We start from the raw sequence: 114,687 nt of genomic DNA on the forward strand, positions 1-114,687 counted from the left end.
TGAAGGGTGATACACCCATCACCGGACCGACCGCGTAGCTGAAATTATTCTGGCTCCACGCGTGTCGGACGCTGCCGCGAAGACCGATGTCGAACTTCTGGTTGACGTCGAAACGCCATTCCAGGCCAATGATGTCGGTATAGCCCGCGTAGTCGCGGCCGTCATAGCCGTAACGGTCAAACACGTATTTGGAACCGTAATACAGCGACCACTGGCTGCGCTGGCCCGCTTCAAACAGGTTGCCCTGCATATCCTCAGCAGTCCATTCGTCGGAAACGTGGTTGATGACGAAATTGTTGACCAGACGGCGCGACCGCGCGTCACCGGTGACCGCCATCGTATTCTGGCCGATCACGCTGTCGCTGCTCCCATTTCGCAATTCATCAAGGCGCAGTTCAAGGCGGTTGAGCAGCGACCACTGGCTACCCAGTGGCCGCCAGGCCCACGACAGGCCTACGTTGGCGAGCAAACCACGACCGCCGAGCGCTTGCCCGACGGAGAACGCCTGCGCCGAAGCGGCAAACGCCATGCCGGTGTCGATCTGGCGAAGGAATGCCGTGGTGAACCCATAGCGGTCGGAAGTGTCGGCCTCGCGACCTTCGATGCGCCCGTTCCACGACCACAGCTCGCTGCGATACGTCGCACCGGCCGAGAGCGCCGTGAAGTCCTCGGTCAATGCGCCACCGTCGCGGATCCCCCCGGGGGCGATCGGGCCGCTGCCGGGAGCCGTCAACGGGGGAGCGTCGCCAGAGGCGTTGAATGCGTGGCTGGTGTCCAGCGCCAGGTCCACCGCCCAGTTCTTGCCAATGTGGAGCGACTGGTTAAGCCCGAACAAACCGAAGGTGCGTGGGCCGTACTCGGAAATCTGGCTCTGGTTGAGGGTGCTGGTCAATCGTGCGCCCTTCCATGGCACCACTTCGAAACCCAGGCGGGTGGTTGCCGTGTCCCGGGTCTCGCCATCAGTGAACTCCTGCGCGGCAATCAGCCGCAGGGCGTCGTTGATGGCGTAAGCGGCGCCCAATTGCAGTCGGGTCGGGAAATCGACGCTCTCGTTTCGCCCGGCCAGCCCGAGCTCTGCGGCGACGCTCAGCTCGAGCCTTTTGTCGAGCAACGACCGATTGCCACCCAGGGTGAGTTGCCGGGATTCCTTCACCTCTCCCGTCAGTGCCTGATCGCGCACGACCTGCAGACCGGCGCGCGCGCCCCAAACCTCGGCACGGTAATCCAGCTGCGCGTTGACCGCGTCCCGTGTCGCTCCGCCGACCAGATCCTCCTGATGGTAGGCCTGCTGCTGCAGAGCAAATTTCTCATCGACCCGCCACTGCGTGTCCAGACCGATCTTGTACATCCCCGACTCGCTGGCATTCTGCTGGTTCACGCCGAATCCGGGCGCCTGGCGACGGACGTAAGCCAGCGCGTCGAACCGCGCGCCGTGGTGCTCCAACTCCACCAGATACGCGCTTCCGGAACGGTCCTGCAATCCGTCATCACCGTCGCTGCTGGCAACCTCGACGCGGAGTTCGGTGGAATCGCTTACCTTCAGTTTGGCGTCGACACCGGCCAGGCGCGTGTTGCCCGTGCTGTCCTTCTCCGAGAGGTAGGTCACCCCGGCGGCGAGTCGCCCGTCGAGCAGTTTCGCGCCGACGCGACCGCCCGCGTTGAGCTGCTGGTCGCCGCGCCCGATCGTTTCGTACTCAACCACGATGATGGTGGGATTGAAGCCGAAATCCCGGCTGGCGATGGGCTCACGGAAGAACAGCGTGCCCGCACCGTAGTCGATGTCGTAATCGAGATGCCGGGTAAGCGTGCGTGTTTCGAGGATGATCTCGCTGCGGAAGCGGTCGCGGGTCTCGATCCGCACGCGCTCGCCATTAATGGCGACGTTGCCCCGCGACAGCCGGTACAGCCCTGACGTACCGTTGCCCTGGATCTCGTCGCGGGCGAAATTCTGGTCGGTCTCGGCAGCGAAACCGCTGAACTCGACCACCGGACCACGGTACTCGACCTTGACGCCATTCAGCGTGCGGTTGTAGCGCGAGAGCTGGGTGCGGTCCAGCCCGGTCACGTAGTCTCCGAACAAGGCATAGAACTGGTCGCGTTCCAGCTTGACGTAGAGCTTGTCGGTGCTGGACGCGTCGTAGCCTTGCTGGGTGGTATCGCCATACAGGGTGTAGAACTTCTCCGGGTCGATGCTGGAGAGAAGGTTCTGGCGGTTCAGGCGATCGGTGGGTTTGTCCGAATCGTAGGCCAGGGTCAACATCCACTTGCCCTGCACCCGCCCCTTGGCATAAAGCGAGAGTTGCCCGTCGGTATACAGACCGCCCTGCTCGCCCTGCTCGGCCAGTGCTTGAGCGTTGCCCTTGAGAGTGTCGTAACCAACGGTACCGGAGGCAAAGCCGACCACCACCCAATCTCGCGGCGAGGACTCCAGCCAGACGCTGAGCTCGTCTTCTCGCGCACTGCCACCATTGTTGTCCTGGAAACGGAACTGCAGTTCCGCGCTGCCAGCCACCGAGGTCGGCGCCAGCTCGATGTACGCCACGCCGTCATCGCCCTCCACGTGCCAGCTTGGCTGGAATCGATCCAGGCCGGCGAGCTGGCGCTCCTGCTGCGCCTGCACGGTCTGTGCCGGGAGGTAAGGCGCGGATAGCTGGAAGGCGCCAGTGACGCCCGCGCGTACCGGACGGCCACTACGGTCAAGCAAGCGCACCGCGATCACCGGCTTCTGGATGCCATCGGCGACCAGCACGGACTGCTCCGGCACCAGTACAGCGCGCGCCGCGGCGCCGGAATAATGCACGGTGCGATCCAGCCTGGCGACGACGTTGCCATTCGTATCCTGCAGGCGGGCAACGAACAGGTTGTCCCCATCCGCGAGCGGGACGGCGGTCCAGCGGGTGATCGCAATGCTCTTGTCCGCACTGGTTGAACTGCCGTCGTAGTTGATAGCCGACACCGGCTCGCCGTTGCGGCTCAACACCACTTTTTGTCCTGGCGCGTGCTTGATCACGATGCGGGTGGTGGGCGACCGTGGGTTGTAGGTCAACCCCGGGAACAGCCACTCTGCTCCCGCAACCCGCCCGGCGAACCAGTCGACATCCCCACCGCCCGCAGCGGTGGCGTCATTGAGGATCGCCAGACGCGCACGCCGTCGCTCGGTCAACGCCTCGTCAGCCACCGAGGCGGCGATTGATTCGCCTGCAGAAACGCCGCCGCTCGTGGCCAGCGGCTTTCCGCGCAGCCGGAAGTCGGCCCGCCAAAGGCTCCCACCGTTGGCCTCGACAAACTGCGAGAACGCGCGTCCGGCAAAGCGCGAGTTGGGATTGCAAGCCACCGCTTCCTTGTCCGGAGGCAAGGTGTCCAGATCCATCTGGACGACATGGGTGCCAGGTCGCACGCCTTCAAAGTGGTAGGCCCCGTTCTGGTCGGTCGTCACATACGTACCGTCATCGAGCAGCAGGCGGACGCCGGACACACCCTGGAGATCTGCCGCCGGCAGCCCGCACTCGCCTTCCAGAACGCGCCCGACAATGGTGAAGTGCGAGGTGAGAAGTGGTTCCTCGATCCGCACAGCGGCCATTGCCTCGTTGGACACCAACCTGCCCAAGCCGGTTGCCTGTGCGCGGTTGATCGCCTGGCCGGCACGGATATCGCTGGCAATTGCCACCAGATAGGTGATCTCCAAACCCGCGTCGAGTGACAGATCACCGACGGAAATCGCCAAGCTTCGGCCATCGCCGGTGACCGTGGGATCGGGCACCGCTTTGTCACCGACCCGTAGTGAACCGTGCTGGTAGCGCATCCCAGCCGGAAGGGTGTCGGTAATGACCACGTTGCGAATTGTGTCGTCGTGCTTGTTCTGCAGGCTCAGGCGGTACTGCAAGATGTCGCCAGCGGACGCGGTGGGGAGCGAGACCTGTTTGGCCAGCAACATGCTTCGCTGGGGTTCAAGCGCAAGGGTCTGCACGGTCAAGGTTACGCGGTCGCCGGGGAAGTCCGGGTCGCCGTACACCGCAGTCAACGTGCCCTCATCGGCCAAGGACAATCGGCAGTCGCCGTGGATTGCCGACGGAGGCGTCGACATGCTTGCTATGACGACCGCGAAAACGCCCGTGTTGACACCGGTTTCCTGCAGGCGGAGCGTTTCCTCATCACCGGTGGACGTGGTCAGTTTGACCTCGACGTACTCGCGCACTGCGAGGTCCTGGTTCCGGTTGGCGTCGTCCAGACGCAGCAGAACAGGCTGCCCGGGATAGAACCTGGCGGCCGAAGTGGCTTCGGCGACGTCCACATCCAAAGGATTGCCGTTCTGGTCGGTCAGCCCAGGCATGGGCACGAAAGTGCCCGCGGCCGGGAGTCCGCTTGGTATCTGGCACTGGCCGCCATCCACGGGTAAAGGAGTGGTGTCACCAAGGCCGGGGGAATGGCTGAGAAATCCCAGCGAGGCGTTGGTAGGCGCCGGAAGGGTATCGAAACTGACTGTATTGCTGACCAGTCCAATGGCATCGCCGAGCGGAGACCCGCTCGCAGACACATTTTGATAGGAGACGCTGGCTGTATTTTCGATGGTGGCGGCGGTCGCGGAAACGCACGCGAACGCACCCAGCACCACACTCGCAAGTGCAATGAGAATACGCGGAACGCGTCCTGGCGATGACATGCGTGGTTCTCGGCGGTCGCAGTGCTACGTCCGCCGGTGCACAAGGCGCCGGCGGACGGAACAGCCTGCCGATATCAGTTGATGGTGACGTTGAAGATCGTGGTTGCGGTCGCGTTCGCCCCGACCGTTGGCACGAGGGTGCTTACGATGCCACCCACTACGCTGCCACTGGTCCCGTTGTCGTTGCTGTCCCCTGCGGCGTCGGTCTGCAGCGATGTCGCCGTCGGTGTGCAGTTGGCATCCCCCGCGTACAGGGTGCCGGCGACATACGTGGTGCCGGTCGGGATTGGGTCGGTGACGGCGATGTTGGAAGCGGCCGTGGTGGCGCTGGCGTTGGCAACCGCAATGCAGTACTGCACCACGGCGCCCGGAATCGCCTTCGGATTGACGGTGAGGTTGAACGGGTCACTGATGACGGTCGAGGTCTTGGTGACCGAGATCGTCGCCGCCGCCACCTTGTACGCATCGCTGGCACTGTGCTTGCCATCGCGCACGCCGTCGCCAGCCGCTGTGCCGGCCACGTCTCCGAACACGTTGTCGACACCCGCGGTGTTGGCGCCTGCGGTCTGTACAGTGAGTGCGCCCTCCGTACCCGCCACGCCACCGTCGCGTGCGGTGGCCTGCAGGCTTACGCCGGCAATCTGGCCATCCACGACCGCCACCGGGATGTCGGCGACGACGTGCACCGTACGGATTGCATCGGGCGCCATCTCGTCGAGGAAGGTCACGAGGGTATCGGCGGCGTTGAAGATGCCGTCGCCGTTATCGAGGTAATACGTGTATGTGCCCGGATCGAAGCTGTCCGTCCCGCCGTGAGGATCGGCGGCGTTGGCGGCGTCCAGCCGATAGTCCATCACGCTGTTGGTGTTGTTGGTCACGGTGAACGTCACGGCCTGTTTGGTCTGGCCAGGCGTCACCGTCGTGTAGCCGCCGCTGACTTCCGCAACGGTCACGTTGACCAGGCGATCGACCTTGAAGGTCGCCACGCCGGCCGCAGGTGCGGTCTGGGTCACGCCACCGACCTGATAGCTGACGCTGGCGGTGTTGGTGATGTCGGTACCCGCTGCCGTGCCTGATGTTGGGCCTGCGGCGAGAGCGGTTTGCGCGCTGGCCAGCAGCAGGGCTGCGGCGAGAAGTTTCACGTGCAGGTGCTTGCGTGTCATTGGATTCCCCGATGTATCTGGTTGCATGAATGGCTGGATGTGTTGCTGGGTGACGTCGTGATGGGTGGCTCGAGGCATTGCGCCGGCTTATTTCACCTTGGCAACAAAGGAAACCGTGCCTTCGGCACCTGCGGGCAAGCTGCCCAGCACCCAGCGGAGGTGGGTGACGTCGCCGGCCTGCGCCGGTCGCGACTGGTCGTCCTCGCCGACGACCGTCAATCCAGCAAGCACGCCGTACTGCTTGCCACCGTCAACCGACACTGCATCGACAGCGCGATCGCCTGCTGAAGCCACGTAGATCAGGTCCGTGGGAACGGGATTGTCGATCTTCACGGCATCGGCCGAAGTGGCCCCGGTGTTGCGGTAAGTGACCACGTACGTCACTTCAGTACCGGGGATGACGACGTTGGCTGGCACCGCCTTCAACGTGATGGAGCCGTCGGCATTCCTGAGCTCGACTTGCTGGAACACCTTTGCGTTCAACTCGACACCGCCGGCCGCGGCCGCAGTGCCCACGCACAGCATTGCGATACCGGCCAGCAGCCAGCCCTGATATCGACGGGCCGGGGTTCGTGGGGTCATCATGGAAGTTGTCCTTGTGCTTGTACGGTGTGTACTGGGAAGGGCTCTGTGCGGCCCGGCGCATCGTCGGGCGATGCAGCCTGACGGAAAGCGATAAGCAATCTCCGTGCCAACTCTTTCCGAAACGACTTTCCTGCCATTAAAAGGTGACTCAAATCACTATTTCGACACAATCATGTGAATGCCATCACGGCCAGTTCGGGCGTACGCCCACCTTGTCTGTGCTGAAGTCATCATGAAAACGGCGGCGCTTGACACACTCCGTCGCACTTTCGGCTTTGACGCGTTCCGCGGCGAACAGGCTGAAATCATCGACTGTCTGGTCAATGGCGACGATGCGCTGGTGCTGATGCCGACCGGCGGCGGCAAGTCACTGTGCTACCAATTGCCGGCGATGCTGCGCGAAGGCTGCGGGATCGTGGTTTCGCCGCTGATCGCCCTGATGCAGGACCAGGTCGAAGCGCTGCTCCAGCTTGGCGTGCGTGCGGCTTACCTCAACTCAACCCTGGACGCGGCGACCGCCAGCGACGTGGAGCGGCAGCTGCTCGACGGCGAGCTCGACCTGCTCTACGTCGCACCCGAACGCCTGCTCTCGGGACGCTGCATGAACCTCATCGACCGCGCCCATGCCAGTGGGGGCATCGCGCTTTTCGCTATCGATGAGGCGCATTGCGTCTCCCAGTGGGGGCACGATTTTCGCCGCGAGTACCGCGAGCTGACCGTGCTGCACGAGCGCTGGCCAGATGTGCCGCGCATCGCCCTGACCGCGACCGCGGACGAGCCGACCCGGCTGGAAATCGCCGAGCGCCTCGCACTGGAGGATGCGCACAAGTTCGTCAGCTCCTTCGACCGGCCCAACATCCGCTACCGCGTGGCGCAGAAGGACGGCAGCGGCCAGCGCGCGCTGCTCGACTTTCTTGCCGGCCATCGCGGCGAAAGCGGCATCGTCTATGCCTTCTCGCGCAAACGCGTCGACAAGACCGCCGAGCTGCTGCGCGAGGCCGGCATCAACGCGCTGGCCTATCACGCGGGCATGCCCGGCGAGGAGCGCGCGGCCAACCAGCGCCGCTTCCTGCAGGAGGATGGGGTGGTGATGGTGGCGACGATCGCTTTCGGCATGGGCATCGACAAGCCCGACGTGCGCTTTGTTGCCCACGTCGACCTGCCCAAATCGGTCGAGGGCTACTACCAGGAGACCGGCCGTGCCGGCCGCGATGGCGAACCGGCGGAGGCCTGGCTCAATTACGGCCTGGGCGACGTCGTCAACCTGAGCATGCTGATCAAGCAGGGCGATGCCAGCGAGGAGCGCAAGCTGCTGGAGCTGCGCAAGCTCGACGCGCTGCTGGGCTATTGCGAATCCACCCAGTGCCGGCGGCAGGCGCTGTTGGGCTGGTTCGCCGAAGAGCACCCTGGTAATTGCGGCAATTGCGACAACTGCCTGGAGCCGCCGGAAAGCTGGGATGGCACCGAGGTCGCGCGCAAGGCGCTGTCATGCGTGTTCCGCACCGGACAGCGGTTCGGCGCCGGGCATGTCATTGACGTTTTGCGCGGCGTGCCGACCGACAAGGTCGCGCAGCACGGCCACGACAAGCTCAGCACCTGGGGCATCGGCACCAACCTGGACACCCGCCAGTGGAGCAGCGTGTTCCGCCAGCTGGTCGCATCCGGCCTGCTGGCGGCCAACCACGAGCGCCACGGCGCCTTGTACCTCACCAGCAAGGCCGGCCCGGTATTGAAGGGCGAGCAGACCTTGCGGCTGCGCCGCGATTCCCCCAGACCGGCCGCCCGCCGCGGCCGCACCGGCTCGGCACCGCCGCCGATGGACCTCGCGCCCGAAGCGGCCAGCCGTTTCCGCTCCCTGCGCAGCTGGCGCGCGGAGCTGGCGAAGGAGCAGAACGTGCCGGCGTACGTGATCTTCCACGACGCCACGCTGCGCGAAATAGCCGAGAGCGACCCGGCCGACCTGGACGAGCTGGGCCGAATCGCGGGCATCGGCAGCAGCAAACTGGCGCGTTACGGCGAGGCGGTGCTGCAGCAATTGCTGGATTGCGACGTGGCCTGACGGCGTTACCGTTCAGGCGGTGTCGCCGGGGCGGCGCCCGAGAGTGCGGCATCATCCCGGCCGACGTGTCGCACGTGGACATCACGCTGCGGAAACGGGATCTCGATCCCCGCCTCGGCCAGCGCGGTTGCCAACGCAGCGAAGAACGTATCCGTGACCGCGCGGCGGTCTTCGATCTGGGCCACATGGAAACGCACCTCGAACTCCAGCGCACTGTCGCCCAGTCGGGTGAACATAACGTCCGGCGCCGGCGACCGCAGAACCCTCGGATCAGAAGCCACCACGCCCTCCATCACGGCGCGTGCCTTTCGCACGTCGCTGCCGTAGCCGATTCCTACCTTCAGCACGACACGGGTGATCGGGGTGGTCAGCGTCCAGTTCTGCACCGTGTCGGTGATGAAGGCCTTGTTGGGCACCAGCACCTCGAAATTGTCGAAGTTGGTGATGGTGATGGACCGCATCTTGATCCGGCTGACGGTACCAGTGGTGTCGCCGATGGTAACCACGTCGCCCACCCGCACGGGGCGCTCGAACAGGATGATCAGGCCGGAGACGAAGTTGGCGACGATCTCCTGCAAACCAAAACCCAGGCCCACGCCCAGTGCGGCCACGACCCACTGGAGCCTCGACCAGTCCACACCGATGCGCTGAAGCGCGATAACCAGACCTATACCGGTGATCACATAGCGCGCGATGGCCGCGATCGCGTAGCGCGTGCCGGAATCGACGCGGGCCCTCGGCAGCAGCATGATCTCCAGAAAGCCGGGCACGTTCCGCGCCGCGATTGCGGTCAGTCCAACGATCACCAGGCTCATCAGCACGTCACTCAGCGTGACCGCGACCACGCTCTCGCCGATGCCCTCAACCGTGCGCGACCACAACACGACATCGTTGAAAACGTTCAGCGCCGGGATCATCTCCCGCCACAGGCCCAGAATCAGCACCGCCAGCGCGACGCCGAATGCGGCACGCAGGAGCGCCCGCGTTTGCTGGTTGACGGTGACCGAATCGATCTCGGGCTGCTGGTTCTGCAATGCCAGCACCTCGCTGCCGTCCTCGCTCCCCGTGGCCGCCGGTGCCTCGGCCAACGCCCGGGCATGAAGTGAGTCGGCCTGAAGGTACGCGGCGCGGCGACTGGCCACCATCACGCCGCGTATGGCGATGTAGTAGACGATGACCACGGCCAGGATGATCCAGCCTGAAGTAAACAACCGCGACTGCACCTCGCGCGCGCTGGTGTAGTAGCCCACCGCGGCGAGTAAGGCGAAGAAGATCGGTACCGCGACCAGTACACGCGCCCAGCCTGCGGGAACGCGTCGGATCCAGACGCCCGGCGCCCGTGCGGTGGTGGGCGCCCCATCGACCGGTCGCAGCACGCGGTAAAGGAACCAGGCCGACGCCAGTGATCCCACCATGAAACCAAGGCGACCGACGCCGTCGATCAGGTCCGGATCCCCACTGGCATCCGTCATCCCGGTCAGCACGGCTGTGGGAGCGACCATTAGTAGCAGCATCCGCAACGCGCGCGCCATTCGTCTGGTGCCCCGCGGTCCCCAGTGGAAATGCGCAATGAACAGCCCTTCCGGCCGGCACATGTCGATAAACAGCCCCAGCATCAACCACAGCAGTGCCAGGCTGAGCAGGCCTTGCCCAAGGAAGTTCGCAAACCCGCCGCCCGACCAGCCAAGGAACCAGCCAACCGTCGCCAGAGCGAAAGGCCATGCCAGCGCCAGCAGGAACGTAGCGGCCCAAGCCAGCAGTGTGGTGCCAAAGTTGTCTTCGCGGTGACCGACGGATTTGGCAAGCCGCGGTAAGGCGGCTTGCAGGCGACCCCGGATGCCGAACAACCCCGCCACGGATATCAACATCAGCAGCAGCCGAATGGGATGCGCGCGCAGCGAGGTCAGCATCGCGCGCGGCAGTGCGGACCAGTTGGCGGGGGCGAGCAGCCAGCCAACGCCAACGCCCAGCTGCTGCAGCCACCCATCACCCAGGGGGGCTGTGCTGGGCAGCCACAACAGGCGTTTGTCGAGCACGCCGTGCAATTGCGCGCTGGCAGTCAGCAGCTCGGCATCAAGGGCATTGTTTTCCAGCAAGGCGCCTATCAGCTGCTGCTGGATGTCCGCCATGTCAGCCAGTCCCGCCCGGCGATGCTCGAGGAGCTGCTCCGCCAGATGCTGCTGTGCGGTGATGGACGCGGTGGTCCCTTGTTCCCCTTCCGCGGCAACAGTCGGCGGCAACTCGCGCAGCACCTGCTGGGTCTTGAAGTGGCTTACGCGCAGATCAACCAGTGCCCGGTTCCGCTCCGCGATGCGCCGCTTGATCTGCTCACCGCTGACCAGACTTTTCTGCAGGCTGCGCAGCAATCTTGCCGCCTCGTCACTGATTGCACCGATGGCGAGGATCTGATCGGCGTTGTTGCGCGCCTCAACAGCGTCGTCGAGAAGATTCCTCGATCGACGTTGTTCATTACGCTCACGATCGAGTCGCTGGACCAGCTGTGCGGCCTCGGTTCGCAGCGCGACGCTATCGCGGGCCAGTTCGCGTATCTCGGCAGGTTGCCCGGCCAGGCTTCGCTCGAGCTCCCGCGCTCGCGCCGCCTCCTCCTCCACCTGCTGCTTGCGTCGGCTCACCACCAGCGCCGCCAGACCTTCGATGGCTGCGTCCACCTCATTGGCACGACGCCCGACCAGGTCATGCTGGGCGGTCGCAATCGACTTGCGGGTCGGCAGACTGGACAGCTCCTGCTCTATCTTCTCGATGCGCGCGGCCAGCTCCTCGCGCGCCGCCTGCTCGCGCAACCTGCTGGCCTCTGCCAGCAAGGGAGACGCGGTGGCGGGAACGGTGGTTTGAGCGCGGTCAAGCTGGGCACGCAATTGACCCAGCTCGGCACGCGCGTCCGCCGGACGGCTCTCCATTCCGCGCAGCTGATCCGCCAACTTGCGTTGGGTACCGTGCAGAGACACCGATTCGGTCTGCAGTGCGGCCAATCGCAGTTGCACATCCACCGGATCGGCGTCCTCCGGCAATGGCTCGCGCTGGGGCGGCAACGCTGACTGCGCGCTCAACGAGGCGATCGTCTCCGGCGCCGACTGCAAAGCGGCCGCATACTCCGCCGTGCTCCTGCGCGCCACCTCCGCCGCCTCGAGGCGCGACGCGGCAGCGCGGAGCTGTTCGAGCACCAACTCGCGCTCGGTGGTCGACAGATCTGTCCGGGTCTCAATCACGGCGATGCGGCTGGCGAGATCGGTGGCACTGATACCGGCGGCGGCTTCAGGAGGCTCCAACCCCATCGTGTCCACCTGCGCAATCGCGGTGGTTGACGCAAGTACCAGCACCAACCAGCAAGCGACGCCGCGCCCGATTGTCCTCGCGCAACCGCGCCTGGTGCTGGCCACGGAGACACTGGTGTCGGCGCTGTGGACCTGCCTGATGCTCAGCATTTACCGCCCCCGCCGATCAGTTGAAACACGTTCATGCAAAGCATCCACCATATCTCCAACGGGGAGACGGCGTCGCCAATGCAACCGGAAGCCGGCGGGCAAAACAGGAGCTGGATATGGGCCGTGATGGATTCGAACCATCGACCAGCGGATTAAAAGTCCGATGCTCTACCGACTGAGCTAACGGCCCACAGACCCGGCGTTGCGCCGGGGGCGTGAATTCTAACGCAAGAACGCCCGGCTGTGCGAAGACGCTTCTGCCGCAGTGGCCATGTTGCGTACCCGGGATTCAGGCGTAGCGCGTGGGATCGGCAATGCCGGCAGCTGCAAAGCCTTCCGCGCGCAACCGGCATGCGTCGCAGTGGCCACACGCGCGGCCCTCGTCGTCGGCCAGATAACACGACACGGTGTCGGCGAAATCGACCCCCAGTCGCACGCCCTCTCGGGCGATGTCCGCCTTGCTCAGGTGCTGCAGCGGCGCGTGCACCCGGATGCCGGCACCCTCCACGCCCGCCTTGGTTGCGAGGTTGGCGAGCCGCTCGAAGGCTGTGATGAACTCGGGACGGCAATCGGGGTACCCCGAATAGTCCACCGCATTGACACCGCAGAACAGGTCGGCCGATCCCAGGACCTCCGCCCAGCCCAGCGCCACCGACAACATGATGGTGTTGCGCGCCGGCACGTAGGTCACCGGAATGGCGTCATCGCCGGCGACCTCGTCCAGCGGCACGGCGATGTCGTCGGTCAGCGCGGACCCACCGATGCTGCGCAGGTCGATGCGCACGGTCTTGTGGGCAATAGCTCCCTGCTGCGCCGCCACGCGCGCCGCGGCCTCAAGCTCGGATGTGTGGCGCTGCCCGTAGTCCACGCTCAATGCGTACGGTGCAAAACCCTGCTCGCGCGCCATCGCGATGACGACAGCCGAATCCATGCCGCCGGAGACCAGGACGACCGCTTTCTTCTTGTCTGATGAGGTGTGCATGTCAGCGCCCCGGCTCGTCGTCCCAGAGGATCTTGTGCAGTTGGAGCTGGAAGCGGACCGGCAACCGGTCGGCCACGATCCAGTCCGCCAGATCGCGCGCGCTGATCTGGTTGAAACTCGGCGAGAACATGACGTCGCAAATTGCGGTCAGCCCGTGCTCCTCAACGATTCCGCGCGCCCAGTCGTAATCCTCGCGCGAGCAGATCACGAACTTGACCTGGTCATTCGCCGTCAGCTGGCCGATATTGCTCCACAGGTTGCGCTCCACCTCCGCGGAACCGGGCGTTTTCAGGTCCAGCACGCGGGACACACGCGTATCGACCGGGCTGATGTCGATCGAGCCGGAGGTCTCCAGCGATACCTCGTAGCCGGCGTCGCACAGGCGCTCCAGCAAGCCAATGCAACGCTTTTGCGCGAGCGGTTCGCCGCCGGTGACACAGACATGGCGCACGCCATGGCGCGCCACCTCGGCCAGGATGGCATCGATATCCCACCACTGCCCGCCATGGAATGCGTATGCGGTGTCGCAGTACTGGCACCGCAACGGGCACCCGGTCAGTCGCACGAACACGGTCGGCCAGCCGATGCTGCGTGACTCGCCCTGCAAAGACAGGAAAATCTCGGTCAGGCGCAGGCGGTCAGGCGACAGTGCGCCCGCTTCGGAAGTAACAGGATTCATCCGGCCATTTTAGCCGACGCGACAGATCGCGGGGCCGGCTGGATCAGCGCAGACGGCTGAGCTGGATCGCGCCGAGCCGGTCGGTGGCGATACGCGCGGCATCGCTGCCGGCAAAGCGCGTCGTGACCTCGGTAAGGGTGCGCTCGGCGGCTTCCTCGTCGCCCTGCCCCTGCTGCGCCAAACCGACCTTCAGCAATGCGCCCGGCGCCTTGTCGTGGGTGGGATAACGGTCAAGCAATGCCTTGAACTGGGTCACGGCCAACTTGTAATTCTGGGTGACGTAGTAGCTCTCGCCCAGCCAGTACAACGCGTTCGGCGCATACACGCCTTCCGGGTAATGACCGAGAAAGGAATGGAACAACCGCGCGGACTCCGCGTACTCGCCGTTCTTCAGGGCATTGAACGCGGCATCGTAAGCCTCGCGCTCGCCCGCCCCCATCGCCACCGTTCCTGCGTCGCCATGCACGCTCGGGGCACGCTCGACCACAGGCTTTGCTGCCGGCGCATCGGCGGAGCCGATAGCTGCAGAAGTCCCTGGTGCCGCACCGCCTTCCAGATCCTCCAATCGCTGGTCGATGTCCAGGAACTGCGCGCGACTGGTGTCCTTGAGTTCGCCCAGTGAATGATTGAGCTCCTCGACCTGCGAGCGCAGCGATGTGACTTCTTCCTTGAGCATGTTCACCTGCCGCAGCAGGTCGACAGTCGCGTCATTGTTGCCGGCCTGCTGTTCCAGCACGCCGACCCGTTCGGCCAGGCTCATGCGCTGGGCAGAAACAGGTGCGGCGGCCACAAGGGCCGCCGCCGCAACCAGCGATGTCGCAATTGCAATAGACAATTTGCGCATCATCAGTGCCTTTTACTTAGCGGTGTAGATAATCTCGACACGACGGTTCTTGGCCCAGCAGTCTTCGTTGGAAGCCGTGCAGACGGGGCGCTCTTCGCCGTAGCTGACCACGTTCTGCTGGCCGCCGGAACCACCGTTGGCCTGGATCGCGGACGAAACGGAATTGCCGCGGCGCTCGCCCAGACCCATGTTGTATTCACGGCTGCCGCGCTCGTCGGCGTGGCCTTCCAGGGTCATGCGCGAGGACGGACGGTCACGCAGGTACTTGGCATGACAACCCACCAGAGCCTGGAACTCCGGACGCAGGGCGTCGCGATCCAGGTCGAAGTAGACCACGCGCTGGCGCAGGCAGGAGTCGGTATCCAGATCGTTGGGCCCGTACACGCCGGCGGCAGTGCCCGGAGTGGTCTGCGCACCCGGGGTGGTGGTGCCGGTGTCGACTGGGGGAGCTTCCTTGACCTTCTTGGAGCAGCCGATGGCAGCTGCGCAGAGCAGTGCGACCATCAGGACACGGGTGGTGTTGTTCATTGTTGTTTCCTCGTCTTGGCGGAATGGGAGGGTGAAACGATGGAGCGGAACGGTGGTAAGAACAGTGAAACGAAAAGGCTTACCTGGAAACGGTCCAACGGGTACTACGCGGCCAGCGATGCCCACTGATCAGGACGGCATCACTGCGGCTTCCGGTATGGACCCCAGGCCGGTTCACGTACATCGCCATCGGCCAGCACCAGACGCTGACGCACCCGGCCGTCGGATGACACCGCATAGAGCACACCCCGAGTGCCTTCCCGCGCAGCATAAATGATCATCGCGCCATTAGGTGCGAAATCGGGTGACTCATCCAGCGAGCCCGGAGACAAAGTGCTCCAGCGCGGCGAACCGAGGCTGGAATCGGCCATGGCGATCCGGTAGGTATTGCCCGCGCCTTGTGCGGTAGCGAGTTTCTTGCCGTCGAAAGACAGCGACGGACTGGCGTTGTAGGTGCCCTGGAAAGTTACCCGGCTCGCACTGCCACCGCTGGCGGGGACCTTGTAGATCTGCGGATTGCCGCCACGGTCGGACGTGAAGTAGATCTCGCTGCCGTCGGCGCTCCACTCCGGCTCGGTGTCGATGCCGAAGTGGTTGGTCAACTGGGTGAGCGCCTTGCTGCCCAGATCCATCACATAGATCTCGGGGTTGCCGCTGCGCGACAGGGTAAGCGCCAGGCGGCGGCCATCCGGGGAGAACGCCGGGGCACTGTTGATGCCGCGGAACTTGGACAGAACCTCGCGGCTGCCCGTGCTGATGTTCTGCACGTAGATCGCCGAATTGCCGCTTTCGAAGCTGACATAGGCGAGCTTGTTGCCATCCGGGCTCCAGGCCGGCGAGAGCAGTGGTTCGGGCGAGCTGACCACGGTCTGCGGGTTGTATCCATCCGAGTCGGCCACCATCAGCGAATAGCTGGTGGAGCGGCCGACGCCCTTGGCGGTGATGTAGGCGATGCGGGTAAAGAAGGCGCCCGGCACGCCGAGGATCTTCTCGTACACGGCATCGGCGATCTGATGCGCCACGTCGCGCATCGCAGTGCCGCGAGCGGTCATCGCAAAACCAAGCAGTCGCTGCTGGCTGGCGACGTCGAACAGTTCGTACTCGACCCGGTAGCCGCCGCTGGCATCCACCACCCGCCCGACCAGCAGGTAGTCCTGGTTGAGCGCTCGCCAAGTGGGGTAATTCACCTCGCTGCCGCGGGTTGGACGCTCAACCAGATCGGCCTCGCGCAAGGTGCGGAACTGGCCGGAACGGTTCAGATCGGCCGCGATCACGGCCGCCACGTCGGTCTCGGGCGCCTTGCCACTGCCCTGATAGGGCATCGGCACGATGGCGATGGGAAGGGCCGACGCGCTGCCGCCGACGATATCCAGTTCCAGGCCGCGTTGCTGCGCCATCGATGAGAAGGGCAGCATGAACAGGAGAGTCAGGATCGCAAACAGCGCAGGCAGTCTCGGGGTGATTCGTTTCATTCGGCAAGTCCCGTGGTGAGGCTGAAGGTGTACCAGCATCCGTGTGAACGCTTTCTCAAAGCTGAACGCGGGGATGCGGTGAAAGCGGTGGAAAACTAGCGGTCGGCAGCCTGGAAATTGAGCGTCAGCGTGCGTGCGAAGACCGATTCAAAGCCCGCATACGGCAGCGGTTGAGCCTTCAGGACGGCGGCCTCAATCGATCGCCGGCCCTGTTCATCGTAGGCGCACGGCGAAGACACTTTCGCGCTCGTAACCTCGCCGCCTCGCAGCTGCTTGATGACGATGGTGCACCTGGACCCAAGCGGCACCGTTTCCGGGCGGGTCCATTTGGATACGATCGCCTGTTGCAGGGCGGCCGCATATTGCGATTCCAATCCGGTATCGCGGCCGTTGTTTCCTGGCGGCGGACTGGCGTTGGACGCGCCGGCGCTCTCGGTGCTGCGACTGGCAGCACGCGCCTGTGCGTCCGCCACCTGCTTGAGCTTCTGTTCCGCCAGTTTGATCTCGCGTTCGGCCTCGGCGCGCTTGCGCTTGATTTCGGCGAGTTTCTTCTCGCGCTCCTCGGTCTCCTTCGCCTCCTTGGCCTGCTCGGCCAGCCGGCGCTTGCGTTCGGCCTCCTGCTGGCGCTCACGCTCGGTCAGGTCCACCTGCGCTTGACGACGCTTTTCTTCCTGCAGCTTCTTCTCGTCCGAGGGCGTCGGGGTCGGCATGGCGACCACCTCGGCCTGCTCGGTCGTATCGGGTTTGGGGATGAAATCCTGAGGCTTGGACTGCGGCGGGGTCGGCGAATCCTCCGGGACCGGCGACGGCAGCGGCTGCGGTTGCGGAGTCGGCGCGGGAGGTGATTCAACCGGCTCGTCCACGGGCTCGTCGATCGGCTCCGGCAAGGCTTGGGCCGGCTCGGGTCGATCCTCGAGCACGCTTTGCATGGCAGCGGACAACGCGTTGGCATCCACCAGGTCGGCTTCCACCGGCGAACCCGCCGCCGACTGTGGCGCAGCACTGCGCGTCCAGAGCATGCCAGCGAACATGAGGGCAAACAGGACAACGTGCAGGATGATCGCCAGCACGATGGCCTGTTGGGTGTCGGCGCGCGTTTCCCTCACTTGGGCGGAGTCTCCGCCTGCCGGGTCAGCAACGACACGCGCGGCACGTTGGCCGACTGCAGCAGTGCCATCGCGTTGAGCACAACCTCGTAGTTGGCCGCGCGGTCGCCGGCCACGTACACCGGCACGTCGGGATTGTTGTTGACGAAGGCGGCTACCCGGGCGGACAGCTCAGCGGGCTGCATGGCCTCCTGCGGCGCGCCCTGCAGGGTCAGGAAGTAGTTGCCGTCCGCATCCACGCTTACCACCACGGGCTCCTGCTTCTGGGCGAGGCTCTTGGCGTTGGAACGCGGCAGCTCCACGCCCACACCCAGGTTCATCAGCGGTGCGGTGACCATGAAAATGATCAGCAGCACCAGCATGACGTCGATGTAGGGGACCACGTTGATCTCGGCCTTGAGTTGGCGCTTGCGGCGTCGTCGGTAGGGGGCGGACATAGGACGTTTCCGGATTCTTGGGGCGGCGGGGGGTCAGGGCCAGCGGGTGCGCGCGGAAGCAAAGGCGCGCACGCCGTCGGTCACTCCTGCGGCACCTGGCGCTCCAGGATCGAGGAGAACTCCTCGGAGAAGGCGTCATACCGCACCGCGATGCGCTCGACCTTGGTGGCGAACCGGTTGTATGCCCAGACCGCCGGAATCGCGGCAAACAGGCCCATCGCGGTTGCAATCAGGGCCTCGGAGATGCCCGGGGCGACGCTGGCGATGGTCGCCTCGGTGACATTGGCCAGGCCCTGGAAGGAGATCATGATCCCCCATACGGTGCCGAACAGGCCAACGTAGGGCGCGATCGAGCCGACGTTGGCGAGGAACTCGAGGTTGCGCTCCAGGCCGTCCAGCTCGCGCGCGCTGGCCACGCGCATGCCGCGCTGCGCCGTCTCCAGCTGCATGCGCGTATCGGCGACCCGGCGCTGGCGGGAGAACTCGCGGAAGCCACTTTCGAAGATCGACTCCATGCCTCCGGTATCGCGGTTGCGGCTGGTCGCGCCGGCGTAGAGCTTGCTCAGCTCGGTGCCCGACCAGAAGCGCTCCTCGAAGGTCTCCGCTTCGCGCTCGGCGCGGTTGAGCACCTTGGTCTTGCGGAAGATGATCACCCACGAGGCGATGGAGGCGAATAACAACAACAGCATCACCAGCTGGACCGGCAAGGAGGCATGCAGGATCAGCTGGAGGATGTCGAGACCGCCGTCGCTGGTGATCGCAGGCGGCAGCGTGGCCGCCAGGTTGGTGCTCGCGCTGGCGGCCTCCTCGGGCAGGGGTTCGACGGCGGTGGCGGCCTGCATCAGGCTCAGCATTGGGGTCATGCCTGGATCTCCGGTGCCCGGTGCGGGGGCGATAAATGCGTTGGATTGGGGATGGAACCTTGGATCTGTATTTTCTTGTTGCGGTGTCTCATGGCGCTCAGGTCGCGGGAAGCTGCTGCGCCTGCAACGCCTCCAGCAATGGCGAGGGGATCGCCCGTGGCCGGAAACCCGTCGCATCCAGGGCGGCGATCCGCACGGTCGCTGTCAGCAACAGCCGTCCCTCGCAGCGCACCTCCTGCACGAACACCGCACTGGCGCGGCGGCACTCCTGCAGCCCGACGCCGACCTGCAGCACGTCGTCCAGCCGCGCCGGCTTGAGGAAATCCATCTCCATCGCCCGGACGGCGAATACCAGACCATGCTCATGGCGCAGGAGTTCCTGGCCGTAGCCCTGCTCGCGCATCCACTCGCTGCGCGCCCGCTCCAGAAAGGCGACGTAGCGCGCGTGGTAGACCACGCCACCAGCGTCGGTATCTTCCCAGTAAACCCGGACCGGAAGGCTGAACGCAGGCATAGCGAAGGGCTCCAAGGACGTCATGGCGAAGGGACCGCCTACTGGCGGGGCGAACCCGGGACGGCATCGCCGGGAACGGGATCGTCGAAAAGCTCGCCCACCGGCACCCGCGGGGTCAGGCCGATGTGCCGGTAGGCTTTCGGCGATGCGATGCGGCCGCGGGCGGTGCGGATCAGGTAGCCCTGCTGGATCAGGTACGGCTCGATGACATCCTCCAGCGTACCGCGCTCCTCGCTGAGCGCAGCGGCGAGCGATTCCACCCCAACCGGGCCTCCATCGAAAGATTGGATGATCGTGCGCAGCAGGCGGCGGTCCAGCTCGTCGAACCCTTCCGGGTCCACCTTCAACATCTCCATCGCGGCGATCGCGGTGGCGTGGTCAATCACGCCGCCGGCGCGCACCTGGGCGAAGTCGCGGACCCGCCGCAGCAGCCGGTTGGCGATCCGCGGCGTGCCACGCGAGCGCTTGGCGATCTCGGCCGCGCCCTCCGGCGCGCACGCGATATCGAGGATGCCGGCGGAGCGGCGCACGATCCGGGTCAATTCCTCGGGGCTGTAGAACTCCAGCCGTTGGACGATGCCGAAGCGGTCGCGCAGCGGCGCGGTCAGCAGTCCGGCGCGGGTGGTCGCGCCAATCAGGGTGAAGGGCGGCAGGTCGAGCTTGATCGAGCGCGCGGCCGGGCCCTCGCCGATCATGATGTCGAGCTGGTAGTCCTCCATCGCCGGGTAGAGCACTTCCTCGATCGCCGGTGAAAGACGGTGGATCTCATCGACAAACAGCACATCAAACGGTTGCAGGTTGGTCAGCAACGCGGCGAGATCGCCGGCCTTCTCGATCACCGGCCCGGAGGTCTGGCGCAGGCCGACCCCCAGCTCGTTGGCGATGACGTGGCTCAGGGTGGTCTTGCCCAGGCCGGGAGGTCCGAAGATCAGGACGTGGTCGAGCGCCTCGCCACGCCCCTTGGCGGCCTCGATGTAGATCTTCATCTGCTCGCGGACGGGCACCTGGCCGAGGTATTCGTCCAGCCGCCGGGGCCGGATCGAGGTCTCGAGGGCATCGTCCTCGGAGGTGGCGTCTGGGGCGATGATGCGGTCCTCATTCATCGCGCTATGGTCGCATGGCGCGAGGCGCCGGACATCGCCCACGCCACGACGTAATCAGATCTCCACCTGCGAGCCGAGCTCGACCAGCCGGTTGCCCGGGATCCGGAAGAACCCCGTCGCCGGGGCGGCGTTGCGGTGCATGAAGGCGAACAGTTTGTCGCGCCACACAGGCATTCCACCGCGCGCCGCGGCCACCACCGTCTCGTGGCTGGCGAAGTAGGTCGTCTCCATCGGATCAAACGCGATGCCGTCCCCCTGGTCGCAGGAGCGCATCAGCGCCAGCGGCACGTCGGGGGTTTCCATGAAGCCGAAGCGCACCACCACGCGGTAGAAGTCATCGCCGATCGCGTCGATCTGAAGACGCCGCTCGCTGGGGGAGTAAGGCACCTTCAGCGTGTCCACCGTCAGGAACACGTTGCGCTCGTGCAGCACCTTGTTGTGCTTGAGGTTGTGCAGCAGCGCGTGGGGCACCACTCCCTTCTCCGCAGTCAGGAACACCGCGGTGCCGGGCACCCGCACCGGCGGCGCCAGCATCAGGCCGGGCAGGAAGCTTCCCAGTTGGATGCCGCCCTTCTGCATCTCCTCGCGCAGCAGCTCACGGCCACGGCGCCAGGTGCGCAGCAGGGTGAACAGGACGATGCCGAGCGCCAGCGGGAACCAGCCGCCCTGCATGATCTTGGCGCCGTTGGCGATCACGAAACCGATGTCGCCAATGATGAAGATCACGCACAAGGGCAGCACCCAGCGGCGCAGATTCTTCCAGGTCGCCTGGGCAACAATGGCCAGCAGCAGGGTGTCGATCAGCATCGTGCCCGACACCGACACGCCATAGGCGGTCGCCAGGGAGGACGAGTTGCCGAACGCCAGCACCAGGGCGATCACCACCGTCATCATTCCCCAGTTGACCGCGGGGATGTAGATCTGTCCGATCGTGTCGCTGGAGGTGTGCTTGGTGTGCATGCGCGGGATGTAACCCAGCTGCATGGCTTGGCGGGTCACCGAAAACGCACCGGTTATGACCGACTGCGAGGCGATCACCGTGGCCATCGTCGCCAGCACAACCATCGGCATCCGCGCCCACTCCGGCACGCCGACATAGAACGGGTTGCGGATCGCGGCCGGATCCTCCAGCACCAGCGCGCCCTGGCCCAGGTAATTGATCACCAGGGCCGGCAGCACGAACCAGTACCACGCGTAGCGGATCGGCTTGGCGCCGAAATGACCCATGTCGGTGTAGATCGCCTCTCCACCCGTCACCGCCAACACCACGGCACCGAGAATGAAGATGCCGTGCCAGTGGTGGACCGCAAAGAACTCCACCGCCCACAGGGGATTCACCGCCTGCAGCACCTGCGGTGCATGGGTAATGTTGAGGATCCCGAGCGCCGCCAGTGACAGGAACCAGATCCCGGTGATCGGCCCGAATACCTTGCCCACCCGCGCGCTGCCAAAACGCTGGCTGGCAAACAGCGCCACAAGGACAACCACGGTCAACGGGACCACCCAGGCGCCAAATTCAGGTGCGATCACCTCCAGCCCTTCCAGCGCGGACAGCACCGAGATGGCCGGCGTGATGACCCCGTCGCCGAAGAACAGCGCAGCGCCGAAAACACCCAGGATGCCGACCCCGTAGGCCGAGCGCGAGCCTTTGGGCAGGGTCCGCTGCGCCAGCGCCATCAGGGCCATGATGCCGCCCTCGCCCTCGTTGTCGGCGCGCATGATGATGGTCACGTACTTGACCGTGACCACCAGCATCAACGCCCAGAACACCAGTGAGAGTACCCCCAGCACGGTGTCGTGGTTGGCGGTCAACCCGTAATGCGGACTGAAGGCCTCGCGCAGGGTGTACAGCGGGCTGGTGCCGATGTCGCCGAAAACGACGCCGATCGCAGCCAGCATCAATCCCGCCAGGCCGGCCTTGCCGTGGCCCGGAGCATCGCCGCGGGTGCCGTTGCTCGGAACGGGAATCTTCGGTGTCGACATGGAGGCGGTTGGGTCAGGTCTGGAGCGTTGGAAACTTCACGCTCAACGAAGCGCGGACTGTAACGCCTTGCGGATGATGGTGGCCGCATCGTCGGCCGCCCCCGGGGACGCGTCACGCACCATACGCGCCGCTTCGGCGGGTTTGTAGCCCAGTTGCTGCAGGGCGATGACCGCCTCGCTCTGTGGATCGCGGGGGGTATCGGACGGTGACAGGATCACGCCCTCTCCGCCCATGTCGCCGGCGCGGTCGCGCAATTCGACCACCATGCGCTCGGCGGTTTTCTTGCCGATGCCGGGAATGCGGCACAAGGCGGTCACGTCACTGGCCTGCACCGTGCGGACGAAATCATCCACGCTGATCCCCGACAGGATCGCCAGCGCGATCTTCGCGCCGATGCCCTTGACCTTCTGGACCTCGCGGAATAACTGGCGCTCGGAATCGCGCAGGAAACCGTACAGCGACACGCTGTCTTCCTTCTGCGCGTAGTGGGTGAACAGCGAGACTTCCCGGCCCAGCTCGGGCAGGTCGTAGAAGGTGCTCATCGGTGCCTCCAGTTCGTAGCCCACGCCATTGACGTCCACTACCAGCCACGGCGGCTGCTTGTGGATGACGTTGCCTTTGAGTCTGCCGATCATGTGCCGCGTCTCCGTAACTGGGTCACCGCCAGCCCGGTGCGGGCCGCGGTTGCACTCATGTGCGCGTGGGTCAGGGCGACCGCGAGAGCGTCGGCGGCGTCGGCCTGCAACTTCATCGCGGACAGGTTCAGCAGCAGCCGGACCATGTGCTGGACCTGCAGCTTGTCCGCCGCGCCCTTGCCGACCAGCGACTGCTTGATCACCCGCGGGGCGTACTCGCTGATGGCCAGCTTGCGGCGGACCACCGTGGCCATCGCCGCGCCCCGGGCGTGGCCGAGCTTGAGCGCCGACATCGCCGACTTGTCCATGAACACCGTCTCGATGGCGACCTGGTGGGGCTGCCACTGGTCGAGCACGCGCTCCAGCCCGTCGCACAGCAGGCCCAGGCGTGCCGGGAAGTCCGGTGCAGACAGCAGTTTGAGCGCCTCGCAGTGCACGTAGCGGCAGCGCCCGTCGCTGCCCACGTCGATCACCCCGATTCCCGTCCACTGGGAACCGGGATCAATGCCCAGGATGCGGATCACGTCGCCGGCCCACGCCCTCAGGCGTAGGCGTCCAGGCCGAGGTCGGCGTTGGAGTACACGTTCTGGACATCATCGAGATCCTCGAGCCAGGCCAGCAGCTTGACCACCTGCTCGGCCACGTCGCCCTCGACGGCGATGTCGTTGTCGGCGCGCCAGGTCACCTCGGCGTGACCGGGCGGATGACCGGCGTCCACCATCGCCTGTTTGACCGCCTCATAGGCGTCCTGGGTGGTGAACACCTCGATTGCGCCGTCCTCGGGATAGACCACGACATCGTCCGCACCGGCCTCGATGGCCGCGTTGGTGATGCCGTCCTCGTCGGCATTGGCCGCGTACGTCAGCACGCCCAGCTTGTTGAACATGAAGGCAACCGAGCCGTCGGTACCCAGGTTGCCGCCGAACTTGCCGAAGGCGTGGCGCACGTCGGCCACGGTGCGGACCTTGTTGTCGGTCAGGCAGTCGACGATCACGGCAACCCCGCCCGGGGCGTAGCCCTCGTAACGGATTTCCTCGTAGTTGACGCCTTCCAGCTCACCGGTGGCCTTCTTGACCGCACGTTCGACCACATCCTTGGTCATGTTCGCGCTGTAGGCCTTCTCGATGGCGGAGCGCAGGCGCGGATTGCTGGCCGGATCGCCCCCGCCAGCACGCGCCGCGACGGAGATCTCGCGAATGAGCTTGGTGAAGATCTTGCCGCGCTTGGCGTCCGAGGCGTTCTTGCGACCCTCGATTGACGGTCCCCTACCCATGTGCAGTGTCCGATTGAGTGAACGGTGACAGCCGGCTACTTTACTCCAACCGGTGACGGCCGGCCGCCCTTGCATTTTCCCGGTACGCCCCGCTCAAGGCACCGCGGGAGTTGCCTGCCCATGGTCGAAGCGTCCGGTACGCAGGAACGCGATGATCTGGCGCGACACCGACCGGGACAACAGCATGCCGCTGTGGCTGGTCGGCAGCACGATGTGGTCCGCGAGACCGGGCACCCGGGTCTCCGCGATGGCCACGGTGCCGTCACTGGGGCCCTCGAAGTTGCCGAAGAAACGGCCAAGACCCCTGCCGGAGTCGCCCGCCACCATACCCAGCTCGGCGTCGCCCTCCCACGCCAGGCAACCGCGGCGCAGGAGCCCCGCGCTGCGGCCGAGGAACCGTCGAAGCACCGGCAGCTGTGCGATGCCTGTTGCCGCCGCGCTGCCGCGCAGCGGCGTGCCCAGACAGACGACCCGACCCACCGGCAGATCCGGTTCGCGCTCCAGGGCGCGCACCGCGATCAGTCCGCCAAGGCTGTGGGCGACGATGTCGGCCGGTTCGCACAAGGCCTCCACCAACTCCGGGACCGCCCGTGCAGGACCGCCGCCGACGGTGTCATAGCCGAACAATTCAGGGCGAAAGCCCGCGCGGCGCAGACGTCTGGCATGCCAGGCCATGCACGCGCGCGGCATCCACAGCCCGTGCAGCAGCAACACCCGGCGGCCTTGCGGGTCGCCGGGCGAAACCGGACCGGCGCCATGCGCCTCGCGTTCGCCGGGCACGCTCAGGGCGCCTTGAACTCCCGACGCAGCCAGTCGTCCAGGACCCGCTTCTCGTAGACCAGCGGGTCGTTATCACGGCCGGCACCGGGGCGTGACAGGTAGGCCATGTCGGTCAGCTGGCGACGGCCTTCGTCGATCACCTGTCCGGCTGCATCCAGGCGGCGGAACTCCAGGGTGATCCGGGGCGGGTAGATATCGCGCATCATCCGGACGTCGTCGTAGTCCGGGCCCTGCCACGGCTCGTACTCGCCGGCGCGGTCGACATCCAGCAGGGTCACCTGCAACTGCTCACCGGCGGACAGGTGCCGCTCCGCCTGGGTTCGCAGGTACACGGCCAGCTGCTCGATCCAAACCCCACGGCGGGTATCAACCCGGTCACGGCCGTAGGTGATTTCGCGGAACGTGCCCGGATCGTTCCATGCGACCTGAACCGGTCCCTGCGCCGGAAGCTGGCCCGGCCCCGCACCGGCGACCGGCGTGCTCGCGCATGCGGCGAGGCCCAGGGAAAGAACGCATGCGGCGATACCCGCGGTCATGGCCTTCATGGTTGAACTCCGTGTGCGGATTGAGGTCCCATTCTGCCTCCTTCGACCCGTCAGCACCGTGTAGAGAGAACGTTCTGGCCACGGGTATTCATGCAAGCGGGGCTGGCGGCCGACGCAGGATGAACTCGTGATCGCGGACGCGACCGACCGGAAATTCATAGTCGCCGACATGCTCGAAGCCGCGGCGGGCATAGAAGCGCTGCGCCGCGAGGTTGCGCGACCACACACCCAGCCACAGCGTGCGCGGCCCGTCGCGCAGCAGCCACTCCAGGGCGACCCGGCACAGCTCGCCGCCGAGTCCGCCGTTGTGCATGTGCTCCAGCAGGTACAGGCGTTTGAGTTCGCCGTCGCCGGAACGAACGTCAGGATGCGGCAGCCCGCACGGTCCCGCAGCCGCATGCCCGACCGCCGCGCCGCCCTGCTCCACCAGCCAGACCGCGTACGCCGGGTGGGCCAGGATCGTGCGTTGCCGATCCACCGTGTAGTTTTCGCCCAGGAAGGCGGCCAGATCCTCGGCCGGATAGAGGTGGCCGAAGGTCTGGGTGAAGGTGCGTGCGGCCAGTTCCGACAGCGTCGCCGCATCGGCGACCGTGGCCCGGCGGATCACGGGAGGCATGACCGGCGGTTACTTCCTGGGGCGCACCGCAACGTGGATCTCGGCCAGCTGCTCATCGGCGATCGGCGATGGCGCGCCGGTCATCATGCATTGCGCGCCGGTGGTCTTGGGGAAGGCAATGACGTCGCGGATCGACTCGGTGCCGGCCATCAGCGCAGCGATCCGGTCGATGCCGAAGGCGATGCCACCGTGCGGTGGCGCGCCGTACTTGAGCGCATCCAGCAGGAAGCCGAACTTGGCCTGCTGCTCGTCGGCGTCGATACCCAGCAGTTCGAACACCGCGGCCTGCATCGCCGGGCGATGGATACGGATTGAACCGCCGCCGATCTCGTTGCCGTTGAGGACCATGTCGTAGCCGCGCGAGACCGCCGTGTGGGCATTGGCACGCAGCGACTCGACGTCGTCCACCGCCGGCGCGGTGAACGGATGGTGCAAAGCGACGTGGCGTTGGGCGTCTTCGTCCCACTCGAACATCGGGAAGTCGGTCACCCACAGCGGTGCCCAGCCCTCGCGGACCAGACCCAGGTCCTTGCCGACCTTCAGCCGCACCGCACCCATGAAGTCCGACGCGGTATTCCAGGCGGCCGCGCCGAACAACAGCAGGTCGCCGCCCTTGGCCGCCGTGGCCTGCAGGATCCCCGCCAGGGTGGCATCGTCGAGGAACTTGGCGATCGGCGAATTGACGCCCTCGCGGCCCAGCGCCGGGTCGGTGACCTTCATCCACGCCAGACCCTTGGCGCCGTATTTGGCCGCGTGCGCGCCGACCTCGTCGATCTGCTTGCGCGACAGGCTTCCACCGCCGGGCACGCAGAGGGCGATGACCCGGCCCTTGGCGTCGTTGGCCCAGTCGGTGAAGACCTTGAACTCGCAGTCCTTCACCAGCTCGGCGATATCGGTGAACTCCATCTCGATGCGCAGGTCCGGCTTGTCGGAACCAAAGCGGCGCATCGCCTCCGCCCAGGTCATGCGCGGGAACGGCTGCGCCAGCTCCACGTCCATCACCTCGCGGAAGGCGTCGCGGATCATCGCCTCGGCGGTGTCCTGGACGTCGGACTCCTGCACCCAGGCGAACTCCATGTCGAGCTGGGTGAACTCCAGCTGGCGGTCGGCGCGCAGGGCCTCGTCGCGGAAGCAGCGGGCGATCTGGTAGTAGCGATCGAACCCGGCAACCATCAGGATCTGCTTGAACAGCTGGGGCGATTGCGGCAACGCGTAGAACTCGCCGGGATGCATGCGCGCGGGGACCAGGAAGTCGCGCGCGCCCTCCGGGGTCGCCTTGGTCAGGATGGGAGTTTCGATGTCCTGGAAATCCCGCGCGTCCAGCCAGCGGCGAAGCGCGCGTACCAGCCGGGTGCGGGTACGCATTTTGCGCTGCATGTCGGGGCTGCGCAGATCCAGGTAGCGGTACTTGAGGCGGATGTCCTCGCCCGGGTTTTCATGCGCGTGGAACGGCAGCGGCTCGGCCTTGTTCAGCACTTCGATCGCGGTGGCGACCACCTCGACCTGGCCGGTCGGAATCTTGTTGTTGACCGATTCGCGACGGCGCACCTGGCCGGTCACGCGCAGACAGTCCTCGTAGCCCACCTCCGCGGCGTTGGCGATGACGCGGTCGTTGCCTTCCACATCCGCCGGCTCGGCCACCACCTGGACGATGCCCTCGTGGTCGCGCAGGTCGATGAAACACAGGCCGCCCAGGTCGCGGGCGACGTCGGCCCAGCCGCACAGGGTCACGGTCTGGCCGATCAGGCTCTCGTCGATCAGGCCGCAGAAATGGGTACGCATGCTGACTCCGGAAAACGGGACGCGCCGGGTACTCCCGGCTGGACCGCCTAGTTTAGCGGGCCGATCGCCGGTTCCGGGAATCTGCTCAGGCTCCCGCGGCGGGCGCGGGCTTGGCGGCGGTCGACGCAGCCGCGCTGGTCGAGTTCGCCTCTGCGGGCTTGGCCTCACCGCCCTTAGCCGGCGCTGCGCCATCACCTGCCAGGTTGCGTTTCTTGTCGCCGTCCTTCTTGAAGTCGGTCTCGTACCAGCCGGTGCCCGACAGGCGGAACTGCGGCGCGGTCAACTGGCGCTTGAGTTCGGGCTTGCCGCATGCAGGGCAATCGGTGGGATCGGCATCGGACAGTTTCTGCAGGCGATCAAAATCGTGACCGCAGGCGGCGCATTCAAAAGCATAGATCGGCATGGGAACAGAACCCTTAACTGAGCAAACGCGTCGAATCGACAGTCGATGAGCCGGGCCGGTCAGAAACCGGCCAATCGGCAATATTTGCAGCGCGGTGTGCGCGCGGTAGCTGGAATGGGGACGAAAGCCGTCGGTTCAAGCCTCGCCCGCACGTGCAAGCACGCTTGCGCACTCAGGCAAGCGGCGCCGGTCCCGACGACACTGCGGGAGCCTCGCCCGCTTCCCCCACCTTGCTCATCCGGTCTTCCGGATGCGTCGGCAACGGGGCGTCAAACAGGTCGACATCGAACGGCGTGCGGAACACCAGGGACGGCAGCAGGGTGTTGAGCGTGGTGTAGAGGATCAGCGCGCCAAACAATGTGGCGGAAAGATCGAACTCCTTGTGCAGGATATTGGCCAGCACAAGCGTGAAGACGAGCGTGGGCGCCAGCGCCACGGACACCTTAAGGCTGCTCTTGTGACCCTCGCCAAACATCACCCGGCGCTGCAGCCAGACCAGCCCGATGCGCAGCGGCACGATGACCAGGGTCAGCACGACGCCCAGGCCGGCGGCTTCCCAAGTCAGCGCATCGCGCGAGATCTCGGTGCCGGCGTGGAAGAAATAGAACGGCACGAAGAAGGTCGCAAACAGGCGCAGCGCGTGGATGTTCTCGTCCGAGGCCAGCAGCGGCATGCGAAAGCGCAGCAGGCGCGCGACCAGGCCGGCGATGAATGCACCCACCAGGTAGTACACGCCCAGGCTGTAGGTGATGTACGCCGCAACCATGCCGACCATCACCAGCAGGGAAAATTCCGAACCGGGCGCGTGCGGCATCACCCAGCGCCCCAGCGCGATGAACACCAGCGGCAGGCCAACCATCATCAGCACCATCGCCCCGGAGGAAATCGCCAGCTGGGTGGGGTCCCCCGCCTGCAGGACCACGAACAAGGCCGTCAGCGCCAGCAGTTCACCGGCAATCGCCTTGCTGGTCACCCAGAACCGCTCATCGGCGTTCAGCCCCAGGCGCTCCAGCGTATCGACGATGAACCCGGTGGACGGGGTCAGCAGCGCCAGTGACACCAGCGCCGCCGCCTGCCACCCCAGCTCGGCGTACTTCCAGCACAGCCAGGCCACGCCGACAAGGCAGGCGATCTGGGTGGTGAGGTAAACCAGCAGCCGGCCGAGCTCCTTGCGCAGCGCCGTGAGCTCGACCTCGAGCCCGGCAAACAGGAACAACGAGGAGATGCCCAGGGTGGAGAGCAGCACGATCACCGAGTCGCTCATGCGCTCGCCCCACAACAGCACCGCTCCCAGGCCCAGCAACAGGCAGGTGATCGGTGCCGGCAACTGGAAGCGTTGCAGCGCGCGGGGGATGACCAGCAGGCCGAATATCAGCAGCAGGTAGATCAGTTCGTTGTTCATGGCAGCAGCCGTGGGCGCACGCGACGTCGGCGTGCATAGTCGACGCCCCGGCTGCCACTGACAAGCCCGGCGGACTGCGGACGCCAAATCCGTCTACGCGAACCGGGGCGTGTACGCTTGCCTCATAACCACGTCGGAACCCCCGAAGATGTCCAATATCACCGTTCGCCCCGCTCTTCCGATCATCGCCGCCGCCCTGTTGATGGTCGGGCTGGCCGGCGCCGGCTGGTTCGCCGCCAAGGGCATGGAGCGCCTGAAGACCGCCGACCGCTACGTGGTGGTCAAGGGCTCCGCCGAGAAGATTGTCGATGCCGACCTCGTGGTGTGGCCACTGCCGCATACCGTGGGTGGCAACGACCTGGCCGAGGTCCAGCGCAGTCTGGACGCCAATACCGCGATCATCCGCGAGTTCTTCGAGGCCGCCGGCTTCAAGGCCGATGAGATCGTCGTGTCCCCGCCCAGGCTGGAGGACCGCTGGGCGTGGGCGTACGGCGACAGCCGCCCTCCGGAGCGCTACCGCTATGCCACCACCGTCAGCCTGCGCACCACCAACGTGGCGGGTGCACTGGATGCGGTCCGGCGCACGGGTGAACTGGTGACCCGGGGCGTGATGATCGGGGAAAACAGCGCGCCGGAGTTCGATTACACCAAGCTCAATGACATCAAGCCGGCCCTGATTGCGGAGGCGACGGCGGCCGCGCGCGATTCCGCCGTCCAGTTCGCCAAGGACTCCGAGTCGCGACTGGATGGTATACGCAGCGCCAATCAGGGTGTAGTCAGCATCAGCGACCGCGACCAGAGCAGCCCGCAGATCAAGCGGGTGCGCGTGGTGACGACCGTGGAATACTTCCTGCGCGACTGACGCGAGCGCCCAGCTGCGCGGCGCGGTGCAGGCATCGCGTGCAACAATCCGTCCCCCGACTCCGGGGCGCGCATCGCGCGCCCTTACCGCCAGGAACATCCATGAAGCGACTCCTACTTGCCGCGGCATTCGGCATGCTCAGCATCTCCGCATGCGCCAAGGCTCCCTCCCCCGTCGATGATGCGAAAGCGCCGCAGTCCGCTGCAGCGAACGCCTCCGAGACGACGAAGCCCGCAACCGGCTCACCCGAGGAGCGCGCCGTCGCCGCCATCGCCGCGCTCAATCCCGAGGTCAAGGTCGACTACATCGGCAAGGCTCCCATCCCCGGCTTCCGCGAGGCGGTGGTCGGCGGGCAGGTCATCTACGTCAGCGACGACGGCAATTACCTGTTCTTCGCCGGAGCAGGCGGTGCGCTGCTCGACACCCGGACCCAGAAGAACCTCAGTGAAGCGACCCTGGGCGGCATGCGCAACAAACTGTTGAAGACGATTCCCGCGAGCGAGCGGATCGTGTTCGCACCGCCCAACCCCAAGCACACCGTGACCGTGTTCACCGACGTGGAATGCGGCTACTGCCGCAAGATGCATCAGGAAATCAAGCAGTACAACGCCGAGGGTATTGCGGTGGAGTATCTGGCGTTCCCGCGGATGGGCATCGGCAGCGATGATTACAAGCAGATGGTCTCGGTGTGGTGCTCGCCCGACCGCAAGAGCGCCCTGACCCAGGCCAAGTCGACCGGCAAGGTGGACAGCCGCAACTGCAAGAACACGGTGGCCGACCAGTACCAGGTCGGCCAGAGCGTTGGCCTCACCGGCACCCCAATGATCATTGCCCGCGACGGCAGCCAGGTTGGCGGTTATCTGCCCGCCAAGGCGCTTCGAGCCGCGCTGGACAAGCTGGAAGCCGGCGGCAGTTGACGACCGCACTGACCGCCGTGCCGACGCCGCCTACGGGCGGCGTCTTGGCATCCGGGACCGGAGACCATTGGCCGAACGTACGCTTCGGGCACCACCGGGCGTCGCGTTAGACTGGCGCCATCCCGAACAAGGAGTTTCGTCATGGCCCAGCCCAGTGCCGTGTCACCGCCGGTCGGCGGAGTACATAGCAAGATCTACCCCGATGCAAAAAGCGCCCTGCAAGGCGTGGTCGCCGACGGCCAGACCCTCGCCGTCGGCGGGTTCGGACTGTGCGGCATTCCGGAAGCCCTGATCGAGGCCCTCCGCGATTCCGGCGTGACCGGGCTGACCGCCATCTCCAACAACGCCGGCGTCGACGGCTTCGGTCTGGGCCTGCTGCTGGAGACGCGCCAGATCAGCAAGATGGTTTCGTCCTACGTCGGCGAGAACAAGGAATTCGAACGCCAGTTCCTGGCCGGCGAGCTCGAACTGGAGTTCACCCCGCAGGGAACGCTGGCCGAGCGCCTGCGCGCCGGCGGCGCCGGAATCCCCGCCTTCTTCACCGCCACCGGCTATGGCACCGTGGTCGCCGAGGGCAAGGAGACACGCGAGTTCAAAGGCAAGCATTACGTCATGGAGACCGCATTGGTTGCCGATGTAGCGCTGGTCAAGGCGTGGAAGGCGGACAAAGCCGGCAACCTGCTGTTCCGCAAGACCGCGCGCAACTTCAACCCGGCCTGCGCCATGGCGGGCAAAGTGTGCATCGTGGAGGTCGAGGAGATCGTCGAGGTTGGCCAGATCGACCCCGATCACGTCCATCTACCGGGCATCTACGTGGACCGGATCGTGCACAACGCGAACCCCGAGAAGCGCATCGAGCAGCGCACCGTGCGCGAAGGAGGCAAGTAATGGGCTGGTCACGCGAGCAGATGGCGCAGCGCGCCGCGCAGGAACTTACCAACGGCGCCTACGTCAACCTAGGTATTGGCCTGCCGACCATGGTCGCCAACTACATCCCCGACGGCATGGACGTGTGGCTGCAGTCCGAAAATGGCTTGCTGGGCATCGGCCCGTTCCCGACCGAGGACGAATTGGATGCCGACCTGATCAATGCCGGCAAGCAGACCGTCACCGCCCGCCCCGGTGCCAGTTATTTCGGCAGCCAAGACTCCTTCGCGATGATCCGCGGCGGCCACATCGACCTGGCGATCCTGGGCGCGATGGAGGTCACCGACAAGGGCGACCTGGCCAACTGGATGGTGCCGGGCAAGATGGTCAAGGGCATGGGCGGGGCGATGGATCTGGTCGCCGGCGTGCAGCGCGTCGTGGTGCTGATGGAACACACCACCAAGAAAGGTGAGCCAAAGATCCTGCCCGAGTGCACCCTGCCGCTGACCGGTCTGGGCGTGGTCAGCCGGATCATCACCGACCTTGCGGTCATGGACATCACCGCCGATGGGCTGAAGCTGGTCGAGCTGGCGCCTGACGTCACCGAGGACGAGCTTCGAGGCAAGACAGGCGTCGACTTCAGTCACGCTTGAGCGCCGGCCGGGCACCCCACGAAGCCGCCTGCGGGCGGCTTTTTCGTTTGGCAAGATGCCAACGGATGCCTGTCCTGCCCCGGGAATGTACTAGCATCCTCCTTTCCCAATATCGTCTTCCTATGCCCGAATTGACCGCCCCCACCCATCTGGATCGTCTGGAAACCGAGAGCATCCACATCCTGCGGGAAGTCGCAGCGGAGTTCTCCAAGCCGATAATGCTGTATTCGATCGGCAAGGACAGCTCGGTGCTACTGCACCTTTTGCTGAAGGCGTTCCATCCGGCGCCACCTGCAATACCCCTACTGCATGTGGACACCGGCTGGAAATTCGCCGAGATGATCGCATTCCGTGACCGCCGCGTCCGGGAGACGGGCGTCAAGCTGCATACCTATATCAATCCCCAGGGCTTGGCCAACGGCGTGGGACCACCCACGCATGGTGCTACCGTGCACACCGACGTCATGAAGACCCAGGCGTTGCGACAGGCGCTCGATGCCGGCGGGTTTGACGCTGCGATCGGTGGTGCGCGGCGCGATGAGGAGAAATCCCGGGCCAAGGAACGCATCTTCTCGTTCCGCAATGAGCACCATCGCTGGGACCCGAAAAACCAGCGGGCGGAACTTTGGAACCTCTACAACACGCGTATACACAAGGGCGAGTCGGTACGGGTGTTTCCTATCTCCAATTGGACCGAGTTAGATATATGGCTGTACATCCTGCGCGAGAATATTCCTGTGCCCTCGTTGTATCTGGCAGCGCCTCGGCCGGTTGTGGAACGGAACGGCGCTCTGATTATGGTCGATGACGATCGCCTCCCCCTGCGGCCTCACGAAGTACCGATTATGAAGATGGTGCGTTTTCGCACGCTAGGCTGCTACCCGCTGACCGGCGCGATTGAATCCAACGCCGATACGCTGGAAAAGGTGATTGCCGAGATGCTCGTGACGACGACCTCCGAACGCCAGGGACGGGTAATCGACCACGATCCGACCGCATCGATGGAGAAGAAAAAGCAAGAAGGTTACTTCTGATGGGCGCCAAACCTGACCAGTCCGCAGCTGATGCCCCCCGGGCGGTCGCGGACTATCTGCTACGCCACGAAGCAAAGGGCTTGTTGCGCTTCATCACCTGCGGGAGCGTTGACGATGGCAAGAGCACGCTGATTGGACGGCTTTTGTACGACGCGCGGGCGCTGCTGGATGATCAGGCCGCAGCGCTAATCTCGGACGTCAACCGCGCCGCCGCCATCGGCGATGGGATCGACTTCGCATCCCTGGTGGATGGCCTAAGCGCCGAGCGCGAACAGGGCATCACGATCGACGTCGCCTACCGTTACTTCGACACCGACCGGCGCAAGTTCATTGTCGCCGACTGCCCGGGGCATGAGCAGTACACCCGCAACATGGCCACCGGCGCGTCCACAGCCGACCTTGCTATCGTCCTAGTGGATGCCCGCAAGGGATTGCTGACCCAGACCCGGCGCCACAGCTACATCCTCGCCCTGCTCGGTATCCGCCACGTGGTGCTCGCCGTCAACAAGATGGATCTTGTCGACTATCGTCAGGACTTGTTCGAGGCGATCGCCACTGGCTACCAGCAGTTGGCCGCGCAGCTGGGAATCGAACAAGTGGCCTGCATTCCACTTTCGGCGCTGGATGGCGACAACGTGCTGGAAACCTCTCGGCATATGCCGTGGTACCAGGGCACCGCGTTGCTGAATCACCTGGAAACCGTCGTGATCGAGTCGCCCAACACCGTGGGGGAATTCCGTCTACCTGTGCAGTGGGTTTGTCGTGCGAACCAGGATTTCCGCGGGTTTGCCGGTACGCTGTTAGCGGGATCGGTGGCGGTGGGCGATGCGATCACCGTGTCTCCTTCGGGCAGTGCCTCAACCGTCGCCCGCATATTCAGCGGGGATCGCGAGGTTACCCGGGCCGACCCAGGCCAGCCCGTCGTACTAGGCTTGGACGACGAGATCGACATCGGTCGCGGCGACATCATCTGCCCAGCCGACGCTCCTCTGGCAGTCGCTGACCAGTTCGCCGCGAATCTGCTTTGGATGGACCCGAAGCCTCTTCTCCCCGGACGCCCGTACTGGCTCAAGATCGGAGCCCGCACGGTCGGCGCAACCATCACCGAGTTGAAGCACCAGATCGACGTCAACACCCAGGCACACTTGGCTGCCAAGTCGCTGGAGTGCAATCAGGTCGGGTATTGCAACCTGTATCTAAATGAGCCGATCGGCTTCGAACCCTTTACCGACAACCGCGACCTGGGCGGCTTCATCCTGATCGACCGTCAGAGCAACGCGACGGTGGGCGCGGGCACCCTGGACTTCGCCCTTCGCCGGGCCAGCAACATTCGCTGGCAGCATGTTGACGTCGACAAGGCGTCGCGTGCGCTGATCAAGCACCAGCGACCGCGATGCATCTGGTTCACCGGTCTGTCGGGCGCCGGAAAATCCACGATCGCCAACTTGGTGGAAAAACAGCTTCTTGCGATGGGTCGGCACACCTACCTGCTCGACGGCGACAACATTCGCCACGGCCTCAACAACGATCTTGGCTTCACCGATGAAGACCGCGTTGAAAACATCCGTCGTGTGGCCGAGGTAGCCCGGCTGATGGTCGATGCCGGCCTGGTGGTACTGGTGAGCTTTATTTCGCCCTTCCGGGCGGAGCGGAAGATGGCCCGCCGCATGTTCGCAGAGGGCGAGTTTCTCGAGGTCTTCGTCGACACCCCACTTTCGGTCGCCGAGCAGCGAGACGCCAAAGGACTCTACGCGAAGGCACGCGCCGGTCTGTTACGCAACTTCACCGGAATAGATTCACCGTACGAGGTGCCGGAGGACCCAGACATCGTGCTGGATACGGGCAGCCACGAAGCTGAAACCCTGGCCACGATGCTGGTACGCGAGTTGGGGGACTGAACAAGCGGCGGGTCAGTCACGTTTGGCGTACGGATATGGCCCGGTTTCTACGCGCACGTCGCCGCACAACGTGGCGGCATCCTGGACCCGCAGCCCCTGCTCGCGGACGCACAGGGCAAACACCCGTTCGACCGCGTGGGCGAAGGTGCCATCGAGCTGGCCGGCTTCCGCCTCAAACTCCCACTCATCCAGATGCGCATCCAGCAATGGCCGCAATCCATCCAGTCGTACCCAGAACATGCTGCCGGAAACGAAGTGATCGGTCCCGGCGTCGGGTTTTTTGATACCCAATCTGGTCGCCAGATAATGGACCTTGTCGCGGTTGGCACCCCAGTAGTAGTGCAAGGGCTGCACATGGCCCTCCGGCGCCACCAGACCCAGCGAGGCATCTTCCTGGAACGACGTCACGATGTGCTGGAAGCGCGCCGGCGATGCCAACCGATCCAGCAACTCGCCCCGCCAGTTCGCACCATCCGGGCGATGTGGCGACTGCTTGGTATGCAGCTTCAATACCAGCTTCTCGCCCTCGTTGAGCAGGCGGTCGGCCACGTGCACGAACGGCAGAATGTCGCGCCCGCGGTTCTCATGGACTTCCAACTCGGCGATCATGCCGCGGCGCGCGAGCTCACCTGAAACCTTCCCGGCCTGTTCTTTTCCGGTGGTCACCACCAATCGCATTGGCGTGGCAAGTTTGTCCAGTGCATCGAGCAGTTCACCGAACGCGTCGGGGTACCAAGCGTGGATAACCACGCACGGACGCATTGCGACCTCGGCGTCGGGGGTTGTCGTCGCCGACGTCTTGCCGGCGGACTCCCGCAACGCCTCCGCAGTCGCGTGGAGCCATGCATGGCCTAACCGCGCATCGGGCTCGAGCACAGCGCCTTCGGCCCATTCGTTCCACGCGTTGATGAACACTAAAGGAGCGGTTTCGCCAGCATCAGGACGACCGCGTCCGATGGCAGCGATCAGCCAGTCCCGATAGCGGCGCGGCGAGGCGTGCAGATAGGTCCGGCCCCGCGACGGACGGCGTGGCTCGTTGTCCCAGCCGCAATTCACGGCGGGGAACAGTCGGTAGGCAGGTGGAGTGCGCTGGCTGTAGTCGGTGGCCAACTCCCGCCAGTCCAGTACCTGGCCGGTGTACTCGTCGTTGATCAGCACCTGGTCCGCAGTGATGTCGGCAGGCGTGGACAGGTTGGGCGGAAATTCGACCGCAGCATCGAACCCCAGCGTCGCAGGGTCCGGGCGTTCGAAGCCCTGCACATAGGCGATGAAAATTTCGCCCACACCGTTTCCGGCGCACCACTTGCGCCAACGCGCAGCCGTTGCGGCCGGATCGGGCAGCAACCCCGGGCGATACACCAGCAGCAGCGGCTTGCCATCCACCCGCAGGTAGCGTGGGTCGCGAAGATAGGCGGAAACGTGCGCGATGAAGGCGAGGTCATCGTCAGGGTCATGGCTCTGTGCGATCAGAACCTCTCCCGCCCGCCCGTCCCACCGACGCGACCAGCTCTCGTTGGCCCAGCACAGGCAAATGGGCAGGGTGATGGAGGGGTCATCCAGCCACTGCCGCAGGGGCGCCTCCAACAGGGTCCTGCCCTGGAACCAGTAAAAATAGGAACAGAACGCGCCCACGCCATACGCTTGCGCCAGCGTCGCCTGCGCACGCAGGGCCGCTGGATGGCCAAGGTCGTAATAGCCCAGAGCGCCGGGGAGGCGCGGCTGGGCATGACCCTGGAACTGCGGCAGGGCGCGCCCGACATTGCGCCATTCGGTGAAGCCCTCGCCCCACCATTCGTTGTTCTCTGGAATGGCGTGGAACTGTGGCAGGTAGAACGCCACCAGCGTCGCCGAGAGCGTTGCCGGCAGGGCGGGCGGTTGGTGGGCGCGGTATCCGACAGCCCGGCCGTTTGCGGTTGTCCGCGCGCGTCGCGTTGAAGTTGCCCCGGACGACTGGCCATGGACCGCTGCGGGTCGGACCTCCGGAAAACGCTGCAGGAACCACTGCCGCCAATGATCGCGCCTGGCCTCGCCCAGCGGCACCAGGCGGAATCCCATACGCAGTACATGGAACAATCGCTCGCGCGCTGTGCGCATCAGATTTCTGGCAATCGGCATGGCGCGCAGCTTACAGGCCCGAGCCGGTGTCCCGTACCGGTGCTGACTCCCGCATTGACTCAGCCCGCGCGCGACTGCGCGTGTGCGCCGCTACCAGCCGCCAGCACCCAACCCACGATCTCGCCGGTGACCGCATGTAGCGCCTGGTCGAATGCCTGGACAACGTCCTCGATCGAGGTGCTGGCGGTGGGCGACTTTTGCAGGAAGGTGCGCGAGTCGACGACGCGCTGGCTGGCGATGTGCAGCAGCTTGGCATTGACCTCAATCACCACGGTCGGCGGCATGCCGGGCGCCGTATACTCGGACTCGAAGCGACGCAGCTCCAGCATCAGTCGGTAGTCGGCGCTCATCCCGCTGCCTTGCCGGGCCACTGCGGCGACGCGACCGGAGTCCTCCAGGGTGCGCAGTATCGCGCCCTCCAGCATGTCGGTCGGAATCCGGGCCCAACTGGCGCCCTTGTAGATCTGCAGCTCGTTGACCGCCGGGCGCACGGCGATGCGGAGGCTGTCCCCTACCCGCGTAGTGTTCACCTTGGCGAGCGAGAGCTGCCAGTCGACCCGTGGCCAGGCAGGATCGGCTTCGACCCGGGGGTCAAGGTCGTACACCGTTCCCCGGTCACGCGTGTTGTTGCCCAACACCGAGCAGGCCGCAAGCAGCACACAGCCGATGATCACCAACGTTGTGCGTGCAATGCCGAGCCCGTAGTGGCGCGATGCAGGGCGGATCGTGGTCGGGTTCATTCCGGTTCAAACTCCTTGAGCGCGTCGCGACCGAGCAGGTAGCGGGCCGGGTTGCTGTCCAGACGGTCGCTTACCCGGCGCAGGTCACGCACCAGGCCGCGCAGCTCACTCAGCGTGGGGCCAAGCTGGGACAAACCGTCATTGGCGAAGCTGTGGATGGCTGCGCGGTTGTCATTGATGATTCCGTCGGCCCCGATGGCAGCCGAGTCGAGGCGCGTCAGCGTGTTGTCCAGCCGAGCGACAAGCTCGGGCAGCTTGCTCACCAGCTCGCGATCAATGCCGACCACGACCTTGTTGGCGTTGCCCAGCGTGGCTTCGAGCTGCTCGCTCGACGCGCGGGCATTGGTGATCAAGGCCCTGAGATCTTCGCGCTGGTCGGAGATCGCCCCGGTCAGTGTCTCGATGTGGGCGAGGGTCTGGGCGACGCTTTCGACGTTTTCCTCGCTGAGCAGCTGATCCATCCGCGCCACCAGCCTGTTGGCGGTGTCGGCGATGTTCTGCAGCGCGGAGGCCTCGGTCTGGATCACCGGGACGTCGCTCTTATCAACATCGACCAGGCGCGGGCTCGCGGGGTCGCCGCCGGTCAGCTGGATGATCGGGCTGCCGGTGATGCCCGTCATGGACATCTTGGCGCGCGTGTCGGTCATCACCGGCGCGCTGGCCTGGACCTTGAGCGTGGCAATCACCCGACGCGGATCATCGGGCGCCAAGCGCAGTTTCTCCACGGTGCCGACCGAAATGCCGTTGTACTGAACGCTGCTGCCTTCGCTCATGCCCGTGACCGGCTCGTTGAAGATCACCCGGTAGCTCTGCCAGCTTTTGTCGGTCGAGTACTTCGCCGCCCACAGGGCGAAAAACAGCAGGAACAGCGTCAGAACGATTGTAAAAGCACCGATCAGGACGTAGTTGGCCTTGGTTTCCATCAGGGGGAGACCTCATTGAGCGGGCGGGCCGCCGCGCCTGCATCCTGCGCGGCGCGGGCCCGGGGGCCGTGGAAGTATTCACGCACCCATGGGTGCTCGCATCGTTCGATCTCATCGATCGGGGCGCAGGCCACCACCTTGCCATCGGCCAGCACGGCGATGCGGTCACATATAGCGTAGAGGGTATCGAGGTCATGTGTGATCAGGAACACGGTGAGTCCCAGCGCCTGCTGCAACGTGCGGATCAGCCGATCGAACGCGGCTGCACCGATCGGATCGAGACCTGCGGTCGGCTCATCGAGAAACAAAAGCGGCGGATCCAGCGCCAGTGCACGGGCCACTCCGGCGCGCTTGCGCATCCCGCCGGACAACTCGGAAGGAAACTTCTCCAGCGCATCGCCGGGTAAACCCGAAAGCTTCACTTTCAGCAACGCCAGCTCGTAGCGCAGCGAGTCCGAAAGTCCTGGGCAGTATTCCTTCAGTGGCACCTCGACGTTCTCACCCACCGTCAGCGAGGAAAACAGCGCTCCGTCCTGGAACAGGACGCCGGTGTTCTGCTCGATATGCCTGCGCGTCTTGCTATCAGTGCTGCGCGCGTCCACGCCCAGCACTTCAATGCTGCCTTCATTGGGACGGCGCAGGCCGAGGATGGAACGCATCAGCACGGACTTGCCGGTGCCCGATCCGCCGACCACGCCAAGGATTTCTCCCGGCATCACGTCCAGGTCCAGACCGTCGTGCACCACTTGCGGACCGAAGCGGTTGACCAGTCCGCGCACGCGGATGATGGGAGCGGGCGTGGGATGCGATGCCGCCGTCACCAGCCCATCTCCATCAGCCAGATCGCGAAGAACGCATCCAGCACGATCACCAGCGATATCGACTGCACCACGCTGGAGGTGGTGCGCTCACCCAGCGATTGCGCGGTGCCCTTCACCTGCAGCCCTTCCAGGCACCCGATCAGGCTGATGACCAGCGCAAACACCGGCGCTTTGCCCAGACCGACCCACAGATGCTTCAGCGACATTGTGTCCTGCATCCGCGTCAGGTACTGCTGCGGCGGAATGTCCAGATTGAAGGCGCCGACCGTAAGCCCGCCCAGCAGACCGGCCATCATGGCCACGAAGGTCAGCAGCGGTAGCGTCACCAGCAGTGCGAGCACCCGCGGTATCACCAGCAGATCGACCGGGTCCAGGCCCAGCGTGCGCATTGCATCGACTTCCTCGCGGCCGACCATCGCCCCGATCTGCGCAGTGAACGCGCTGGCGGTGCGGCCGGCGAGGATGATCGCGGTGAGCAGCACGCCAAACTCGCGCAGGAACGCGATGCTCACCAATTCGACGACGAAGATTGTGGCACCGAAATCACGCAGCACGTTCGCGCCGAGAAACGCGACCACCGCGCCCACCAGGAAGCACAACAGCGCCACCAGCGGCACCGCGTCCAAGCCGACCTGTTCCATGTGGAAGACGGTGGCAATCGGGCGAAAGCGCCTGGGGTCGCGGACCAGACGCAGCATCTTGACCAGCACCTCACCGAAAAAGCCCAGCAGCGAGCGCGCCTCGCGCCAGTTGTTGGCCACGGCCCGGCCCAGTCGCGCGAGCGCCTCGCGCACGCCGAACTCGCGCGGACGCGGCAATCGCTCATCGGTGACGTCATCGATCACCGCGACCAACGCGCGGTGGTCGGGGTGGAATTCGAACTCGTGAAACTCCAGTCCGCGCTCACGTGCGAAGCGCAGCAACTGCAGCACGGCGAGCGAATCGAGCCGCTCCACGCCGGTCGCATCCAGCACGCGGGTGCTATCGGGCATCGATGCCAGTTGATCACCGACCGCTTGCGCCTGCTCGAGTGTCCACTGGCCGGCGAGCACCTGACGAGCCGGGTCGCGGTCATCAGGGGCAAAGCTTGGCGGCGAGGGGTCGGAGGCACTCATGGGTGACGGAAGGATACATGCGTGACCCATGCACGGCGCGTGGCCTCGGCAGTTCCAATAAGGCTCCTGCACCAGCGCGCGTGCGATCCTAGCGGGATGATCAGCACGCCATCCAACGCCACGGCCGCCATTCCGCTGAGCAACGCCAGCTATCCCGACCGCATCGCCTTCATGGTCGAGCTGGCCGAGCGCCTGCACCTGTACGGCACCACTGCGCAGCGACTGGAAGGCGCGCTGCTGTCGGTCGCCGATCGCCTGCGCGTGGAGTGCGAACCCTGGGTCAGCCCCACTGCCCTGATCATGTCGTTCAGCGACCCGCAACAGTTGCCCGGGCACAGCGACATCACCCGCGTGATCCGGCTGCCGCCCGGTGACACGGACCTGCAACGCCTTGTGGAGACGGACCGCATCGCCGAGGCCGTGATCGCCGGTGAGATGGGACTGGCGGCTGCATTGGAGGCCATGAACGAGTTGGACACCCCGCCCACCCGCTGGTCACAGGCCTTGCAGGTCATGGCCTTCGGACTGGTGGCGGCGGCCGTGGGCGGATTGCTGCGACTGCCTTGGCTGGACATCGCCGTGGCCGGATTCAATGGCTTGCTGATCGGGTTGCTGACCGTGCTGGCGGCGTCGCGACCGCGATTGCGGGAGGCGTCCGATGCGCTGCTGGCGATGGTCGCCACCCTCGTGGTGGTGCTGGTGGCCACCTTCATTGCGCCGCTCAACCAGAACACCGTGATCATCGCCTCGCTGATCGTCTTGTTGCCAGGTCTCTCGCTGACCAACGCCATGAACGAGTTGACCAGTCAGCACCTGGTATCGGGTACGGCGCGCGCCGCGGGCGCGCTTTCCACTGTGCTCAAGTTGACCCTGGGCACGGTCATTGCCCTCTATCTGGCGCACCTTGTCGGTCTCGAACCGGAGGTACGCGCTCTGCGTCCGCAGCCACCGTGGGTGGAATGGCCGGCGCTGGCCGCCGCGTCACTCGCGTTTGCCGTGCTGTTCCGAGCGCACGTGCGGGACTACCCGCTGGTCATGATTTCAGCCGCAGCCGGTTATCTGATCTCGCGCTACGGGGGCTTGGCCTGGGGCAGCCCGGTCGGGATCTTCCTGGCGGCCCTGGTATTGACGGTTGCAGGCAATGGCTATGCGCGTTGGTTTGATCGCCCCGGCGCACTGGTCCGGGTACCGGGAATCATCCTGCTATTGCCCGGCAGCGTCAGCCTGCGCGGGATGATGGACCTGGTCCAGCGCCAGGACGTGGCAGTGGGTCAGGATGCGCTGATGGCGGTAGTGAACATCCTGCTGGCCGTTATCGCCGGGCTGCTGTTTGGCAACCTGCTCCTGCCGACGCGCAAGAACCTCTAGCGAAGCAAAAACGAAAACGCCGGCAAATGCCGGCGTTTTCGTTGCTGCCGACACAGGGCCGGCACGACCGAAGTCAAATGCGTCTGCGCATCAACCCTCGGGATTGATCAGGAACTCATCACGATTACGACCGGCGTCGGTAAATGCGGTCAACCAACGCGGTTGACGGCCACGACCTGTCCAGGTCTCGTTGGGGTTTTCCGGGTTGCGGTATTTCGGCGCGACCTTGCCCGTGGTCTTGCGCGCCTTGCGCGGCGCACTGCTGCGGGTTCGCGATTCAGCGGGCGCCGCGCTCGCACCGCCAAACAGCTCGGCAATCGTGTATCCCTCGTTCTTGGCTGCCTGCATCACGCGCTTGCGCGCCTGGGCAATAGGCTTGCGCTTGCTGAGCGTGGTCTTGCGCTTCTTGGCCTGATTGATCAGTGCGGTGAGCTCTTTGGGCGTCAGGGCTTCAATATCGAGTGGCATCGGGGATTCTCCGGGAGATGGTGAAACTCGGCCGTGGCACGGCCGGCGAGCTAATACTAGGCCGGTCAGCGCAGTTAGTAAACGCGACTTATTATTGAAACCGGCCCGGCATTCATATCCGTGGCTCCGGGTTTGCCGAATCAGCGGTTAACCCGCGGAACCGAGCCGGGTCAGCAACGCGTCCAGCCCGATGTTTTCGGACGCCTCGGCCAGCCGGTGACGGTATTCAAAAGTGCCGGCGACAATACCGCGCTCGGAAACCACGATCCGGTGCGGGATGCCTATCAGCTCCATATCGGCAAACATCGCCCCCGGCCGCAGACCGCGATCATCCATAGCAGCCTCGATGCCCATGCCGTTCAACTGACGGTGCAGTGCTTCGGCAGCGACCACGACGGCCGGATCCTTCTTCGGATTGATGATGCAGATCACCGCCTGCCAGGGCGCCATCGCTTCGGGCCAGGCTATTCCGCTGGCATCGTGATTCTGCTCAATCGCTGCCGCAACGATTCGTGATACGCCGATGCCATAACAGCCCATCGTCGGAGTCACAGCCTTGCCATTGGCGTCCTGCACCGTGCAATCCATCGCCTTGGCGTAGGTGCGACCCAACTGGAAGATGTGGCCGACCTCAATGCCACGGGCAATCTGCAGCGTGCCATCGCCGTCGGGCGAGGGATCGCCCGCCACGACATTGCGGATGTCGGCCACCACGTCGGGTTCGGGCAGGTCTCGGCCCCAATTGACACCGGTCAGGTGGAACCCTTTTTCATTGGCGCCAACCACGAAGTCGGCCATCGCAGCCACGCTGCGATCAGCGATGACGTGAATCGGTTTGCTCGGCTTTACCGGACCAATGAAACCAGGCTCCGTGCCGAGGCTCTCGAGAATCTCGGCCTCCGTCGCCATCCGCACATCGGCCCGTCCGGAAAGTTTTGCCAGCTTGATCTCGTTGATCTGGTGATCGCCGCGCACCAGCGCTAGTACGAAACCCTGCTCGCCGATCATGGCGACGGATTTCACCGTGCGCTCAAGACCGGTCCCCAGCAGTTCCGCCACCGCCTCGCAGGTCCGCTGATACGGGGTTTCCACACGGGCCATGGTTTCCGCGGCGGTTGCGCGCGACCCCGGCGCAAGCGCTTCGGCCAGCTCGATATTGGCGGCATAGCCGGAGGCATCGGAGAACGCGATTGCATCCTCGCCGGAGGCGGCCAGCACGTGGAACTCGTGCGAGGCGCTGCCGCCGATGGCGCCGGTGTCAGCGAATACGGCGCGGAATTCCAATCCCAGGCGGGTGAATATCCGGTTGTACGCCTCGTGCATCACCTCGTACTGGCGGTCCAGGTCGGCGTCATCCAGATGGAAGGAGTACGCGTCCTTCATCAGGAATTCGCGAGCGCGCATGACGCCGAAGCGGGGCCGGATCTCGTCGCGGAATTTGGTCTGGATCTGGTAGAAACATGCAGGCAGCTGTTTGTAGCTGGCCAGTTCCTGACGGGCGAAATCGGTAATGACCTCCTCATGGGTCGGGCCATAGCAGTACCAGGCTTCCTTGCGGTCCTGGATCTTCAGCAACTGGCCGCCAAATTTTTCCCAGCGCCCCGTTTCCTCCCACAGCTCGCGCGGCTGTACCGACGGCATCAGCATCTCGATCGCCCCGGCGGCGTCCATTTCCTCGCGGACCACGCGTTCGACCTTGCGCAGCACGCGCAGCCCCAGTGGCGTCCAGGTGTAGAGGCCGGAGGCGAGCTTGCGGATCATGCCGGCCTTGAGCATCAGCTTGTGGCTGATGATTTCCGCCTCGGCGGGGACTTCCTTGCTGGTGTGAAGATGGAATTGCGAGAGGCGCATGGCGGAACCGGCAGAATGGTCGGGCGCCTATTCTGCCTCACCGTGGGCCCTGCCGGCCGTCGTCGGTTCAGGACCGCCCGTACACGTCCTCAAGGCGGACGATGTCGTCCTCGCCGAGGTAACCGCCGGACTGGACCTCGATCAACTCCACCGGCTCGGCGCCGCGATTGCGCAGCCGGTGGACGCTGCCCAGCGGAATAAACGTGCTCTCGTTCTCATGCAGGTCGAAAACGCGCTCATCGCATGTCACTTCCGCGGTGCCCGACACCACCACCCAGTGCTCCGCCCTGTGCTGGTGCTTCTGCAGGCTCAGCGCCGCACCGGGCTTGACCACGATCCGCTTGACCTGGAAACGCTCGCCCACGCCGATGGAGTCGTAGCTACCCCACGGCCGATACACCTTGCGATGGAACAGGTGTTCGCTGCGACCGGCCGCCTTGAGCTGCTCGACCACGAGTTTCACGTCCTGAACCCGGTCCTTGCGCGCCACCAGCGTCGCGTCCGGTGTATCGATGATGATCAGGTCTTCCACGCCAATCGTCGCAATGAGCCGGCGCTCCGACGCCCTGACCAGGCTGCCGGTGGTGTCCACCGAAATCACGTCGCCTTCCTGACGGTTGCCGTCGGCGTCGTGTTCGGCTACCGACCACAACGACGACCATGAGCCGATGTCACTCCAGCCGCAGCTCACCGGCACAACGGCAGCGCGGTCGGTTTTCTCCATGACCGCGTAGTCGATGGAGTCGCTGGGACTGGCCGCGAAAGCCTGCTCGTCGATCCGGATGAAATCCAGATCGCTGGAGGCCTTCGTCCAGGCGCGCTCGACCGCATCGACGATCTCCGGTGCATGCCGCGCGAGCTCGTCCAGATACCCGTGGGCACTGAACAGGAACATTCCCGAGTTCCAAGCGTAGCCACCGGCGTCCAGATACTGCTGCGCGGTTTCCAGGTCGGGCTTTTCCACAAACCGGTCGATGCGATAGCCGTCAGCGCCCAACGCCTCGCCTTGGCGGATGTAGCCGTAACCGGTTTCCGCATAGTCGGGGGTAATGCCAAAAGCGACCAGCCAGTCCTCTTGCGCCAACGAAAGCGCGCGTGCAACGGCCTCGCGGAACGCCGCCTCATCCTCGATCAGGTGATCGGCGGGCATGACCAGCAGGGTAGCGCCGGGATCGGTGCGCAACGCCTGCATCGCCGCCAGCGCGATCGCCGGCGCGGTATTGCGTGCCAGCGGCTCCAAGACGATACCGCCGTTCCCCATTGCGATCGCCTGCAGCTGCTCGCCCACCATGAAGCGGTGCAATTCGCTGCAGATCGTGATCGGCAGCTGCGCACCGGGCAGACGGCTGGCCCGCAGGATCGTCTCCTGATAGAGCGAGCGCTCCCCGATCAGGGTCAGGAACTGCTTGGGCTGGTTCTGCCGCGACAATGGCCACAAACGGGTACCACTGCCACCGCTGAGAACGACCGGATGAAGCATGCCGATTCCTTGAAATTCCGTGCCCGACAGAATAGCCCGCGACACGCTGCGATGCAGGGCCGGCTCAGATAGAATGGGCGTTCTTTCGGCCACCGATCCACGCTGTCCCGGACGCGGCCGCAGACGTAAAGCAGACTCATCAAGGACCCCCCACAACGATGAAAATCCTGGTTGGTTACAAGCGCGTCGTGGACTACAACGTCCGCGTCCAAGTGAAGCCGGACGGTTCCGGCGTGGTGACCGACGGCGTGAAGCTGTCGGCCAATCCGTTCGACGAAATCGCGCTGGAAGAGGCACTCCGCCTGCGCGACAAGGGCATTGCCACCGAGGTCGTGGTCGCCACCATCGCACCCGCCAACGCGCAGGCGCACCTGCGCAACGGGCTGGCGATGGGCGCCAATCGCGCGCTCCACGTGGTGATCGAGGACGGACAGGAAATCCAGCCGCTGACCGCCGCGCGCACGTTTCTGAAACTGATCGAGAAGGAGCAGCCTGACCTGGTGATCCTGGGCAAGCAGGCGATCGACGATGACGCCAACCAGACCGGGCAGATGCTGGCCACGATCTGGAACCGTCCACAGGCCACGTTCGCCTCCAAGCTGGAGATCGCCGATGGCAAGGCCACGGTGACCCGCGAGGTGGATACCGGCTTGGAGACCCTGGAAGTGGATCTGCCCGCCGTGGTGACCACCGACCTGCGCCTGAACGAGCCGCGCTTCATCAAGCTGCCTGACATCATGAAGGCCAAGAGCAAGCCGCTGGAGACCATCCCGTTTGCCGAGCTGGGTATCGAGTCGGGCAACCTGCTCAAGACTACCCATTACGCGCCGCCCGCCAAGCGCAGCAAGGGAGTCATGGTCAAGGACGCGGCCGAACTGGTCGCCGCACTCAAGTCAAAGGGGTTGCTGTAATGAGCAAGGTACTGATCATCGCGGAGCATCACGACGGCGCGCTCAATGCCGCGACCGCCAAATGCGTAACTGCCGCACAAGCGCTGTCACCCGAGGTCATCGATATCGTGGTCCTGGCAGCATCGCCGGACGAGATCGCCAAACAGGCGGCCAAGATCGCTGGGGTCAGCCGTGTGCTGACGGTGGCCAACGCCGCCAACGCGCAACCCATCGCGCAGACCCTGGCCCCGCAGATCGCCAAGCTGGCCGATGGCTACAGCCACGTGTTTGGTCCCTCCACCACCTTCGGCAAGGATCTGATGCCGTGCGTGGCGGCGCTGCTGGGCGTTGCCCAGGTGTCGGACGTGATGGAAGTCGAATCCAGCCACGTCTTCAAACGGCCGATCTACGCCGGCAACGCAATCATCACCGTGGAGGCGCCTGCCGCCCACACCGTGGTGGCGACCATCCGCACCGCCTCCTGGTCGGAAGCCGCACAGGGCGGCGACGCGCCGGTGGAAGCGGTGTCGGTGGAAGCCTCGCTGCCGCAGCACACCCGCTTCATCGGCCTGGCCGGTGCCAGCTCCGACCGGCCTGACCTCCAGAGCGCCAAGCGCGTGGTGTCGGGCGGACGCGGCGTCGGCTCGAAAGAGAACTTCAAGATCGTCTACGACTTCGCCGACAAGCTCGGTGCCGCGGTCGGCGCCTCGCGCGCGGCGGTGGACGCGGGTTACTGCCCCAACGAGATGCAGGTCGGCCAGACCGGCAAGATCATCTCGCCGGAGCTGTATGTTGCCATCGGTATCTCCGGCGCGATCCAGCACCTGACCGGCATCAAGGACGCCGGGACGATCGTGGCAATCAACAAGGACGGCGACGCGCCGATCTTCGAGGTTGCTGATATCGGGCTGGTGGGTGATTTGTTCACGATTTTGCCGGAATTGGAAGCGGCGCTAAGCTGATGCTTTCCGATCCGGCTCTTGTCGCCAAAGTGACCGGTACTGGAGCGGCGCCCCCAGTGTCTCTCGCCTCACCAATCGTGGCGGTGATCATCCCCAGCTATCGAGTCACCGCACATATCCTTGATGTGATCGCCCGCATTGGTGCTGAGTGCCATCACATCATTGTTGTCGATGATTGCTGTCCGGACGGCTCCGGCGACTTCGTCGAAGCCCACTGTTCCGACGCTCGTGTTGCCGTGTTAAGAAACGAGCGAAATCTTGGGGTGGGCGGCGCCGTGATGGCCGGCTACCGAGCAGCCATGAGCAGCGGAGCTGACATCCTGATCAAGATCGACGGCGATGGGCAAATGGCACCCGAATTGATTTCTCGCTTCATCCATCCCATCACCCACAACCTGGCTGATTATACAAAAGGGAACCGATTTTATGACCTTCGTCAGGTAAGTGCGATGCCTGCCGCGCGGCTATTTGGAAATGCAGTCCTTTCTTTCATGTCGAAATTTTCGACCGGATACTGGGATATATTCGACCCAACCAACGGCTATACGGCACTACACGCAAGAGTGGCTGCGAACCTGCCCCTAGAGCGCATAAGCAATCGCTATTTTTTTGAATCGGACATACTTTTCCGACTGAATACCCTGCGCGCGGTCGTGGTCGATATCCCGATGGCCGCGCGGTATGCCGATGAAGTAAGCAATCTCCGAATTTCCAAAGTCTTCGCTGAATTCCTTCGAGGCCATTTACGGAATTTCTCCAAACGGATTCTATACAACTACTTCCTAAGGGATCTGTCTGCAGCTTCAATGCAATTGGTGACGGGCGCCTGCCTACTCGCATTCGGGTCCATTTATGGGCTTATCGGCTGGCACGACTCCTCCAGCAGCGGCGTCGCGACGCCGCCAGGCACAGTAATGTTGGCTGCCCTTCCGGTGCTTGTTGGAATACAGTTACTCCTCGGATTCCTCGCTTCAGACATGCAGTCGGTACCAAAAACTCCTATTCACCCGTTGCTTTTTGACCCACAAAAAGATAGGCCAGACGTCCTGAGAGAAAATCAGCACTCCTAGACGGCGGCGAATGGTCGGAACAGCCTACCCTCTGGACCGGGGCACACATGAATAGGGAAGACAGGTTCTACTCAGCGGGTCTCCGATATCTGACGACTTTTTTTCAAAAAATATGCTAAAACAACGCAATCGAAGATGGGTCGTCTCGCGCTGTGCCTTAACGTGTAATAGATGCTGTTGCGCTACTATCCATACGGCGAGCACGGTGCCGGTTGCGCGGCCGACACGACCCCGGCACCTCACCAGCCTACTGAGGTAGTGGCCACCCTATCACGGGGACGATCCCCTCGACATTGTGCCAGCGCTCAATACTTCTTCCAGACCACCCTGTTTACGTAATCGGTATAACTGTGCAAGATGCGTACCACTTTGTCCGACACGTTGGGCATGCTGTAGTCGGCCACGCGACGGAGCAGTCGTTCGTCCCCTGCAGGCTCAGACTCCAGCACGGCCATTGCCTGTAGCACCCTCTCGGGATTCAAACCAACCATCATCACTGCGGCCTCCTCCATGCCTTCAGGGCGTTCATGCGCTTCGCGCAAGTTCAATGCGCGGAAATTTAGAATGGAAGCTTCTTCAGTAATTGTCCCGCTGTCGGATAACGTTACCTTGGCCGCACTCTGCAATCTAACGTAATCGCTGAAGCCTAAGGGCTTTAGTAAGCGCACAAGGGGATGCAGCTGAGCGCCTGTCATATCGATACGCTTGCGCGTGCGCGGGTGAGTAGAGATGATAACCGGCAACCCGTAATGACGCGCAAGGGAATTAACCACCTCGATCAGCCCCGCAAAATTCACCTCGGACTCAATATTTTCCTCTCGGTGTGCGCTGATTACAAAATATTTGCCCTCATATAGCCCGAGCCGTTCGACCACGTCAGAACGGTCAATGCGGTCGGAGTAATGCGTCAATACCTCGTACATCGGACTCCCAGTCTTGATGACACGATCGGCAGGCAGTCCCTCTGCGAGAAGATATTCCCGGGCAATATCACTATATGTGAGGTTGACGTCGGCTGTATGGTCGACGATTCGCCGATTGATCTCCTCGGGCACTCGCATGTCGAAGCAACGATTGCCTGCCTCCATGTGGAAAGTGGGGATCTTGCGACGCTTGGCCGGAATTACCGATAAACAACTGTTAGTGTCACCCAAAACCAGAAGCGCATCGGGGCAAATCTCACCCAGTACCTGGTCGACCGCGATGATCACCTTGCCGATAGTTTCTGCACCCGTACAACCAGCTGCCTGCAGAAAATAGTCCGGTTTACGTATTCCCATATCCTCAAAAAAAATCCCATTGAGCTCGTAATCGTAGTTCTGCCCAGTGTGGATCAAAACGTGCTCGCAGTGCTGGTCGAGCTTTGCCAACACTTGAGACAATCGGATTATTTCGGGACGAGTGCCGACTACCGTCGCAACTTTCAACTTCCTAATGCTCATGGATACTTGCTTCATACTGGACTGGCGATAGTGTCGGGACGGGCGCGGTCGAAAACCTCGTTGGCCCACAACATTACGATCATGTCTTCGTCACCGATGTTGGTGATGTCATGCGCCCATCCCGGTATGGTCTCCACAATTACCGGTTCCGCGCCTTCCGTTTCCACCTGATACGCTTCGTTGCTGAGGACATGACGGAACCTGAAGCGAGCTTTTCCCTTTATTACTAAGAACTTTTCAGTCTTGGAGTGATGATAGTGACCACCACGGGTTATGCCGGGATGGGCGGTAAAAAACGACACCTGCCCGGAGTCCTTCGTTTTCAACATTTCCACGAAGACCCCGCGTTGATCCGCGTACTGCGGAATACTGTAACTGAAGGCGGCGGTAGGGAGATAACTGACGTACGTCGCGTATAGGGCGCGTACCAAGCCGGAACCGACCCGCTCAGTGGTGAGCGATTGCCGAGCCTCCACAAAGGCCTCGATCTGCCGGGCGAGTTCGCCGACAGTACTATTATAAACGGGGGACACCTCGGAAAACCCTGAATTGTCCGGGGGAGTAGACAGGAACCGGACTAATTCGGCCACCACGTCGTCGATGTACACCAACGCCATAGGAGCTGCTGGATCGTCGATCCGAATCGGAAAACCACGTGCAATGTTGTGACAGAAGGTTGCTACCACAGAGTTGTAATTTGGTCGGCACCATTTGCCAAACACATTCGGTAGACGATAGATGGCCACTGGAGCACCCGCCTCTCTACCGTAGCGGAGCAGGAGCTCTTCGGCAGCGCGCTTGCTGGTCCCATAGGGCGTGTCGCGCTCGGCCTGGGTGGATGATGCAAAGGCGATCGGCACCGCTCGCCCGGCGTCGCAAAGGACATCACACAGCCACGCACTTAGCCCGGTGTTGCAGATCGCAAATTCTGCGGGATCACCGGGACGGTTGACACCCGCAAGATGAATCACCGCGTCTGCTTCCCCGATGGCTTCAGCGAACTCCGCTTTGCTGGTGGCGCGTGTCACCGCCAGCACTTCCATGTCCGAGTGCTCGGAGAGGGCGACACGAAGATTTTTCCCGATGAATCCGTCAGCACCGGTGATCAGTATCTTCATGATCAACCCTCTAGGCGTGGCGTGCGGCCGGCAATGAGGTCGCGAATGAACTGAAGTTTCAGCAGCAATTGCTTCATTCCTTCCACATCAAGTTGCTCCGTGTTGTGCGAATTGTAATCGTCGCTACGGGTGATACCGGGCTCACCTTGCTCTACATATTTGCCATAGTTGAGGTCTCGAAGATCGGGAGGAATGCGGAAGTAGCCCTCCAGATCCTGCGCATGGGCGCGCTCCTCCCGGCTGAGTAACGTTTCGTGAAGTTTCTCGCCATGTCGGGTTCCGATGACATCGATCTGATGTCGGGGTCTATCAAGGAGATCAAACAGCGCGTGCGCTAGGACCTCCAGCGTCGCTGCCGGCGCCTTCTGCACAAATATGTCGCCGCTATGTCCGTGCTCGAAGGCATACTGCACCAAGTCGACAGCATCATCCAACGTCATCATGAAACGCGTCATCGCGGGGTCGGTGATGGTCAACGGCTTGCCGGCGAGGATCTGCTCTACAAAGAGAGGGATCACCGAACCTCGTGATGCCATGACGTTGCCATAGCGAGTCCCGCAGATGGTTGTGCGCTCGGGGTCGGCGCTGCGTGACTTTGCCACGAACACCTTTTCCATCATCGCCTTAGAGATCCCCATCGCGTTAATCGGATAAACCGCCTTGTCGGTGCTGAGGCAGATGACCTTGCGCACGCCGCACTGGATGGCCGCCTCGACAACATGCTCGGTACCGATTACGTTGGTCTTCACTGCCTCCATTGGATGGAATTCACAAGAAGGCACTTGCTTCAGCGCTGCCGCATGAAAGACGTAGTCAACGCCGCGCATTACGGTAAGGACAGACTGCGGATCACGTACGTCGCCAATATGAAATTTGAGCTTCGGATTGGCGTAGAGCTTACGCATGTCATCCTGCTTCTTCTCATCGCGACTGAATATACGGACCTCATTGATATCGGTCTCCAGAAAACGCCGGAGCACGGCATTTCCGAACGACCCGGTCCCACCGGTGATCAGTAGTGTTTTCTTCTTAAACATGTATCGGCTCCGTTTCAACTTCACTGGTCAACACAAATATCTTGCAATCCGTCCAGAATGGCAGCGGGTATCCCCTCGACTCAGCGCCATGGAGAACTGGAATTCCTGATACTCGTCAAGACACGCCTAGCGTATTTTGCTCAGAACTAGGACCTAAAAATCCCGAAACAGGAGCAAAAATGTCGGGCAAAAAACCGGCATTTGATATTGGAAATAGGATCGACTGATTTGCCATATTTAAACGCAAGAATCCGCTTTATTCGCGAACTTCAATCCATCCCGGAACATCGTGCATTTATCCCTATGCTTTGGCAGTCAGGGTCATCAATAACACTCCGGCAGTGATCATGAAAATGCCGGCCCATTGCGCTCCGCCGAGCTTTTCTCCGTAAAGCCACCAGCTCGACAGCGCAATGAGGAAATAGAACAGTCCTCCCGAAATCGCAAACGCGATTCCCAGCTTCATCCGACTCACCACGACCACCCATACCAAAAATCCGACCCCCTGGATCGCAATGGCTGCGATGATACTGGGCGACAGGACTGCCGCCACCAGCCATTGTGCGCCCTTCAGATCCGGCATACGCTGGGCAATGGTGTTGACTCCATTCTTGATGAGCAACTGACTTGCCATCGTGGACAAAGTCACAAAGGAGATCATCAATATCTCGCGAATCATCGGTCAGCACCATTCCGGACATGTTTGAAAGTCGCCTCAATGCAATCGACAGCATGTTCGACGGAAAATTTTTCGTTAACGAACGCTTGCCCACGTTTCCCAATAACTCCCAGTTGCGTGGGATCGATGAGCATTTCCATCATTTTTGACATGAAGGTATCCGGGTCATCCGAGACACTGTACTCGACCCCAGAAAGAGAAGAATGTTTCCGCACCAGATCAGGGAGTGGTGTTGAAAGCACCGGCAATCCGGCCGCCTGGTACTGCAAAATCTTGATCGGAATAATGTCCTTGGTGATGCTGTTTATCTCGAAGGGATTGAGTGCGAGTACTGCGAGAGACAAGTAGCGCGGTACATCTTGATAGGAAACCATTCCGGTCAACACCACTCGTCCCTGGAGTTCGAGCTCCTCTACCAGCGAGGCCAACTCCATGTCCTGATCACCGCCGCCGACGATCAACAATTTGAGCGAGGGCATTTCTTCCAGTGCGACCGGCATCCTGCGAACCAGACTGACCAATCCGCTGAAGGAATAGGTGGTACCCAGAAACAGCGCAATGGTGTCTTGGTCGGACAGCCCATACAGCTCTCGCAGCGCCGCATCGGGGGGGCGTGGAGCAAAGTGGACACTATCCACGCCGTGATCCACTACGACTGTTCGTGATGAAATGTCGGATCCCGCAATCCGCGAAGCATACGAACTCATCTCTTCATTGGTCACCAGCACTTTGTCAGCGTGACGATAGATGAAGCGCTCTCCGAGGCGAAGGATTGTTTGTATCGCCAGTCCCGGCCTGAGCCGATGATAGGCATCCAGCACCCGGTATACCACGGGCACTCCAAATTTCCGTCCCAAGCGGACCGCCTGGGTGCCATTGATGAATACCGAGTATACAAACACGACATCGATATTCCCGCGGCGCAGGCGGTCGACGAGCATTTTCCGGAAACGTATGCGCGCCTCGATGAATTTGTAACCGGGCATGTTGCCATGCGCAATCCTGGTCAGCGTGACCGACCCCTCGCCGGTCCTGCTGACTTGCGAGCTTCCCGCAGATGTCCGCGACGCCTCATTGAAGTCAATGACTTCCACCTCATAGCCACGTCCTGCCAAGCGCTCAGGGAAGTCCTGATATTCGTATACAGGCTTTTCCAAGTATGGCACCTCATGAATCCAAAGAATCTTCATTATGACGCCCCCTTGGTCATCGTTTTAACTCCAGAATGTAGCTATTTCCTGAAGACGCAACCACCCGTTCGGATGATATGAGATCCTCCATTCCGGAAATGCAGGCACTAGCTCTTTCCGCCGGCAAGAACAAATACCTAACACCCTCCTCGTGAAGCCATTGGCGATCGAAGATCTTGCACACATGCTCCTCGTAGTTCACTGTGCTGTAGTCGTCATCACCGTAGTAATAGTAGAACGCAAGGGGCATTCCAATTAAGTGGGGGGCGATTCTTGCCCCACCTACAGGAAAGACCCACCGCTCGCCTCCCAGTCGCAGAACGGAATTTGGCAGCAACATTCTATCGTCATTTTTATCCGGACCATTATTTTTTTCTAAATACTCATCGAACGCAGCCAATACATCCATATCTGACTGATCTGCGCACCCCATTGAACCGCAGTATGAAAATCCCGGTTGAACGCGGTGTTGTTGCACTGGATGAACGAGGGAAGCCACCATCACTATAAACATAGTGCCGATCCCTGCAACCTTTATATTGGAACTTCCTTCTTTCGACAACGCTGAAATGCAGACCGAGAGCAGGTACGTCAACAACAATGCCTTATGCTGTGACAGGCTGAACTCAAAATATGGCGATAGCAGATAGAACCGAGCATCAGATAGAAGAGTACTAAACACCCCACTAGCGATCCAAACTGCCGTAACAACGACGCTTCCCATGAGCCAGACGGGCCAGACTTTGCCCGGCCCACGAAAAGCGGCCAAAACGGCAATCGGCGTAGAAGCAAGGATCAAAAAAACTGGCACCGGCTGTCCCGAATAGAGCTTAATTCCGTCAAGAACGAAGGACTTCCATTGAACTAGTTTTGGGGCTAACGCACGTAACATTTCCGCAGGGCTCAGAGTATTCATGTCCCCAATGAGCTGCACCTTTCCGCTCGCAACGCTTCCACCACCGATGAATGCGCTGTAATAAGGATCAAGCATGAGCATGACTACTGCGACTGGAGGTACAAGCCATAACGGGGAGATCCGCCGGACTCTCGAAAAGTCAACGACCAGATATCCGAACAGAAGTATGCATGGCACCACAATGTTTACCGGATTAAGAACTGCCAACACAAAGATACACAGCGAAAGCAACGTGAATTTTGCGGGTTTTTTCGAATCCCCAAGTCGCGCCCGTGACAACAGGAGCACTGCGAAAAGGGCAAACCAGATGACGCTTATCTGACGACCCAACCCCTCCATGTGACTGTATTGCTGGTAGAGCGGGAAAAGGAACCCGGCAGAGGTTACGCCAAGGGCAGTCAGGGCACTCAACATCTTTGCTATCGGATTCCTCAAGCAGCGGCTCGCCGCCTCGCCCAACAACAATGCTGCAAGTAGCGTCTGAATCAAAGGCAGCGCCGCCAACGCGTTCCTTACGTCGAGAAACGACAAGAGGGACCACAGATATGTAATAGCCGCAGTGCCAGCCGGGTAGCCGAATGCACTGCTACCCCATCCGGAGGTTTCTCGCGGAATGGCTCCCAGTCGCTCCACTTGCTTGGCAAAAAATGAATGGATATCGGGATCGCTGGACAGCATAACTGCCCTCGGCAGTTCTCGGTCCGCAACCCACATCGCAATAGCGACAATAATCGCAACCTGGAGAATCATCCAGTTTCGCGAATGAGACGTTCTCCACACACGGTGAAAGATATCCGTTCTGCACAGCACGTAGTACAAACAAGCGAGCACGACAACATACATCTCTGCTCGACTCATTCCGAGGTATGGAAAAATGCCTGCGATCATCGATCTTATATATACATAGGCAACAGAAACCGTTTGACCGAGTGCTATCCACAGGAAAAGAGACGGTGTGTGCGCGTAACCAATCCGAAATCGGCTCGAGACAGCGGCGCCGACAGCCGCAAACGAACAGATTGCAAATACGAGTCTGGCGCCGTACTTCAACCCCCGGCCGCTCACACAACCGCCGCCCTGACAGCCAACCCCCAATAACGAATAGCCCCACCATATCGCTACAACGATGATTGGAGCGAGCCACGCAGGGTTCCGAGATAAATACGCACCTATGCCAACCGTCAATCGCCGGCCATGTCGCCAAGCGAGACGTGCGCATATCGCCAATGCCAAGAGGCCGAGGATTGCCAAGCCAGCAACCCACGCCAAATCGATCTCGACAGAGATCGGCACATCAAAATCAAAGTGGGGATCTGTTCCTTTGGATTCGAACGCCAGCATGTCGCCCCCGTACAACGGCTCCAGCTGATTTATCGGCCGTATCCAGCGCGACAGTTCATGGCCAGATACGGTCTTACGGAGCGTGCCCTGCTCGATGCTTAAGCTGCTAATCTTGACCAATCCAACTTTCGAACCGGGATCAATTCTTACCGACGTTACGACTTCTTTCGTTGGCAGTTCGAATGAATAGCGATGATAGTCCCCGTCAGGGCTTATCTCAAATTTAATCGATTTGGCTTCGCTGTAGCCTGCCCCCGATGCGTAGAACACTTGGCCATCTCGCGAAGTAGATGTCGCCATCTCCAATACGACCGTCAGCGGGGACGGAGTGAGCCAATAAGCTAGTGCGCACATGCAAAAAACGAGCGTTGCGAGGAGCAACACTTCAGCTTTCAGCAGGGCGGTTTTCTTGCTCATACGATTCTAGTGGTTGGACGTGCTGGGGTTAGCCGTGAAATCGTCACTCGACAACCAGCATTCGCGCATCGAGATCACACTCCTTCTGCGCCGCTGTCGATGTGCCCGAAATGATGACCAACGCATAGCTCCCGGGAATCATGTCGACTCGGGCAAGAAGGTTGTAACCGGAGGTGGCGAGCGCCTCGCTGGACAATGCCTTGGCAACGTCGGGACGGGCCACGCCGGCGAGAACCGGAATCGAATACGACCTTCCTTCGCCTCGAAAAACGAACAACGCGTCTGCCGGCACCTGCTTGTCGTCATCCGCCACCCAACCGGAAAACCACACTTCCGTTCCGGCCTTCACTGAGGTCAACCTCGCGTCTCCACCGTTCACGGCGTCAAGGGCACAGGATCCACCTGTCATCGCGGGTTCCGTCGCGACAAAGTCCTCGACCGGGACCGGCTCAATACTCCCGCTGCCATCCAGCGGGCCCGCGATCATGGATGCCGCGGATTCGCCCGCCGGGGTTGCGACCTCACTTGTTCCGCATCCGCTCAGCACACCCGCTACCAGCAGGGCGCACAATCCGGCGGTTGAGCCTGGCCTCATTGCGATATCTCCTTCGTAATTCCCTCAGCTCGCAGGGCCAAGAGAGTGGAAAAGCCCGCCAGATATTTTCTCGGCGGAAATGCAAGATCGAACGGGACCCCGGCCACGGTCAGGTTGGGGTTGTAGCAGGGGTCGGCCAACAGGGAGTCTCCCCAGCGTGACAGCATAATTTTGATCTCGCCGTTGAACCGAGCGATTTTCTCGGGGGTATCCTCATAACCCCGAGATGCGGATTCGTGATGGTACAGCGTGGCATAGGGCGTCCACAGGTTGCGATAACCGGCCGCCAGTACCTTGACGCAGAAATCGACATCATTGAACGCAATAGTCAATGTCTCATCCAGCCCACCTACCTCATCGAACACCTCTTTGCGTACCAACAGGCACGCGGCGGTGACCGCAGACATCTCTTGGGCGAGCAAAGCCCGCCCGCACTGGCCATTGGTACCGGCCGGCAACCCCGTATAGGCGTGGCCTGCAACACTGCCCATGCCCAGCACCACGCCGGCGTGCTGGATGGTGTCGTTGGGGTAGTACAACATCGCGCCAACGGCTCCGATCTCCGGGCGGATGGCCTGGCTGACCATGATCGTCATCCAGTCTGGCGTGATCACCTCGATGTCGTTGTTCACCAGCCCGATGACCGAGCCAGTGGCGCGTTTAGCGGCGTAGTTGTTGATCTTGGAATAATTGAAAGGCGCATCGTAGTGCAGTACGCGTACTCGTGACTCGGACCCCAACTCTCGGAAGTAATCGAATGTCGCAGCCTCCTGCGACTGATTATCGACGATGATTATTTCGTAATCCGGGTAATTGGTTTTGTCGAGGATGCTCTGCACGCACATGCGCAGCAGTTCGACCTTGTCCCGCGTCGGGATGATCAGGCTGACCCTGGGGGGCGATGGAAGCTCGCGATATACATTCAGGTGCCCGGAGTGGTTGATCTCGATGCGCGCGCGCTGCCCGGTGCGCTTCAAATGTTCCTCAACCGCACGCCAGCCAGCGCTGCCGGCGTAATCCTTCTGCTGGACCCCCAGCGCGGTCGAACCTGCGATGGCGCGCCAGTGATAAAGGACCTTGGGCACATGGCCGATCTCGTCAGGCCGTAGCTTCTCCACGCATCGCAACGCAAGATCCCAGTCCTGCGCGCCCTCGAAACCCTTCCTGAAGCCGCCCACCTCACGCACCAGTGCAGTCTCGTATATCCCCAGGTGGCTGATGCAGTTCTGGGACAGGAACAACTCGTAATTCCAATCGGGCTTGAAGTACGGTGAAAACCGCACGCCTTTGCCGTCGATCTTGTCTTCGTCGGAATAAACCAAACGCCATTGCGGACTGATGTTGATAGCCTTGACCATTTCCAGCAGAGAGTGCGGACGCAGCTCATCGTCGTGATCCAGCAGCGCAATGTATTCACCCTCCGCAAAATCCAGGGCCGAATTGGTCGCCTCCGAGATATGCCCGTTGTGTTCGCGGATGTGAACGCGTATGCGTGGATCGCGCTGCGCATATTCGTCCAGCACCCGACGTACGTGCCGCGATGGTGATGCATCATCGGCGATGCACAGCTCCCAGTTCGGATAGACCTGCGCCAAGACACTGTCAAGGCATTTCCGCAGCCAGCGCTCCTTGGGTTCGTACACCGGAACAAGGATCGATACGAGCGGCTGGTGCGTCAGCTCGGCGACTTTCTCATGCAGGAGCTCGACATCCACTGTGCTGAGGGTGTCGTAATTTCGTACCCAGGCCACGTAATCGTCTGCGGCGGGTTGGATCAATTGCATGTAGCGAGCGTAGGCATCCTGACCGCCCTGGCGTAGCCTTCCAGTGCAGGCAGCCCGCGCGAAAGGCAGCAGCACATCGCGTGAGCGCTGCCAATCCCGCTCAGGGCCGGCAACGCCGATCACCATCCGCGCCAGTGCTTCGATGCGACTCAGACGACGCAGCCGCACGTAGGGCAGGCGAAAGCGTGCCGTCTTGGTACTGGGATCAAAACGCAGCTGGGTGACCGGATGCTTCAGGAGGATAACGGCGCGGATGCGACCGTTTTCATCGGGTTCCGGCAGCAGCACCCGTCCGGACTCCGCGATGCCCACACCGTAGTCCGGATATAGGCAGGGGGACATCAGCAGTCCTTCGACCTTCTCGAAATCCGCTTCGAAAAGATACCAGCCGCCTTTGAGCGCCAGCTGACGGTCACCCAACAGGAACTGCGGGTCTTCGTTGCGGGAAAGCCAGAAGTCGCCGTCCGGACCGTGATCTTCCCGCAGAATATTTGCCAGCGGGATCAGACCCAGCCTGTATGACGCGCTCATCCACTCCTCCTTTTAATGTTCAATGGCGGCCCCGCAGTCGCCGCCACCAGTAGCCTAAAGACCGTCGTTGGGCCCAACTCAACAGAACGCCTTGTTGTTCTCGCATAGACTCGAGTTCCGCGATCACCGCCTCGTTCTGTGCGTGGGTGGCCTGAAGCTCCTCGCGGGCGTGTGCAAGTGACGCCTGAAGGCGATCATGTTCTGTCCGCCGGTTCTGTATCTCCTCACCCAGAGCGACATGAAACGACCGCGTGGCTGCCTCCATCAAGCTGACGTCGTTCGAGATACCGATGGCGGACTCGCCGAACTTCGACAGACGCTGCTCGAGCAATTCGACGCATTCGGTCAAACGGCGCTGCCGCTCTCCCAGATCCCGTTGAGCGTGCTCGATCTCCTGACCGGAATCCTTGAGGTATCCGGCGATTTCCGACAACACCGTTTCAGCGCGGAAACGGACTTCGACCTGCGACGGGCCATCGGTATGGCTCCATTCCAGACCGCGGACGTCCAACTCGAAATGGGGGTCCTCGCCAAGGGCGGCAAACCGGATTCCGCCCCGGTGAGACGTTACGGGCAAGGCGAACTCATTCATGGCGTTGACCCGGTCGGCGAGGTCTTCCACGACCTTGCCTCCGATGCTCAACGACCAGATCGCGAACGCGCCCGGCGCATCATCGGGATCGATTCGCAGGTGCTCGACCTTCGCACCCTCGGGAAGCTCGAACACCACATGCTGGCCGTCTTCCATCAGTACCGGATCGGCAAACAACGACCGGGACTCGTTAAAAGGCGTCGACGTCTCCCTGTAATACAGGCGGCATGCACCGGGCATCCGGGCTGGCAACGCCGGACGCCACAGTTCACGCAATGCCGCGATCTGCAGCGACATGTCTACCCGGGACTGGTCCAACGCCTGGCGCTGCAATTCATCCTCCAGCCGGAGGGGCGCGTCCAGGTAGCCGGCCGCCACTCGTGCGAGCTTCGCCGTGATCGCGTCGAACCCCTCGTCCGCCCGATTCCCGGCAGGATCGGCCGCGCAATGCAGAGCCAGGCCGTACAGCTCCAGAGCCAGGGGCTCGAATGGAGACACCGGCTTTCCACCCCGTTCCGCTTGATTATTGCGTAGGGACACATCGAGGAACCCGTCGATCTCCTCCGCAACTGCCGTTGTCGCGAGAAGGGCGACACCTAGACGCTTCCTCATGCGATCCATCTCGATCCGCCAGTCCGCCAGCAACGCCTCATACGACACGAACGCCCGCGGCAGCTCGCGGCTGGCGCGCTCGGCCTCCAGCAGGTAGGTCATCCACAGCAGATGCGCGCGTGACCGTGACAATCCGTCGCGCTTGTGCAGCGAGCCGGCTACTTCGTTGGGATGCCGGACCATCAGCAACGCGCTCGGGCGGGCTCCTGCTTGCGCCGCGACGTCCAGCCACAAGGGCACCACCCGGCTGCTGCGCGGATCCTTCACAGCCGCCACAGCGGCATCAGCATCGGCATCGGCATCGGCAAACATGTCACGCAGGAGCGGTACCAGCGCCACGCGCGCCTCGTCGGCGGCCGCACTTTCCCTCCAGTTCGGCGGCAACGGACGCGGGTCGTGCCAGGGACGATGGAACGCCGCGAACAACGTTTCCTGCGCGGCCACCACCCGCGCATTTTCGAAATATCCCTTGGGGTTGTCGGAGGTCGGCGGCAGCAGCTCCTCGCCCAGTGTCACGCCGAGCTTTCCCAGCACACCGGTGAGCGCGGACGTCCCGCTGCGGTGCATGCCAAGCACCAACAGAAGGTCGCGCCCGGCCCGCCCTCCCGCGACCGCGCCCGCATCGCCTTCCGCTGCCGTCGGTGTCGGCGCGGGAAGATCAGCGTCCGTAGGTGCCTGCGATCTGTCCAGTCCTGCCGTCTCTTTTGTGCTCATTCGTTGGTACCTATTATTCTGAACGAGCTCGCCGGCTCACTCGCAAGATCATAGAACCCTACTTTCACCCGGTCGTTGGCCCGGTGCTCCACCTTGAACATCAACACGTCCAGCATGCGGTGGAGGAACGATCCATCGACACCCTGGGCGCACCCGTTCACCCCGGCATTCATGAAATAGGTGCCGGGGAGCAGCTTGGAGTCGAAGTTGAACTCGACCAAGTAGACGTCGCCGGCCCGCACGGAATCGATCGCATCACCAAACGCGTGGCTGGCCATGCCGAACAACTCCACCCCGGCGACCGATTTGATCATCATGCCGAAATGAACAAGCCGGGCATCGCTGTCGAACTTGACACGATACCGGTAGCGATACGGTCGCCCCGGAACCAGCACATTGACTCTCTCGCCATCGGCGTTGACCAGATGCGGGTCGGATATCCGTGCGCCGCGGCTTTCATACTCGACCGTACTTTCCGACCGCAGACCCGGATCGTATCGCTCTGCATCGGATTGGTCATACGCCGCGATTACCGCTTGGTGCTCCGCAGCGGCACCGACCTGCTGCGGATCCTCTACGAGGGATTCCTCCCCCATCGAACGAAATTGGCGTCGCATCTGTTTACGCCTGTCGGGCGAGGCGTACAGCAGCTTCTGATACAGCGCGACCGTGGCCTTGGGTTGGCCTGAAAACACCAGTTCGCCGGCATCCAGCAGGATCGCGCGATCGCACAACTGGACGACGCTGCCCGCCGAATGGGAAACAAACAAAATGGTGCAACCGGACCGTTTCAATTCCTCTATGCGGGCGAAGCACTTGCGCTGGAACGCTTCGTCGCCCACCGACAGCGCCTCGTCAATGATCAGTATCTGGGGGTCGGTATTGATCGCCACCGCGAATGCGAGGCGGATGTACATGCCGCTGGAATAGGTCTTCACCGGTTGCTCGATGAAATCCCCGATATCCGCGAACGCCACGATGGCGTCGAAACGCGCATCCACTTCATGCCGGTTCAGGCCGAGCACCGCGGCATTCAGGTAGATGTTCTCCCGGCCGGTGAAGTCTGGGTTGAATCCGGCGCCCAGTTCCAGCAGCGCCGCGACCCTCCCGTTGACGCTGACGGTCCCCTGGGTGGGCTGCAGGATGCCGCAGATGACCTGGAGCAATGTCGACTTTCCGGAACCATTGCGACCGACTATGCCCACGGTCTCGCCGCGCCGGATGACGACGCTGATACCGTCAAGCGCCTGGAAACGCCCGTACCAGCCATCCGCGCGGGCGCGCAGGAGGCCGTGGATGAAGCGCTGGTGCGGCTTTCCGTACATTCTGAAAACCTTGGACACCGCATCGAGGCGGATCACCTCGTCGGCCGCCATTTCAACCGTCGCGCCATCTGCCGCGACGCCATCAGTCCTCGCCTCACAGGACATCGGCAAATCCCCGGCGCGTCGACTGGAACCACAGGCTGCCCAGGTAGGCAAAAACCAGGCTGAAGAACAGATACCACGCCAGGCCCGACCAATTGGGCAGGATGCCCCACAGGGCCACGTTCCGCATTTCGTCGATGATGAATGTCAACGGATTCAGATGGAATATCTTCTGGTATGTATCGGGCAAGGCGCTGACCGGAATGATGGCCGACGACAGGAACAGCATCGCCGTCGCGATCGGCCCGGTGATCTGGTTGATATCGCGAAAATAAACACCCAGCGCAGCCAGGAACCAGGCCAATCCGGAGAGCAACACCAGCATTGGCAAGATCACCAGCGGCACCAGCACGATGGTCGAGGGCAACGGCCCCTCAAGCACCAGATGCACCAAGGTGAACACCACCAGATTCATCGTGAAATGAAACAACGCCGACAGCAGCATGGGCCACGGCAATATCTCAAGTGGGAAGATGATCCGCTTGACGTAGTTGGGATTGCTGACTACCAGCATCGGTGACCGCATCAGGCATTCGGCAAAGAAGCCGTGGACAATCAGTCCGGCGAACAGGATCAGCGCGAAGTTCGAGGTCCCGCCGCCCATCACCGGCCACTTCGCGCGCAATATCTCGCCAAACGCCACGCTGTAAACGATCACCATCATCAACGGGCCGAGCAAGGTCCAGATCAGGCCCAGGCTGGCGCCACGGTAGCGGCCCAAGACCTCGCGCTTGGTCATTTCCCAGGTGAGCGAGCCATGCCTGGTGACCGCACCGAGCGCGCTGGCCGCGCTTAAAAAACGATTGCCCATGATTATTCCTTGCAGACCCGCTTCTTACCGCTCGGGAATCGGGATGCCCGACGGCTCAACCGCGCAACGCGCTTTCGATGTCAGATTGCAGGTCCACCACATCCTCCACGCCCACGCTGAGCCGCACGAGATTGTCCGTGATCCCCAGCGCCGTGCGCCGTTCTACCGGCACCGACGCGTGCGTCATGATTGCCGGATGGTTGACCAGGCTTTCCACACCGCCCAGGGATTCAGCCAGCGCAAACAGCTGGGTCTTTTCGCAGAAGCGGTTTGCCGCCTCGGCGCCGCCCTTCAGGTAGATGCTGATCATGCCGCCGAAGCCGTCCATCTGAAGGTTTGCGAGTTCGTGCTGCGGATGCGACTTCAAACCCGGATACAGAACCTTCTCCACCGCCGTATGCCATTGCAGCCATTGCGCCAGCTGATGGGCGTTCTCGCAATGCGCCTTCATCCGCAGATGCAGTGTCTTCAGGCCGCGCAGCGCCAGGAAGCTGTCAAACGGGCCCTGAACGGCGCCGGTGGCGTTCTGCAGAAACGCGACCTGCTCGGCCAGTTCGGCGTTATCGCCAACCACAACGATGCCGCCGACGATGTCGGAGTGGCCATTGAGGTACTTGGTGGCGGAGTGAACGACGATGTCGGCGCCCAACTCCAGTGGTCGCTGCAGGATCGGCGAGGAGAACGTGTTGTCGACCACGACGATCAGGCCGTGTTTATGCGCAATCTCGGCGATGCGACCGATGTCTACCAGCTTCAGCAGAGGGTTGGTCGGCGTCTCGATCCACACCATTTTGGTCTCGGGCCGGATCGCGGCCTCGAAGGAGGCGGCATCGGTCAGGTCGACCCAGCTGAAGTCCAGGCCCGCGCTGCGGCGGCGGACGCGCTCGAACAACCGGTAGGTCCCGCCATATACGTCATCCATCGCGATGACGTGGCTGCCGCTGTCGAGCAGCTCCAGCACCGTCGAACTCGCCGCAGAGCCGGAGGCAAAGGCAAAGCCGCGCGTTCCGCTTTCCAGCGCGGCCACGCAGCCCTCGTAGGCGAAGCGCGTCGGGTTGTGGCTGCGCGAGTACTCGAAACCCTGATGCACGCCCGGGCTGGACTGCACGTAGGTGGATGTCGCGTAGATCGGCGTCATCACCGCGCCGGTGCTTGGGTCCGGTGACTGCCCTGCATGGATCGCAAGAGTTCCCAAGCCCTGCCTGCGCCCAGCCCTGTTGGAATTGTCACTACTCATTGTGGGCGCTCCCAAACCGCGACGAATCAGCCGACAAGTTTATCACCGACGGCTGAAGGGCCCCTCACCGCTTTGAGCATCCATCGACCCGGAAATCGGTTTACCACCGGGGCGCTGGGTCGCAAGGCTCTTTGTCCCGCGGTGCTCGGGTCTACTCCACCCGCCTGCGCAAATGGTTCAGCAAGTCAATCCGTGTGATCAGCCCCAAAAAGCGGTCGCCGTCCACAATGACCGCGACGTGGCCGCGCTCGAATACGGGCAACAGCGCCTCCACCGGCTGGTGCAAATCGATCTTCTCAACCTTGCTCACCATCGCCGTGGACACGGGATCGCGGAACCCGGCTTCATCGCCATACACATGCAGCAGCAGGTCGGACTCGTCGATGATGCCGACCAGCTCGTCGCCGCGCATCACCGGCAACTGGCTGACGTCGTAGAGCTTCATGCGCTGATAGGCGGTGACCAGCAGGTCGTCGGGGCCGATGACGACGGTGTCGCGGCGCGAGAAGGGGCGCAGGATCAGGTCGCGCAGGTCGCCGTGGCGTTCCGCTTCCAGAAAGCCGTTGTCGAGCATCCAGTAGTCGTTGTACATCTTCGACAGGTACTTGTTACCGGTATCGCAGACGAACACCAGCACACGTTTGGGGACCGTCTGCGCGGCGCAGTATTTAAGCGCCGCCGCCAGCAGGGTGCCCGTCGAGGAGCCGCCGAGAATGCCTTCCTTCTCCAGCAGCATGCGCGCGGTCATGAAGCTTTCCTTGTCGCTGATCGCATAGGCCTGCTTGACGCGGCTGAAGTCGGCAATCGATGGCAGGAAATCCTCGCCGATTCCTTCCACCATCCAGCTGGCGGACTTGTCGCTCAGCGTGCCCTCGTTGATGTATTCGGTCAGGATCGAGCCGACCGGATCCGCGAGGATCAGTTCGGTGTGCGGGGATTTCTCTGCAAAGCAGCGCGACAAACCGGTCATGGTGCCGGAGCTGCCGCAGCCAAATACGATCGCATCCAGCCCGCCGACCTCAGCCATCTGGGCGAGGATCTCCGGACCGGTGACCTGCTCGTGCGCGGCGGGGTTGTCCGGATTGCCGAACTGGTTGATGAAGTACGCGCCGGGCGTCTCGCTGGCAATCCGCGCCGCCAGGTCCTGGTAGTAGTCGGGGTGGCCTTTGGCGACGTCCGAACGCGTCAGTACCACCTGCGCGCCCATCGCCTTGAGGTTGAAAATCTTCTCCCGGCTCATCTTGTCGGGAACCACGAGGATGAGCTTGTAGCCTTTCTGCTGGGCGACCAGCGCCAGCCCCAGCCCGGTGTTGCCCGCCGTGCCCTCGACCAGCGTGTCGCCGGGCGCAATGTCGCCGCGTGCCTCGGCCGCCTCGATCATCTGCAGACCGATGCGATCCTTGATGGAGCCACCGGGGTTCTGGGATTCCAGCTTGAAATACAGTTCGCACACACCGGTGTCGAGGTGTTGCGCCTTCACGATTGGCGTGTTGCCGATCAGATCGAGTACGGAGCTGGCAATTCGCATGCGGGTAACGGGTTTCTGGCGCCGGCAGTCGCGGCTGACCCGGGGATTCTAAGGGATGCCGGCACCGGCGGCCCGCAGACCGGCAGCCGGCGTCGGCAGTGCACCATGCTCAGGTAGCCTGGGCAGCGTACATTCTGACCAACTGGTCCTTGGCCGCGAGCTTTTCCCGTTTCATCTGCGCCAGCGTTGTCGTATCGATCGGCAGCACACCCAACTCGGCGTCCATCACCTTCTTGTCGAGCTTCTTGTGACGCTGGTACAGCCGCTTGAACTCGCGGTTGGAATCGATCAGGGCATCGATCTCGGGCTGGGATTGATCATCGAACATTGAGGCCTCCTTCAGCACATGGACAAACGCCCCGACCGGGCGGTCAGGGCGTGCATGGATTGGATCAGGAGATTCGCCGTCTGGAGTGTCGCGCGTTGCACCCAGGCCGCCGGGAACGCTCCCACGACGTTGTGGAAACCTGAAACCTGGGAGATCGGCGGGATTGCGGTGGTCGACGTGGCGGATCATCTACGGCTCATCGCCGGGCGGGAATCGATCGCCCGGTGATTCGACCCTACTCCGCACGTCCGGCACCGGCAAGACGCGTTGGCCGGGCCGAGGGTGCGTCCGAGGCGAAGCCCCGGCAAGAGCCTTGTCCCCACACGCTATGCCGACTTAAACCGCTGACAACCAACGATTTATTGACAAATCGGCCAGCGGCCTGGGCGCGGTTACTTCTTCTTGGGCTTCTCGTCAGGCTTGCCGCCCATCAGCTCGGCTTCCTGGCGGGCCAATTCGGCTTCGCGGGCGCGGGCGGCTTTCAGACGGGCAGCCTGAGCCCCGGCGACGTCCTTGAGCGCGGTCTCCACGTCGGCCATGGCGTCGGCGTCGCTCTGGGTCTGCATGCGCAGACGCTCCGCCTCCTCGGCGCGCACTTGGGCCTCGATACGCAGACGCTCGGCTTCGGCACGCGCGGCCGCGGCGTCACGGCGACTGGCTTCCAGCAGCAACTCGGTGCGCTCCCGTTCCAGCTCACGTATCTGCCGCTGCATCGCGGCTGTCTCCGCCGCCGCCTCGGCGATCTGCACCCGGCGGTCGGCGACGTAATACGCCGCCTCGTACTGACTCTGGCGGGCGTTGGCCAGTGCATCAACGGCGTTGCGTGCCTGCAGGCGCTCAAAGGACGCGGCATTGGCGTAGTCAGGATTGGCATCCAGTGCGACCAGCTTGCGGCCCAGGGCCTCAGCGCCGGCATCGGAGCGTCCCTGTGCGTGGGCCGGCGACACGGCGGCCGCCAGCATCAGCGCGATCGCAAGGCAACGAATATCGGTGGAGAGTCTCATCGGCTGCTCGCTCCTTCGAAACGTTCGCGAAGCTCGCGCACTTCATCGCGGCGTTGGGCCAGCTCCGCCGCTGCCTTCGCATTGGCGCTCAGGGCGATCGCGAGCTCAGCGTCGGCGCTGGCGGCGTTGGCCAGCGAGCGTGCCGCATCATTGCGACCTTCCGACATCGCCACCTGGGCGCGACTCAGGCCATCGCGTGCCGACGCAAGCTGCTCGCTGGCGTACTGGTCAGCGTCCAGATCAGTGGCCCTGGAAACGGCCTGACGCGCATCTGCCAGCTCATTGGTCGGCGGCGGCAGGGTGGCGCATGCGCCGAGCACACAAGCGAGAACTGTGCACGCGAGCAAACTGCGGAATTGTGCGAAGCTTGGATGCATATGGGGAGCCGTGGTGGAGGTGTATCGCCCGGCCATTGTGGGCAATCCGGCGTCAAGGTTGCAATGACGGCGTCCGGTCAACGGGGAGTGCGCGCATGGACATCGGCTATTTTTTGAAGCTGATGACGGAGAAGAACGCGTCGGACATGTTCTTGAGCACCGGCGCGCCGGTGTACATCAAGATCGAGGGCCGGCTGCATCCGTTGGGTAATACCGGCCTGCCGCCGGGGATGGTCAAGAAGATCGCCTATTCGCTGATGGGTGATGGCCAGGTGCCGCAGTTCGAGCGCGAGCTGGAGCTCAACATGGCCTACTCGCTGCCCGACGCCGGCCGCTTCCGCATCAACGTGTTCAAGCAGCGCGGTGAAGTCGGCATGGTGATCCGCGCGATCCGCAGCGTGATCCCATCGATCGAGGAGCTGCAACTGCCGCAGGTGCTCAAGAACATCATCCTGGAGCCGCGCGGGCTGGTCCTGATCGTCGGCTCCACCGGCTCGGGCAAGTCGACGACGCTGGCCTCGATGATCGACCACCGCAACAGCAGCGTCTCGGGGCACATCCTCACCATCGAGGATCCGATCGAGTACCTGCACCGGCACAAGCGCTCGCTGGTCAACCAGCGCGAGGTCGGCCTGGACACCCATGCCTTCCAGAGCGCGCTGAAAAATGCGATGCGCGAAGCGCCGGACGTGATCCTGATTGGCGAGATCCTCGACCAGTCGACGATGGAGGCGGCAATCGCCTTCGCCGAGACGGGGCATCTGTGCCTGGCCACGCTGCACTCCAACAACGCCGACCAGACCATCGAACGCATCCTCAACTTCTTCCCCGAGGCGGCGCACAAGAACGTGCTGATGAACCTGTCGCTGAATCTGAAGGCGGTGATATCCCAGCGCCTGGTGGTGGGCGTGGACGGCCGCCGCGTGCCTGCCGCGGAGGTACTGATCAACACGCCGCACATCCGCGACCTGATCCGCCGTGGCCAGATCCACGAGATCAAGCAGGCGATGGAGGAGTCGCTGGAGGAAGGCATCGAATCCTTCGACCAGTGCCTGTTCCGGATGCAGAAGGAAGGCAAGATCGATATCGACGAGGCGTTGCGCGCGGCCGACTCACGCGACGGACTGGCACTGAAGTTCCGCCTGTCCGACGGTGCCGACGCCGAGCACGACCAGTACGCGTCGGTGTTCTGACGCGCGCTGGCGCCGCTGCGACCGCCAGGATTCTCAGCCGGAGCCAGTCTCCGGCGCAGGAGCGTCAGGCTGGTTCTCCGGCCGTGCCGCGTCGAATTCGGGCAGCGCCAGACAGGCCTGCTCCACCCTGACCAAGGTGGGGTAAGGCGTCAGGTCCACCGCGAAGCGGCGCGCGTTGTACATCTGCGGTATGAGGCAGCAATCGGCCAGGCCGGGGACGTCGCCTTCACAGAACATCCCGGTGGACGGATGGTCATTGAGCATCGTCTCGATTGCAGCGAAGCCCTCGGCTACCCAGTGCCTGACCCACTCCTCGCGCTCGGGCTGGGGAACGCCCCATGTGCGCTCGAAATACTGCAGCACCCGCAGGTTGTTGAGCGGATGGATGTCGCAGGCGAGCGTCTGGGCGATCGCCCGCGCGCGCTGCCGATCCCGGCTGGCCGCAGGCAGCAGCGGCGGCGTGGGCCAGGTCTCGTCCAGGTATTCCAGGATCGCCACCGACTGCCGCATGACGCGGTCCCCGTGCATGAGCACCGGCACCAGTTCCTGCGGGTTGAGCTGGCGGTAGGCTTCGGCGTGCTGTTGGCCGCCGTCACGGACCAGGTGCACCGGTACCGTCTTGTAGGCCAGCCCTTTCAGGTTGAGACCGATCCTGACGCGATACGCCGCGCTGGAGCGCCAGTACGAGTACAGCGTCAACTGCTCGGTCATGCCTCTCTCCCTGGCGAGCGCGCGGTCAGTCGTTGTGGCGTTCGATGCGCTGTTCGATGGCGCCAAAGATGCTGGCTCCCTCGCGGTCGAGCATCTCGATGCGGACCGTATCGCCGAAGGACATGAACGGGGTGCTCGGCTTGCCGTCGCGCAGCGCCTCGACCGTACGCAGCTCGGCAAAGCAGGACGCGCCCAGTGCGGTGTCCTCGTTGGCGATGGTCCCCGAGCCCACGATCGTACCCGCCGACAGCGGACGGGTGCGCGCCGCGTGTGCGACCAGCTGGGCAAAGTTGAACTGCATGTCGACGCCCGCCTCGGGCGCACCGAACCACTTGCCGTTGACGTGGGTAAGCATTGGCAGGTGCAGCTTGGTATCCCGCCAGGCATCGCCCAACTCGTCGGGGGTCACGAACACCGGGCTCAGCGCCGAGCGAGGCTTGGCCTGCAGGAAGCCGAAGCCCTTGGCCAGCTCGCCTGGAATCAGGTTGCGCAACGACACGTCATTGACCAGGCCGACCAGCTGGATGTGGCCGGCCGCGGATTCGGGAGAGACAGCCATCGGCACGTCATCGGTGATGACCACCAGTTCGGCCTCTAGATCGATGCCGAACTCCTCGCTGCTCACGCGCACCGGGTCGCGCGGCCCCATGAAGCCGGCGCTGACCGCCTGGTACATCAACGGGTCGGTGTAGAAGCTCTCCGGCACCTCGGCACCGCGGGCGCGGCGGACGCGCTCCACGTGCGGCAGGTAGGCGCTGCCATCGACGAACTCGTAGGCGCGCGGGAGCGGCGCGGCAAGTATGGCCACGTCCAGTTCAAACGCGCCCTCGGCGCTGCCGGCATTGAGCGACTCGTACAAGGCATTCAGTCGCGGAGCGGCGTTGCTCCAGTCCTCGAGCGCGCGCTGCAGGATGTCGGCGATGCCCGTGGCGCGAACCGCGCGGGTCAGGTCGCGCGAAACGACGACCAGCGTGCCGTCGCGGCCGCCTTCCTTGAGGGAACCAAGCTTCATCGGAAACTCCTGATAACGGCGCCGTGGCGCGATGGTTTCAATTGTAACCGCCCGCAGCCGGGCAACAAAAAACCCGCCACGTGGGCGGGTTCTTCGTTGTATGGCAGCCCCGGATGGATTCGAACCACCGAATGCCTGAGTCAGAGTCAGGTGCCTTACCGCTTGGCGACGGGGCTATAAAGCAAATTGTAGCGTAAAGAATCTTAGCGCTTGGAGAACTGCGTCGCGCGACGTGCCTTGTGCAGACCGACCTTCTTGCGCTCGACTTCGCGCGCGTCGCGGGTCATGAAGCCAGCCTGGCGCAGCTCGCTCTTCAGCGACTCGTCGTACTCGACCAGCGCGCGGGCGATGCCCAGGCGGATCGCACCGGCCTGACCGGTCGTGCCGCCGCCGGCAACGGTAACGTTGACGTCGAACTTGTCGGTGGACTTGGTCAACTCGAGCGGCTGGCGCACGATCATGCGCGCGGTTTCGCGACCGAAGAATTCTTCGATGCTGCGCTTGTTGATGGTGATGTTGCCCTCACCCTTGCGCAGGTACACGCGGGCGGTGGAGGACTTGCGGCGGCCGGTGCCGTAGTTCTGCTGGATTGCCATGTCGTTGACCTTAGAGTTCCAGCAGCTGCGGCTGCTGGGCAGTGTGCGGATGCTCGGGGCCTGCATAGACCTTGAGCTTGCGGTACATGGCGCGGCCGAGAGGATTCTTCGGCAGCATGCCCTTGACCGCAGTCTCGATGACGCGCTCGGGATGGCGCTCAAGCGCCTGGCCCAGGGTCTCGGACTTCAGGTTGCCGATGTAGCCGGTGAAGCGATAGTACTTCTTGTCGGCCAGCTTGTTGCCGGTGACCACGATCTTCTCGGCGTTGATGACTACCAGGTAGTCGCCGGTATCGACGTGCGGGGTGTAAACCGGCTTGTGCTTGCCGCGCAGGCGGTGGGCAAGCTCGGCGGCCAGGCGGCCCAGGGTCTTGCCGGAGGCGTCGACCACATACCAGTCACGCTGGACGGTCTCGTTCTTGGCGCTAAATGTCTTCATGACTGATCTTCTTGGGTACCTTGCCGGGCTTGTTGCGCCCATTTCCCGCAGAAGGGAGACGGCCGGAACTTTGCCACGCGTTGTGGTGTGAAAGAGGTGCTGTGGAGCTTAAAGAGGCGGAATGATAACGGTCGCCGCCATGCAGCGCAAGCCACCGAGCCGCACATGCTAGCATCCCGCAATGCCTGCCGCCAGCCGTCCGCTTGCCTCCGACCCGCTGGTCGCACTGGCCGACCGGTGTGTCCAATGCGGCCTGTGTTTGCCGGTGTGTCCGACCTACGGCCGCGAGAGGATGGAAGCCGAGTCACCGCGCGGGCGTATTGCGCTGGCACGGGCGTGGGCACTGGATACGATCGAACCGGGGCCGCTCGGCGATGGCCATCTGGACCACTGTCTGGGGTGTGGCAACTGCGAATCGGCCTGCCCCGCCGGAGTGGAGTATGACGCGCTGCTGGTTTCCGCGCGCGGTCGTCAACGCGCGCGCCGCGGCGCCAGCTGCCTGCAAAAGGCCTTGGAAGCCCTGGTTGTCCGGCCCCGCCTGCTGCGCGTACTTGTGGGCCTCTACCGCCACACCCGCAGCCTGCTTCCGCACCGTTTGCAGCTGCTGCCGGCGCCGCCCTCTCCGGCGTCGGCCGGGTATCCCTCGGGACCCAGTGCGCCGCCTGTGCAATCGGCCGCCCTTTTCGTCGGTTGCATTGCGGGGCCCTACGAGGTCGGTGCCCGCAGCGCCCTGATCCGTCTTTGCGCGGCAGCGGGTATTGATGTGGTGGTTCCGCAGGGGCAGACCTGTTGCGGCGCCCTCCACGCCCACGCCGGCAATAGCGACGGCGCAGCGCACCTGGCTGCACAAAACCGCGAGGCGTTTGCCGGACACCCGCAGGTGCTCACCATCGCCAGCGGCTGCCACAAGGCGGTTGCGGGCGCTATCGACGGTGAAGCTCTGGACGCGCTGACGCTGCTGGACGCACACGGCGATCGCCTCGCCTTCCAGTCACGCCCGGAACGCATCGCGCTGCACCTGCCCTGTACCCAGCGCAATGCCAGCGGCAGCGTGCCGGCCCTTCGTCGCCTGCTGGCCCGGATCCCGGAGCTGACGGTGATCGAGATCGATGCCGGCTTCGGCTGCTGCGGCGCTGCGGGCAACCAGATGGTGACCGACCGGGCGCGCGCCAACGAGTACCGGCAGCCGCTGCTGGATCAATTGGCAGGCAGCGGCGCGACCCGCCTGCTCAGTGCCAACATCGGCTGTCGCCTGCACCTGGGCAACGGGACGGCGCTACCGGTGCAGCACCCGCTGGAGTTTCTCGCCGAGGCACTGGGGCCGACCGATACCCGCGACCACGCGCATGATGTCTCGGGGCCCCGCGGCGCGCGCTAAACTGGCGCCATGGAAACCACCCGCCGCCTCAGCCGGATCGACCGCGTCCTCGACGATGCCCAGCGTGCGCTGGAAACCGTCCTGGGTTCCCCTGCCGCCATGCGCCCCAACCCGGCCGCTGACCGACCGGACGTCGTGCTGGAGGAAAGCGAGCGGCGCCACGCCGCCGGCCTCATGCGCGTAAACCACGTCGGCGAGGTCTGCGCGCAGGCGCTGTATTGCGGTCAGGCGGCAGTCGCCCGCGATCCGTCCACCCGCGCCCATCTGCTGGAGGCGGCGCAGGAAGAGACCGACCACTTGGCCTGGTGCGCCGACCGCTTGCGGGAGCTGGACGACCGTCCCAGCCTGCTCAACCCGCTGTGGTATGGCAGCAGCTTTGCGATCGGGGTGCTGGCCGGGCTGCGCGGCGACGGCTGGAACCTGGGGTTCGTGGTGGAGACCGAACGCCAGGTCGAAGCCCACATCGACGAGAACCTGGCCTCGCTGCCGCCGGCCGATGCCCGCAGCCGGGCGATCCTGGAGGTGATGAAGGCCGACGAGGCGCGGCATGCGGACAATGCCGAGGCCGCCGGCGCGCGCATCCTGCCGCCGCCGGTACCTTCCATCATGTCGGCTGCCTCGCGGGTGATGAAGGCCATCGCCTACCGCGTCTGATCGGAAAAAAACGACTTCGCAAGACGCAGGAAGGCCGGCAATTGCCGGCCTTCTTGCGTTGTTGCCCATGTACGAGCCTGCCGATCAGTCGACTAGGTTGCGCCCGTGGTAGAGCTCTTCGATCTCGCGCTTGAGCCGCGCCTCGATCTTCATGCGCTCCTTGAACGACAGGTTGCGCGCCTTCTCCTCGAACAGGTACTGGTCCAGGTCGAAGTCCTTCAGGTGCATCTTGGTGTGGAAGATGTTTTCCTGATAGACGTTCACGTCGAGCATCTCGTAGCGCGACTTGATGTTCTTGGCCAGGTAATCCTGGATCGAGTTGATCCGGTGATCGATGTAGTGCTTCTTGCCCTTCACATCGCGGGTAAAGCCGCGCACGCGGTAATCCATCACCACGATGTCGGACTCCAGGGTCTCGATCAGGTAATTGAGGGCCTTCAGCGGCGAGATCACCCCGCAGGTCGCCACGTCGATGTCGGCGCGGAACGTCGCGATGCCGTTGTCGGGGTGGGTTTCCGGGTAGGTGTGGACGGTGATGTGCGACTTGTCCATGTGCGCGACCACCGCCTCGGAGATCACGCCCTTGGCATCGGACTTGTCGACCACCGGCTCCTCGGAGATCAGGATCGTCACCGATGCACCCTGCGGATCGTAGTCCTGCCGCGCGATGTTGAGGATATTGGCGCCGATGATGTCCGCCACATCCGTCAGGATCTGGGTCAGGCGATCGGCGTTGTACTCCTCGTCGATGTACTCGATGTAGCGCTGCCGCTCCTCCTCGGAGTAGGCAAAGCTGACATCGTAGATGTTGAACGAGAGCGCTTTGGTGAGGTTGTTGAAACCCTGCAACCTCAGGCGCGGCAACGGCTTGACCACTAGGCTTTATCCGGACGATGACAAGAGGCGGGATTATGCGGCAATTGGCCGCCGGTTGAAAACGCGGGTGCAGGGATCGTTCACCCGAAGTGCCGCGAATGGGCAAAGTTTGCCACTCAGCGCCCATTCACCCTAAGCTGGCTGAATCCGAATTTTCCGACATCACGCCATCCCGGTGGACCAATTGACTGCATTGCGCAAATTCAACAGCCCCCTTACGCCTGACGGCCCCACAATCGAACGCTTCCTGGCCCACTGCCACCGTCGTCGCTACCCGACGCGGACGGACGTGTTTCGCCCCGGGGATCCTGCCAGCACCTTGTATTACATCGTTTCCGGCTCGGTCAGCATCATCGCCGAGGAGGACGATGACCGCGAGTTGGTGCTGGGCTATTTCGGCCCGGGCGAATTCGTCGGCGAGCTTGGCCTGTTCGTGGAAAGCGACCAGCGCGAGGTCATCCTGCGCACCCGCACGCCGTGCGAGCTGGCCGAAATCGGCCACGAGCGCCTCTACGACCTGATGCTGACCCGGCTCGCCGATGACGCGCCCAAGCTGCTGTACTCGATTGCCTCGCAGATTTCCCAGCGCTTGCTCGATACCAGCCGCAAGGCCGGCCGGCTGGCGTTCCTTGACGTCACTGACCGCATCATCCGCGCGCTGCACGACCTGTCCCGCGAGCCGGAAGCAATGAGCCACCCGGACGGCACCCAGCTGCGGGTATCGCGTCAGGAGCTCTCGCGGCTGGTGGGCTGCTCGCGCGAGATGGCGGGGCGGGTCCTGAAGAAGCTCGAAGCCGACGGCAAACTGCACGCCCGCGGCAAGACCATCGTGCTCTACGGCACGCGCTGAGGCGCGTTACCGACGGTCCCGGGCACCGGTTCGCCGGCGCGCCCCGGGCAACCCCAGTTGAGGATCGGCGTTCCCGGCGGCAACACTTCGCGGAACATCCCAACATTGGCCTGCTTTGGATTGACCACGACCGGACGCTCCGCCGCCAGCAGCAATGGCAGGTCGGCGCTGCTGTCCGAGTAGGCCACCGCCACCGGCGCGGTGAAGCCGGCCTCGCGCAACATCGTCATCTTCATCCGGAAGTGGCAGTGACGTGCTGCACCCAGACCGCCCAGGCGCGGTCCGACCAGTGTTCCGACCACGGGCACGTCCGCGTGGGCGACGAATGCCAGGATCGCGCGCGCCAGTTCGGGTGGTGCTCCGGTGGCCACGACGACCTGATCGCCAGCGAGGCGGTGCTGCTGGAACACCTCCAGCGCGACCGGCAACAGGCGCGAGCGGATCTGCGGCTCATGCAGCTCGACGTAGCGGTCGATCAGCGAATCCAGTTCGCGCCGACCGTGCATACCCACGGTGCCGGCCCAGACGAACCCGGAGATGCCGACGCGACGGGTCGGCTGGAACGCGACCATCGGCCCGAAAAGCGGCGCCAAGAGCAGTGCCAGCGCCATCCGCCACCAGCGTCGCCGGATCATCCAGGCAAACAGGTGGCTGCCCGAGTCGCCGTCGTACAGGGTGTGGTCGAAGTCGAACACGACCAGTGGGGGCGTACCCCGCGCAGCCGGCGTGGCTGCGCTGCTCACGCCTGGAACATCCGGCGCAGCGCTGCACCGGGATCGGTCTCGCGCATGAAGCTCTCGCCAATCAGGAAGGTATCAATGCCGGCCCCGCGCATTTTGGCGACGTCGTCGCGGGTCGCGATGCCGCTTTCGGTGATCGTGATCCGGTCGTGCGGGACCGCGGCCTTGAGCTCGATGCTGGTCTCCAACGAGACCTCGAAGGTGCGCAGGTTGCGGTTGTTGATACCGATCAGTTCGCAGTCGGTCTGCAGTGCGCGCTCCAGCTCGTCGATGTCATGGACCTCCATCAGCACGTCCATGCCCAGCTCGTGAGCCAGGTTGGCCATCTCGATCATCGGACCGTCCTCCAGCGCCGCGACAATCAGCAGAATGCAGTCGGCGCCGATCATCCGCGCCTCGTAGACCTGGTACGGATCAACGATGAAATCCTTGCGCAGCGCCGGCAGCGAACAGGCCGAACGCGCCTCGCCCAGGTAGCGGTTGCTGCCCTGGAAGAAATCCACATCGGTCAGTACCGACAGGCAGGCCGCGCCGCCGGCCTCGTAGCTGCGCGCGATCGCCGCCGGATCAAAGTCCTTACGGATCAGACCCTTGGACGGACTGGCCTTCTTGATCTCGGCGATCACCGCCGCCTCGCCGGCCAGGTGCCGCTGCTTCAACGCATCCACGAAACCGCGCGTGGGCGGCTGTGAGTGGGCCCGCGCGCGGACGCTGTCCAAGGTGCGGATCTGGCTGCGCTGGGCGATCTCCTGGTGCTTGCGGGCGAGAATGGTGTCGAGGATGTCGCTCATGGCGTGCAGGTGGCTCCGGACTGAAACGAAACGCAAAAAGGGGAAAGGCGGGTGCGCGGCCGGTCAGGCCGGCTGCAGCTGGCGGGTGGCGGCCACGAACTCGTCGAGCTTGCGCCGGGCCGCGCCGGAGGCGAGCACTCCGCGCGCCAGTTGCACGCCAGCGGCGATGGTTTCAGCGACGCCTGCCACGTACAGCGCGGCGCCCGCGTTGAGGGCGACGATGTCCAGCGCCGGGCCGGGCCGGTTGTCGAGCACCTCGGTGAGCGTGGCGATCGACGCCTCTGGGCTGTCCACCCGCAAGTTCCGGCTGGCCGACATCGCGATGCCGAAATCTTCCGGATGCAGCTCGTACTCGCGCACCTTGCCATCGCGCAGCTCGCCGACCAGCGAGCCGGCGCCCAGCGAGAGCTCATCCATGCCGTCACGGCCCCAGACCACCAACGCCCGCTCGGCGCCCATCTTCTGCAGCACACGGATCTGGATGCCGACCAGATCCTCGTGGAAGACCCCCATCAGGATGTTCGGCGCACTGGCCGGGTTGGTCAGCGGGCCGAGGATGTTGAACAGGGTGCGCACACCCATCTCGCGGCGCACCGGCGCCACGACTTTCATCGCCGGGTGGTGCATCGGTGCATACATGAAGCCGATGCCGGTCCGGGCGATGCACTGCGCGACCTGCACGGGCGTCAGCTCGATTGCGGCGCCCAGCGCCTCCAGCGCGTCGGCGCTGCCCGACTTGGACGACACGCTGCGCCCGCCGTGCTTGGCGACCCGCCCGCCCGCCGCGGCGATGACGAAGATGCTTGCCGTGGAGATATTGAAGGTGTTGGCGCCGTCGCCACCGGTGCCGACGATATCGACCAGATGGGTGCGGTCGTCGACCTCGACGGGAACCGCGAACTCGCGCATCACCTGCGCCGCGCCCGCGATCTCGCCAACGGTTTCCTTCTTCACCCGCAGGCCGGTCATGATCGCCGCGGTCATCAGCGGGCTGACTTCACCGCGCATGATCATGCGCATCAGCTCGACCATCTCGTCGTGGAAGATCTCGCGGTGTTCGATCGTGCGCTGCAGGGCTTCTTGCGGGGTGATGGGCATTGCTGGCTCGTGTTGTTGAGGTGGACGCGGCCTCAGCCGTCGAGGAAATTCTTCAGCAGGGCATGGCCGTGCTCGGTCAGGATCGACTCGGGATGGAACTGCACGCCTTCCACTGGATGCACGCGGTGGCGCAGGCCCATGACTTCCTCGATCGAGCCGTCCTCATTCTCGGTCCATGCAGTGACTTCCAGACAGTCCGGAATCGAGGTCTTGTCGACCACCAGCGAGTGGTAGCGCGTGGCGGTGTAGCCGTCCGGCAGCCCGGCGAACACGCCGCTGCCGTGGTGGCGGATGGGCGAGGTCTTGCCGTGCATGATCCGGCCGGCGCGCACGACATGACCGCCGTAAACCTGGCCGATGCCCTGATGGCCCAGGCAGACGCCCAGCAGCGGCGTGCGCGGACCCAGCTGGCGGATGACATCCAGCGACACGCCGGCCTCGTCGGGGGTGCACGGACCGGGCGAGATCACGATCCGCTCCGGCGCCAGCGCCTCGATCTGGGCGACCGACAGCTCGTCGTTGCGGATCACCTTCACCTCCGCGCCCAACACCTGCAGGTACTGGACGAGGTTCCAGGTGAAGCTGTCGTAGTTGTCGATCATCAGCAGCACGTCACAGCCCCCTTGCCGCTTCGGCGACCGCGCGGAACAGCGCCCGACCCTTGCTCATGGTCTCTTCCCATTCCTTTTGCGGGTCCGAGTCGTGGACGATGCCGGCGCCGGCCTGCACGTGCAGGCGGCCGTCCTGGATCACCGCGGTGCGGATCGCGATGGCGGTGTCGGCATCGCCGTGCCAGCCCAGGTAACCGATCGAGCCGGCGTAGACGTTGCGCTTGACCGGCTCCAGCTCGCGGATCACTTCAAGCGCGCGGATCTTCGGCGCGCCGCTGACGGTACCGGCGGGGAACGTGGCGCGCAGCACATCGGCATAGGACAGGCCCGGCTTCAGCGTGCCCGTCACCTCGCTGACGATGTGCATCACGTGGCTGTAGCGCTCGATCACGAACTGCTCGCCCACTTCGACCGTGCCTGGCTGGCTGACCCGGCCGACATCGTTGCGGCCCAGGTCGATCAGCATCAGATGCTCGGCGCGCTCCTTGGGGTCGGCCAGCAGCTCGGCCTCCAACGCCTCGTCCTCGGCCTGGGTAGCGCCGCGCGGGCGGGTGCCGGCGATGGGACGTACCGTCACCATGCCCTGCCCGGCCTCGTCGAACTGCAGGCGGACCAGGATCTCCGGCGAAGAGCCGACCACCTGCATGTCGCCGACATCGAGGAAATACATGTACGGCGACGGGTTGAGCGCGCGCAAGGCGCGGTAGACATCCACAGGCCGGGCCTTGAATGGGATGCTCAGTCGCTGACTCAGCACGACCTGGAAGATGTCGCCGTCGCGGATGTACTGCTGGGACTGCTCGACGGCCTTCATGAAGCCCTCGCGGGTGAACCCGGAGATGAAATCGGCCTCATCCAGACCGTAGGAATCCAGTGTCTCCGGATACGCGGTACCGCTGTTGCGCAGGCGGTGGACCAGCTGGTCCAGGCGCCGGTTGGCGCGCGCCCACGCCTGCGGCTCGGTCGGGTCGGCATGCACGATCAGGTACAGGCGGCCCTTGAGGTTGTCGAACACGGCGACCTCTTCGCTCAGCATCAGCAGGATGTCCGGGGTGCCCAACTCATCGGACTTCAACTCGCCATCCGGCCCCGGACCCGCCAGGCGCGGCTCAATGTACTGGATGCACTCGAAACCGAACCAGCCAACCAGTCCGCCGGTGAATCCGGGCAGGCCGTCGATCCGCGGCACCGAGTGCTGCGAGCGCAGCCGCTCCACCTCGGCAAACGGGTCGGCGACCTCACGCGCCTCGACCAGCTCGCCGTGCTCGGTGACGTACAGGGTATGGCCGGCAAAGGCGTACACGCGCTGCGCAGGCAGGCCGATGATCGAGTAGCGCCCGAAACGCTCTCCGCCTTCGACGGACTCAAACAGATAGGTGTGCGGCCCGTCGGCGAGCTTCAGGTAGACCGAAAGCGGCGTGTCCAGGTCCGACAGGACCTCGCGCACCACCGGGATGCGGGTGTGGCCGTCAGCGACGTGCTGTTGGTACTGCTGGTACTGCGGACTGTCTGGCGTGGACATGCGGCATTTCCTGGAGATGCGACGGGGCGGGAGCGACGGCGACAAGCCACCATCGCCAACCGGTGTCGGCATTGCGGAAATGCAGGTTCGCCCTTGAAGTCATCCCCATACTGTAGCGGTTTGGCGCCGGCGGTGCGACGGGGCCGGGCACAGCGCCGTCAGTAGGTAACCGTCACGATCACTACGTCGTTGTAGGTGCCGGCGGGTGGCGTGGTTTGCGGCGGCACGGTGCCGTACACGGTCAGGCTCTGGGTGTTTCCGTTGCCGGTGCCAGCCACAGTGTTGGTGCCGATGGTATTGCCCCAGACTTGGGTCCGTCCGGTATCCCGGTACAGCTGGTAGCCGACACTATTTCCGCCCCGCACCATCTTACGGGCGCCGATGTCACCGCCCCCATTCTGGCCAGCATCAAGACCGACGTTGTAGGGCGTGGTATTGGAGCATTGCACCGCGAGCGTGGTGCTGGCATTCACCGCAGTATTCAGCAAACCAGGGTTGGTGCCGAAGTCCAGTGGGCTTGCGCTAACCGTGCATTTCTTGACGACGTTGGCCGATACGGTAAAAGGGAAATATAAGCTCCCAGTGGGGTTAGTATTACATTCCCCGGGCGCTTGAGGGCTCAGTGGCGCATTTACGGTGGCGCGTGCGTTATTGTTACCAGGAAATGATTTTGAATAGCTGCCTGGGATCACTTCCGTCTGTCCGGAGAGGACACGCCCGTATAACGTCACCGGGAACGTCTGCGATTCGCGCGGTCCCAGATACACGTCAAATTCTACCGGCGGTGAATTCGCCACGTCAAACTGACTGCCCCAGATGATGGAGCGGGAAGGATCCTGAAAGAGCTGGAATTTGAGTGTGCTTGCGCCGCTGGTCATTTGACGTGGCTGCCCAATGCTCAAACAGATAGTCGCCGCTCTCGTTTGCAGAAGGAGGTCGTTTCGGCATGTGATGCTGAACGTTGCGGTGACGTCTTTTTGGGTCGACTGGGGATCTATCGTGTCGAATGAGAGTGCCGTCATCGTTGGGTTTGTACATTGCACTACCGCAGATACAGGCATGGTCCCGAACAAGCCAACTCCAAGCAGTAACAAGGCGAAAAGGCGCGAAATAGTGTGGTTCATGGCGAATTTTCTTGGCAGACAAGCGGGCCAATCAGGGGGACGGACTTCGCTTTTGGCTGATAATCCAATTGAGCGCGGCATAGGCCCTGCGCGGTTTTCACGTCCAGCACGTTATGCGCACCGAGCCCTTCCAGATAGACGATGCCGTCGTAACCGACCACCATCGGCGGTGCGCTGCTGCCTTGCAGGGTGACGCTGCTGCCGACCGGTATGGGGTCGCCGTCGGCGCCATGCAGGATCACCGTCGCGGCCTGTACCGGCTGGATGCCGAATCGCACCAGTGTGCCAGCGCGGTCGGATGGCACCACTTCGGCATTGACGCGCGTGATGTCCACGTCGGCGGGCAGACCCATGGGATCGATGGAGAGCTTGTTGCGCTGGTAGGCATTGAGTGACGTCACCAGCAGGCCACCGCGCTTGTTGGTGATGCCCATCGGGCGGTTTTCACGCATGACCGGCACATTGGCGACACCGTCGGTGGAAATCACCGCGAAGGCATCGTCGATCCGGCGTGCGAGGAAGAACTGCTTGTCCATCAACACCACCGCGCCGCTGAGATCCGCGTAGCCGTAGGTATTGGAGTCGAAGCTCTGCACGCCGGCACGAACGTCGGAATGTTGCCCGCGGTAGCCCACTTCGGCGAGGCCGCCGCTCTGGTTGTCACCATCCTGCGCGCGCAGGCGCCAGCCGAAGCCGCCGTCGGAGTTGATCGACTTGTTGACGTCGACCGCCGCGAGATTTCCATTGGGACTGTGTTGGGCCGACACGCTCCCCGAGACACGGTTGTCCAGGGACATGGAAAAGGAGAGATACACGCTGCGATCGTCGTGGTCTTCCAGGTTCTGGTTGACGCTGAGATTGAGCGACGTGCGGGGGCCAAGCCGTTTGGAATAGTAGGCGCTGCCATAGCGGGAGCGCGGTTCGCCAGGATATTCCAGGGCAACATAGTTGACACCGAGGCTGCCGGCCTCGCCCAGGCTCAGCCCGAGCAGCGCGCGATCGGAGCGGCTGGGCGGCGAGCGGCCGTAGCGCGTGGCGATGTCACGGTAGTCACCGGACGTGCGCAGGGTGTCGACCGAGAAATTGAAACGCTCGTTGCGCCAGTTGTAGCCCAGTCCGGTCTGATGGCCGCTGGTGCCGTGATCGCGACTGGCCGCGTACGAGGCGTTGATGACACCGGCTTGACCCACCGCCATCACCGCGCCGCCCCCCCCGGCGCTCAGACCTGACACCGTTTCTGCATGTCCAGCAAGGGTCAGCCGGTCGGTCACGCCGACACGATAGGTGGCGCTGACGGCGGGATCGCTGGCGTAGGAGAACGAGTCCACGCCGTAATCCTCACGTATAAACCCGGCTTCCACGGAATAGTCGCTCAAGCCCTTTCGGAGCAACTGGTTGGTCGTATAGAACGGAAAGGCGATGGTGCTCTGTCGTCCCAACCCATCGGTCACCACGACCTGGGCCTGACCGCTGCCGTTGACGATCGGCACGGTGTTCAACTCGAATGGCCCGGCCGGCACGTCGCTGCTGTATTGCTTCAACCCGTTGATGTAGAGGTCAACGGTGGAGGGCAGGTTGGCCTGACCGTAGAAGGCCGGCACCGGAAAGGTGATGAGTTCGGGTTGCAAGGCGAAGTTGCGTCGCAACTGGATTCCGCCCAAACGCGTCGGGCGCGTCCAGTCCAGGCCACCGCTGATGAGATCGCCGAGGCCCAGTGTCACGGCTTGATTCACGAACGAGCGACTGAAGGTGGTATCCAGGCGGACGGTATCGCTGGATGTGCCGGGCGCGCTCGAATCGTTCCAGCGCGACAGGGCGGTGTTCGACAGCACACCCCAAGAGCTGAACGCGCGCAGCTCGGTGTAGGCCGACACACTGGTGCTGTTGCGGTTGTCGCGCGTGCCGTACAGGTCGTAATTCAACAGCAGGCCCGGCGAGGCCGTGGGTTGCGGGATGGTGCTGGTGCGCGCGTTGAGCACGGTGGCGGTCTGATCAATCAGGTCCGCCGTTGCGGTGATATCCAGACGCTGGGCCGCGGCGTTGTAATCGACCTGCACGCCGGGAAGGCCGGTCAGATCGACCAGCCCCTGCGTCTCCGCCGACATGCGAAAGCCGAGCTGGCGCAGGGTTTCGGCGCTGGCGTGAAAGCGTGCACCGTCGCGGACGAAGTGCCCGATCTTTCCCGTTGGATTGCCATTGAGCACAACCTCCAGATAGAGGTCTTCGCCCGCGGCTGTTCCCAGAAAGCCTGAGCCCGAGTCCGCAATCACCGACAGGCCCGAACTGCGCGCCAGCGCTTTGGGCGATGTTGTTGCGGCGATCCCCAGCAGCAACGCGCTAGTGAGGCAGGTCGCCGACAGGGAACGTCTGGTCGAGCGGCTTGCCATTGATCCTCGCCTTCAGTTGCGTGCCAGTGCCGATTCGTGCCGCAGGTACGTTCAGTGCCCAGCGCATGGTCATGCCTGGCAGAACGTAGCCGAGGAGGCCTGGAGATACTTCCACCGGCTGGTTGCCCGACTGCAGGAGGGTCGCAGCACTTACCTGAGCGTGCGTGGAACCCGAATTGTGTGCTTGCAGCGACACACCATTGCCATCTCGGACCAGTGACCACTGCAACGCCGCAGCAACTGTGGCGGCATCGGGCGCGTCTACCGACTGCCCGACAAACACCGGCACGGAATGGCGCATCACGTAGCGAATTCCGGTTTGTTCGGCCTGCTCCGCTGGGGGCAGCTCGTCGATCAGAACGCGGTAGGCATCCTCGCTAACGCCGGAGGCTGAGGCATCGGTGCGGATCACCCGCACGAGTTGCCGCGCGCCAGGCGCAAGGCTGAGCGCTGGGGGGCTGGCTAGGAGCGCTTGGGTTGGCGTCAATTCGTCTTTGCCGCTGTCCTGCGTCCAGTGGAAAACGCGAACCTGTGCGTTCAGTACCTCGCTACCAGTGTTGGTCAGCCACAAGCCTTGAGCGGGGCTGGCAGGCGTGAACGTCAGCCTGATCGGCGAGACCTGCAAGCCGGAAGCACCGGCTGCGGTGACTACTGCCAAGAGCCCCGCAGCCAAGAAGCTGCGGGACAATAGTCGGCTAAAAGTCATTCGATTTAGTAGATGACAGAGACGAGCACGGTGTCGGTATATACGCCTTCCGGCGGTGTAGTCTGCGCCGGAACTTCGCCGTAGACGGTGTACGGCTGAGTAGCACCAGTGCCTGTGCCGGCTAACAACGCGCCTTCTGCGCCATCGCCCCACACGGTTGTGTGACCAGCCTCTTGGTAAAGCTGATATTGCACTTCTTCCGTGCCGTTGCGCATGACGCGGGCGTTGATATCAGTGCTGATGCCGCCACCAAGCGCGATATCGTATGAAGCTCCGGTAGTACAGGTCACTTCGAAGTCCGATGTGGCGTCTTGGGCTGTGGACAAGACGCTGTGCGTCCCGAAATTCATCAAGGTCGGCGTCACGTTAATTTCGCAGCCCTCCACGATTTCGATCTGCACACCCATGTTGGCGGTAACGGGCGAAGGTACGGACTGCGCGTAAGCGGTGGAAACGGTCAGGCCAGCCGCAACCATGGCGGCAGTCAGGAGAAGTGGTTTCAGATTCATAGTCATTTTCGGACTCTCATATAACGCGGGGAAGGTGATTCGGCTCTGCGCTGAAGGCCTAACGCCGGACCCCAGAAGCTCAGCGGGCACAGGGTCATACAGGGTCAACTCACACAATCTTACGGTTTCGACACCCCACATGCAGTGAAGAGACGTCCGTCACCTTAGTCCACATTCAGATTAGAGACTCTGGCGAGTGAGCTGGCGCTCCGACCGCAATTCAGCGCCAAGGCTGAGATTGACGCGTGATCTTCGCCACCCGTCCGTTTGATCCCGATCAAGGCGTTATCGACTTGCGCTGGATAGCCTGACCGACATGTCCAGTCCCCTCCTCTTCGACGCGTCGCTGCTGCAGCGATACGACCGGCCCGGTCCGCGGTACACCTCGTACCCGACCGCGCCGCAATTCTCCGCTGACTTCGGCGAGGAGGCGCTGCGCGACGCGATCCTGGCGAGCAATGGCGATCCGATCCCGCGGCGGCTGTCGTTGTACGTGCATGTGCCGTTCTGCATGAGTCCGTGCTTCTACTGCGGTTGCAACCGGATCATCACCCGCGACCTGGCGCGCGGGGAGACCTACCTGGTCCGCCTGTACCGCGAAATCGCGATGACCTCGGCGATGTTCGACCGCGACCGCGAGGTGATCCAGCTGCACTTCGGCGGCGGTACGCCCAACTTCCTCTCCCCGGCGCAACTGGGCGAGGTCGTGGACTCGCTGCGCAGCCATTTCCACTTTTCCGAATCGCCCAAGCGCGACCTGTCAATCGAGCTGGACCCACGCTTCGTCAAGCCGGCCGACATCGCCGAGCTCGCCGCGATCGGGTTCAACCGCGCCAGCCTGGGTGTGCAGGACTTCGATCCGGCCGTGCAGCAGGCCGTCAACCGCATCCAGTCGGTCGAGGAGACCGTCGCCATCATCGACGCCTGCCGCGAAAGTGGCATGCGCTCGGTCAACGTCGACCTGATCTATGGCCTGCCCAAGCAGACGCTGGATGGCTTCTCCAAAACCCTGGATACCGTCATCAAGGTGCGCCCGGACCGGCTGGCGGTGTACAGCTACGCCCACCTGCCCGACCTGTTCAAGGCCCAAGGCCAGATCAACGCCGAGGACCTGCCCTCGCCGGAGGTCAAGCTGGGGCTGTTGCAGCTGGCCATCGAGAAGCTCACCGACGCCGGCTATTCCTATGTCGGCATGGACCATTTCGCCCTGCCAGAGGACGACCTGGCGACGGCGCAGGACCGCGGGGGGCTGCACCGCAACTTCATGGGTTACACCACCCACTCCGACACCGACCTGATCGGCCTTGGCGTCAGCGCCATCAGCCACATCGGCGACAGTTTCAGCCAGAACCCGCGTGACCTGCCAAGCTGGCAGATCGCGCTGGACGAAGGCCGCCTGCCGGTATTCCGCGGCATGCGCCTGAGCGAGGACGACCAGCTGCGCGCCGATGTCATCCAGCGCCTGATGTGCCAGGGCGAGATTCCGATCGATGCTCTGGAACGGCGTTACCTGATCGACTTCCACGCCTACTTCGCCGACGCCATCGCCCAGCTCGAGCCCCTGGTGGCCGACGGACTGGTGAAGGTCGAGCCTTCACGGATCATCGCAACATCGCGCGGACGTCTGTTGCTGCGTAACATAGCGATGTGCTTCGACCATTATCTGACCAAACCAACCGCCTCGCCCCGCTTCTCCCGCGCCATCTAGGCGCGGCTTGGAGGCGCGCGTGAGCCCGACCGCGTTCCCGCGGCATGACGCAACCACGATGGCGGACGACGGCGATGAGCTGACGTTCTGCTCGACGTGCGCGTTCTCCCAGGCCTGCCTGGCCGAAGGGATGGACAAGCGTTCTTTGATGGACCTTCACGTGCTGGTGGAGCACGTCGGTCCGTTCCACGCCGGCGAGCACATCTTCCGCGAAGGCGACCCCTTCGAGGCGATCGCCGCGGTCCGCGCAGGCACAGTGAAGACCTACATGATCGATCGCGACGGCCGCGAGCACGTGCTCGGCTTCCACCTGCCCGGCGAGGTCATCGGGCTGGACGCGATCGACGGCGAGACCTACCCCTGCAATGCGGTCGCGCTGGATACGGCGATGTTGTGCCGCTTCTCGTTCCCCAAGATCGCGGTGCTGGCGAGCAAGTTGCCGGGACTGCAACGGCATCTGTTCCGCCTGCTCAGCCGTGACATCGGTCGGGCCGCACTGCTGGCCGGGGACTGGTCGGCCGACCAGCGCATGGCGGCGTTCCTGATGGGCCTGTCGCGGCGACTGGCGGCTCGCGGGTTCTCGGCCAACCGCTTCCAGTTGACGATGGCACGCACCGACATCGCCAACTACCTGCGCCTCGCGCCTGAGACGGTCAGCCGCGTGCTGCGCCGCTTCCAGAAAGACGACCTGCTGCTGGTCGATCGTCGCGAGGTGGAGTTGCTCGACCGCGACCAGCTGGCCGCACTGGCCGACCCGATCCTGCACCGCTGAGGCGGCGCTCCCCGTGCGAATGACGCACGCCGGTCGCACTATGCGCCCGGCGGGGTTGCGCATGCGCGGACCTCACGTCACCGTCGGCGACGGGAGGAAGGGTGTCGCCATGCCCTTGCGCCTGGTCCAAGTGCGCGATTTATCCCGGCTCTACAGTCTGCTTGCAGCGGCTGACAGAGCCCTGATGGGGAGCGTCCATGGTCCAGCGGGTCGGGTGCTTGATCCAGGTCAACGAGACCTGAACCCCGACTGGCCAATATGGCCGCCATTATCCGGGAGAAGCATCGATGGAACCAAAAAGTGTGCAAATAACGAGGCGACTATGGCTGGGGCTGGGGGCCCTGCTCATCGTCAGTTTCGGGATCATGTTGTGGATCGGCAAGGACCTGTACCAGACAGCGCCACCGATGCCCGAACAGGTGGTCACCGAAAGTGGCGAGGTGCTCTACACCAAGGATGACATCCTGGCCGGACGACGGATCTGGCAGGAGATGGGCGGGCAGCAGAGCGGCTCGATCTGGGGCCACGGTGCACTGGTCGCGCCCGACTGGTCGGCCGAATGGCTGCACAAGGAAGTCGTGGCGATGCTGGACATCCGTTCGCGGATCGAGTTCGGCATGCCCTACGAGCAGCTCAGCGAAAGCGAGCAGGCCAAGCTGCACGCGGAGATCAAGCCCGAGATCCGGGCCAACACCTACGACCCCCAGACCGGCTCCATCGTGGTCAGCGACGAACGGGCGCAGGCGATCTCGCAGGTGGCGGCTCATTACATGAGCGTGTTCTCCAACGATCCGGCAACGCACGATCTGCGCGAGGCCTACGCGATCCGCGAGAACCCGGTTCCGGATGAGAACAACCGTCGACTGATGACCGGGTTCTTCTTCTGGGCCTCCTGGGCGACCGTCACCAACCGTCCCGACGACGTCAAGTCCTACACCAACAACTTTCCGCACGAACCGCTGGTAGGCAACGTCCCGACCGCCAGCAGCTTCATGTGGTCCATGTTCTCGATCCTTTTCATGATCGCGGGCATCGGCTTGCTGTCGTGGCATTACGCCGCGTATCACGGCAAGGAAAAACCGCTCGCCCCGCCGGCGCAGGATCCCGCACGGGCAATCGTGGTGACCCCCTCGATGCGCGCCACCGCCAAGTACTTCTGGCTGGTGATGGCACTCTTCCTCGTCCAGATCCTGATGGGCGCGACCACCGCGCACTACCAGGTCGAAGGCCAGGAGGCCTACGGTTTCGCACTGTCGGAGTGGCTGCCGTATGCGGTCACCCGCAGTTGGCACACACAGCTGGCGATCCTGTGGATTGCGACCGCGTGGCTGGCCACCGGCCTGTACCTGGGGCCGGCGATTTCCGGGCATGAGCCCAAGTACCAGAAGCTGGGAGTCAACTTCCTCTTCATCAGCCTGATCGTCATCGTCGTCGGCGCGTTCGCCGGCCAGTGGATGGCGGTGATGGGCAAGCTGGGCAAGATGCCGAACTTCTGGTTTGGCCATCAGGGCTGGGAATACGTCGATATCGGCCGCTTCTGGCAGATCTACCTGTTCATCGGCCTGATGCTGTGGCTGACCCTCGTCGGTCGCGCCCTGTGGCCGGCGATGCGGGCCAAGAACCAGACGTCCTCGATCGCCGGGCTGCTGTTCCTGTCCACCGTGGCCATTGGCATCCTGTACGCCGCCGGCCTGATGTGGAAGGAAGACACCCATATCTCGATCGTTACCTACTGGAAGTTCTGGATCGTCCACCTGTGGGTGGAGGGCTTCTTCGAGGTCTTCGCGGTGGCGGTGATCAGCTTCATCTTCGTCAAGCTCGGTCTGGTGCGCGGCCGCTCGGCGACGATCAACGTGCTGTTCGCGACCATCGTGTTCATGGCCGGCGGCGTGCTGGGCATGTTCCACCACCTGTACTTCGCCGGCGTCACCACCGGGGTGATCGCGCTGGGTGCGAGCATCTCGGCGCTGGAAGTGGTGCCACTGGCATTGATCGGCCTGGAGGCACACGAGACCTGGAAGAGCAGCCGCGCCACGCCGTGGATGGAGCAGTACAAGTGGCCGATCATGTTCTTCCTGGCGGTCAGCTTCTGGAACCTGATCGGTGCCGGCCTGCTGGGCTTCCTGATCAACACCCCGCTGGCGCTGTTCTACATGCAGGGCACCAACCTGACCGCCGCGCACGGCCATACCGCGCTGTTCGGCGTGTACGGCATGCTCGGCATCGGTCTGATGCTGTACTGCCTGCGTGGCCTCAAGCCCGACCTGGTCTGGCGTGAGGGGCTGCTGCGCAGCGGCTTCTGGGCACTCAACATCGGCCTGATGCTGATGATGACCCTGACCCTGCTGCCGATGGGTGTGCTGCAGCTGGAGGCCAACCTGGAGAACGGGTACTGGTACGCGCGCTCGGCGGAGTTCATGACCCGTCCGATCATCGACGTGCTGGTGTGGCTGCGGGTACCGGGCGATACGATCTTCGCTGCGGGTGCCTTCATGATCGCGCTGTTCGTGCTCTCGCTGTGGCTGGGGCCACGCGTGGCGCGGAAGCCGGCGACCGCTCGTATGGAGGCCGAGTCGAGCCTCTGACGGGCAACGACTGCTGAAAATGGAAGGGGCGGCGCAAGCCGCCCCTTTTTCATGCGCATGTTTTCATGCGCGTGTTTCCGGCAGGTGTTCCAGGCAGGTGTTTTCATGCGCGCGTTCCGGGTGACCCAAGTCAATAACGCCCGCGCCCATCGAAGGCACACTGACGTCCATGGAAAATCACGCCAACACCAAATCCGCCGCGCTGTCGCCGGGCCGGCTTGCCACCGCGCCGCACCGCTTGATGTTCTTCATCGGCTCGATGAACCTGCTGATCGCCATGGCATGGTGGGCGGCGTGGCTGGTTGGTGCCCGCTGGCCGGGACTGGCAATACCGCAGGCACAGCTTCACACCGGCTGGGTGCATGCCTTCGTGATGCAGTACCAGGTACTGCCGAGCTTCTTCTTTGGATTCCTGCTGACCACCTTTCCCAAATGGTTGGGGCTGCCGGACATCGACCGCTGGCGCTACGTTCCGGTCGGACTGGGCATCTTCGGCGGCCAGATCGCCACCCTTCTGGGAGCGCTGGGCTGGGAAGCGGGCATTGTTGTTGGCGTCCTGATGACCGGTGCGGGTTGGCTGGCCGGCCTGACGGTGATGGCACCGCTGCTGTGGCGCGAGAGCGGCACGACCTGGCATGCGCGCTCGTGCTTTGCCGCGCTGTGCCTGGGTTTCCTCGGCGTGCTGGCATGGGGTGCCTATGTGCTGGGTGCCTCGCCGGTCTGGGTCTTCGCCAGCATCAAGATCGGCAGCTTCGGCCTGTTGCTGCCGGTGTACTTCACCGTCGCCCACCGGATGTTCCCGTTCTTCGCCAGCCGGGTCGTGCCCGGGTACCAGCCGTGGCGGCCGATGTGGCTGCTGGCCGCGGCGTGGCCACTGTTTATCGGCCATCTGCTGATGGAGCTGTTCCACCTCTACGGCTGGTTGTGGCTGGTCGACCTGCCACTGCTCGCCCTGACCGCCACGATGGTGTGGCGATGGTGGCCACGCGGCAGGAATCCGGGCCTGCTGTCGGTATTGTTCGTCGGCCTGGCGTGGCTGCCGCTGGCGTTCGCGCTGTACTCGGCGCAGAGCATCAGCTACGCCATGACCGGCGTGTACTGGCTCGGTCGCGGCCCGGCCCATGCGCTTTTCATCGGTTTCTTCGGCAGCATCCTCATCGCGATGGTGACCCGGGTGACCGAGGGCCACGCCGGTCGGCCGCTGACCATGTACCCGGTGGCTTGGTTCGCGTTCGTCGCGATCCAGGTGGTGGCGGTGATCCGGGTGGCGGCGGAAGTGTTTCCCGACAGCACGGCGTGGCAGGCGATCGCAGCGGTGGGCTGGCTGGTCGCCTTCCTGCCCTGGGTGGCCCATGTGGGACGGATCTATCTGGCGCCGCGCTCCGACGGCCGGCCCGGCTGAGTCACCGGACTCGCACAGACTCTTCCGGCCGGCCGCCACTGCCGGCATCACCCGCGCACGCCTGAACGACCGCTCGCGCCCCAAGCCGCGCGTCGGCCGACGTGGCCACGCATTTCAAAGGACACCCCATGATCGAGTTCTACCCGCAGATCAAAAGCATCCACATCGCGATGGCCATCACCAGCGGGCTGATCTTTGCCCTGCGCGGTGCCGGCGTACTGGCCGGCATGCGCTGGCCGCACTGGCTGCCGGTGCGCTGGACCAGCTACACCGTGGATACCGCGCTGCTGACCGCGGCGCTGATGCTGCTCACCATGCTGCCGGGCGCGATGTTCGCCAATGGCTGGTTGACGGTGAAGCTGCTGCTGCTCGTCGTCTACATCGTGCTGGGGGTTTTCGCGATCAAACGCGGTCGCACCCGCATGGCCAAGGCCGGCTTCTACGTCGCCGCCCTGCTCACCTTCGGGATGGTCTATTCGATTGCCCGCGCACACAGCCCGTGGGGGTTCCTCAATGCCTTCCTCGGCTGAGCGCTCCGCAGCGGCCAAATCGGGCGGTGCACTGGCCATGGCCGCCGGCACACCCGGCGTCGCCGATCCGGACCGGCCGATGCTCGATGCGCTGTTTCTGGGCCCCTACGGTGAAAACGACACCCTGCTGGAAAAGCTCGTCGTCGAGTTCCTGCGCGACCATGTCTATTGGCGGCGCAACTTCCATCCCGAGGATCCGCCGGCGATTCCGACCCACGCCGCCCAGCACCCCGACTACAAGGCGTTCGAGTCGCGTCTGCGCCGCGAACTGCACCAGTTGTCGGCATCGCTGAAGCGCTCGGTCCCCTTCCACAGCCCGCGCTACATCGGCCACATGGCCTCCGACCTGCTGCTGCCGGGACTGGTCGCGCAGATCCTCACCCTGCCCTACAACCCCAACAACGTCAGCGAAGATGCGGCGCCGGTCACCATCGACCTGGAAGTCCAGGTCGGGCTGCAGCTGGCGCGGATGCTCGGCTATCCCGATGACACCGACCGCCCCGACTGCGCGTTTGGTCACCTGACTTCCGGGGGCACCGTCGCCAACTACCAAGCCCTGCGCCTGGCCCTGGCGCTGAAGGCGTTTCCGGTCGCACTGCGCGCTGCCCAGGTGCCCGGGTTGGCGCTGCCGGCCGATGACTGGGAAGCCTTCAATCTGGGTCCGGATGCCGGTATCCGATTGCTCGGCCGCTGGCAGGTCTGGCTGGCCGGGCAGCCGGCGCGCGATCGCCGGCGCTGGCGCGATGCGGTGCAGAGCCAGCGGCTGGAGCATCTGGGGATGGTCGAATTCTTTGCCCGCCACCGCGAGCTGAAGGTGCCGGTGGTGCTGGCCCCGATCACCGCCCACTACTCCTGGAGCAAGGGCCTGAAGCTGCTCGGCCTGGGCCGGGAGCAACTGCGGCTGTTGCCGGAGAAAGGCATGCGGCTGGATGCACAGGCGCTGGAACAAACGCTGGCGCAGTGCCAGCGCGAGCGCCAGCCGGTGCTCATGACCGTGGCCGTGCTGGGCACGACCGAGTACGGCACCGTGGACCCGGTGGATGCCGTGGTCGACCTGCGCGATCGATTCCAGGGTGAGGAGCTCGGCTTCAGCGTGCACATCGACGCCGCCTGGGGTGGCTACCTGGCCACGCTGTTCCGCAATCCGGACGGCAGCCTGCGCGGCATCGACGACGTCCGAGCAGGCTTCGCCCATTTCCCCCAGCCCGAAGTGCACGCCGCGTTTGCCGCGCTGGGCCGCACCGACTCGGTCACCGTCGATCCGCACAAGCTCGGCTACCTGCCCTATGGGGCCGGCGCGTTCATCTGTCGCGACCATCGCGCCACCGCACTGCTGGCCGAGGCTGCCGACTACGTCTTCCACGACACCCGGGCGACCGACTATCTCAGCCGTTACCGCCGGCTCGGCCAGTTTGTTCCGGAAGGCTCCAAATCCGGTGCCGCAGCCGCCGCGGTGTACGTCACCCACAAGGTGCTGCCGCTGGACCACGCCAACTTCGGTCGCCTGCCGCGCCAGACGGTGCTCGCCGCCGAAGCTTTCCACGCCCGCGCCGAACGGCTCTCGATCGAGCTCGCCGGCATCGCCCACATCACCGTGCCCTTCGCGCCCGACAGCAACCTGGTCTGCGTGGCGATCAATCCGGCCGGCAACCCGGATCTTGCGCGGGCCAACGCGTTCGTCCGCAGCCTCCACGATGAATTGCGCGCCGACGCCAGCCAGCCGCTCCAGCTCAAGCAGTTCTTCGGTTCGATGACCACCCTGCGCCCGGAAGCCCTGGGCGAGCTGGAGATGAACCGGATCCTGACCCAGTTGCAGCTGGACCCTGCGACACTGGTCGATGACGACGAGGACACCGATGCCGATCGACTGGTGATCCTGCGTCACACCCTGATGAATCCGTATCTGATCGACCACGAGAACGGCATCAGCTACATCGACCTATATCTGGCACACCTGGGCCGAAGGATCTGGGCGCTGCTGGGGAGCCCGAGTCCATGAGTACCGACGCATTCCATCCAAGCAACGACTTCCGCCCTGCCAGCGCCGCGACGCCACCGGCAACGGTCTGCGACAGCGCGACGATGCGCAGCTGGACCGCGAGAGCCCTGTTGTGCCTGCGCCAGGAAGCCGCGCGCTCGGCCGATACGCATCTGCTGCGGCTGGAGTTCCCGGGCTTCCCGGGCATCGAGTTCTACTTCAAGGACGAGGCGGCGCATCCCACCGGCAGCCTGAAGCACCGGCTCGCCCGCTCGCTGTACCTGTACGCGCTGTGCAACGGCCGGCTCAGCCCCGGCCAGCCGGTGGTGGATGCGTCCTCGGGCAGCACCGCGATCTCGGAGGCGTGGTTCGCGCGCATGCTCGGCCTGCCGTTCACCGCCGTGATGCCGACCGCGACCGCCCCGCGCAAGATCGCCGACGTGCACGCGCTGGGCGGCCACTGCGATCTGGTTGATGACCCCGCCCAGGTGCACGAACGCGCCGCCTGGCATGCCGCCAACGGCGCCTGCCACCTGGACCAGTTCGGCCTGGCCGAGCGCGCGACCGACTGGCGCGGCAATAACAACATCGCCGAGTCGATCATCGGCCAGCTGGCCTGCGAACCGCATCCGCACCCGGCGTGGATCGTCTGCGGCGCCGGCACCGGCGGCACCTCGGCCACCATCGGGCGCTACATCCGCTACCGCGCGCTGGAAACCGGCCTCTGCGTGGCGGAACCGGCCGGCAGCGGCTTCGTGCACGGCTGGCGCACACGCGACCGCAATGCGATTGCCAGCCAGCCCACCGTCATTGAAGGCATCGGCCGGCCGAAGGTGGAGCCCGGATTCCTGTTCGAGGTGGTGGATGAGGTGATCGAAGTCGCCGACGCCGCCTCGGTGGCAGCGATGCACCTGCTGGAAGAGCAGCTGGGCCGCCGCTACGGCGGCTCTTCAGGGACCAACCTGGTCGCCTGTCTGGAACTGGCCGCGCGGATGCGTGCCGCGGGCGAGTGCGGCAGCATCGTCAGCCTGTTGTGCGATCCCGGCGAGCGCTACGACCAGACCCTGTACGACCCGGCCTGGCTGGCCGACAACGGGATCGACCCGGCGCCCGCACAAGCCGCGCTGCGGGCCACGCTCGCCACCGGTGACTGGCACCCGCCGGCCTGATTACGCCCAATCGGGAGCAGCGTTCACCGCCATGACCCGGGCCGACGCGCCCGGGTCGGAACACCGGTTTCAGGCGTCGTCGTGGTCGGTCCCTTCGTCCGCTTCCGCGAAACCCGGGTCGTCGAACAGCTTCGGATAGTCCGCCAGCGCGGCGGTCATGTCGGCCACCGGGGACGGATCGGCCGGATCGCCGTGCAGGGCTTCCGCGCCCGCCATCAGCCGGGCCAGTACCGCGTGCAGGGCAACGTCGGGCTCGGCGTCCAGCGTGCAATTGGCGAACATGTAGGCCGCCGCCTCGTCGACCTGGGTCGCCAGCTGGTCCACCTGGGCCTCATCGAGATGCCCCATTTCATGGTGATGCAGGCCGGCCATCGCGTCGCGCATGCGCCGCATGCCTTCCATCAGCGGCGCGTCGGGTTCCCATTTGACGTGGTCGGCCGGAATCGTCATCACCGCGGTATCGGCGTGATGGTCCGCGTGCGCGGCGTGTTTGTGCGCGTCCGCCGCAGCAGGCTTGGCCTGCTGATGCTGGGCGTGGCTGTGTGTGCTGTCCTGCGCCTGAACCGCCGACGGTGACAGTGCCAGCCCGAGACCGATCGCAGCTGCGACCGCAACGGCCAACGTGGTCTGTGTCTTCATACGATCAATCTCCTGGAAAGACGAGGGGACACTCAGACCCGCGCGAACACGAGGCTGGCGTTGGTACCGCCGAAACCGAAACTGTTGGACATCACCGTGTCCAGCGTGGCGTCGCGGCTTTCGCGCACGATCGGGAAGCCTTCCACGCGAGGATCGAGGTAGTCGATGTTGGCCGAACCGGCAATGAAGCCCTCGCGCATCATCAGCAGGCAGTAGATCGCCTCGTGCACGCTGGCCGCGCCAAGCGAGTGGCCGCTGAGCGCCTTCGTGGATGAAATCGGCGGGACGTCGTCACCGAACACGGTGCGGATCGACTGCAACTCCACCACATCGCCCACCGGGGTGGAGGTGCCGTGGGTGTTGAGGTAGTCCACCTTGCCGACCGGCGTGCCGTGGATGCCGGCCATCGCCATCTGCATGCAGCGCACCGCACCTTCGCCGGACGGGGCGACCATGTCGACGCCGTCGGAGGTCACCCCGTAGCCGACGAGTTCGGCAATGATGTTCGCGCCGCGTGCCACGGCGTGCTCGTACTCCTCCAGCACCAGCATCCCGCCGCCACCGGCGATGACGAAGCCGTCGCGGTCGGCGTCGTACGGACGGGAGGCCTTTTCCGGGGCGTCGTTGCGCTTGGTCGACAGGGCGCCCATCGCATCGAACTGCGCGGTCATGCCCCAGTGCAGCTCCTCACCACCGCCGGCAATGATGATGTCCTGCGCGCCGTGGCGGATCAGGTCGGCTCCGGCGCCGATGCAATGCGCGGAGGTCGCGCAGGCGGCGGAGATCGAATAGCTCAGGCCGCGGATACCGAATGCGGTCGACAGCGTTGCCGATACGGTGGAGCCCATGGTGCGCGGCACCATGTACGGACCGACCTTGCGTACACCGCGGTTGCGCAAAAGGTCACCGGTTTCGATCTGCCACTGCGGCGAACCACCACCGGAACCGGCGATCAGCCCGGTGCGCACGTCGCGGACCTGCTCATCGCTGAGGCCGGCGTCGGCAATCGCATCGCGCATGGCGACGTAGGCGAACCCCGCCGCGTCGCCCATGAAGCGCTTCACCTTGCGGTCGATCTGCTCAACCAGGTCGATCTGCGGCTCGCCGGCGACCTGACTGCGCAGGCCCAGTTCGGCGTACTCGGGGATAAAACGGATACCGGGGGTGCTGGTACGCAATGCCCCGGTCACACTGGCCTGATCGTTGCCCAGGCAGGACACGATGCCCATGCCGGTAACCACTACGCGCCTGTCTGCCACACCGCCCATGCTCAGAAACCCTCCGTCGAGGTGAACAGCCCCACCCGCAGGTCTGAGGCAACATAGATCTCGCGCCCGTCAACCAGGGTGCGGCCGTCGGCGATCACCAACTCCAGCTTGCCGCGCATGATCCGGCGGATATCCAGCTCATAGGTCACCAGCTTGGCATCGGGCAGGACCTGGCCGCTGAACTTCACCTGCCCCACGCCCAGCGCGCGACCGCGACCCGGTGCGCCCAGCCAGGGCAGGTAGAACCCGCACAGCTGCCACATCGCATCGAGCCCGAGGCAGCCCGGCATGACCGGATCGTTCTCGAAGTGGCACGGGAAGAACCACAGGTCGGGGCGGATATCCAGCTCGGCGCGGACAAAGCCCTTGCCGTACTTGCCACCCTCGGTGGTGATCTCGGTGATGCGATCGAACATGAGCATCGGCGGCGCCGGCAGTCGCGCGTTGCCAGGGCCGAACATCTCGCCGCGGGCGCAGGACAAAAGCTGCTCGCGATCAAAGGAAGAAGGTCGATTCATGTAGTCACACAGCGCAGGGGAAACCTTGGATTCTGCCGGTTTGGCGAAAGAAATGTGTTGACTGACGTCAACCCACACAGCCGTACGCTCCCGTATCCAATGGCCGCAGAGATCGCAATCGACGATGTGACGCTGGGTAATCACACAACATCGCGGGTACTGTTGTGTGCGATTCAATCCGTCGATCTTGGGTGGCTACTCTTTCCCGCCGCCCGTCGGATTGTGCCGGGGAAGCGACTCCACCTGATCCTGGTCAAGAATCCGGCGGAAGAACGCGGTCATAGACGGAAATTTGATCAGGATCAAACTGAGTGCCACGGATGCTGCGACCCTTGCCCCAAATCCAGCGCGCGCCCGGCTCCACGTGCAAGTGCCCGGTCGCCGCAACAGCCAACAGCCATCAACCCTCACACCACCACAGAGAGTCACGGATGAAACCCAAGAACGTCTATTTGATACCGCTATTGGCGGCACTGGCACTGGCATTGCCAGCCTGTGACCGCAGCAGCCCGTCGTCCGACACACCGGCCGCCGGCGCCAGCCAGGACAAGATCGTAGGATCGCGAAAGGGCGACTTCGGTCCGCCGCAGGGTGAGCCGATCAAAGCGATCCTGACCAGTCCTCCGCATGTGCCGCCGGCAACCGGCCGTACCGCACCGGCCAAGGTCATTGTGGAGCTGGACGTGATCGAGAAGGTCATGCCGATCTCCGAGGGCGTGGACTACACGTTCTGGACCTTCGGCGGCACCGTACCGGGCAGCTTCATCCGCGTGCGCCAGGGCGATACGGTGGAATTCCACCTGCGCAACATGCCCGACAGCAAGATGCCTCACAACATCGACCTGCACGGCGTGACCGGTCCGGGCGGCGGCGCCGCCTCCAGCTTCACCGCGCCCGGCCACCGCACCCAGTTCACCTTCAAGGCGCTCAACGCCGGCCTGTTCGTCTATCACTGCGCCACCGCACCGGTCGGCATGCATATCGCCAACGGCATGTACGGGATGATCCTGGTCGAGCCGCCGGAAGGTTTGCCGGAGGTGGATCGCGAGTACTACGTGATGCAGGGTGATTTCTACACCACGGGCAAATACCGCGAGAAAGGCCTGCAGCCGTTCGACATGGAAAAGGCGATCGACGAGAACCCGACCTACGTCCTGTTCAATGGCTCGGAAGGGTCCACCACCGGCGACAAGGCACTGACGGCCAAGGTCGGCGAGACCGTGCGACTGCACGTCGGCAACGGCGGCCCCAACCTGGTGTCGAGCTTCCATGTCATCGGCGAGATCTTCGACAAGGTCTGGTACGAGGGCGGCACCAACTATCAGGAAAACGTCCAGACCACGCTGATTCCGGCGGGCGGCGCGGCGATGATGGAGTTCCACCTGGAAGTCCCGGGCAGCTACGTGCTGGTTGACCACAGCATCTTCCGCGCCTTCAACAAGGGTGCGCTGGCGATCCTCAAGGCCGACGGCCCGGAGAACAAGGAGATCTACTCGGGACTGGAAGTCGACGAGATGTACATCGGCGACCGCGCCGGCGACAGCCTGGGTGCGGTGGCGGTAGCGGCCAAGGCGCAGGCCAGCGGCGATCTGACCGTCGAGGAGCAGATGGCGGCCGGCAAGGAGCTGTTCATGGGCACCTGCTCGACCTGCCACCAGGGCAACGGCGAGGGTATGGCCGGCGTGTTCCCGCCGATCGCGGCGTCGGACTACATCAAGGCCGACCCGTCATCGCTGCCGCGCGTGATCCTGCACGGCCTGCAGGGCCCGGTCACGGTCAATGGAGAGGACTACAACTCGATCATGCCGCCGATGAACCAGCTGACCGACGACGAGGTGGCCAACATCTCCACCTATGTGCTCAACAGCTGGAACAACCCGGGTGGCAAGATCACCAAGGAACAGGTCGCTGAAATCCGCAAGAGCAAGCCGGCCAACGCCTCGGCGGGCCACTGACGTGATCCGTGCGATCGCCGCCGCGGTCCTGGTGGCAATCCCCTTCGTCGGCGTCCTCGCCGGCGAGGGGGACTACCTGCCGATACCGGCCGGCAAGTTTGCCAGTGCACTGAACTACGAAGACGCGCCCGGCAAACAGCCGGTCGCGGCCTACTCGATGATGCGTACCCCGGTCACCAACGCCGACTTCCTGGCGTTCGTGAAGGCCAACCCGAAGTGGCGGCGCGACCGGGTGCCGACCGTCATGGCCGAGAAACGCTACCTGTCGCACTGGGCCGGCCCGCTGGAGCTGGGCGAGACGGCCAAGCCGGGCCAGCCGGTGGTACAGGTCAGCTGGTTCGCTGCCGACGCCTACTGCGCCGCCCAGGGCGCCCGCCTGCCCACCTGGACGGAATGGGAATACGCCGCGGCTGCCGATGAGACCCGGCGCGACGCCCGCAGCGACCGCATCTGGCGCGAACGCATCCTGCGCTGGTACTCGCGGCCCTCAAACACCGCCCTGCCCCGCGCCGGCCTGCAACCGGCCAACGTCTACGGCGTGCAGGACCTGCACGGGCTGGTCTGGGAATGGACCGAGGACTTCTCCTCGATGCTGATGGACGCCGACAACCGCAACCAGGGCGACCCGGACAACGCCCGCTTCTGCGGCGCCGGCGCGCTGTCGATGAACGACCGCGACAACTACGCCGTACTGATGCGCGTGGCGATGCTGTCCTCGCTCAGCGCCGAGGCGACCACCGCCAACCTGGGTTTCCGCTGCGTCAAGGACACACCATGAAATCACTTGCCCTTTCCATCGCCCTGGCCGTGCTGGCTGGCGGCACGGTGGCGATCCCGGCCGCGGCCCTGGCCGCCTCCCCCGCTTCGCAGAAGTCGCCCCTGCCGAGCAACTCGGTCTACCAGCTGGACGTGCAACTGACCGATCAGGCCGGCCGCAAAAGCGCGTGGCGTGACAAGCGCGGCCAGCCCCAGCTGGTATCGATGTTCTACACCTCCTGCCAGTACATCTGCCCGCTGATCATCGACAGTGGCAAGGCGGTGCAGAAGCAGCTCGACGACAGCGAGCGTGAAAAGCTCGGCGTGACCCTGATCAGCATGGACCCGGCCCGCGATACGCCGCAGGCACTGGCCAAGATCGCCACCCAACGGAAACTCGATCCGGCGCAGTGGACCCTGGCCAGCCCCGCAGCCGACGACGTGCGCTCCGTCGCAGGTGTGCTCAACATCCGCTATCGCGCACTGGCAGATGGCGAGTTCAACCACACCAGTGCGCTGGTCCTGCTGGACGGCGAGGGCCGGATCCTGGCCCGTACCGAGAAGATGGGTAGCAAGCCCGATCCGGAGTTCGTCGCCGCGGTGCGCAAGGCACTCAAGTAAGCCGTCCCTCCGGGGGCTCCATCCGGGCACACGCCAGATCCGGCACAGCCTGACGCTACGCCGGCGTCGGGCATGGCTGCGTTTCGTCGGCGCGATCATCTACAATGTCCGTACCTGGCCGCATCCAGTGCTGGTATTCAGCAAAGCGGCAGGCAGGCGGGCGGTCAAGGCGCCCAGCCGGCCCATCACGAGCGGCGCTGTGTCCGTTCGCCCGTGCTGGTTCGGGTGCGCGCCGAGACCTGCCACGGACTCATCGGAAAGTGGTCGGGCGACGGCTTACCGCAGACACTCCTTACCACCCACCGCACCCCACCAGATTGATCCAGATCAAGTACCCGTCAGCTTGCATTCGGGAAAATAGGTGCTAACGCAAAATGAAGGTCCATCCATGACTGTGCATCACGATGCCGTGGCAAGGCCGGGCGCTCCCGGCGTACCCGAGGCCGCCGCTCCACGCGGTTACTACAACGACAAGGTCGTTCACCAATTCGTGGTGGCGACGATGTTCTGGGGCATCGTGGGCATGGCGGTCGGCGTGTTCATCGCTGCCCAGCTGTACTGGCCGGCGCTGAACTTCGACACCCCGTGGCTCAGTTACGGCCGCCTGCGCCCGCTGCACACCAACGGGGTGATCTTCGCCTTCGGTGGCTCGGTCCTCTTTGCCACCAGCCTGTACGTGGTCCAGCGCACCTGCCACGTCCGCCTCCTCTCGGACAAGCTTGCCAGCTTCGTCTTCTGGGGCTGGCAGCTGGCCATGGTCAGCGCGGTGATCACGCTGCCGCTGGGAATCACCCAGAGCAAGGAATACGCCGAGCTGGAATGGCCGATCGACATCCTGATCGCGGTCGTCTGGGTGGCCTATGGGTGGTTGTTCTTCGGCACCATCGCCAAGCGCAAGGTCAAGCACATCTATGTCGCCAACTGGTTCTACGGCGCGTACATCATCGGCGTGTGCATGCTGCACATCGTCAACAACCTGGCCATGCCGGCCGGGCTGTTCAAGTCGTACTCCCTCTACACCGGCGCAGTGGATGCGATGGCACAGTGGTGGTATGGGCACAACGCGGTGGCATTCCTGCTGACCGTGGGCTACCTGGCGATGATGTATTACTTCGTCCCCAAGCAGGCGCAGCGCCCGATCTACTCCTACCGCTTGTCGATCGTTCACTTCTGGGCGCTGATCTCGGTCTACATGTGGGCCGGCCCGCACCACCTGCACTACACCGCGCTGCCTGACTGGGCGCAATCGGTGGGCATGGTGTTCTCGGTGATCCTGCTCGCTCCCAGCTGGGGCGGCGCGATGAACGGCATCCTGACCCTGTCGGGCGTATGGCACAAACTGCGCACCGACCCGATCCTGAAGTTCCTGATCGTCGCCATCAGCTTCTACATGATCGCGACCTTTGAAGGTCCGCTCCTGTCGATCAAGACGGTCAACTCGCTCAGCCACTACACCGACTGGACGGTGGGCCACGTCCACGCCGGCACCTTGGGCTGGGTGGCTATGATCTCCTTCGGCTCGCTGTACTCGCTCTATCCCCGCCTGATCGGGGCCAAGGAGATGTTCTCGACCAAGTGGATCGACGCGCACTTCTGGCTGCACACCATCGGCGTGGTGTTCTACATCGCCTCGATGTGGATCGCCGGAATCACCCAGGGCCTGATGTGGCGCGCAACCAACGCCGACGGCACGCTGACCTACAGCTTCGTCGAGTCGCTGGCGGTCACCTATCCGTACTACCTGGGCCGCCTGCTGGGCGGGGTGATGGTACTGGCGGGAATCTGCCTGATGGCTTGGAACATGTGGCGCACACGCCAGAGCGTGCTCGCACCTGCCGCACATCCGGTCCTGCCGCCACACGCGGCAGCGGCAAAGGGCTGAGGAAGACAAGATGGCTTTCGGACACGAAAAGATTGAGAAGAACATCGGCCTGCTGGCAGTGCTGGTGGCGGTGGCGGTTTCACTGGGTGGATTGGCGGAAATCGTTCCGCTGATGTACCAGGCAGAGGCGATCAAACCCCTGCCGGGTGTCAAACCCTACCCCGCGCTGCAACTGGCCGGCCGCGACGTGTACGTTCGCGAGGGGTGCTACAACTGCCATTCGCAGATGATCCGCACCCTGCGTTTCGAGACCGAGCGCTACGGCCATTATTCGCTGGCCGGCGAGTCCGTCTACGACCGTCCGTTCCAGTGGGGATCCAAGCGCACCGGGCCGGACCTGGCCCGGATCGGCGGTCGCTATTCCGACGACTGGCACCGCGTCCACATGGTCGATCCGCGCGCCCTGGTGCCCGAATCGAACATGCCGGCGTTCCCGTGGCTGGCCAAGAACGAGGTCAGCGGCGAGAAGATCACCCGCCACATGAAGGCCCTGCAGCGCTTGGGCGACCCGTACACCGACGAGGAAGTGGCCAGCGCCGCGGACGACGTGGCAGGGAAGACCGAACTCGACGCAGTCGTTGCCTACCTGCAAGGCCTCGGCCTGCATGCGCCCCGCGGAGGTTGAACCATGCTGTCTGGATTGATCACCCTCTTCCTGATGCTGATCTTCATCGGCATCTGGGTCTGGGCCTGGCGCCCGGAGAACAAGGCTGCATTTGATGAGACGGCACGTCTCGCGCTTGAAGACGAACCGGGCGACATGGCTATCGTCGCCAACGACGCAAGGAAACAGGACGCATGAGCACCAGTTGGTCGTGGTATGTCATTGCCTTGGCGGCATTCAACCTGCTCGGCATCAGCTGGCTGCTGTGGTGGACCTCCAAGCGCCGCCCCGGGGACCCGAAGCCGGAGGAAACCAGTCATTACTGGGACGAGGACATCACCGAATACAACAAGCCGATGCCGCGCTGGTGGATCCAGGGCTTCTACATCAGCATCGCGTTCGGAATTGCCTATTTCTTCTGGTACGGCGGCCTCGGCAGCTACCCCGGCTACAGCGGTTGGTCGTCGAAAACCGAGCACGCGCAGGACAAGGCGATCTGGGATGAGACCCTGGCCGAGACGTTCCGTCCGTACGAAGGCAAGCCGATCGACCAGCTCGCCGGCGATCCGGTGGCGCTGAACCTGGGACGCTCGATCTTTGCCAACACCTGCGCGACCTGCCACGGCTCCTCGGCCCAGGGTGCGATCGGCTATCCCAACCTGACCGATGACATCTGGCATTGGGGTGGTGCGCCCGACACGATCCTGGAAACCGTCCTGGACGGTCGCGAAGGCGTGATGCCCGAGTGGGGCAAGGTCCTGACCGGCATGGGCGGCGAGAACGCCGTCGACTACGTGATTGCCTACGTGCGCGCCCTGGGTACGACCGACCAGGCGACCCGCAACGACTTCATGGCCGCACGCGGCAAGAAGCTCTACGACGGCGTCTGCGTGGCGTGTCACGGGGTGGACGGCAAGGGCAACCAGGCCCTGGGCGCGCCCGACCTGACCGATGACTACTGGATGTACGGCGACAGCAAGGAAAGCCTGTACCAGACCATCGCGAACGGTCGCCACGGCGTGATGCCGGCGCACCGCGAGGTGCTGGGCGAGACCCGCTCGCGTCTGGTGGCCGCGTATGTCTGGTCATTGTCCAACAAGCCGGCGGATACCAAGGCGGCTCAATGAGTAAATACGCGCAGCCCTCACCAATGGAACACCCGCCGCGACCGATGGCGCAGCGGGTGGGAGCGATCCTCTGGCCGAGCTTCTTTGCGGCCGGAGTCTCCACGATGGTTTTCTTCGCCCTCGTGGATCCCTTGCAGCTGCGCGACATGACCTTCCCCGAGGTGTCCATCACCCCGGGGCTGGGTTACACGATCGGCTTCTTCATGTTCTGGCTGGCGACCGCGTCATCGAGCCTCTTCACCTGGCTGCTGTTGCGGCCCGCAAGCAGGTTCAATCAATCGTTACCCCCGAAGTAACCATCATTACAGGCAGTCTGCGGTGAGCAAGAAAATCGACATCGACCTCCTTGACGACGGCAGCGGAAGCTCCGTCTACGTCAAGGAGCGGAAGGTCTATCCGCGAGATGTCAACGGCCGGTTCGACCGCCTGCGCAAGGCGGCGGTGTTCTGGTTGCTGGGCATGTACTACGTGTTCCCGTGGCTGCAGTGGGATGGCCACCAAGCGGTCCTGTTCGATCTGCCGGCGCGCAAGTTCTACGTCTTCGGGCTGACCTTCTGGCCACAGGATTTCACCTTCCTGGCGATGCTGCTGATCATCCTGGCGATGATCCTGTTTTTTGTCACCGCCCTGGCCGGGCGCATCTGGTGCGGTTACGCCTGCCCGCAAACGGTCTGGACCGAAGTGTTCCTGTGGATGGAGCGCTGGACGGAGGGTGACCGCGCCAAGCGGATGAAGCTGGACGCCGGCCCGTGGAACGGCAACAAGATCCTGCGCAAGGGCAGCAAGCACGTGCTGTGGATCGCCTTCGCGCTGTGGACGGGCTTCACGTTCGTCGGTTTTTTCACCCCGATCGTCAGCCTCGGCCAGCGCATCTGGCCGTTCGACTGGAACGGCTGGGAAACCTTCTGGGTGTTCTTCTACGCGCTTGCCACGCTGGGCAACGCAGGCTTCCTGCGTGAGCAGGTCTGCCGCTACATGTGCCCGTACGCGCGCTTCCAGAGCGCGATGTTCGACCGCGACACCCTGATCATCGCCTACGACCCGATGCGCGGTGAGCCGCGCGGACCTCGCCGTCGCGGCCTGGGCGATGTCATCTCGCGCGGCCGTGGCCTGCTCGACAAGGCGCTGGCCTACGAACTGGTCTTCCGGGCGAGCGGTCACGACGCCGCCGGCAACGCCATGGAAGTGGCGCGTGCCGATGCCGGGCTGCCCAACGACGCCGCATTCGGTGCCAGCCTGGAGGTCGCCCTGCCGCGCCCGGACCCCGAACTGGCCGGTGACTGCATCGATTGCACGTTGTGCGTGCAGGTCTGCCCGACCGGCATCGATATCCGCAACGGCCTGCAGTACGACTGCATTGCCTGCGGTGCGTGTGTCGATGTGTGCGACGAGGTCATGGACAAGATGGGCTACCCGCGTGGCCTGATCCGCTACTCCACCCAGAACGCGATCGACGGCAAGCCGACCCGCGTCCTGCGCCCGCGCGTGTTCATCTATGCGGCGCTGCTGCTCGTTCTGACGGGTGCCTGGGCCTGGGGCATTGCCGCCCGCAGCCCGCTGATCGTGGACGTGCTGCGTGACCGCAACGCGCTCTACCGGGTCACCGCCGACGGCATCGACAACGGCTACACCCTGAAGCTGGTCAACAAGACCGACATGGAGCAGGACTATCGCATCACTCTGGACGCCAAGACACCAGGGATCGAGTTGCGCGACGCCGGCACCAACGTGCACGTGCAGGCCGCTCAGGTCGCGTCGGTACCGGTGGAAGTCACCGCCCCGGCCAGCGTGCAGGGCCGCCACGAGGTGCGCTTCATCATCGAGTCGGCCGACGGCAGCATCCGCCAGGTCGCGGACAGCAGCTTCTTTGGACCCACCCCATGACCAACGCCTCCCCGAAAAAACCCGGCAATCCGGCTGACGCCAACAGCAAGCCGGAATCGCCCTGGCGGATGCCGATCGTCTGGCTGGTGATCGCGCTGCCGGCGGCCGTGGTGATCGCCAGCATCGGCCTGATCTTCATCGCTGGCGGCGACGGCAACGATGTGGTCCGCGACGACGTCCAGCGCACCGCGCAGATCCAGACCGCGGACCTCGGCGCGGATGCGTTCGCCAGGGAGCAGAAACTCAGCGCGATCGTGCGCACCGACGCGGAGGGCGGCTTCGTCGAAGTGCTCCCGGTCAGCGGCACCTTCGACCGTAACGCGCCACTGCGTCTGACCCTGGCCCACCCGACCGATTCGGCGCGCGACACGGTGTTGCTGCTCGCCCCGGGCGAGCTGGGCTGGCGCGCCGACGCCGAGCTGGACGACAGCCACGACTGGAAGGTCGAGCTGGGGCCCGAGGACTCCCATTGGCGCCTGAAAGGGCGTCTCCCCAAGGGCCAGCAGGCCACCAACCTGCGGCCTTCGTTGCAGGCCGAGTAGGTCCGTGCAATGGCTACGGCGATGAGCGCAGGCGTCACCACGCGCAACGAATCGCTGCTCGCGGATACCGACGGCTGCTACCACTGCGGGGAAGCGCTCCCCGCATCACCGGCGCGCATCGAACTGGATGGGTCGGACCGCCTGTTCTGCTGCGACGGGTGCGCCGCGGCAGCGCAGTGGATCCGCGAAGCCGATCTGGGCGACTACTACCAGCTGCGCAGTGAACACGCCGGCCGGGTCGATACCGACCCCGTGGATCTGGCGGTCTGGGACCGCGACGAACTGCTCGCCGAGCACGCCCACGACATCCCCGGCGGCCGCGAGATCACCCTGCTCACCGACGGGATGCGCTGCGCCGCGTGCGCGTGGCTGATCGACCGCGTGCTGGCACGGGAGGCCGGCGTTCTGGAGGCTGGCGCAAACGCCGTCACCGGGCGGATCCGGGTCGCCTGGGATCCGGCGCAGACCTCGCTGTCGGTTCCCTTGCAGCGGCTCGTGGCACTCGGCTACCGACCCTATCTGGCCAGTGGCGAAGCGCGGGAGCGGGCCCATCGCCGCCAACGGAACCGGGACCTGATCCGGATCGGCGTCGCCGGCCTGGGATCGATGCAGGCGATGATGCTCGCCGGCTCGCTGTACCTGGACACGACCGGCTCGATGCCGATCCCGACCCGCGACTTTTTCCGCTGGCTGACGTTCCTGGTCTCCACGCCGGTGGTGTTCTACGCCGGCTGGCCGTTCATCAGCGGCGCATGGCGCGAACTGCGCCACCGCCAACTGGGGATGGACACCTTGATCGCCGGCTCGACCCTGCTGGCGTACTTCGCCAGCGTGGTCGGCACCATCAGGGGCAGCGAACACGTCTGGTACGACGCCGCGGTGATGTTCGTCTTCCTGCTCTCGATCGCGCGGATGCTCGAGCAACGCGCGCGCAACATCGCCAGCGCACAGGTCGACGCGCTGGCCCGTGCCCGTCCGGCCTTTGCCACCCGTGAGCTGGCCGACGGCAGCCGGGAGTCGATCCCCTTGCCGACACTGGTGATCGGCGATATCGCCTGCGTGGCGGTGGGCGAAGTCGTGCCCGCCGACGGCCGGCTGCTGGATGCCCACGCGCGCTTCGAGGAAGCGCTGCTCACCGGCGAGTCCAGCCCGGTCGACAAAGCCGCGGGCGATCCGGTGTTCGCCGGCACCGTGTGCCGCGAGCAGCCCGCCCGGCTGGCGGTCACAGAGACCGGCAGTGCCACCCGCCTGTCGCAACTGGCCCGGCTGGTCGAGCAGGCGCAGGCGCAGCGTCCGGCGCTGGCCCGCACCGCCGAGCGTGTCGCCCACTATTTCGTCAGCGGGCTGTTGGTGGCGACGGTCGCGGTGTACTTCGGCTGGCGCGCGTACGACCCGTCACGCGCTTTCGAGGTCACCCTGGCGCTGCTGGTGATCAGCTGCCCGTGCGCGCTGTCATTGGCCGTGCCCGCTGCGCTGGCCGCGGCACACGGGGCTCTGGCCCGGCTTGGCGTGCTGGCGGTACGCGAGAACGCCCTGGACCGGCTGGCCGACGCCACCGACATCGTCTTCGACAAGACCGGCACCCTCAGCGACGGCAAGCCGGCGCTGGCGGCGGTCGAGGTGTCGGCCGATCTGGATCGCGCCCAGGTGCTGCGGATCGCGGCGGCGCTGGAGCGCGACAGCGGCCATCCGATCGCGCGCGCGTTTGCGCGCGTGGAGGACGCTCCCCTGGCCCGCGATGTCCGCGCCGTTCCGGGCCAGGGCATCGAGGGGGTGGTCGACGGCCGGTTGTGGCGTCTTGGGCAGGCGGGTTTCGCCGCGGGCGCCGGCGACGATGGCTGGCTCTGGCTCGGTGACGGTACCCGGGCGGTCGCGCGTTTCCAGCTGGCCGAGTCGGAGCGCGCCGACGCCCGCCTCGCGGTCGAATCACTGCGTGAACTGGGGCTCTCGGTCCACCTGTCCAGCGGCGACGCCGCCGGTGCGGTGGCACGCTTCGCCCGGCAGGTCGGCATCGAAGAGGCACACGCGCGGCAGAGCCCGGAGGACAAGCTCGCCTACGCCCGCGCGCTGCAGGCGCAGGGGCGGATCGTGGCGATGATCGGCGACGGCCTCAACGACGCGCCCGTGCTCGCCGGCGCGGATGTCTCGCTGGCGATCGGGGAAGGCGCCGCGCTGGCCCAACGCGCCGCCGATCTGGTGCTGACCGGCTCGTCGCTGTCGCGCATTCCCGAGGCCGTCTCGGTGGCGCGGCGGACGCGGCGGATCATCCACCAGAACATCGGCTGGGCGATCGGCTACAACGTCCTCGCCCTGCCCTTGGCGGCCGCTGGCATGGTCACCCCGTGGATCGCCGCACTGGGTATGGCGTTGTCCTCGCTGATTGTCACCGCGAACGCACTGCGCCTGACCCGCGCGCCGGCAACCGCGCCGGCACGGCGCCACTCCCGACTGACGGCCGCGGAGGGTCGCCCATGAATATCCTGCTGTTCCTGATTCCCGTCAGCATGCTCGGCCTGGGGCTCGCGTTGTGGGCCTTCATCTGGGCGGTCAAGCGCGGCCAGTTTGAAGACATGGACACTCCAGCGCTGGATATCCTGCGCGAGGACGAACACGACCGCCCGGTCGTTGATTCGCGGGCGAGCAGGCTTGACCCGCCCGGCACAGGCACCGCGCCTACCGTGCCGACGCCGCCGGCCAATGAAAACGCGCACTTGAACGCGCCCAAGCCGGACCGGAACGACTGAGGATGCCGTTGGACTGGCTCACGCTGGGCGCTGCCGTCCTGACCGGGCTGATGGGCGGCGTGCACTGCGCGGCGATGTGCGGCGGCATCGCCACCGGCTTCTCGGCCATGGGACCGCGGGCAAGTTGGAAGTACGCGGTCGAGCCCAATCTGGGACGGGTCCTGGGTTACACCCTGGCGGGCGGGCTGGTGGGCGGCTTCGGCCATGGCATCCTGGATCTGGCGCGGGTGGAGTGGCTTGCGATGGCACTGCGCGCCGGCGTCGGCCTGGTGTTGGTGGTGGTGGCGATTCGCCTGCTCGACCGCAAGGGGCGCCTGGCATTCCTGTCAGGCCCCGGCACCGGCAAACTGTGGGCGAACCTCAGGCCGCTGCAGCGCCGCCTGTTGCCGGCCAATACCAGCGCCAAGCGGATCGGCTTGGGCATGCTGTGGGGCTGGATGCCGTGCGGACTGAGCACCACCATGCTGGCCGCGGCCTGGCTGCAGGCCGATGCGCGCAACGGCGCACTGACCATGGCCGCCTTCGGCCTGGGTACGCTGCCGCTGATGGTCTCGTTGACCTGGTCCGGCGCGCGTCTGGGCCAACGCCTCCAGCGCGGCGGATGGCGCCTTGGCGCCGGGCTGCTCGTACTTGCCGCCGGACTGCTCACCATCGCCTCGCCGTGGTTGATGCAGGTACCGGCGCTGCACAGCTTGCTGGGCGCGCTGGGGTGCCTGCCCCGGCCCGTGTAGCGGTCCCGGAAAACGCCCACGCTTCCGCGTCGTTGAGTCGATTCAGCCCGTCGCGCCGCGTTTCGCCGTACACGCCAGCTCGCCGCCCTGCGCCAATCTCTGCAGCTCCGGCGCGTCGAGGATTTCCACCTTGCGCCCGACCACGGCGATCACGCCATCGTCCTGCAGCCGGGTGAAGCCACGGCTCACCGTTTCCAGCGCCAGACCCAGAAAGTGCGCGATGTCCTCGCGGCTCATTGGCAGGCGAAACTGGGTGCCGGACTCCCCGATATTCCGCAGCCGCTCGCACAGGCTGACCAGGAACAGCGCAATGCGTTCGTTGGCCTGGCGCCGGACCAGCATCTGCAGATGGTCCTGGTCGCGCGCCATGCTGTGCCCGATGACCCGCATCAACTGCTGCTGCAAGCCGGGCACCTGGGCGGCCACGGCGGTCAATTGGTCGAACGGGACCTCGCACACATTGGCCGCGGTCAGGGCGACCGCATCGCAGCGGTGAACCCCCTCGCCCAGCGCGTCCAGGCCGATCAACTCGCCGGCAATATGGAAGCCGACGACCTGCGCATCACCCTCCTCGCTGGTGCTGACGGTCTTGAAGGCACCGTTGCGGGCGACGTAAACCGCGCCGAGGCGGTCGCCGGCGCGAAACAGCAGCTCACCGCGCCCGACCGGCCGCCGGCGCTTCACGATTTCGTCCAGTTGTTGCAGATCGGTGGCACCGATCCCTGCGGGCAGGCAGAGCTGTCGCAGTGAACACTGGGCGCAACCATGACGCAGCGAGGCCAGGTCGATGACCGGCGTCGGCTTGGATAGAGTTTCCATGTGCGCCCATCTTGCCACCATGGAGGGCCGGCGACGAATCGCCCAAGCTGCCGATTCAGCGTGTTCCTCCGGGCACGCGGCGCCGTGCCGATACAATGGCGGCCATGAACATCTTCAAGAGTTTCACCCTTGAGGCGGCCCACCGGCTGCCCAACGTGCCTGAAGGCCACAAGTGCGCACGTTTGCACGGGCACTCGTTCCGCATCGAGATCCACGTGGAAGGCGAACCCGGCGAACACACCGGGTGGATCATGGACTTCTCTGACATCAAGCTCGCGTTCAAGCCGCTGTATGAGCAACTGGACCACCACTATCTCAACGAGGTGCCGGGGCTGGAGAATCCGACCAGTGAGCGACTCGCGCTATGGATATGGGAACGCCTGAAGCCCACGCTGCCGTTGCTCAGTGAAGTGGTGGTGCATGAGACCTGCACTTCGGGCTGCCGCTACCGAGGCTGACCGCTTTTGTCGGTCGTAGGCACACGCTGAAACCCGCGCTGAACGGACCTGAGCGTCTTATGTTGCATCGCAACATAGGCTGCGATATGCTGCAACGCACAAATCGACAAATCTCTTGTCGAGATAAGCAGGAGAGTCCGTCATGTACACCCAATTCAACGAGCAGTTTGCCGCCGCCACCCGTGAGTTCGCCGATGCCGCCGCCCAGGTCAATCGCCTGGCGATCGAAAGCACCGAGTCGATCTTCGCCCTGCAGCTGGCCGCCATCCAGGACCGCGCCAACGCCACGTTCGCCTTCCTGGGCGAAGCCGTCGAAGTGCGCGACGCCGACGGCGTCAAGAAGATCTGGCCCAAGGGCGTGCAGGTTGCGCGCGAGAACCTCGAGCGCGGTGTTGCCGTGAGCCAGAAGGTGTTGGAGCACAGCAGCAAGGCCAACGAGCAGATTGCCGACATCACCAAGTCGCAGCTCGCCTCGGCCGCCAAGACTGCGCAGTCCAGCGCCGAGCAGGTCGCGAATGCGGTCAATGAAAAGACCCAGTCGTTCGTCAAGAACGCGAGCAAGGCCTCCAAGGCCAAGTAAGACTGACCGCCTCGGCGGTAGGAGAGACCCGGAAGCGCAAGCCTCCGGGTTTTTTATTGCCCGGGAGTTGGCCTTGCCAAGCCGCCGGGTCGGATTTGCGCCGCTGCAGACGCGCTGGGAAACGGTCCCCGCAGCGCTGCTAGACTGGCTGCCATGTTCACAGCCACCACGCTTTCCGGCAGCAAGCCGGAGCAATACGCCGAGCTGGCGTCCCAGGCCCGCTCCCTGCTCGCCGGGGAAAGCGACCGTATCGCCAATGCCGCCAACCTTTCCGCGCTGGTCTATCACGCGCTGCCCGCACTGAACTGGGTCGGCTTCTATTTCTACGACGGACACGAACTCGTCGTCGGGCCGTTCCAGGGCCAGCCGGCGTGCGTCCGCATTCCGCTGGACAAGGGCGTGTGTGGGGCCGCGGCATCCACCCGACAGACCCAGCGTGTGGCCGACGTCGACGCCTTTCCCGGGCACATCGCCTGCGATTCCGCGTCGCGCTCCGAGGTGGTCGTTCCGCTGGTCGCCGATGGCCGGTTGATCGGCGTGTTCGATATCGACAGCCCCGAACTTGACCGCTTCGACGCCGATGACCAGCGCGGGATGGAAACGATCGCGGCCATCTTCGTGGAGTCGCTGGCTTGAAGGACAAGCT

Annotated in this window: 105 protein-coding genes and 2 tRNA genes (2 of these 107 cut by a window edge); 39 read left to right on the forward strand and 68 right to left on the reverse strand. The window is 64.1% G+C overall.

What is annotated here, in order from left to right; genetic code table 11:
• From KZ491_RS07380 to KZ491_RS07390, 3 genes are all read right to left on the reverse strand, one after another.
• Positions 1-4,330, reverse strand: partial view of a DUF11 domain-containing protein gene (locus tag KZ491_RS07380; protein WP_222565180.1) — the 5' portion only. The gene continues 167 nt to the left of window position 1, outside the view; only the first 4,330 of its 4,497 coding nucleotides appear in the window; its start codon is at positions 4,328-4,330; its stop codon lies off the left edge, out of view.
• A gap of 404 nt (positions 4,331-4,734) precedes the next feature.
• Positions 4,735-5,823 (reverse strand): hypothetical protein, encoded by a 1,089-nt coding sequence (locus tag KZ491_RS07385; RefSeq protein ID WP_222565181.1) that lies wholly within the window; start codon positions 5,821-5,823, stop codon positions 4,735-4,737.
• Between the two features lie 87 nt (positions 5,824-5,910).
• Positions 5,911-6,408 carry a DUF11 domain-containing protein gene (locus tag KZ491_RS07390; RefSeq protein WP_222565182.1) on the reverse strand — a complete coding sequence of 166 codons (498 nt, stop codon included), beginning with the start codon at positions 6,406-6,408 and terminating at the stop codon, positions 5,911-5,913.
• Positions 6,409-6,637: 229 nt separating this feature from the next.
• Between KZ491_RS07390 and recQ the strand changes: the two genes are divergently transcribed.
• Positions 6,638-8,467 carry a DNA helicase RecQ gene (gene recQ, locus KZ491_RS07395; RefSeq protein ID WP_425493126.1) on the forward strand — a complete coding sequence of 610 codons (1,830 nt, stop codon included), beginning with the start codon at positions 6,638-6,640 and terminating at the stop codon, positions 8,465-8,467.
• Between the two features lie 5 nt (positions 8,468-8,472).
• Here recQ and KZ491_RS07400 read toward each other — a convergent pair whose 3' ends face one another.
• The 22 genes from KZ491_RS07400 to KZ491_RS07505 all read right to left on the reverse strand — a co-directional run bounded on the left by KZ491_RS07400 (position 8,473) and on the right by KZ491_RS07505 (position 29,858).
• Positions 8,473-11,760, reverse strand: coding sequence for a mechanosensitive ion channel domain-containing protein (locus tag KZ491_RS07400; RefSeq protein ID WP_222565184.1), 3,288 nt, complete (start codon positions 11,758-11,760; stop codon positions 8,473-8,475).
• Between the two features lie 267 nt (positions 11,761-12,027).
• Positions 12,028-12,100: transfer RNA gene (locus KZ491_RS07405), tRNA-Lys, on the reverse strand.
• A 99-nt stretch (positions 12,101-12,199) separates the two neighbouring features.
• On the reverse strand, positions 12,200-12,892 hold the full coding sequence (gene queC / locus KZ491_RS07410) for a 7-cyano-7-deazaguanine synthase QueC (protein WP_222565185.1): 693 nt from the start codon (positions 12,890-12,892) through the stop codon (positions 12,200-12,202).
• A 1-nt stretch (position 12,893) separates the two neighbouring features.
• Positions 12,894-13,571 (reverse strand): 7-carboxy-7-deazaguanine synthase QueE, encoded by a 678-nt coding sequence (gene queE, locus KZ491_RS07415; RefSeq protein ID WP_222565186.1) that lies wholly within the window; start codon positions 13,569-13,571, stop codon positions 12,894-12,896.
• A gap of 43 nt (positions 13,572-13,614) precedes the next feature.
• On the reverse strand, positions 13,615-14,415 hold the full coding sequence (gene ybgF / locus KZ491_RS07420; protein WP_425493127.1) for a tol-pal system protein YbgF: 801 nt from the start codon (positions 14,413-14,415) through the stop codon (positions 13,615-13,617).
• Between the two features lie 12 nt (positions 14,416-14,427).
• On the reverse strand, positions 14,428-14,943 hold the full coding sequence (pal, locus tag KZ491_RS07425) for a peptidoglycan-associated lipoprotein Pal (RefSeq protein WP_222565187.1): 516 nt from the start codon (positions 14,941-14,943) through the stop codon (positions 14,428-14,430).
• A gap of 140 nt (positions 14,944-15,083) precedes the next feature.
• Positions 15,084-16,415: a Tol-Pal system beta propeller repeat protein TolB gene (tolB, locus tag KZ491_RS07430; protein ID WP_222565188.1), complete on the reverse strand. Its 1,332-nt coding sequence runs from the start codon at positions 16,413-16,415 to the stop codon at positions 15,084-15,086.
• Between the two features lie 95 nt (positions 16,416-16,510).
• Positions 16,511-17,521 (reverse strand): cell envelope integrity protein TolA, encoded by a 1,011-nt coding sequence (gene tolA / locus KZ491_RS07435; RefSeq protein WP_222565189.1) that lies wholly within the window; start codon positions 17,519-17,521, stop codon positions 16,511-16,513.
• Positions 17,518-17,958 carry a protein TolR gene (gene tolR, locus KZ491_RS07440; protein ID WP_043958056.1) on the reverse strand — a complete coding sequence of 147 codons (441 nt, stop codon included), beginning with the start codon at positions 17,956-17,958 and terminating at the stop codon, positions 17,518-17,520. The genes tolA and tolR overlap by 4 nt, the downstream gene beginning before the upstream one ends.
• An 80-nt stretch (positions 17,959-18,038) precedes the next feature.
• Positions 18,039-18,821, reverse strand: a complete 783-nt coding sequence (gene tolQ / locus KZ491_RS07445; RefSeq protein ID WP_425493105.1) for a protein TolQ — start codon at positions 18,819-18,821, stop codon at positions 18,039-18,041.
• A 97-nt stretch (positions 18,822-18,918) separates the two neighbouring features.
• Entirely contained in the window at positions 18,919-19,359 is a 441-nt protein-coding gene (gene ybgC / locus KZ491_RS07450) for a tol-pal system-associated acyl-CoA thioesterase (protein ID WP_222565190.1), read from the reverse strand.
• A 14-nt stretch (positions 19,360-19,373) separates the two neighbouring features.
• Complete coding sequence (gene ruvB / locus KZ491_RS07455; protein ID WP_222565191.1) at positions 19,374-20,438, reverse strand: Holliday junction branch migration DNA helicase RuvB; 1,065 nt, start codon at positions 20,436-20,438, stop codon at positions 19,374-19,376.
• Positions 20,439-20,492: 54 nt separating this feature from the next.
• Positions 20,493-22,337, reverse strand: a complete 1,845-nt coding sequence (locus KZ491_RS07460) for a potassium transporter Kup (RefSeq protein ID WP_425493129.1) — start codon at positions 22,335-22,337, stop codon at positions 20,493-20,495.
• A 126-nt stretch (positions 22,338-22,463) separates the two neighbouring features.
• On the reverse strand, positions 22,464-23,057 hold the full coding sequence (ruvA, locus tag KZ491_RS07465) for a Holliday junction branch migration protein RuvA (RefSeq protein WP_222565193.1): 594 nt from the start codon (positions 23,055-23,057) through the stop codon (positions 22,464-22,466).
• Positions 23,054-23,581 (reverse strand): crossover junction endodeoxyribonuclease RuvC, encoded by a 528-nt coding sequence (gene ruvC, locus KZ491_RS07470; protein ID WP_043958050.1) that lies wholly within the window; start codon positions 23,579-23,581, stop codon positions 23,054-23,056. Before ruvC ends, ruvA begins: the two co-directional genes overlap by 4 nt.
• Before the next feature lie 17 nt (positions 23,582-23,598).
• On the reverse strand, positions 23,599-24,330 hold the full coding sequence (locus KZ491_RS07475; RefSeq protein ID WP_222565194.1) for a YebC/PmpR family DNA-binding transcriptional regulator: 732 nt from the start codon (positions 24,328-24,330) through the stop codon (positions 23,599-23,601).
• A 93-nt stretch (positions 24,331-24,423) separates the two neighbouring features.
• Positions 24,424-25,110, reverse strand: a complete 687-nt coding sequence (locus tag KZ491_RS07480; RefSeq protein ID WP_343225574.1) for an esterase/lipase family protein — start codon at positions 25,108-25,110, stop codon at positions 24,424-24,426.
• Between the two features lie 2 nt (positions 25,111-25,112).
• A complete protein-coding gene (locus KZ491_RS07485; protein ID WP_222565195.1) occupies positions 25,113-25,655 on the reverse strand; it encodes a DUF3016 domain-containing protein in 543 nt (180 codons plus the stop codon).
• Positions 25,656-25,743: 88 nt separating this feature from the next.
• Positions 25,744-26,271 (reverse strand): GNAT family N-acetyltransferase, encoded by a 528-nt coding sequence (locus KZ491_RS07490; protein ID WP_222565196.1) that lies wholly within the window; start codon positions 26,269-26,271, stop codon positions 25,744-25,746.
• Between the two features lie 9 nt (positions 26,272-26,280).
• Positions 26,281-28,053, reverse strand: a complete 1,773-nt coding sequence (aspS, locus tag KZ491_RS07495; protein WP_222565197.1) for an aspartate--tRNA ligase — start codon at positions 28,051-28,053, stop codon at positions 26,281-26,283.
• Positions 28,054-28,138: 85 nt separating this feature from the next.
• Positions 28,139-28,456, reverse strand: a complete 318-nt coding sequence (locus tag KZ491_RS07500) for an FmdB family zinc ribbon protein (protein ID WP_222565198.1) — start codon at positions 28,454-28,456, stop codon at positions 28,139-28,141.
• Between the two features lie 172 nt (positions 28,457-28,628).
• Complete coding sequence (locus KZ491_RS07505) at positions 28,629-29,858, reverse strand: cation:proton antiporter (RefSeq protein WP_222565199.1); 1,230 nt, start codon at positions 29,856-29,858, stop codon at positions 28,629-28,631.
• Positions 29,859-30,006: 148 nt separating this feature from the next.
• Here KZ491_RS07505 and KZ491_RS07510 point away from each other — a divergent pair, with 148 nt between their 5' ends.
• The 6 genes from KZ491_RS07510 to cysN all read left to right on the forward strand — a co-directional run bounded on the left by KZ491_RS07510 (position 30,007) and on the right by cysN (position 36,089).
• On the forward strand, positions 30,007-30,720 hold the full coding sequence (locus KZ491_RS07510; RefSeq protein ID WP_222565200.1) for an SIMPL domain-containing protein: 714 nt from the start codon (positions 30,007-30,009) through the stop codon (positions 30,718-30,720).
• A 101-nt stretch (positions 30,721-30,821) separates the two neighbouring features.
• Positions 30,822-31,637: a DsbC family protein gene (locus KZ491_RS07515; RefSeq protein WP_222565201.1), complete on the forward strand. Its 816-nt coding sequence runs from the start codon at positions 30,822-30,824 to the stop codon at positions 31,635-31,637.
• A 141-nt stretch (positions 31,638-31,778) separates the two neighbouring features.
• Entirely contained in the window at positions 31,779-32,525 is a 747-nt protein-coding gene (locus KZ491_RS07520) for a CoA transferase subunit A (protein WP_246606615.1), read from the forward strand.
• Positions 32,525-33,157 (forward strand): CoA transferase subunit B, encoded by a 633-nt coding sequence (locus KZ491_RS07525; protein WP_222565202.1) that lies wholly within the window; start codon positions 32,525-32,527, stop codon positions 33,155-33,157. Before KZ491_RS07520 ends, KZ491_RS07525 begins: the two co-directional genes overlap by 1 nt.
• Before the next feature lie 122 nt (positions 33,158-33,279).
• Positions 33,280-34,191, forward strand: coding sequence for a sulfate adenylyltransferase subunit CysD (cysD, locus tag KZ491_RS07530; RefSeq protein WP_246606616.1), 912 nt, complete (start codon positions 33,280-33,282; stop codon positions 34,189-34,191).
• Entirely contained in the window at positions 34,191-36,089 is a 1,899-nt protein-coding gene (cysN, locus tag KZ491_RS07535) for a sulfate adenylyltransferase subunit CysN (protein ID WP_222565204.1), read from the forward strand. Before cysD ends, cysN begins: the two co-directional genes overlap by 1 nt.
• A gap of 12 nt (positions 36,090-36,101) precedes the next feature.
• Here cysN and KZ491_RS07540 read toward each other — a convergent pair whose 3' ends face one another.
• Genes KZ491_RS07540 through KZ491_RS07560 form a run of 5 tightly spaced genes read right to left on the reverse strand, consistent with a single transcriptional unit; the run spans position 36,102 to position 41,803 of the window.
• A complete protein-coding gene (locus KZ491_RS07540) occupies positions 36,102-38,204 on the reverse strand; it encodes a glycoside hydrolase family 99-like domain-containing protein (protein WP_425493106.1) in 2,103 nt (700 codons plus the stop codon).
• A 59-nt stretch (positions 38,205-38,263) separates the two neighbouring features.
• Positions 38,264-38,944 carry an ABC-type transport auxiliary lipoprotein family protein gene (locus KZ491_RS07545; RefSeq protein ID WP_222565206.1) on the reverse strand — a complete coding sequence of 227 codons (681 nt, stop codon included), beginning with the start codon at positions 38,942-38,944 and terminating at the stop codon, positions 38,264-38,266.
• Positions 38,941-39,867, reverse strand: a complete 927-nt coding sequence (locus KZ491_RS07550; protein WP_222565207.1) for an MlaD family protein — start codon at positions 39,865-39,867, stop codon at positions 38,941-38,943. Before KZ491_RS07550 ends, KZ491_RS07545 begins: the two co-directional genes overlap by 4 nt.
• Positions 39,867-40,691, reverse strand: coding sequence for an ABC transporter ATP-binding protein (locus KZ491_RS07555; protein WP_246606706.1), 825 nt, complete (start codon positions 40,689-40,691; stop codon positions 39,867-39,869). Before KZ491_RS07555 ends, KZ491_RS07550 begins: the two co-directional genes overlap by 1 nt.
• Positions 40,685-41,803, reverse strand: coding sequence for an ABC transporter permease (locus KZ491_RS07560; RefSeq protein ID WP_222565208.1), 1,119 nt, complete (start codon positions 41,801-41,803; stop codon positions 40,685-40,687). Before KZ491_RS07560 ends, KZ491_RS07555 begins: the two co-directional genes overlap by 7 nt.
• A 96-nt stretch (positions 41,804-41,899) precedes the next feature.
• On the opposite strand from KZ491_RS07560, the gene KZ491_RS07565 reads away from it, so the two are divergent.
• The gene (locus KZ491_RS07565) at positions 41,900-43,171 is read left to right on the forward strand and encodes a threonine/serine exporter family protein (protein WP_222565209.1); all 1,272 of its coding nucleotides are present in this window, start codon (positions 41,900-41,902) and stop codon (positions 43,169-43,171) included.
• A 90-nt stretch (positions 43,172-43,261) separates the two neighbouring features.
• Here KZ491_RS07565 and KZ491_RS07570 read toward each other — a convergent pair whose 3' ends face one another.
• From KZ491_RS07570 to KZ491_RS07580, 3 genes are all read right to left on the reverse strand, one after another.
• The gene (locus KZ491_RS07570; protein WP_222565210.1) at positions 43,262-43,639 is read right to left on the reverse strand and encodes an H-NS histone family protein; all 378 of its coding nucleotides are present in this window, start codon (positions 43,637-43,639) and stop codon (positions 43,262-43,264) included.
• 147 nt (positions 43,640-43,786) lie between these two features.
• The gene (locus KZ491_RS07575; protein ID WP_222565211.1) at positions 43,787-45,490 is read right to left on the reverse strand and encodes a proline--tRNA ligase; all 1,704 of its coding nucleotides are present in this window, start codon (positions 45,488-45,490) and stop codon (positions 43,787-43,789) included.
• A gap of 67 nt (positions 45,491-45,557) precedes the next feature.
• The gene (locus tag KZ491_RS07580; protein ID WP_246606617.1) at positions 45,558-46,970 is read right to left on the reverse strand and encodes a mannose-1-phosphate guanylyltransferase/mannose-6-phosphate isomerase; all 1,413 of its coding nucleotides are present in this window, start codon (positions 46,968-46,970) and stop codon (positions 45,558-45,560) included.
• Positions 46,971-47,128: 158 nt separating this feature from the next.
• Here KZ491_RS07580 and KZ491_RS07585 point away from each other — a divergent pair, with 158 nt between their 5' ends.
• Genes KZ491_RS07585 through KZ491_RS07595 form a run of 3 tightly spaced genes read left to right on the forward strand, consistent with a single transcriptional unit; the run spans position 47,129 to position 49,892 of the window.
• A complete protein-coding gene (locus tag KZ491_RS07585; protein WP_222565212.1) occupies positions 47,129-47,881 on the forward strand; it encodes an electron transfer flavoprotein subunit beta/FixA family protein in 753 nt (250 codons plus the stop codon).
• Positions 47,881-48,822, forward strand: coding sequence for an electron transfer flavoprotein subunit alpha/FixB family protein (locus KZ491_RS07590; RefSeq protein ID WP_222565213.1), 942 nt, complete (start codon positions 47,881-47,883; stop codon positions 48,820-48,822). Before KZ491_RS07585 ends, KZ491_RS07590 begins: the two co-directional genes overlap by 1 nt.
• Positions 48,822-49,892: a glycosyltransferase family 2 protein gene (locus tag KZ491_RS07595; RefSeq protein WP_222565214.1), complete on the forward strand. Its 1,071-nt coding sequence runs from the start codon at positions 48,822-48,824 to the stop codon at positions 49,890-49,892. Before KZ491_RS07590 ends, KZ491_RS07595 begins: the two co-directional genes overlap by 1 nt.
• Before the next feature lie 305 nt (positions 49,893-50,197).
• On the opposite strand, the gene wecB is transcribed toward KZ491_RS07595, so the two are convergent.
• The 16 genes from wecB to KZ491_RS07675 all read right to left on the reverse strand — a co-directional run bounded on the left by wecB (position 50,198) and on the right by KZ491_RS07675 (position 69,515).
• Entirely contained in the window at positions 50,198-51,334 is a 1,137-nt protein-coding gene (gene wecB, locus KZ491_RS07600; RefSeq protein ID WP_246606618.1) for a non-hydrolyzing UDP-N-acetylglucosamine 2-epimerase, read from the reverse strand.
• Between the two features lie 11 nt (positions 51,335-51,345).
• A complete protein-coding gene (wbjC, locus tag KZ491_RS07605) occupies positions 51,346-52,452 on the reverse strand; it encodes a UDP-2-acetamido-2,6-beta-L-arabino-hexul-4-ose reductase (protein ID WP_222565215.1) in 1,107 nt (368 codons plus the stop codon).
• A gap of 2 nt (positions 52,453-52,454) precedes the next feature.
• A complete protein-coding gene (locus KZ491_RS07610) occupies positions 52,455-53,489 on the reverse strand; it encodes a polysaccharide biosynthesis protein (RefSeq protein ID WP_222565216.1) in 1,035 nt (344 codons plus the stop codon).
• A gap of 301 nt (positions 53,490-53,790) precedes the next feature.
• A complete protein-coding gene (locus tag KZ491_RS07615; RefSeq protein ID WP_222565217.1) occupies positions 53,791-54,168 on the reverse strand; it encodes a DMT family transporter in 378 nt (125 codons plus the stop codon).
• The gene (locus tag KZ491_RS07620; RefSeq protein WP_222565218.1) at positions 54,165-55,358 is read right to left on the reverse strand and encodes a glycosyltransferase; all 1,194 of its coding nucleotides are present in this window, start codon (positions 55,356-55,358) and stop codon (positions 54,165-54,167) included. Before KZ491_RS07620 ends, KZ491_RS07615 begins: the two co-directional genes overlap by 4 nt.
• A gap of 16 nt (positions 55,359-55,374) precedes the next feature.
• Positions 55,375-58,032 (reverse strand): hypothetical protein, encoded by a 2,658-nt coding sequence (locus KZ491_RS07625; RefSeq protein WP_222565219.1) that lies wholly within the window; start codon positions 58,030-58,032, stop codon positions 55,375-55,377.
• A 43-nt stretch (positions 58,033-58,075) separates the two neighbouring features.
• On the reverse strand, positions 58,076-58,519 hold the full coding sequence (locus tag KZ491_RS07630) for a hypothetical protein (RefSeq protein WP_222565220.1): 444 nt from the start codon (positions 58,517-58,519) through the stop codon (positions 58,076-58,078).
• A gap of 104 nt (positions 58,520-58,623) precedes the next feature.
• Positions 58,624-60,942: a glycosyltransferase family 2 protein gene (locus tag KZ491_RS07635; protein ID WP_222565221.1), complete on the reverse strand. Its 2,319-nt coding sequence runs from the start codon at positions 60,940-60,942 to the stop codon at positions 58,624-58,626.
• 19 nt (positions 60,943-60,961) lie between these two features.
• Positions 60,962-62,590 (reverse strand): hypothetical protein, encoded by a 1,629-nt coding sequence (locus KZ491_RS07640; protein ID WP_222565222.1) that lies wholly within the window; start codon positions 62,588-62,590, stop codon positions 60,962-60,964.
• Between the two features lie 266 nt (positions 62,591-62,856).
• A complete protein-coding gene (locus KZ491_RS07645) occupies positions 62,857-64,290 on the reverse strand; it encodes an ABC transporter ATP-binding protein (RefSeq protein ID WP_246606619.1) in 1,434 nt (477 codons plus the stop codon).
• Positions 64,280-65,098 carry an ABC transporter permease gene (locus tag KZ491_RS07650; protein ID WP_222565223.1) on the reverse strand — a complete coding sequence of 273 codons (819 nt, stop codon included), beginning with the start codon at positions 65,096-65,098 and terminating at the stop codon, positions 64,280-64,282. The genes KZ491_RS07645 and KZ491_RS07650 overlap by 11 nt, the downstream gene beginning before the upstream one ends.
• A gap of 55 nt (positions 65,099-65,153) precedes the next feature.
• A complete protein-coding gene (locus KZ491_RS07655; RefSeq protein ID WP_222565224.1) occupies positions 65,154-66,335 on the reverse strand; it encodes a cystathionine gamma-synthase in 1,182 nt (393 codons plus the stop codon).
• 151 nt (positions 66,336-66,486) lie between these two features.
• Complete coding sequence (locus KZ491_RS07660; RefSeq protein ID WP_222565225.1) at positions 66,487-67,863, reverse strand: pyridoxal-phosphate dependent enzyme; 1,377 nt, start codon at positions 67,861-67,863, stop codon at positions 66,487-66,489.
• A 109-nt stretch (positions 67,864-67,972) separates the two neighbouring features.
• Positions 67,973-68,191, reverse strand: coding sequence for an HP1242/YdcH family protein (locus KZ491_RS07665; protein WP_222565538.1), 219 nt, complete (start codon positions 68,189-68,191; stop codon positions 67,973-67,975).
• Between the two features lie 392 nt (positions 68,192-68,583).
• Positions 68,584-69,195 carry a hypothetical protein gene (locus tag KZ491_RS07670; protein WP_222565226.1) on the reverse strand — a complete coding sequence of 204 codons (612 nt, stop codon included), beginning with the start codon at positions 69,193-69,195 and terminating at the stop codon, positions 68,584-68,586.
• Positions 69,192-69,515, reverse strand: coding sequence for a DUF4398 domain-containing protein (locus KZ491_RS07675; protein WP_222565227.1), 324 nt, complete (start codon positions 69,513-69,515; stop codon positions 69,192-69,194). The genes KZ491_RS07670 and KZ491_RS07675 overlap by 4 nt, the downstream gene beginning before the upstream one ends.
• Before the next feature lie 152 nt (positions 69,516-69,667).
• On the opposite strand from KZ491_RS07675, the gene KZ491_RS07680 reads away from it, so the two are divergent.
• Positions 69,668-70,765: a PilT/PilU family type 4a pilus ATPase gene (locus tag KZ491_RS07680; RefSeq protein ID WP_222565228.1), complete on the forward strand. Its 1,098-nt coding sequence runs from the start codon at positions 69,668-69,670 to the stop codon at positions 70,763-70,765.
• 33 nt (positions 70,766-70,798) lie between these two features.
• Here KZ491_RS07680 and maiA read toward each other — a convergent pair whose 3' ends face one another.
• From maiA to rplM, 5 genes are all read right to left on the reverse strand, one after another.
• The gene (gene maiA, locus KZ491_RS07685) at positions 70,799-71,476 is read right to left on the reverse strand and encodes a maleylacetoacetate isomerase (RefSeq protein ID WP_222565229.1); all 678 of its coding nucleotides are present in this window, start codon (positions 71,474-71,476) and stop codon (positions 70,799-70,801) included.
• A 25-nt stretch (positions 71,477-71,501) separates the two neighbouring features.
• On the reverse strand, positions 71,502-72,488 hold the full coding sequence (locus KZ491_RS07690; protein ID WP_222565230.1) for a fumarylacetoacetate hydrolase family protein: 987 nt from the start codon (positions 72,486-72,488) through the stop codon (positions 71,502-71,504).
• A 101-nt stretch (positions 72,489-72,589) separates the two neighbouring features.
• A tRNA-Gln gene (locus tag KZ491_RS07695) sits at positions 72,590-72,664 on the reverse strand.
• A gap of 27 nt (positions 72,665-72,691) precedes the next feature.
• Positions 72,692-73,084: a 30S ribosomal protein S9 gene (rpsI, locus tag KZ491_RS07700; protein WP_222565231.1), complete on the reverse strand. Its 393-nt coding sequence runs from the start codon at positions 73,082-73,084 to the stop codon at positions 72,692-72,694.
• 10 nt (positions 73,085-73,094) lie between these two features.
• Positions 73,095-73,523, reverse strand: coding sequence for a 50S ribosomal protein L13 (gene rplM, locus KZ491_RS07705; protein WP_222565232.1), 429 nt, complete (start codon positions 73,521-73,523; stop codon positions 73,095-73,097).
• Between the two features lie 181 nt (positions 73,524-73,704).
• On the opposite strand from rplM, the gene KZ491_RS07710 reads away from it, so the two are divergent.
• Positions 73,705-74,901, forward strand: a complete 1,197-nt coding sequence (locus KZ491_RS07710; RefSeq protein ID WP_222565233.1) for a (Fe-S)-binding protein — start codon at positions 73,705-73,707, stop codon at positions 74,899-74,901.
• 9 nt (positions 74,902-74,910) lie between these two features.
• The gene (gene coq7, locus KZ491_RS07715) at positions 74,911-75,555 is read left to right on the forward strand and encodes a 2-polyprenyl-3-methyl-6-methoxy-1,4-benzoquinone monooxygenase (RefSeq protein ID WP_222565234.1); all 645 of its coding nucleotides are present in this window, start codon (positions 74,911-74,913) and stop codon (positions 75,553-75,555) included.
• A gap of 84 nt (positions 75,556-75,639) precedes the next feature.
• On the opposite strand, the gene speD is transcribed toward coq7, so the two are convergent.
• Positions 75,640-76,431 (reverse strand): adenosylmethionine decarboxylase, encoded by a 792-nt coding sequence (gene speD / locus KZ491_RS07720; RefSeq protein WP_193984512.1) that lies wholly within the window; start codon positions 76,429-76,431, stop codon positions 75,640-75,642.
• Between the two features lie 184 nt (positions 76,432-76,615).
• On the opposite strand from speD, the gene crp reads away from it, so the two are divergent.
• A complete protein-coding gene (crp, locus tag KZ491_RS07725) occupies positions 76,616-77,281 on the forward strand; it encodes a cAMP-activated global transcriptional regulator CRP (RefSeq protein WP_222565235.1) in 666 nt (221 codons plus the stop codon).
• On the opposite strand, the gene KZ491_RS07730 is transcribed toward crp, so the two are convergent.
• The 9 genes from KZ491_RS07730 to KZ491_RS07770 all read right to left on the reverse strand — a co-directional run bounded on the left by KZ491_RS07730 (position 77,266) and on the right by KZ491_RS07770 (position 86,769).
• A complete protein-coding gene (locus KZ491_RS07730; RefSeq protein ID WP_222565236.1) occupies positions 77,266-78,024 on the reverse strand; it encodes a haloacid dehalogenase-like hydrolase in 759 nt (252 codons plus the stop codon). The genes crp and KZ491_RS07730 overlap by 16 nt on opposite strands.
• A complete protein-coding gene (gene trpC / locus KZ491_RS07735) occupies positions 78,021-78,812 on the reverse strand; it encodes an indole-3-glycerol phosphate synthase TrpC (RefSeq protein ID WP_222565237.1) in 792 nt (263 codons plus the stop codon). The genes KZ491_RS07730 and trpC overlap by 4 nt, the downstream gene beginning before the upstream one ends.
• A 63-nt stretch (positions 78,813-78,875) precedes the next feature.
• The gene (gene trpD, locus KZ491_RS07740; RefSeq protein WP_222565238.1) at positions 78,876-79,910 is read right to left on the reverse strand and encodes an anthranilate phosphoribosyltransferase; all 1,035 of its coding nucleotides are present in this window, start codon (positions 79,908-79,910) and stop codon (positions 78,876-78,878) included.
• Positions 79,911-79,942: 32 nt separating this feature from the next.
• Positions 79,943-80,521, reverse strand: a complete 579-nt coding sequence (locus KZ491_RS07745) for an anthranilate synthase component II (RefSeq protein WP_043958000.1) — start codon at positions 80,519-80,521, stop codon at positions 79,943-79,945.
• Between the two features lies 1 nt (position 80,522).
• Entirely contained in the window at positions 80,523-82,043 is a 1,521-nt protein-coding gene (trpE, locus tag KZ491_RS07750) for an anthranilate synthase component I (protein ID WP_222565239.1), read from the reverse strand.
• Positions 82,044-82,201: 158 nt separating this feature from the next.
• Positions 82,202-83,167, reverse strand: coding sequence for a Csu type fimbrial protein (locus KZ491_RS07755; RefSeq protein WP_222565240.1), 966 nt, complete (start codon positions 83,165-83,167; stop codon positions 82,202-82,204).
• The gene (locus KZ491_RS07760) at positions 83,164-85,554 is read right to left on the reverse strand and encodes a fimbria/pilus outer membrane usher protein (RefSeq protein ID WP_222565241.1); all 2,391 of its coding nucleotides are present in this window, start codon (positions 85,552-85,554) and stop codon (positions 83,164-83,166) included. Before KZ491_RS07760 ends, KZ491_RS07755 begins: the two co-directional genes overlap by 4 nt.
• A complete protein-coding gene (locus tag KZ491_RS07765; RefSeq protein WP_222565242.1) occupies positions 85,505-86,260 on the reverse strand; it encodes a fimbrial biogenesis chaperone in 756 nt (251 codons plus the stop codon). Before KZ491_RS07765 ends, KZ491_RS07760 begins: the two co-directional genes overlap by 50 nt.
• Positions 86,261-86,265: 5 nt before the next feature.
• Positions 86,266-86,769: a Csu type fimbrial protein gene (locus tag KZ491_RS07770; RefSeq protein WP_222565243.1), complete on the reverse strand. Its 504-nt coding sequence runs from the start codon at positions 86,767-86,769 to the stop codon at positions 86,266-86,268.
• Between the two features lie 316 nt (positions 86,770-87,085).
• Here KZ491_RS07770 and hemN point away from each other — a divergent pair, with 316 nt between their 5' ends.
• The 7 genes from hemN (at position 87,086) to KZ491_RS07805 (ending at position 96,913) form a co-directional block, all read left to right on the forward strand.
• Positions 87,086-88,477 (forward strand): oxygen-independent coproporphyrinogen III oxidase, encoded by a 1,392-nt coding sequence (gene hemN / locus KZ491_RS07775; protein ID WP_222565244.1) that lies wholly within the window; start codon positions 87,086-87,088, stop codon positions 88,475-88,477.
• A 58-nt stretch (positions 88,478-88,535) separates the two neighbouring features.
• On the forward strand, positions 88,536-89,249 hold the full coding sequence (locus KZ491_RS07780) for a cyclic nucleotide-binding domain-containing protein (protein WP_222565539.1): 714 nt from the start codon (positions 88,536-88,538) through the stop codon (positions 89,247-89,249).
• A gap of 302 nt (positions 89,250-89,551) precedes the next feature.
• Positions 89,552-91,834 (forward strand): nitric-oxide reductase large subunit, encoded by a 2,283-nt coding sequence (locus tag KZ491_RS07785; RefSeq protein WP_222565540.1) that lies wholly within the window; start codon positions 89,552-89,554, stop codon positions 91,832-91,834.
• A gap of 169 nt (positions 91,835-92,003) precedes the next feature.
• Complete coding sequence (locus tag KZ491_RS07790; RefSeq protein ID WP_222565245.1) at positions 92,004-93,236, forward strand: NnrS family protein; 1,233 nt, start codon at positions 92,004-92,006, stop codon at positions 93,234-93,236.
• 128 nt (positions 93,237-93,364) lie between these two features.
• Positions 93,365-93,766, forward strand: coding sequence for a SirB2 family protein (locus KZ491_RS07795; protein ID WP_222565246.1), 402 nt, complete (start codon positions 93,365-93,367; stop codon positions 93,764-93,766).
• The gene (locus KZ491_RS07800; RefSeq protein WP_246606624.1) at positions 93,750-95,765 is read left to right on the forward strand and encodes a pyridoxal phosphate-dependent decarboxylase family protein; all 2,016 of its coding nucleotides are present in this window, start codon (positions 93,750-93,752) and stop codon (positions 95,763-95,765) included. Before KZ491_RS07795 ends, KZ491_RS07800 begins: the two co-directional genes overlap by 17 nt.
• An 83-nt stretch (positions 95,766-95,848) precedes the next feature.
• Positions 95,849-96,913 (forward strand): PLP-dependent cysteine synthase family protein, encoded by a 1,065-nt coding sequence (locus KZ491_RS07805; RefSeq protein WP_222565542.1) that lies wholly within the window; start codon positions 95,849-95,851, stop codon positions 96,911-96,913.
• Positions 96,914-96,982: 69 nt separating this feature from the next.
• Here KZ491_RS07805 and KZ491_RS07810 read toward each other — a convergent pair whose 3' ends face one another.
• The 3 genes from KZ491_RS07810 to fabA are packed head-to-tail and all read right to left on the reverse strand — an operon-like array spanning position 96,983 to position 99,338.
• Positions 96,983-97,552 carry a DnrO protein gene (locus tag KZ491_RS07810; RefSeq protein ID WP_222565247.1) on the reverse strand — a complete coding sequence of 190 codons (570 nt, stop codon included), beginning with the start codon at positions 97,550-97,552 and terminating at the stop codon, positions 96,983-96,985.
• A 32-nt stretch (positions 97,553-97,584) separates the two neighbouring features.
• A complete protein-coding gene (gene fabB, locus KZ491_RS07815) occupies positions 97,585-98,820 on the reverse strand; it encodes a beta-ketoacyl-ACP synthase I (protein WP_222565248.1) in 1,236 nt (411 codons plus the stop codon).
• 2 nt (positions 98,821-98,822) lie between these two features.
• Positions 98,823-99,338, reverse strand: coding sequence for a 3-hydroxyacyl-[acyl-carrier-protein] dehydratase FabA (gene fabA / locus KZ491_RS07820; RefSeq protein ID WP_043957992.1), 516 nt, complete (start codon positions 99,336-99,338; stop codon positions 98,823-98,825).
• Positions 99,339-99,769: 431 nt separating this feature from the next.
• Here fabA and nirK point away from each other — a divergent pair, with 431 nt between their 5' ends.
• The 13 genes from nirK (at position 99,770) to KZ491_RS07885 (ending at position 112,184) form a co-directional block, all read left to right on the forward strand.
• Positions 99,770-101,293 carry a copper-containing nitrite reductase gene (nirK, locus tag KZ491_RS07825; RefSeq protein ID WP_222565249.1) on the forward strand — a complete coding sequence of 508 codons (1,524 nt, stop codon included), beginning with the start codon at positions 99,770-99,772 and terminating at the stop codon, positions 101,291-101,293.
• A 1-nt stretch (position 101,294) separates the two neighbouring features.
• Positions 101,295-102,071: a formylglycine-generating enzyme family protein gene (locus KZ491_RS07830; protein ID WP_343225576.1), complete on the forward strand. Its 777-nt coding sequence runs from the start codon at positions 101,295-101,297 to the stop codon at positions 102,069-102,071.
• The gene (locus KZ491_RS07835) at positions 102,068-102,670 is read left to right on the forward strand and encodes an SCO family protein (RefSeq protein WP_222565251.1); all 603 of its coding nucleotides are present in this window, start codon (positions 102,068-102,070) and stop codon (positions 102,668-102,670) included. Before KZ491_RS07830 ends, KZ491_RS07835 begins: the two co-directional genes overlap by 4 nt.
• Positions 102,671-103,058: 388 nt before the next feature.
• Complete coding sequence (gene ccoN / locus KZ491_RS07840) at positions 103,059-104,552, forward strand: cytochrome-c oxidase, cbb3-type subunit I (protein ID WP_222565252.1); 1,494 nt, start codon at positions 103,059-103,061, stop codon at positions 104,550-104,552.
• A gap of 10 nt (positions 104,553-104,562) precedes the next feature.
• Entirely contained in the window at positions 104,563-105,177 is a 615-nt protein-coding gene (ccoO, locus tag KZ491_RS07845) for a cytochrome-c oxidase, cbb3-type subunit II (protein ID WP_222565253.1), read from the forward strand.
• A 3-nt stretch (positions 105,178-105,180) separates the two neighbouring features.
• Positions 105,181-105,354, forward strand: a complete 174-nt coding sequence (locus tag KZ491_RS07850) for a cbb3-type cytochrome oxidase subunit 3 (protein ID WP_222565254.1) — start codon at positions 105,181-105,183, stop codon at positions 105,352-105,354.
• Positions 105,351-106,283, forward strand: a complete 933-nt coding sequence (gene ccoP / locus KZ491_RS07855) for a cytochrome-c oxidase, cbb3-type subunit III (RefSeq protein ID WP_222565255.1) — start codon at positions 105,351-105,353, stop codon at positions 106,281-106,283. Before KZ491_RS07850 ends, ccoP begins: the two co-directional genes overlap by 4 nt.
• Positions 106,280-106,579, forward strand: coding sequence for a hypothetical protein (locus KZ491_RS07860; RefSeq protein ID WP_425493107.1), 300 nt, complete (start codon positions 106,280-106,282; stop codon positions 106,577-106,579). The genes ccoP and KZ491_RS07860 overlap by 4 nt, the downstream gene beginning before the upstream one ends.
• Before the next feature lie 22 nt (positions 106,580-106,601).
• Complete coding sequence (locus KZ491_RS07865) at positions 106,602-108,167, forward strand: 4Fe-4S dicluster domain-containing protein (RefSeq protein WP_222565256.1); 1,566 nt, start codon at positions 106,602-106,604, stop codon at positions 108,165-108,167.
• Positions 108,164-108,709, forward strand: coding sequence for a FixH family protein (locus tag KZ491_RS07870; RefSeq protein WP_222565257.1), 546 nt, complete (start codon positions 108,164-108,166; stop codon positions 108,707-108,709). The genes KZ491_RS07865 and KZ491_RS07870 overlap by 4 nt, the downstream gene beginning before the upstream one ends.
• A gap of 21 nt (positions 108,710-108,730) precedes the next feature.
• Positions 108,731-111,184 (forward strand): heavy metal translocating P-type ATPase, encoded by a 2,454-nt coding sequence (locus KZ491_RS07875; protein WP_222565258.1) that lies wholly within the window; start codon positions 108,731-108,733, stop codon positions 111,182-111,184.
• Complete coding sequence (gene ccoS, locus KZ491_RS12880) at positions 111,181-111,453, forward strand: cbb3-type cytochrome oxidase assembly protein CcoS (RefSeq protein WP_222565259.1); 273 nt, start codon at positions 111,181-111,183, stop codon at positions 111,451-111,453. The genes KZ491_RS07875 and ccoS overlap by 4 nt, the downstream gene beginning before the upstream one ends.
• Positions 111,454-111,455: 2 nt before the next feature.
• Entirely contained in the window at positions 111,456-112,184 is a 729-nt protein-coding gene (locus KZ491_RS07885; RefSeq protein WP_222565260.1) for a sulfite exporter TauE/SafE family protein, read from the forward strand.
• A 42-nt stretch (positions 112,185-112,226) separates the two neighbouring features.
• On the opposite strand, the gene fnr is transcribed toward KZ491_RS07885, so the two are convergent.
• Entirely contained in the window at positions 112,227-113,003 is a 777-nt protein-coding gene (gene fnr, locus KZ491_RS07890) for a fumarate/nitrate reduction transcriptional regulator Fnr (protein ID WP_222565261.1), read from the reverse strand.
• Between the two features lie 95 nt (positions 113,004-113,098).
• On the opposite strand from fnr, the gene queD reads away from it, so the two are divergent.
• The 4 genes from queD to KZ491_RS07910 all read left to right on the forward strand — a co-directional run.
• Positions 113,099-113,461, forward strand: a complete 363-nt coding sequence (queD, locus tag KZ491_RS07895) for a 6-carboxytetrahydropterin synthase QueD (protein WP_222565262.1) — start codon at positions 113,099-113,101, stop codon at positions 113,459-113,461.
• Positions 113,462-113,603: 142 nt separating this feature from the next.
• Entirely contained in the window at positions 113,604-114,041 is a 438-nt protein-coding gene (locus KZ491_RS07900) for a phasin family protein (RefSeq protein WP_222565263.1), read from the forward strand.
• 153 nt (positions 114,042-114,194) lie between these two features.
• On the forward strand, positions 114,195-114,677 hold the full coding sequence (locus KZ491_RS07905) for a GAF domain-containing protein (RefSeq protein ID WP_222565264.1): 483 nt from the start codon (positions 114,195-114,197) through the stop codon (positions 114,675-114,677).
• Positions 114,674-114,687: the start of a TfoX/Sxy family protein gene (locus KZ491_RS07910; protein ID WP_222565265.1), read on the forward strand. 340 nt of this gene lie beyond the right edge of the window; only the first 14 of its 354 coding nucleotides appear in the window; the start codon lies at positions 114,674-114,676; its stop codon lies beyond the right edge, outside the window. The genes KZ491_RS07905 and KZ491_RS07910 overlap by 4 nt, the downstream gene beginning before the upstream one ends.

It is taken from the genome of Novilysobacter antarcticus (assembly GCF_019802285.1).
GTDB classification, from domain to species: Bacteria; Pseudomonadota; Gammaproteobacteria; order Xanthomonadales; family Xanthomonadaceae; genus Novilysobacter; species Novilysobacter antarcticus.

What these genes read in the sequence shown, in the direction of transcription:
- KZ491_RS07385 (WP_222565181.1), bottom strand. Translation starts at nt 5,823, where the DNA reads ATGACACGCAAGCACCTGCACGTGAAACTTCTCGCCGCAGCCCTGCTG.
- KZ491_RS07390 (WP_222565182.1), bottom strand. Translation starts at nt 6,408, where the DNA reads ATGATGACCCCACGAACCCCGGCCCGTCGATATCAGGGCTGGCTGCTG.
- KZ491_RS07400 (WP_222565184.1), bottom strand. Translation starts at nt 11,760, where the DNA reads ATGGGGTTGGAGCCTCCTGAAGCCGCCGCCGGTATCAGTGCCACCGAT.
- queC (WP_222565185.1), bottom strand. Translation starts at nt 12,892, where the DNA reads ATGCACACCTCATCAGACAAGAAGAAAGCGGTCGTCCTGGTCTCCGGC.
- queE (WP_222565186.1), bottom strand. Translation starts at nt 13,571, where the DNA reads ATGAATCCTGTTACTTCCGAAGCGGGCGCACTGTCGCCTGACCGCCTG.
- ybgF (WP_425493127.1), bottom strand. Translation starts at nt 14,415, where the DNA reads ATGCGCAAATTGTCTATTGCAATTGCGACATCGCTGGTTGCGGCGGCG.
- pal (WP_222565187.1), bottom strand. Translation starts at nt 14,943, where the DNA reads ATGAACAACACCACCCGTGTCCTGATGGTCGCACTGCTCTGCGCAGCT.
- tolB (WP_222565188.1), bottom strand. Translation starts at nt 16,415, where the DNA reads ATGAAACGAATCACCCCGAGACTGCCTGCGCTGTTTGCGATCCTGACT.
- tolR (WP_043958056.1), bottom strand. Translation starts at nt 17,958, where the DNA reads ATGTCCGCCCCCTACCGACGACGCCGCAAGCGCCAACTCAAGGCCGAG.
- tolQ (WP_425493105.1), bottom strand. Translation starts at nt 18,821, where the DNA reads ATGACCCCAATGCTGAGCCTGATGCAGGCCGCCACCGCCGTCGAACCC.
- ybgC (WP_222565190.1), bottom strand. Translation starts at nt 19,359, where the DNA reads ATGACGTCCTTGGAGCCCTTCGCTATGCCTGCGTTCAGCCTTCCGGTC.
- ruvB (WP_222565191.1), bottom strand. Translation starts at nt 20,438, where the DNA reads ATGAATGAGGACCGCATCATCGCCCCAGACGCCACCTCCGAGGACGAT.
- KZ491_RS07460 (WP_425493129.1), bottom strand. Translation starts at nt 22,337, where the DNA reads ATGCTGGCTGCGATCGGCGTCGTTTTCGGCGACATCGGCACCAGCCCG.
- ruvA (WP_222565193.1), bottom strand. Translation starts at nt 23,057, where the DNA reads ATGATCGGCAGACTCAAAGGCAACGTCATCCACAAGCAGCCGCCGTGG.
- KZ491_RS07475 (WP_222565194.1), bottom strand. Translation starts at nt 24,330, where the DNA reads ATGGGTAGGGGACCGTCAATCGAGGGTCGCAAGAACGCCTCGGACGCC.
- KZ491_RS07485 (WP_222565195.1), bottom strand. Translation starts at nt 25,655, where the DNA reads ATGAAGGCCATGACCGCGGGTATCGCCGCATGCGTTCTTTCCCTGGGC.
- KZ491_RS07490 (WP_222565196.1), bottom strand. Translation starts at nt 26,271, where the DNA reads ATGCCTCCCGTGATCCGCCGGGCCACGGTCGCCGATGCGGCGACGCTG.
- aspS (WP_222565197.1), bottom strand. Translation starts at nt 28,053, where the DNA reads ATGCGTACCCATTTCTGCGGCCTGATCGACGAGAGCCTGATCGGCCAG.
- KZ491_RS07500 (WP_222565198.1), bottom strand. Translation starts at nt 28,456, where the DNA reads ATGCCGATCTATGCTTTTGAATGCGCCGCCTGCGGTCACGATTTTGAT.
- KZ491_RS07505 (WP_222565199.1), bottom strand. Translation starts at nt 29,858, where the DNA reads ATGAACAACGAACTGATCTACCTGCTGCTGATATTCGGCCTGCTGGTC.
- KZ491_RS07510 (WP_222565200.1), top strand. Translation starts at nt 30,007, where the DNA reads ATGTCCAATATCACCGTTCGCCCCGCTCTTCCGATCATCGCCGCCGCC.
- KZ491_RS07515 (WP_222565201.1), top strand. Translation starts at nt 30,822, where the DNA reads ATGAAGCGACTCCTACTTGCCGCGGCATTCGGCATGCTCAGCATCTCC.
- KZ491_RS07520 (WP_246606615.1), top strand. Translation starts at nt 31,779, where the DNA reads ATGGCCCAGCCCAGTGCCGTGTCACCGCCGGTCGGCGGAGTACATAGC.
- KZ491_RS07525 (WP_222565202.1), top strand. Translation starts at nt 32,525, where the DNA reads ATGGGCTGGTCACGCGAGCAGATGGCGCAGCGCGCCGCGCAGGAACTT.
- cysD (WP_246606616.1), top strand. Translation starts at nt 33,280, where the DNA reads ATGCCCGAATTGACCGCCCCCACCCATCTGGATCGTCTGGAAACCGAG.
- cysN (WP_222565204.1), top strand. Translation starts at nt 34,191, where the DNA reads ATGGGCGCCAAACCTGACCAGTCCGCAGCTGATGCCCCCCGGGCGGTC.
- KZ491_RS07540 (WP_425493106.1), bottom strand. Translation starts at nt 38,204, where the DNA reads ATGCCGATTGCCAGAAATCTGATGCGCACAGCGCGCGAGCGATTGTTC.
- KZ491_RS07545 (WP_222565206.1), bottom strand. Translation starts at nt 38,944, where the DNA reads ATGAACCCGACCACGATCCGCCCTGCATCGCGCCACTACGGGCTCGGC.
- KZ491_RS07550 (WP_222565207.1), bottom strand. Translation starts at nt 39,867, where the DNA reads ATGGAAACCAAGGCCAACTACGTCCTGATCGGTGCTTTTACAATCGTT.
- KZ491_RS07560 (WP_222565208.1), bottom strand. Translation starts at nt 41,803, where the DNA reads ATGAGTGCCTCCGACCCCTCGCCGCCAAGCTTTGCCCCTGATGACCGC.
- KZ491_RS07565 (WP_222565209.1), top strand. Translation starts at nt 41,900, where the DNA reads ATGATCAGCACGCCATCCAACGCCACGGCCGCCATTCCGCTGAGCAAC.
- KZ491_RS07570 (WP_222565210.1), bottom strand. Translation starts at nt 43,639, where the DNA reads ATGCCACTCGATATTGAAGCCCTGACGCCCAAAGAGCTCACCGCACTG.
- KZ491_RS07575 (WP_222565211.1), bottom strand. Translation starts at nt 45,490, where the DNA reads ATGCGCCTCTCGCAATTCCATCTTCACACCAGCAAGGAAGTCCCCGCC.
- KZ491_RS07580 (WP_246606617.1), bottom strand. Translation starts at nt 46,970, where the DNA reads ATGCTTCATCCGGTCGTTCTCAGCGGTGGCAGTGGTACCCGTTTGTGG.
- KZ491_RS07585 (WP_222565212.1), top strand. Translation starts at nt 47,129, where the DNA reads ATGAAAATCCTGGTTGGTTACAAGCGCGTCGTGGACTACAACGTCCGC.
- KZ491_RS07590 (WP_222565213.1), top strand. Translation starts at nt 47,881, where the DNA reads ATGAGCAAGGTACTGATCATCGCGGAGCATCACGACGGCGCGCTCAAT.
- KZ491_RS07595 (WP_222565214.1), top strand. Translation starts at nt 48,822, where the DNA reads ATGCTTTCCGATCCGGCTCTTGTCGCCAAAGTGACCGGTACTGGAGCG.
- wecB (WP_246606618.1), bottom strand. Translation starts at nt 51,334, where the DNA reads ATGAGCATTAGGAAGTTGAAAGTTGCGACGGTAGTCGGCACTCGTCCC.
- wbjC (WP_222565215.1), bottom strand. Translation starts at nt 52,452, where the DNA reads ATGAAGATACTGATCACCGGTGCTGACGGATTCATCGGGAAAAATCTT.
- KZ491_RS07610 (WP_222565216.1), bottom strand. Translation starts at nt 53,489, where the DNA reads ATGTTTAAGAAGAAAACACTACTGATCACCGGTGGGACCGGGTCGTTC.
- KZ491_RS07615 (WP_222565217.1), bottom strand. Translation starts at nt 54,168, where the DNA reads ATGATTCGCGAGATATTGATGATCTCCTTTGTGACTTTGTCCACGATG.
- KZ491_RS07620 (WP_222565218.1), bottom strand. Translation starts at nt 55,358, where the DNA reads ATGAAGATTCTTTGGATTCATGAGGTGCCATACTTGGAAAAGCCTGTA.
- KZ491_RS07625 (WP_222565219.1), bottom strand. Translation starts at nt 58,032, where the DNA reads ATGAGCAAGAAAACCGCCCTGCTGAAAGCTGAAGTGTTGCTCCTCGCA.
- KZ491_RS07630 (WP_222565220.1), bottom strand. Translation starts at nt 58,519, where the DNA reads ATGATCGCGGGCCCGCTGGATGGCAGCGGGAGTATTGAGCCGGTCCCG.
- KZ491_RS07635 (WP_222565221.1), bottom strand. Translation starts at nt 60,942, where the DNA reads ATGAGCGCGTCATACAGGCTGGGTCTGATCCCGCTGGCAAATATTCTG.
- KZ491_RS07645 (WP_246606619.1), bottom strand. Translation starts at nt 64,290, where the DNA reads ATGTCCTGTGAGGCGAGGACTGATGGCGTCGCGGCAGATGGCGCGACG.
- KZ491_RS07650 (WP_222565223.1), bottom strand. Translation starts at nt 65,098, where the DNA reads ATGGGCAATCGTTTTTTAAGCGCGGCCAGCGCGCTCGGTGCGGTCACC.
- KZ491_RS07655 (WP_222565224.1), bottom strand. Translation starts at nt 66,335, where the DNA reads ATGAGTAGTGACAATTCCAACAGGGCTGGGCGCAGGCAGGGCTTGGGA.
- KZ491_RS07660 (WP_222565225.1), bottom strand. Translation starts at nt 67,863, where the DNA reads ATGCGAATTGCCAGCTCCGTACTCGATCTGATCGGCAACACGCCAATC.
- KZ491_RS07665 (WP_222565538.1), bottom strand. Translation starts at nt 68,191, where the DNA reads ATGTTCGATGATCAATCCCAGCCCGAGATCGATGCCCTGATCGATTCC.
- KZ491_RS07670 (WP_222565226.1), bottom strand. Translation starts at nt 69,195, where the DNA reads ATGAGACTCTCCACCGATATTCGTTGCCTTGCGATCGCGCTGATGCTG.
- KZ491_RS07680 (WP_222565228.1), top strand. Translation starts at nt 69,668, where the DNA reads ATGGACATCGGCTATTTTTTGAAGCTGATGACGGAGAAGAACGCGTCG.
- maiA (WP_222565229.1), bottom strand. Translation starts at nt 71,476, where the DNA reads ATGACCGAGCAGTTGACGCTGTACTCGTACTGGCGCTCCAGCGCGGCG.
- KZ491_RS07690 (WP_222565230.1), bottom strand. Translation starts at nt 72,488, where the DNA reads ATGAAGCTTGGTTCCCTCAAGGAAGGCGGCCGCGACGGCACGCTGGTC.
- rpsI (WP_222565231.1), bottom strand. Translation starts at nt 73,084, where the DNA reads ATGGCAATCCAGCAGAACTACGGCACCGGCCGCCGCAAGTCCTCCACC.
- rplM (WP_222565232.1), bottom strand. Translation starts at nt 73,523, where the DNA reads ATGAAGACATTTAGCGCCAAGAACGAGACCGTCCAGCGTGACTGGTAT.
- KZ491_RS07710 (WP_222565233.1), top strand. Translation starts at nt 73,705, where the DNA reads ATGCCTGCCGCCAGCCGTCCGCTTGCCTCCGACCCGCTGGTCGCACTG.
- coq7 (WP_222565234.1), top strand. Translation starts at nt 74,911, where the DNA reads ATGGAAACCACCCGCCGCCTCAGCCGGATCGACCGCGTCCTCGACGAT.
- trpC (WP_222565237.1), bottom strand. Translation starts at nt 78,812, where the DNA reads ATGAGCGACATCCTCGACACCATTCTCGCCCGCAAGCACCAGGAGATC.
- trpD (WP_222565238.1), bottom strand. Translation starts at nt 79,910, where the DNA reads ATGCCCATCACCCCGCAAGAAGCCCTGCAGCGCACGATCGAACACCGC.
- trpE (WP_222565239.1), bottom strand. Translation starts at nt 82,043, where the DNA reads ATGTCCACGCCAGACAGTCCGCAGTACCAGCAGTACCAACAGCACGTC.
- KZ491_RS07755 (WP_222565240.1), bottom strand. Translation starts at nt 83,167, where the DNA reads ATGAACCACACTATTTCGCGCCTTTTCGCCTTGTTACTGCTTGGAGTT.
- KZ491_RS07760 (WP_222565241.1), bottom strand. Translation starts at nt 85,554, where the DNA reads ATGGCAAGCCGCTCGACCAGACGTTCCCTGTCGGCGACCTGCCTCACT.
- KZ491_RS07765 (WP_222565242.1), bottom strand. Translation starts at nt 86,260, where the DNA reads ATGACTTTTAGCCGACTATTGTCCCGCAGCTTCTTGGCTGCGGGGCTC.
- KZ491_RS07770 (WP_222565243.1), bottom strand. Translation starts at nt 86,769, where the DNA reads ATGAATCTGAAACCACTTCTCCTGACTGCCGCCATGGTTGCGGCTGGC.
- hemN (WP_222565244.1), top strand. Translation starts at nt 87,086, where the DNA reads ATGTCCAGTCCCCTCCTCTTCGACGCGTCGCTGCTGCAGCGATACGAC.
- KZ491_RS07780 (WP_222565539.1), top strand. Translation starts at nt 88,536, where the DNA reads ATGGCGGACGACGGCGATGAGCTGACGTTCTGCTCGACGTGCGCGTTC.
- KZ491_RS07790 (WP_222565245.1), top strand. Translation starts at nt 92,004, where the DNA reads ATGGAAAATCACGCCAACACCAAATCCGCCGCGCTGTCGCCGGGCCGG.
- KZ491_RS07795 (WP_222565246.1), top strand. Translation starts at nt 93,365, where the DNA reads ATGATCGAGTTCTACCCGCAGATCAAAAGCATCCACATCGCGATGGCC.
- KZ491_RS07800 (WP_246606624.1), top strand. Translation starts at nt 93,750, where the DNA reads ATGCCTTCCTCGGCTGAGCGCTCCGCAGCGGCCAAATCGGGCGGTGCA.
- KZ491_RS07805 (WP_222565542.1), top strand. Translation starts at nt 95,849, where the DNA reads ATGCGCAGCTGGACCGCGAGAGCCCTGTTGTGCCTGCGCCAGGAAGCC.
- KZ491_RS07810 (WP_222565247.1), bottom strand. Translation starts at nt 97,552, where the DNA reads ATGAAGACACAGACCACGTTGGCCGTTGCGGTCGCAGCTGCGATCGGT.
- fabB (WP_222565248.1), bottom strand. Translation starts at nt 98,820, where the DNA reads ATGGGCGGTGTGGCAGACAGGCGCGTAGTGGTTACCGGCATGGGCATC.
- fabA (WP_043957992.1), bottom strand. Translation starts at nt 99,338, where the DNA reads ATGAATCGACCTTCTTCCTTTGATCGCGAGCAGCTTTTGTCCTGCGCC.
- nirK (WP_222565249.1), top strand. Translation starts at nt 99,770, where the DNA reads ATGAAACCCAAGAACGTCTATTTGATACCGCTATTGGCGGCACTGGCA.
- KZ491_RS07835 (WP_222565251.1), top strand. Translation starts at nt 102,068, where the DNA reads ATGAAATCACTTGCCCTTTCCATCGCCCTGGCCGTGCTGGCTGGCGGC.
- ccoN (WP_222565252.1), top strand. Translation starts at nt 103,059, where the DNA reads ATGACTGTGCATCACGATGCCGTGGCAAGGCCGGGCGCTCCCGGCGTA.
- ccoO (WP_222565253.1), top strand. Translation starts at nt 104,563, where the DNA reads ATGGCTTTCGGACACGAAAAGATTGAGAAGAACATCGGCCTGCTGGCA.
- KZ491_RS07850 (WP_222565254.1), top strand. Translation starts at nt 105,181, where the DNA reads ATGCTGTCTGGATTGATCACCCTCTTCCTGATGCTGATCTTCATCGGC.
- ccoP (WP_222565255.1), top strand. Translation starts at nt 105,351, where the DNA reads ATGAGCACCAGTTGGTCGTGGTATGTCATTGCCTTGGCGGCATTCAAC.
- KZ491_RS07860 (WP_425493107.1), top strand. Translation starts at nt 106,280, where the DNA reads ATGAGTAAATACGCGCAGCCCTCACCAATGGAACACCCGCCGCGACCG.
- KZ491_RS07870 (WP_222565257.1), top strand. Translation starts at nt 108,164, where the DNA reads ATGACCAACGCCTCCCCGAAAAAACCCGGCAATCCGGCTGACGCCAAC.
- KZ491_RS07875 (WP_222565258.1), top strand. Translation starts at nt 108,731, where the DNA reads ATGAGCGCAGGCGTCACCACGCGCAACGAATCGCTGCTCGCGGATACC.
- ccoS (WP_222565259.1), top strand. Translation starts at nt 111,181, where the DNA reads ATGAATATCCTGCTGTTCCTGATTCCCGTCAGCATGCTCGGCCTGGGG.
- KZ491_RS07885 (WP_222565260.1), top strand. Translation starts at nt 111,456, where the DNA reads ATGCCGTTGGACTGGCTCACGCTGGGCGCTGCCGTCCTGACCGGGCTG.
- fnr (WP_222565261.1), bottom strand. Translation starts at nt 113,003, where the DNA reads ATGGAAACTCTATCCAAGCCGACGCCGGTCATCGACCTGGCCTCGCTG.
- queD (WP_222565262.1), top strand. Translation starts at nt 113,099, where the DNA reads ATGGCGGCCATGAACATCTTCAAGAGTTTCACCCTTGAGGCGGCCCAC.
- KZ491_RS07900 (WP_222565263.1), top strand. Translation starts at nt 113,604, where the DNA reads ATGTACACCCAATTCAACGAGCAGTTTGCCGCCGCCACCCGTGAGTTC.
- KZ491_RS07905 (WP_222565264.1), top strand. Translation starts at nt 114,195, where the DNA reads ATGTTCACAGCCACCACGCTTTCCGGCAGCAAGCCGGAGCAATACGCC.